The sequence below is a fragment of the Sagittula sp. P11 genome (assembly GCF_002814095.1).
Classification (GTDB): Bacteria; Pseudomonadota; Alphaproteobacteria; order Rhodobacterales; family Rhodobacteraceae; genus Sagittula.
In genome coordinates, this window is sequence record NZ_CP021913.1 from 3,660,172 (window position 1) to 3,774,082 (window position 113,911).

At 66.6% G+C, this 113,911-nt stretch carries 103 protein-coding genes and 1 pseudogene (2 of these 104 running past the window's edge); 73 read left to right on the top strand and 31 right to left on the bottom strand.

The annotated features are described in order from the left end of the window. The 7 genes from CDO87_RS17775 to acs all read right to left on the bottom strand — a co-directional run. On the bottom strand, nt 1-1,211 hold the 5' portion of the coding sequence (locus CDO87_RS17775) for a 3'-5' exonuclease (protein WP_100930016.1). It extends 196 nt beyond the left edge of the window; only the first 1,211 of its 1,407 coding nucleotides appear in the window; its start codon is at nt 1,209-1,211; its stop codon lies off the left edge, out of view. Between the two features lies 1 nt (nt 1,212). Beyond that, nucleotides 1,213-1,707 carry a hypothetical protein gene (locus CDO87_RS17780; RefSeq protein WP_100930017.1) on the bottom strand — a complete coding sequence of 165 codons (495 nt, stop codon included), beginning with the start codon at nt 1,705-1,707 and terminating at the stop codon, nt 1,213-1,215. Between the two features lie 258 nt (nt 1,708-1,965). Continuing rightward, nucleotides 1,966-3,789 (bottom strand): DUF294 nucleotidyltransferase-like domain-containing protein, encoded by a 1,824-nt coding sequence (locus CDO87_RS17785; RefSeq protein ID WP_100930018.1) that lies wholly within the window; start codon nt 3,787-3,789, stop codon nt 1,966-1,968. A 205-nt stretch (nt 3,790-3,994) separates the two neighbouring features. Next, on the bottom strand, nt 3,995-5,776 hold the full coding sequence (locus CDO87_RS17790) for a sodium:solute symporter family protein (protein ID WP_100930019.1): 1,782 nt from the start codon (nt 5,774-5,776) through the stop codon (nt 3,995-3,997). A 5-nt stretch (nt 5,777-5,781) separates the two neighbouring features. After that, entirely contained in the window at nt 5,782-6,066 is a 285-nt protein-coding gene (locus tag CDO87_RS17795; RefSeq protein ID WP_100930020.1) for a DUF4212 domain-containing protein, read from the bottom strand. Nucleotides 6,067-6,191: 125 nt separating this feature from the next. After that, nucleotides 6,192-6,878, bottom strand: a complete 687-nt coding sequence (locus CDO87_RS17800) for an adenylate kinase (protein WP_100930021.1) — start codon at nt 6,876-6,878, stop codon at nt 6,192-6,194. 3 nt (nt 6,879-6,881) lie between these two features. Next, nucleotides 6,882-8,852: an acetate--CoA ligase gene (acs, locus tag CDO87_RS17805; protein WP_100930022.1), complete on the bottom strand. Its 1,971-nt coding sequence runs from the start codon at nt 8,850-8,852 to the stop codon at nt 6,882-6,884. 442 nt (nt 8,853-9,294) lie between these two features. On the opposite strand from acs, the gene CDO87_RS17810 reads away from it, so the two are divergent. The 3 genes from CDO87_RS17810 to CDO87_RS17820 all read left to right on the top strand — a co-directional run bounded on the left by CDO87_RS17810 (nt 9,295) and on the right by CDO87_RS17820 (nt 12,488). Beyond that, nucleotides 9,295-10,311 carry a C4-dicarboxylate TRAP transporter substrate-binding protein gene (locus CDO87_RS17810; protein ID WP_100930023.1) on the top strand — a complete coding sequence of 339 codons (1,017 nt, stop codon included), beginning with the start codon at nt 9,295-9,297 and terminating at the stop codon, nt 10,309-10,311. Between the two features lie 79 nt (nt 10,312-10,390). Further along, nucleotides 10,391-11,023, top strand: a complete 633-nt coding sequence (locus CDO87_RS17815; RefSeq protein WP_100930024.1) for a TRAP transporter small permease subunit — start codon at nt 10,391-10,393, stop codon at nt 11,021-11,023. Nucleotides 11,024-11,087: 64 nt separating this feature from the next. Then, a complete protein-coding gene (locus CDO87_RS17820) occupies nt 11,088-12,488 on the top strand; it encodes a TRAP transporter large permease (RefSeq protein ID WP_100931022.1) in 1,401 nt (466 codons plus the stop codon). Nucleotides 12,489-12,636: 148 nt separating this feature from the next. On the opposite strand, the gene CDO87_RS17825 is transcribed toward CDO87_RS17820, so the two are convergent. After that, nucleotides 12,637-13,593, bottom strand: coding sequence for a putative zinc-binding metallopeptidase (locus CDO87_RS17825; protein WP_100930025.1), 957 nt, complete (start codon nt 13,591-13,593; stop codon nt 12,637-12,639). 171 nt (nt 13,594-13,764) lie between these two features. Here CDO87_RS17825 and CDO87_RS17830 point away from each other — a divergent pair, with 171 nt between their 5' ends. From CDO87_RS17830 to arsJ, 3 genes are all read left to right on the top strand, one after another. Then, the gene (locus CDO87_RS17830; protein ID WP_100930026.1) at nt 13,765-14,613 is read left to right on the top strand and encodes a metalloregulator ArsR/SmtB family transcription factor; all 849 of its coding nucleotides are present in this window, start codon (nt 13,765-13,767) and stop codon (nt 14,611-14,613) included. Continuing rightward, the gene (locus tag CDO87_RS17835; RefSeq protein WP_100930027.1) at nt 14,610-15,608 is read left to right on the top strand and encodes an ArsJ-associated glyceraldehyde-3-phosphate dehydrogenase; all 999 of its coding nucleotides are present in this window, start codon (nt 14,610-14,612) and stop codon (nt 15,606-15,608) included. The genes CDO87_RS17830 and CDO87_RS17835 overlap by 4 nt, the downstream gene beginning before the upstream one ends. A gap of 182 nt (nt 15,609-15,790) precedes the next feature. Beyond that, complete coding sequence (gene arsJ / locus CDO87_RS17840; RefSeq protein WP_100930028.1) at nt 15,791-17,047, top strand: organoarsenical effux MFS transporter ArsJ; 1,257 nt, start codon at nt 15,791-15,793, stop codon at nt 17,045-17,047. A gap of 210 nt (nt 17,048-17,257) precedes the next feature. Here the strand turns inward: arsJ and CDO87_RS17845 are convergent, their stop codons facing one another. Beyond that, entirely contained in the window at nt 17,258-17,746 is a 489-nt protein-coding gene (locus CDO87_RS17845; RefSeq protein WP_100930029.1) for a MarR family winged helix-turn-helix transcriptional regulator, read from the bottom strand. 107 nt (nt 17,747-17,853) lie between these two features. Between CDO87_RS17845 and hmgA the strand changes: the two genes are divergently transcribed. From hmgA to CDO87_RS17890, 9 genes are all read left to right on the top strand, one after another. Next, on the top strand, nt 17,854-19,209 hold the full coding sequence (hmgA, locus tag CDO87_RS17850) for a homogentisate 1,2-dioxygenase (RefSeq protein WP_100930030.1): 1,356 nt from the start codon (nt 17,854-17,856) through the stop codon (nt 19,207-19,209). 94 nt (nt 19,210-19,303) lie between these two features. Beyond that, on the top strand, nt 19,304-20,563 hold the full coding sequence (fahA, locus tag CDO87_RS17855; protein WP_100930031.1) for a fumarylacetoacetase: 1,260 nt from the start codon (nt 19,304-19,306) through the stop codon (nt 20,561-20,563). A 6-nt stretch (nt 20,564-20,569) separates the two neighbouring features. Continuing rightward, on the top strand, nt 20,570-20,926 hold the full coding sequence (locus tag CDO87_RS17860) for a glyoxalase (protein WP_100930032.1): 357 nt from the start codon (nt 20,570-20,572) through the stop codon (nt 20,924-20,926). A gap of 3 nt (nt 20,927-20,929) precedes the next feature. Beyond that, entirely contained in the window at nt 20,930-21,880 is a 951-nt protein-coding gene (locus CDO87_RS17865; protein WP_100930033.1) for an MBL fold metallo-hydrolase, read from the top strand. Nucleotides 21,881-22,091: 211 nt separating this feature from the next. Beyond that, nucleotides 22,092-22,685 carry a DinB family protein gene (locus tag CDO87_RS17870; protein ID WP_100930034.1) on the top strand — a complete coding sequence of 198 codons (594 nt, stop codon included), beginning with the start codon at nt 22,092-22,094 and terminating at the stop codon, nt 22,683-22,685. Continuing rightward, entirely contained in the window at nt 22,682-24,304 is a 1,623-nt protein-coding gene (locus CDO87_RS17875) for an FAD-dependent oxidoreductase (RefSeq protein WP_100930035.1), read from the top strand. Before CDO87_RS17870 ends, CDO87_RS17875 begins: the two co-directional genes overlap by 4 nt. 5 nt (nt 24,305-24,309) lie before the next feature. Beyond that, nucleotides 24,310-24,498: a DUF2783 domain-containing protein gene (locus tag CDO87_RS17880; RefSeq protein WP_100930036.1), complete on the top strand. Its 189-nt coding sequence runs from the start codon at nt 24,310-24,312 to the stop codon at nt 24,496-24,498. A 379-nt stretch (nt 24,499-24,877) separates the two neighbouring features. Continuing rightward, complete coding sequence (locus tag CDO87_RS17885; RefSeq protein WP_100930037.1) at nt 24,878-25,297, top strand: universal stress protein; 420 nt, start codon at nt 24,878-24,880, stop codon at nt 25,295-25,297. 92 nt (nt 25,298-25,389) lie between these two features. Continuing rightward, complete coding sequence (locus CDO87_RS17890) at nt 25,390-27,039, top strand: BCCT family transporter (protein ID WP_100930038.1); 1,650 nt, start codon at nt 25,390-25,392, stop codon at nt 27,037-27,039. 66 nt (nt 27,040-27,105) lie between these two features. Here CDO87_RS17890 and CDO87_RS17895 read toward each other — a convergent pair whose 3' ends face one another. Beyond that, nucleotides 27,106-27,828 (bottom strand): SDR family NAD(P)-dependent oxidoreductase, encoded by a 723-nt coding sequence (locus CDO87_RS17895; protein ID WP_100930039.1) that lies wholly within the window; start codon nt 27,826-27,828, stop codon nt 27,106-27,108. Nucleotides 27,829-27,882: 54 nt separating this feature from the next. Beyond that, nucleotides 27,883-28,581: a GntR family transcriptional regulator gene (locus tag CDO87_RS17900; protein ID WP_100930040.1), complete on the bottom strand. Its 699-nt coding sequence runs from the start codon at nt 28,579-28,581 to the stop codon at nt 27,883-27,885. Nucleotides 28,582-28,685: 104 nt separating this feature from the next. Between CDO87_RS17900 and uxaC the strand changes: the two genes are divergently transcribed. The 8 genes from uxaC to CDO87_RS17940 all read left to right on the top strand — a co-directional run bounded on the left by uxaC (nt 28,686) and on the right by CDO87_RS17940 (nt 36,377). Next, entirely contained in the window at nt 28,686-30,092 is a 1,407-nt protein-coding gene (gene uxaC / locus CDO87_RS17905; RefSeq protein ID WP_100930041.1) for a glucuronate isomerase, read from the top strand. A gap of 28 nt (nt 30,093-30,120) precedes the next feature. Beyond that, nucleotides 30,121-31,098, top strand: coding sequence for a TRAP transporter substrate-binding protein (locus CDO87_RS17910; RefSeq protein ID WP_100930042.1), 978 nt, complete (start codon nt 30,121-30,123; stop codon nt 31,096-31,098). Nucleotides 31,099-31,174: 76 nt separating this feature from the next. Further along, nucleotides 31,175-31,696: a TRAP transporter small permease gene (locus tag CDO87_RS17915; protein ID WP_100930043.1), complete on the top strand. Its 522-nt coding sequence runs from the start codon at nt 31,175-31,177 to the stop codon at nt 31,694-31,696. A 90-nt stretch (nt 31,697-31,786) separates the two neighbouring features. Then, complete coding sequence (locus tag CDO87_RS17920) at nt 31,787-33,067, top strand: TRAP transporter large permease (RefSeq protein ID WP_100930044.1); 1,281 nt, start codon at nt 31,787-31,789, stop codon at nt 33,065-33,067. A 10-nt stretch (nt 33,068-33,077) separates the two neighbouring features. Continuing rightward, a complete protein-coding gene (locus CDO87_RS17925; protein WP_100930045.1) occupies nt 33,078-33,389 on the top strand; it encodes a cupin domain-containing protein in 312 nt (103 codons plus the stop codon). 9 nt (nt 33,390-33,398) lie between these two features. Beyond that, complete coding sequence (gene kduI, locus CDO87_RS17930) at nt 33,399-34,226, top strand: 5-dehydro-4-deoxy-D-glucuronate isomerase (protein WP_100930046.1); 828 nt, start codon at nt 33,399-33,401, stop codon at nt 34,224-34,226. Further along, nucleotides 34,223-34,957: a 2-dehydro-3-deoxy-D-gluconate 5-dehydrogenase KduD gene (gene kduD, locus CDO87_RS17935; RefSeq protein ID WP_100930047.1), complete on the top strand. Its 735-nt coding sequence runs from the start codon at nt 34,223-34,225 to the stop codon at nt 34,955-34,957. Before kduI ends, kduD begins: the two co-directional genes overlap by 4 nt. Next, entirely contained in the window at nt 34,935-36,377 is a 1,443-nt protein-coding gene (locus CDO87_RS17940; protein ID WP_100930048.1) for a mannitol dehydrogenase family protein, read from the top strand. Before kduD ends, CDO87_RS17940 begins: the two co-directional genes overlap by 23 nt. Before the next feature lie 44 nt (nt 36,378-36,421). Here CDO87_RS17940 and CDO87_RS17945 read toward each other — a convergent pair whose 3' ends face one another. Continuing rightward, nucleotides 36,422-37,234 carry a helix-turn-helix domain-containing protein gene (locus CDO87_RS17945; RefSeq protein WP_157815032.1) on the bottom strand — a complete coding sequence of 271 codons (813 nt, stop codon included), beginning with the start codon at nt 37,232-37,234 and terminating at the stop codon, nt 36,422-36,424. 191 nt (nt 37,235-37,425) lie between these two features. Here CDO87_RS17945 and CDO87_RS17950 point away from each other — a divergent pair, with 191 nt between their 5' ends. The 8 genes from CDO87_RS17950 to CDO87_RS17985 all read left to right on the top strand — a co-directional run bounded on the left by CDO87_RS17950 (nt 37,426) and on the right by CDO87_RS17985 (nt 46,906). Continuing rightward, on the top strand, nt 37,426-38,799 hold the full coding sequence (locus CDO87_RS17950; protein WP_100930050.1) for an alpha-galactosidase: 1,374 nt from the start codon (nt 37,426-37,428) through the stop codon (nt 38,797-38,799). Beyond that, complete coding sequence (locus CDO87_RS17955) at nt 38,799-39,683, top strand: carbohydrate ABC transporter permease (RefSeq protein WP_100930051.1); 885 nt, start codon at nt 38,799-38,801, stop codon at nt 39,681-39,683. The genes CDO87_RS17950 and CDO87_RS17955 overlap by 1 nt, the downstream gene beginning before the upstream one ends. Before the next feature lie 64 nt (nt 39,684-39,747). After that, entirely contained in the window at nt 39,748-40,596 is an 849-nt protein-coding gene (locus tag CDO87_RS17960; RefSeq protein ID WP_404944753.1) for a carbohydrate ABC transporter permease, read from the top strand. After that, entirely contained in the window at nt 40,596-41,750 is a 1,155-nt protein-coding gene (locus tag CDO87_RS17965) for an ABC transporter ATP-binding protein (RefSeq protein WP_100930053.1), read from the top strand. Before CDO87_RS17960 ends, CDO87_RS17965 begins: the two co-directional genes overlap by 1 nt. Next, nucleotides 41,747-43,009 carry an ABC transporter substrate-binding protein gene (locus tag CDO87_RS17970; protein ID WP_100930054.1) on the top strand — a complete coding sequence of 421 codons (1,263 nt, stop codon included), beginning with the start codon at nt 41,747-41,749 and terminating at the stop codon, nt 43,007-43,009. Before CDO87_RS17965 ends, CDO87_RS17970 begins: the two co-directional genes overlap by 4 nt. Nucleotides 43,010-43,080: 71 nt before the next feature. Beyond that, nucleotides 43,081-44,592, top strand: a complete 1,512-nt coding sequence (locus tag CDO87_RS17975) for a glycoside hydrolase family 28 protein (RefSeq protein ID WP_100931023.1) — start codon at nt 43,081-43,083, stop codon at nt 44,590-44,592. Further along, nucleotides 44,586-45,680 (top strand): glycoside hydrolase family 105 protein, encoded by a 1,095-nt coding sequence (locus CDO87_RS17980; protein WP_100930055.1) that lies wholly within the window; start codon nt 44,586-44,588, stop codon nt 45,678-45,680. Before CDO87_RS17975 ends, CDO87_RS17980 begins: the two co-directional genes overlap by 7 nt. Further along, nucleotides 45,677-46,906: a pectinesterase family protein gene (locus CDO87_RS17985; RefSeq protein ID WP_100930056.1), complete on the top strand. Its 1,230-nt coding sequence runs from the start codon at nt 45,677-45,679 to the stop codon at nt 46,904-46,906. Before CDO87_RS17980 ends, CDO87_RS17985 begins: the two co-directional genes overlap by 4 nt. A 3-nt stretch (nt 46,907-46,909) precedes the next feature. Here CDO87_RS17985 and CDO87_RS17990 read toward each other — a convergent pair whose 3' ends face one another. After that, nucleotides 46,910-47,842 carry a pirin family protein gene (locus CDO87_RS17990; RefSeq protein ID WP_100930057.1) on the bottom strand — a complete coding sequence of 311 codons (933 nt, stop codon included), beginning with the start codon at nt 47,840-47,842 and terminating at the stop codon, nt 46,910-46,912. A gap of 217 nt (nt 47,843-48,059) precedes the next feature. Here CDO87_RS17990 and CDO87_RS17995 point away from each other — a divergent pair, with 217 nt between their 5' ends. The 9 genes and pseudogenes from CDO87_RS17995 to CDO87_RS18035 form a co-directional block, all read left to right on the top strand. Then, nucleotides 48,060-49,091: a LacI family DNA-binding transcriptional regulator gene (locus CDO87_RS17995; RefSeq protein ID WP_100930058.1), complete on the top strand. Its 1,032-nt coding sequence runs from the start codon at nt 48,060-48,062 to the stop codon at nt 49,089-49,091. Nucleotides 49,092-49,208: 117 nt separating this feature from the next. Continuing rightward, nucleotides 49,209-50,510, top strand: a complete 1,302-nt coding sequence (locus CDO87_RS18000) for a sugar ABC transporter substrate-binding protein (RefSeq protein WP_100930059.1) — start codon at nt 49,209-49,211, stop codon at nt 50,508-50,510. 121 nt (nt 50,511-50,631) lie between these two features. Then, entirely contained in the window at nt 50,632-51,498 is an 867-nt protein-coding gene (locus CDO87_RS18005) for a carbohydrate ABC transporter permease (RefSeq protein ID WP_100930060.1), read from the top strand. A 13-nt stretch (nt 51,499-51,511) separates the two neighbouring features. Then, complete coding sequence (locus CDO87_RS18010; protein ID WP_100930061.1) at nt 51,512-52,342, top strand: carbohydrate ABC transporter permease; 831 nt, start codon at nt 51,512-51,514, stop codon at nt 52,340-52,342. A 19-nt stretch (nt 52,343-52,361) separates the two neighbouring features. Next, entirely contained in the window at nt 52,362-53,366 is a 1,005-nt protein-coding gene (locus CDO87_RS18015; RefSeq protein WP_100930062.1) for an ABC transporter ATP-binding protein, read from the top strand. Then, nucleotides 53,363-54,136, top strand: a complete 774-nt coding sequence (locus tag CDO87_RS18020; protein WP_100930063.1) for an L-iditol 2-dehydrogenase — start codon at nt 53,363-53,365, stop codon at nt 54,134-54,136. Before CDO87_RS18015 ends, CDO87_RS18020 begins: the two co-directional genes overlap by 4 nt. 67 nt (nt 54,137-54,203) lie before the next feature. Continuing rightward, on the top strand, nt 54,204-55,673 hold the full coding sequence (locus CDO87_RS18025) for a mannitol dehydrogenase family protein (protein ID WP_100930064.1): 1,470 nt from the start codon (nt 54,204-54,206) through the stop codon (nt 55,671-55,673). 144 nt (nt 55,674-55,817) lie between these two features. Beyond that, nucleotides 55,818-56,603, top strand: coding sequence for a hypothetical protein (locus CDO87_RS18030; RefSeq protein ID WP_100930065.1), 786 nt, complete (start codon nt 55,818-55,820; stop codon nt 56,601-56,603). After that, nucleotides 56,542-56,682, top strand: a pseudogene (locus tag CDO87_RS18035) (IS3 family transposase); the annotation flags it as partial. The gene CDO87_RS18030 and the pseudogene CDO87_RS18035, both read left to right, overlap by 62 nt. A gap of 4 nt (nt 56,683-56,686) precedes the next feature. On the opposite strand, the gene CDO87_RS18040 reads toward CDO87_RS18035, so the two are convergent. Beyond that, complete coding sequence (locus CDO87_RS18040; protein ID WP_157815033.1) at nt 56,687-57,715, bottom strand: hypothetical protein; 1,029 nt, start codon at nt 57,713-57,715, stop codon at nt 56,687-56,689. Between the two features lie 284 nt (nt 57,716-57,999). Here CDO87_RS18040 and dusA point away from each other — a divergent pair, with 284 nt between their 5' ends. Together dusA and CDO87_RS27505 are read left to right on the top strand one after the other, a co-directional pair. Beyond that, a complete protein-coding gene (dusA, locus tag CDO87_RS18045) occupies nt 58,000-58,950 on the top strand; it encodes a tRNA dihydrouridine(20/20a) synthase DusA (protein ID WP_254698192.1) in 951 nt (316 codons plus the stop codon). Between the two features lie 247 nt (nt 58,951-59,197). After that, the gene (locus CDO87_RS27505; protein ID WP_308213901.1) at nt 59,198-60,466 is read left to right on the top strand and encodes a calcium-binding protein; all 1,269 of its coding nucleotides are present in this window, start codon (nt 59,198-59,200) and stop codon (nt 60,464-60,466) included. Nucleotides 60,467-60,472: 6 nt separating this feature from the next. Here CDO87_RS27505 and CDO87_RS18055 read toward each other — a convergent pair whose 3' ends face one another. The 3 genes from CDO87_RS18055 to ccmI are packed head-to-tail and all read right to left on the bottom strand — an operon-like array spanning nt 60,473 to nt 62,428. Beyond that, the gene (locus tag CDO87_RS18055) at nt 60,473-60,709 is read right to left on the bottom strand and encodes a DUF1289 domain-containing protein (RefSeq protein ID WP_100930069.1); all 237 of its coding nucleotides are present in this window, start codon (nt 60,707-60,709) and stop codon (nt 60,473-60,475) included. A 25-nt stretch (nt 60,710-60,734) separates the two neighbouring features. Continuing rightward, the gene (gene ruvX, locus CDO87_RS18060; protein WP_100930070.1) at nt 60,735-61,205 is read right to left on the bottom strand and encodes a Holliday junction resolvase RuvX; all 471 of its coding nucleotides are present in this window, start codon (nt 61,203-61,205) and stop codon (nt 60,735-60,737) included. Next, nucleotides 61,202-62,428, bottom strand: a complete 1,227-nt coding sequence (gene ccmI / locus CDO87_RS18065; protein ID WP_100930071.1) for a c-type cytochrome biogenesis protein CcmI — start codon at nt 62,426-62,428, stop codon at nt 61,202-61,204. The genes ruvX and ccmI overlap by 4 nt, the downstream gene beginning before the upstream one ends. Before the next feature lie 168 nt (nt 62,429-62,596). On the opposite strand from ccmI, the gene CDO87_RS18070 reads away from it, so the two are divergent. The 8 genes from CDO87_RS18070 to rarD all read left to right on the top strand — a co-directional run bounded on the left by CDO87_RS18070 (nt 62,597) and on the right by rarD (nt 70,617). Continuing rightward, nucleotides 62,597-63,844: a sarcosine oxidase subunit beta family protein gene (locus CDO87_RS18070; RefSeq protein WP_100930072.1), complete on the top strand. Its 1,248-nt coding sequence runs from the start codon at nt 62,597-62,599 to the stop codon at nt 63,842-63,844. Nucleotides 63,845-63,923: 79 nt separating this feature from the next. Continuing rightward, nucleotides 63,924-64,232, top strand: a complete 309-nt coding sequence (locus CDO87_RS18075; RefSeq protein ID WP_100930073.1) for a hypothetical protein — start codon at nt 63,924-63,926, stop codon at nt 64,230-64,232. Between the two features lie 147 nt (nt 64,233-64,379). Further along, nucleotides 64,380-64,718, top strand: a complete 339-nt coding sequence (locus tag CDO87_RS18080; RefSeq protein WP_100930074.1) for a sarcosine oxidase subunit delta — start codon at nt 64,380-64,382, stop codon at nt 64,716-64,718. A 60-nt stretch (nt 64,719-64,778) separates the two neighbouring features. Continuing rightward, complete coding sequence (locus tag CDO87_RS18085; RefSeq protein ID WP_100930075.1) at nt 64,779-67,805, top strand: sarcosine oxidase subunit alpha family protein; 3,027 nt, start codon at nt 64,779-64,781, stop codon at nt 67,803-67,805. Then, nucleotides 67,798-68,361 carry a sarcosine oxidase subunit gamma gene (locus CDO87_RS18090; protein ID WP_100930076.1) on the top strand — a complete coding sequence of 188 codons (564 nt, stop codon included), beginning with the start codon at nt 67,798-67,800 and terminating at the stop codon, nt 68,359-68,361. The genes CDO87_RS18085 and CDO87_RS18090 overlap by 8 nt, the downstream gene beginning before the upstream one ends. Before the next feature lie 62 nt (nt 68,362-68,423). Continuing rightward, entirely contained in the window at nt 68,424-68,843 is a 420-nt protein-coding gene (locus CDO87_RS18095; RefSeq protein WP_100930077.1) for a hypothetical protein, read from the top strand. A gap of 94 nt (nt 68,844-68,937) precedes the next feature. Further along, entirely contained in the window at nt 68,938-69,537 is a 600-nt protein-coding gene (locus CDO87_RS18100; RefSeq protein ID WP_100930078.1) for a superoxide dismutase, read from the top strand. A gap of 165 nt (nt 69,538-69,702) precedes the next feature. Next, nucleotides 69,703-70,617 carry an EamA family transporter RarD gene (gene rarD, locus CDO87_RS18105; protein ID WP_198521746.1) on the top strand — a complete coding sequence of 305 codons (915 nt, stop codon included), beginning with the start codon at nt 69,703-69,705 and terminating at the stop codon, nt 70,615-70,617. Here rarD and CDO87_RS18110 read toward each other — a convergent pair. Continuing rightward, on the bottom strand, nt 70,560-71,111 hold the full coding sequence (locus CDO87_RS18110; RefSeq protein ID WP_100930080.1) for a TIGR00730 family Rossman fold protein: 552 nt from the start codon (nt 71,109-71,111) through the stop codon (nt 70,560-70,562). The genes rarD and CDO87_RS18110 overlap by 58 nt on opposite strands. A 137-nt stretch (nt 71,112-71,248) precedes the next feature. Between CDO87_RS18110 and CDO87_RS27275 the strand changes: the two genes are divergently transcribed. Both CDO87_RS27275 and CDO87_RS18120 read left to right on the top strand, forming a co-directional pair. Then, nucleotides 71,249-73,027, top strand: coding sequence for a LysM peptidoglycan-binding domain-containing protein (locus CDO87_RS27275; RefSeq protein ID WP_254698194.1), 1,779 nt, complete (start codon nt 71,249-71,251; stop codon nt 73,025-73,027). A gap of 138 nt (nt 73,028-73,165) precedes the next feature. After that, a complete protein-coding gene (locus CDO87_RS18120; protein ID WP_100930081.1) occupies nt 73,166-74,983 on the top strand; it encodes an ABC transporter ATP-binding protein/permease in 1,818 nt (605 codons plus the stop codon). A gap of 10 nt (nt 74,984-74,993) precedes the next feature. On the opposite strand, the gene CDO87_RS18125 is transcribed toward CDO87_RS18120, so the two are convergent. Then, nucleotides 74,994-75,644 carry a CatA-like O-acetyltransferase gene (locus CDO87_RS18125; RefSeq protein WP_254698196.1) on the bottom strand — a complete coding sequence of 217 codons (651 nt, stop codon included), beginning with the start codon at nt 75,642-75,644 and terminating at the stop codon, nt 74,994-74,996. 338 nt (nt 75,645-75,982) lie between these two features. Here CDO87_RS18125 and CDO87_RS18130 point away from each other — a divergent pair, with 338 nt between their 5' ends. Further along, nucleotides 75,983-76,759, top strand: a complete 777-nt coding sequence (locus CDO87_RS18130) for a gamma-glutamyl-gamma-aminobutyrate hydrolase family protein (RefSeq protein WP_100930082.1) — start codon at nt 75,983-75,985, stop codon at nt 76,757-76,759. 96 nt (nt 76,760-76,855) lie between these two features. Here CDO87_RS18130 and CDO87_RS18135 read toward each other — a convergent pair whose 3' ends face one another. From CDO87_RS18135 to CDO87_RS18165, 7 genes are all read right to left on the bottom strand, one after another. Further along, entirely contained in the window at nt 76,856-77,773 is a 918-nt protein-coding gene (locus CDO87_RS18135; RefSeq protein WP_100930083.1) for a hypothetical protein, read from the bottom strand. Between the two features lie 207 nt (nt 77,774-77,980). Further along, nucleotides 77,981-81,058, bottom strand: a complete 3,078-nt coding sequence (locus tag CDO87_RS18140; protein ID WP_157815034.1) for a Hint domain-containing protein — start codon at nt 81,056-81,058, stop codon at nt 77,981-77,983. Nucleotides 81,059-81,396: 338 nt separating this feature from the next. Continuing rightward, nucleotides 81,397-82,110, bottom strand: coding sequence for a hypothetical protein (locus tag CDO87_RS18145; protein ID WP_100930084.1), 714 nt, complete (start codon nt 82,108-82,110; stop codon nt 81,397-81,399). Between the two features lie 165 nt (nt 82,111-82,275). Beyond that, nucleotides 82,276-84,513: a xanthine dehydrogenase family protein molybdopterin-binding subunit gene (locus CDO87_RS18150; protein WP_100930085.1), complete on the bottom strand. Its 2,238-nt coding sequence runs from the start codon at nt 84,511-84,513 to the stop codon at nt 82,276-82,278. A 3-nt stretch (nt 84,514-84,516) separates the two neighbouring features. Beyond that, the gene (locus tag CDO87_RS18155; RefSeq protein WP_100930086.1) at nt 84,517-84,972 is read right to left on the bottom strand and encodes a (2Fe-2S)-binding protein; all 456 of its coding nucleotides are present in this window, start codon (nt 84,970-84,972) and stop codon (nt 84,517-84,519) included. A 163-nt stretch (nt 84,973-85,135) separates the two neighbouring features. Beyond that, nucleotides 85,136-85,969, bottom strand: coding sequence for a tryptophan 2,3-dioxygenase (kynA, locus tag CDO87_RS18160; RefSeq protein ID WP_100930087.1), 834 nt, complete (start codon nt 85,967-85,969; stop codon nt 85,136-85,138). Between the two features lie 121 nt (nt 85,970-86,090). Continuing rightward, nucleotides 86,091-87,947, bottom strand: coding sequence for a sigma 54-interacting transcriptional regulator (locus CDO87_RS18165; protein ID WP_100930088.1), 1,857 nt, complete (start codon nt 87,945-87,947; stop codon nt 86,091-86,093). Between the two features lie 230 nt (nt 87,948-88,177). Here CDO87_RS18165 and CDO87_RS18170 point away from each other — a divergent pair, with 230 nt between their 5' ends. The 7 genes from CDO87_RS18170 to CDO87_RS18200 all read left to right on the top strand — a co-directional run bounded on the left by CDO87_RS18170 (nt 88,178) and on the right by CDO87_RS18200 (nt 93,878). Then, entirely contained in the window at nt 88,178-89,545 is a 1,368-nt protein-coding gene (locus CDO87_RS18170) for a CmpA/NrtA family ABC transporter substrate-binding protein (RefSeq protein ID WP_100930089.1), read from the top strand. 3 nt (nt 89,546-89,548) lie between these two features. Further along, complete coding sequence (gene ntrB, locus CDO87_RS18175; RefSeq protein ID WP_100930090.1) at nt 89,549-90,379, top strand: nitrate ABC transporter permease; 831 nt, start codon at nt 89,549-89,551, stop codon at nt 90,377-90,379. Nucleotides 90,380-90,505: 126 nt separating this feature from the next. Beyond that, entirely contained in the window at nt 90,506-91,414 is a 909-nt protein-coding gene (locus CDO87_RS18180; RefSeq protein ID WP_100930091.1) for an ABC transporter ATP-binding protein, read from the top strand. A gap of 65 nt (nt 91,415-91,479) precedes the next feature. Further along, nucleotides 91,480-91,950 carry a cyanase gene (gene cynS, locus CDO87_RS18185; protein ID WP_254698198.1) on the top strand — a complete coding sequence of 157 codons (471 nt, stop codon included), beginning with the start codon at nt 91,480-91,482 and terminating at the stop codon, nt 91,948-91,950. Nucleotides 91,951-92,038: 88 nt separating this feature from the next. Beyond that, nucleotides 92,039-92,500, top strand: a complete 462-nt coding sequence (locus CDO87_RS18190) for a nuclear transport factor 2 family protein (protein ID WP_100930092.1) — start codon at nt 92,039-92,041, stop codon at nt 92,498-92,500. A gap of 381 nt (nt 92,501-92,881) precedes the next feature. Next, nucleotides 92,882-93,448, top strand: a complete 567-nt coding sequence (locus tag CDO87_RS18195) for a GNAT family N-acetyltransferase (RefSeq protein ID WP_100930093.1) — start codon at nt 92,882-92,884, stop codon at nt 93,446-93,448. A 4-nt stretch (nt 93,449-93,452) separates the two neighbouring features. Continuing rightward, a complete protein-coding gene (locus CDO87_RS18200; protein ID WP_157815035.1) occupies nt 93,453-93,878 on the top strand; it encodes a hypothetical protein in 426 nt (141 codons plus the stop codon). Nucleotides 93,879-93,885: 7 nt separating this feature from the next. On the opposite strand, the gene CDO87_RS18205 is transcribed toward CDO87_RS18200, so the two are convergent. After that, on the bottom strand, nt 93,886-97,440 hold the full coding sequence (locus tag CDO87_RS18205; RefSeq protein ID WP_100930095.1) for an AAA family ATPase: 3,555 nt from the start codon (nt 97,438-97,440) through the stop codon (nt 93,886-93,888). Nucleotides 97,441-97,707: 267 nt separating this feature from the next. Between CDO87_RS18205 and CDO87_RS18210 the strand changes: the two genes are divergently transcribed. The 5 genes from CDO87_RS18210 (at nt 97,708) to CDO87_RS18225 (ending at nt 101,381) form a co-directional block, all read left to right on the top strand. Further along, on the top strand, nt 97,708-98,658 hold the full coding sequence (locus tag CDO87_RS18210; protein ID WP_254698200.1) for a homocysteine S-methyltransferase family protein: 951 nt from the start codon (nt 97,708-97,710) through the stop codon (nt 98,656-98,658). 73 nt (nt 98,659-98,731) lie between these two features. Then, nucleotides 98,732-98,992 (top strand): hypothetical protein, encoded by a 261-nt coding sequence (locus tag CDO87_RS18215; RefSeq protein WP_100930097.1) that lies wholly within the window; start codon nt 98,732-98,734, stop codon nt 98,990-98,992. A gap of 44 nt (nt 98,993-99,036) precedes the next feature. Further along, nucleotides 99,037-100,740, top strand: coding sequence for a hypothetical protein (locus tag CDO87_RS18220; RefSeq protein ID WP_100930098.1), 1,704 nt, complete (start codon nt 99,037-99,039; stop codon nt 100,738-100,740). Between the two features lie 83 nt (nt 100,741-100,823). Further along, nucleotides 100,824-101,132: a hypothetical protein gene (locus CDO87_RS26840; RefSeq protein WP_157815036.1), complete on the top strand. Its 309-nt coding sequence runs from the start codon at nt 100,824-100,826 to the stop codon at nt 101,130-101,132. Between the two features lie 27 nt (nt 101,133-101,159). Continuing rightward, nucleotides 101,160-101,381 carry a hypothetical protein gene (locus CDO87_RS18225; RefSeq protein ID WP_198521747.1) on the top strand — a complete coding sequence of 74 codons (222 nt, stop codon included), beginning with the start codon at nt 101,160-101,162 and terminating at the stop codon, nt 101,379-101,381. A 150-nt stretch (nt 101,382-101,531) separates the two neighbouring features. On the opposite strand, the gene kynU is transcribed toward CDO87_RS18225, so the two are convergent. Both kynU and CDO87_RS18235 read right to left on the bottom strand, forming a co-directional pair. Beyond that, a complete protein-coding gene (gene kynU / locus CDO87_RS18230; RefSeq protein ID WP_100930099.1) occupies nt 101,532-102,722 on the bottom strand; it encodes a kynureninase in 1,191 nt (396 codons plus the stop codon). A 105-nt stretch (nt 102,723-102,827) separates the two neighbouring features. Continuing rightward, a complete protein-coding gene (locus tag CDO87_RS18235; protein ID WP_100930100.1) occupies nt 102,828-103,577 on the bottom strand; it encodes an SDR family NAD(P)-dependent oxidoreductase in 750 nt (249 codons plus the stop codon). Nucleotides 103,578-103,724: 147 nt separating this feature from the next. On the opposite strand from CDO87_RS18235, the gene CDO87_RS18240 reads away from it, so the two are divergent. From CDO87_RS18240 to CDO87_RS18265, 6 genes are all read left to right on the top strand, one after another. Continuing rightward, nucleotides 103,725-104,672 carry an MBL fold metallo-hydrolase gene (locus CDO87_RS18240; RefSeq protein ID WP_198521748.1) on the top strand — a complete coding sequence of 316 codons (948 nt, stop codon included), beginning with the start codon at nt 103,725-103,727 and terminating at the stop codon, nt 104,670-104,672. Nucleotides 104,673-104,932: 260 nt separating this feature from the next. Continuing rightward, nucleotides 104,933-105,364, top strand: coding sequence for an isoprenylcysteine carboxylmethyltransferase family protein (locus tag CDO87_RS18245; RefSeq protein WP_100930101.1), 432 nt, complete (start codon nt 104,933-104,935; stop codon nt 105,362-105,364). A 599-nt stretch (nt 105,365-105,963) separates the two neighbouring features. Further along, nucleotides 105,964-107,535, top strand: coding sequence for a Re/Si-specific NAD(P)(+) transhydrogenase subunit alpha (locus CDO87_RS18250; protein WP_100930102.1), 1,572 nt, complete (start codon nt 105,964-105,966; stop codon nt 107,533-107,535). A 15-nt stretch (nt 107,536-107,550) separates the two neighbouring features. After that, complete coding sequence (locus CDO87_RS18255) at nt 107,551-108,996, top strand: NAD(P)(+) transhydrogenase (Re/Si-specific) subunit beta (protein WP_100930103.1); 1,446 nt, start codon at nt 107,551-107,553, stop codon at nt 108,994-108,996. Between the two features lie 178 nt (nt 108,997-109,174). Next, nucleotides 109,175-109,549, top strand: a complete 375-nt coding sequence (locus CDO87_RS18260) for a hypothetical protein (RefSeq protein ID WP_157815037.1) — start codon at nt 109,175-109,177, stop codon at nt 109,547-109,549. A 151-nt stretch (nt 109,550-109,700) separates the two neighbouring features. Then, nucleotides 109,701-110,306, top strand: a complete 606-nt coding sequence (locus CDO87_RS18265; RefSeq protein ID WP_100930105.1) for a biotin transporter BioY — start codon at nt 109,701-109,703, stop codon at nt 110,304-110,306. A gap of 203 nt (nt 110,307-110,509) precedes the next feature. Here CDO87_RS18265 and CDO87_RS18270 read toward each other — a convergent pair whose 3' ends face one another. Continuing rightward, nucleotides 110,510-111,721: a bifunctional alpha/beta hydrolase/OsmC family protein gene (locus CDO87_RS18270; protein WP_100930106.1), complete on the bottom strand. Its 1,212-nt coding sequence runs from the start codon at nt 111,719-111,721 to the stop codon at nt 110,510-110,512. A 98-nt stretch (nt 111,722-111,819) separates the two neighbouring features. Between CDO87_RS18270 and CDO87_RS18275 the strand changes: the two genes are divergently transcribed. Next, nucleotides 111,820-112,026: a hypothetical protein gene (locus tag CDO87_RS18275; protein ID WP_100930107.1), complete on the top strand. Its 207-nt coding sequence runs from the start codon at nt 111,820-111,822 to the stop codon at nt 112,024-112,026. Further along, nucleotides 112,019-112,588, top strand: a complete 570-nt coding sequence (locus CDO87_RS18280; protein ID WP_100930108.1) for an NUDIX hydrolase — start codon at nt 112,019-112,021, stop codon at nt 112,586-112,588. The genes CDO87_RS18275 and CDO87_RS18280 overlap by 8 nt, the downstream gene beginning before the upstream one ends. Nucleotides 112,589-112,632: 44 nt before the next feature. On the opposite strand, the gene CDO87_RS18285 is transcribed toward CDO87_RS18280, so the two are convergent. Next, nucleotides 112,633-113,911: the 3' portion of a VCBS domain-containing protein gene (locus tag CDO87_RS18285; protein WP_157815038.1), read on the bottom strand. It continues 7,895 nt past the right edge of the window; 1,279 of the gene's 9,174 nt are visible here — the last part of the coding sequence; the start codon falls outside the window, past its right edge — the gene reads right to left on this strand; its stop codon occupies nt 112,633-112,635.

Here is a 113,911-nt window from a genome sequence, read left to right on the forward strand (position 1 = left end):
GTGTGGGTCTGCGACGCGCCGAAGAGGATCGCCGACAGCAGCACCGTGTCGAGGATCGGGTGGGTCCATTCCACGCCCATGCGTGCCTTGTGGCGGTGCAGGAAGGCCATGTCGAACGGCGCGTTGTGTGCCACGATCACGCTGTCCCGGGCGAAGGTGTGGAAGCGGCGCCCGGCCTCGGCGATGCCCGGGGCCGTGGCGACCATCGCATCGGTCACGCCGTGCACCTTCGAGGAGGCGGGCGGGATCGGGCGGCCCGGGTTGACGAGCTGGTCCATGCGCTCGCCCGGCACGATGCGTCCGTTGACGATGCGCACCGCACCGATCTGCACGATCTCGTCCTTGTGGGGAAGGAGGCCCGTCGTCTCGGTGTCGAACACCGTGTAGGTCAGCCGTCCGAGCGGCATGGCGTCGAGCGCGCCGGGCGCCTGGTCGAGCAGGGCGAAGTCGTAGGTCAGGGGGCGGGCGGCCTCGGGCGGGAGGTCGAGGTGCGAGGCATCCACGAGGATGATGTAGCCGCCGCCGTCCATCGGGCGCAGCCTTGCGTCGTAGCTTTGCGCACCGTCGTGGCCGGGCAGGGTGGCCGTGACCTCGCGCCCGGTCCTGTTCATCTGCTTGCGCAGTCCCTTGAGCGCCGCGCCGTCGAAATAGTCGGTCACGGGCGCGTTCAGCCGGGGGATGCCCTGCGAGGCCAGCACCTCGGCGGCCTGCCCGTCGTAGAGCACGATCTGGTCGGCGTTGCCCACGAGGATCGTGGCGACGGGGATCTCGGTCAGCAGCGCGGTCAGGCGGGCCTTCTCGGATTCGAGGCGCGCGGTTTCGGCTGCGATGCGGTCGGCGCTGGCCAGCGTGCTGGCGGAGAGCTGCGAACTGAGCGCCGAGGCGGCGGGGCCGAGGTCGCCCAGGTAGCGCGCGGCATCGGCGTCGACGCGGGTGGCGATCCCGGCATGTGCCCTGGCGCGGAGTTCGGCAGAGAGGCGTTCGATGGGTTTGGCCACGTTCTCGTCGAACAGCAGCCAGATCCCGGCGCAGAGCGCGGTGAAGCCGAAGGCGATGAGGATCGCGGCGAGGGTGAAGCCGTTGGCGTCATCCGTCCTCAGCGCCCGTGTGTAGCCGAACCACAGCGCCGCGCCCGCCAGCGCCGTGCCGCCGAGCGCGATCACGCAGAAGAACAGGAAGATCCGCAGTCGGAGGCTGAGGCCGGAGAACATGTCACGCCGCCTCGCAGACGGTCTGCACGATCGGGTCGTCGGCGCCCACGTCGCGCCAGACCGGGGGCGAGTCGTCGCCGAGGGCCGGGTCGGCGCGGCGCCCGGCGTCGCAGTCGATCATGATGTCGACGATGGTGACGGGTTTCCAGCGGCCGAAGAAGTAGAGCTTTGTCAGGAAGGTCTGCGGGGTTTCCATGTTGGGCCTCAGGCGCCCGGTCTCGACCGCGACGAAGCGGTCGGTCATCGGCACGACGTAGGTCCATGGCCGCCACGGCGCGCTGGAGGTGACGGATTGCGCCACGGTCAGCCCCTCGGGGAGGTTGTCCGCCATACGCCCGTACCAGCTGTATTCGGAGGAGATCGTCGCCGCCAGCATCGCCGCGCCCGCGCCCACCGGTATCAGCCATTTCGGCAGCCGCGTGACCCGCGTCAGCAGCAGCATGGCACCGGCCCCGGCGAAGCCCGCGAAGATCACGGCCAGTAATTCCAGGAACATCGTCTCTCCTCCTTCACGGGGTGTGCGCCGGACGGGTCCGGGCCTTGCCCCTTGTCCTTCAGCCCCGCGGGGCCGCCTTGGGGCGCCGCGCGGGGGGCGACGGACGCGCCCATGCCGTCGCCTGTCCCTGCCTGTCCGCGGCCTGCGTGGCCACCGGATCTTTCATCTTTTGCGCCGCACCGCCGCCTGCCCGGGGCTTCGCCGGTTCGCGGCTTGAAAGGTCCCCCGGACCTTTCATCGGCTGGGCCGCACCGCCGCTCACCCCAGCATACCCTTACCGTGTCCCAGTGCCGATTGCAGCGACTTCACCACGACGAAGGCGTTGCGCAAATGACTTCGCTCAAAGTCGGAGAGGCTGGAGGGCGCGAGGTAGTTGTCCGGGGCCTCGCCGGCCTTGGCCTGCCGGGCCTGATGTTCCAGCCGCGTCTCGGCGATCAGGTCGTAGGCGTCGATCAGGTCCTGTCCGCCGCTCTGGCTGAGGACGCCCGCGGCGACCGCCGCCTCCAGCCGCGCGCGGGTGTTGGCCATGGCCAGCCGTCCCTGCAGGGCGTAGACGCGGCCGAGGTCCACCACCGGCACGACGCCGGAATGCTTCAGGTCGATGCGGTTCTTGTATTCGCCCGAGCGGATCGTGGCGAAGCCGCGCAGGAGGCCCAGCGGCGGCGTGTGTTTGAGGGAGTTCGACACCATGTGGGCCACGAAGATCGAGTTCTTCGAGGCTTCGCGCAGGGTGTCGTGCTGCAGCGCGTCGAGCAGGGCGGGGTCGCCGCCGATGGCGCGCAGGTCGAACATGACGGAGGCGAGCATCTGCGCCTCGGGGCTGGGCTTGCCGATCCAGTTGCGGAAATAGCCGCGCCAGGTGGCGAGCGGCTGGCACCAGCGCGGGGCAGAGGCCATCATCTCGCCCGGGCAGAAGACGTAGCCGCAGGCGTCGAGGCCGGTGGTGACCTCCTGTGCCAGCGCGGTGAAATAGGGGCGCATGTCCTCGGTGAAGTCGTCCGAGAGGATCAGCACGTTGTCCTGGTCCGAGACGCCGGTCTGCTCCTGCCGGCCCTGGCTGCCGCAGGCGGCCCAGAGGTAGGGGACCGGGGGGCGGCCCAGCCTGGCCTCTGCCAGCGTCAGGAGCCGCCGGGTGGCGGTGTCGGCAATGTCGGTGATCAGCCGGGTCGTGACCTCGTGCCGGTTGCCGCCCGCGACGAGCTGCACCAGCAGTTGCGGGATGCGGGCAGTGACGCGGGCCATGGCCTGCACGTCACCGGCCTGCGCGATCTCGGACACCAGCTCGGCCGAGGTCATCGCCTGGAAGCGGGTCAGGTCGGTCTGGGTGACCATGCCGACGAGGCGCGGCCCCTCGGTGATCGGCACGTGGCCGATGCGCCGCTCCATCATCATGTGCAGCACGTCGGAGCCGATGGCCGAGGGCGGCAGCGTCACGGGTGCTGCGGTCATCACCCGGGTCACGGGCGTGTCGAGCGGCAGGCCGCCGCCCACCACCTTGCCCGAGAGGTCGCGGACGGTGGCGATGCCGCGCAGCATGCCGTCCTCGGTGATGCAGATCGAGGAGACGTGGCGCTCGTCCATCATGCGCGCTGCCTCGCGGACGGTCGTTTCGGGCGGGCAGGTGAGGGTGCGGGTGGCCATCAGCGTCTCGACCCGGCTGGTGGCGAGGTCGGCGCGCCGGGGCTTGGCGGCGCGGCCCCGGTCGAAGAACTTCGCCACGGCGGGCTGGGTCTCGACGAGGCGCAGGAAGTCGGGGCGGGGCAGGACCAGCAGGAGCGAGTCCTCGGTCGTGCGGGCGGAGGTCACGGCGCGGCCGTCGCGGGTCAGGCCGCGTTCGCCGAAGGAGTTGCGCGGTCCCAGCGCGGAGATCTGCACGTCGTTGCGGTCGCGCACGGCGACGCCGCCGGAATGGATCAGGTAGAGCCCCTCGAGCGGGGCGTCGAGTTCGTAGACCGGCTGGTCCGCGGCGATGCTCTGCGGACGGAAGGCGGGCAGCAGCTCCTCGAGCACCTCGGGCGCAAGCGCGTCGTAGGGGTGGACCGAGGTCAGGAACCTGCGCAGGGCGTCTTTGTCGATCGGCATCACGGGTCCTTTGCCAAGAACGTGTGCCCGGCATAACGCGGGGCCTTGCGGAAAGGGAAGGGACGTCGCGCCCGGTCGGGTCTTTTCGGGGCCGCCGCGGCCCGGCCTGCGCGCTGCGTGGTCAGCAAGGCGGGGCAGGGCGGTCGAAAAAGGCCGGACCCGCGGGGGCGGATCCGGCCGTTGCCTGTCGGTCTGGTCGCTGGCCTCAGTGGCCGTCGACCGCGGTACCTGCACCGCGCGGGATGCGGACCGATTCAACCAGTTCCTCGATCTCGCGCGGGATCGGCTTGGTCATCGACGACACGGTGAAGGCCACCGCGAAGTTGATGAGCGCGCCCACCGCACCGAAGGAGGTGGACTTGATCCCGATGAACAGCGGCGCCGCGTCGGTGTAGCTGTTGGTGTCGGGGATGAAGAACCAACCCTTGTGCAGGAAGATGTAGACGAGGGTCACGATCAGGCCCGCAAGCATGCCGGCCACCGCGCCCTTGTTGTTCACCTTCGAGAAGATGCCCATCATCAGGACCGGGAAGATCGACGCCGCGGCGAGGCCGAAGGCAAGCGCCACCGTCTGTGCCGCGAAGCCCGGGGGGTTGAGACCGAGCCAGGTGGCGACGGCGATGGATACGGCCATGGCGACGCGGGCCGCCATCAGTTCGCCCTTCTCCGAGATGTTCGGGGTCAGCTGGCCCTTCATGAGGTCGTGGCTGACGGCCGAGGAGATGGCGAGCAGGAGACCGGCCGCGGTCGAGAGCGCGGCGGCGAGACCGCCGGCGGCGATGAGGCCGATGACCCAGCCGGGCAGGTTGGCGATTTCCGGGTTCGCGAGAACCAGGATGTCGTTGTTGAAGTTGGTCAGCTCGTTGCCGGTCCAGCCTTCTGCGGTGGCCCGTTCCTGCATGTCGGGCGACTTGTCGTTGTAGTACTGGATGCGGCCGTCGCCGTTCTTGTCTTCCCAGCCGAGCATGCCGGTCTGCTGCCAGGTTGCCATCCAGTCGTACTCGGGGTCGTTCTCGATCTGCTCGATGCTCACGGCCTGCGCCGCGGTGCCTTCGGGCCAGAACTGCTGGGTGATGTTCAGGCGGGCCATTGCGCCCACGGCCGGGGCCGTCAGGTACAGCAGCGCGATGAAGACCAGGGCCCAGCCCGCCGACCAGCGTGCGTCAGAGACCTTCGGCACGGTGAAGAACCGCATGATGACGTGCGGCAGACCGGCGGTGCCGATCATCAGCGACAGGGTGAAGAGCACCATGTTGAGCGTGTCGCCGTTGTGCGCCGTGTACTGGTTGAAGCCCAGGTCGGTGACGATCTGGTCCAGCGTCGTCAGCAGCGGCGTGCCGTCCGCGGTCGAGCCGAAGAGGCCGAGCGCCGGGATCGGGTTGCCGGTCAACTGCAGCGAGATGAAGATCGCCGGGATGGTGTAGGCGAGGATCAGCACGACGTACTGCGCGACCTGCGTGTAGGTCACGCCCTTCATGCCGCCGAACACCGCGTAGGCGAACACGATCACCGCGCCGATCAAGAGGCCGGTGGTGGTGTCGACCTCGAGGAAGCGGCCGAAGGCCACGCCGACGCCGGTCATCTGGCCGATCACGTAGGTGATGGAGGCGATGATCAGGCAGAGCACCGCGACAAGGCGCGCGGTCGGCGAGTAGAAGCGGTCGCCGATGAACTCGGATACGGTGAACTTGCCGAACTTGCGCAGGTAGGGCGCGAGCAGCAGGGCAAGCAGCACGTAGCCGCCGGTCCAGCCCATCAGGAAGGCGGAGTTGTCGTAGCCGGTGAAGGCGATGAGGCCCGCCATCGACAGGAACGACGCCGCGGACATCCAGTCCGCCGCGGTGGCCATGCCGTTGGTGACCGGGTGAACGCCGCGGCCTGCGGCGTAGAATTCCGATGTGGAACCCGCACGGGCCCAGATCGCGATGCCGATGTAGAGCGCGAAGGACGCGCCCACGAACAGCAGGTTGATGGTAAACTGATCCATGGCTCTTATTCCTCGTCCACGCCGAATTCTTTATCGAGCTTGTTCATCCGCCAGGCGTAGAAGAAGATCAGCGCCAGGAAGACCAGGATCGACCCCTGCTGGGCAAACCAGAAGCCCAGGTCGGTGCCGCCCACGGCGATGCCGGACAGCAGCGGGCGCAGCAGGATGCCGAAACCGAAGCTGCACAGCGCCCAGATGACGAGGCAGATGATGATGAGGCGCAGGTTGGCTTGCCAGTAGCTCTTGCCAGCCTCAGCCTGCGCGGCCGAATTTGTGGTATGGTCCGCCATGTTGCGGGTCCTCCTTCCCAGTTGTCCTCGCCCGCGGGGCCTGACGGCCCCTTGGACGCTCCTCTCTTCTTGCGCGTGTCTGCGCGTCCCCGCGGCCGCCCGGGCCGCAGGGCTGGCCGTGGCTGTCAGGCCGTGGCCGTCTTCACGATCGCGGTCATCTTGCGCGCGATGTCGTCGATTTCGCCCATGGCATCGATGCCGATCAGCGCGCCCTGGGCCTTGTAGTAGGCAATGAGCGGCGCGGTCTGGGCGTGGTAGGCGTCCAGACGGCTGGCCACCGTCTCGGCGTTGTCGTCGGCGCGGCGCCTGAACTCCGTCCCGCCGCACTTGTCGCAGGTGCCCGTCGCCTTCGGCTGCTTGAAGCTGTCGTGGTAGCCCTCGCCGCAGGTGCCGCAGGTGTAGCGGCCGGAGATGCGGGTCACCATCGCGGCGTCGTCGACCTCGAGGCTGACGGCGGCGTCGATCTTCTGGCCGGTCTCCTCAAGCAGCCGGTCGAGCGCCTCCGCCTGCACCGCGGTGCGCGGGAAGCCGTCGAGGATGACGCCCTTCGCGCAGTCGGGCTGGGCCATGCGGTCGCGCAGGATGGCGATGACGATCTCGTCCGAGACAAGCTCGCCCGCTTCCATCACCGACTTGGCGCGCTGGCCGGCCTCGGTGCCCGCGGCGACTGCTGCGCGCAGGAGGTCGCCGGTGCTGAGCTGGACGAAGCCGAACTGCTCTTCGAGCATCCGGGCCTGCGTGCCCTTGCCGGCCCCCGGGGGGCCGAGCAGGATCAGAACGGGGGAGGTGTTCGGGGTCTGTGCGCCGTCCATCGGTCAGGCCCCCCTGTTCATTCTGTTTTCGATGAGGTCGTCGACGACGGCTGGTTCTGCGAGTGTGGATGTGTCGCCGAGTGCGCCGTAGTCGTTTTCGGCGATCTTGCGCAGGATGCGGCGCATGATCTTGCCGGAGCGGGTCTTGGGCAGGCCGGGGGCCCACTGGATGAGGTCGGGCGAGGCGATCGGGCCGATCTCCTGGCGGACCCAGGTGCGCAGCTCCTTGCGGAGTTCGTCCGAGGGTTCGACGCCGTTCATCAGGGTCACGTAGCAGTAGATGCCCTGGCCCTTGATCTCGTGCGGGTAGCCGACGACCGCGGCCTCCGCGACCTTCTCATGCGCCACGAGGGCCGATTCGACCTCTGCCGTGCCCATGCGGTGGCCCGAGACGTTGATCACGTCGTCGACCCGGCCGGTGATCCAGTAGTCGCCGTCGGCGTCCCGGCGGCAGCCGTCGCCGGAGAAGTAATAGCCCTTGTAGTCCGAGAAGTAGGTCTTCTCGAACCGCTCGTGATCGCCCCAGACGGTGCGCATCTGGCCGGGCCAGCTGTCCTTGATGGCCAGCACGCCCTCCGTCGGGACGGCGTCGATCTCTGCCCCGGACTGCGGGTCCAGCACCACGGGCTGCACGCCGAAGAACGGGCGCATCGCCGCGCCGGGTTTCGTGGCATGCGCGCCCGGCAGCGGGGTCATCATGTGCCCGCCGGTTTCGGTCTGCCACCAAGTGTCGACGATCGGACAGCGCCCCTGGCCGATGACGTCGTTGTACCAGTTCCACGCCTCCGGGTTGATCGGTTCGCCCACCGTGCCCAGAAGCCGCAGCGAGGATAGATCGCATTTCGTTGCGAATTCGTTACCCTGGCCCATCAGCGCGCGGATCGCGGTCGGCGCGGTGTAGAACTGGTTTACCTTGTGTTTTTCACAAACCTGCCAGAAGCGGCTGGCGTCGGGGTAGGTCGGCACGCCCTCGAACATCAGCGTGGTCGCGCCGTTCGCCAGGGGCCCGTAAACGATGTAGGAATGCCCGGTGACCCAGCCCACGTCGGCGGTGCACCAGTAGACGTCGCCGTCGTGGTAATCGAAGGTGACCTCGTGGGTGAGGGCGGCGTAAACCAGATATCCACCTGTCGAGTGTACGACACCTTTCGGCTGACCCGTCGAACCGGAGGTGTACAGGATGAACAGCGGGTCTTCGGCATTCATTTCAACGGGTTGGGAGTAGTCGGAGACTTCCAGCGCCATCTCGTTGTAGTCGAAATCGCGGCCCTCGACCCAGGTGGTCTGGCCGCCGGTGCGCTTGACCACGAGGCACTTGACGCTGTCCTTGCAGTGCAGAAGCGCCTTGTCGGCATTGGTCTTCAGCGGGGTCTTGCGGCCGCCGCGCGGTGCCTCGTCGGCGGTGATCACCACCTTTGCGTCGCAGCCGTTGATGCGGGCGGCCAGCGCGTCCGGAGAGAAGCCGGCGAAAACGATGGAGTGGATCGCGCCGATGCGGGCGCAGGCGAGCATGGCGTAGGCGGCCTCGGGGATCATCGGCAGGTAGATGACCACGCGGTCGCCCTTGCGGACACCCAGCGATTCCAGCACGTTGGCCATGCGGCAGACGCGGCGGTGCAGGTCGTTGTAGGAGATCGACTGCGCCTGTTCGTTCGGGTCGTCGGGCTCGAAGATGATGGCGGTCTGGTTGCCGCGGGTCTCGAGATGGCGGTCGACGCAGTTGGCCGCGACGTTCAGCGTGCCGTCCCGGAACCACTCGATCGAGACCTGGCCCAGGGTGAAGTCGACGTTGCGGATCTCGGTCGGCCGCTTCATCCACTCCAGGCGCTCTGCCTGCTCCGCCCAGAACGCATCCGGATCGGAAACGGAGGCCGCATACATCGCCTCGTACTTCGACGCATCCACATGCGCGCGCGAAACCACCTCGGACGACGGCGGATACGTGGCGGCGGATGGTTGAGCGTGGTCGTTCATGGATGTCCTCCCCTCCAAAAGAAGCATTTCAGACACGGCATTCCGTTGGGTCACCGCGAATGAAGGCACAATACCGCGAACCGAAAATTTTTCCATAACATCAGTTTAAATAAAGATTTTTGTGTAAAGCCTGTAGAAAATGGCATGACAATCTGTAAATAATTTTGCCGTCAGGGCGCTAATACCCCTGATTTATCTGGATGAGCCCTCATTCGCGGCAGGCGGGTGTTGCAGGCGGCGATACCCGGCATGGCCGTGCGCGGGCCCAGGGGGCGGGTGTGACAAAACGATGCGGTATGCGGATGTATACCGCTAACGGGCGTCAGGGGCGATTCTCTCCCGATGGGACTTTCGCGGCAGCTAGAGGGTTGCGCCCTGTCCCTGTTTCACTAGGCTCGGGGTCAGAGCGGACCAAACCGCCATCACATAAGGGGAGGATGACATGTCCAACATGATGACGAAGATCTGCGTCTCGGCGCTGGCGCTGAGCATTGCCAGCGAGGCTGCGGCGACCGAATGGAACGTCTCGGTCTGGGGCAAACGGCGCGCGTTCACCGAGCACATCCACAAGCTGGCCGAGCTGGTCGAGGAGAAGACCGGCGGCGAATTCACCATGAACATCAGCTACGGCGGCCTGTCGAAGAACACCGAGAATCTCGACGGGATCAGCATCGGCGCCTTCGAGATGGCGCAGTTCTGCGCGGGCTACCACCCGGACAAGAACCGCGCGATCACCGTGCTGGAGCTGCCGTTCCTCGGTGTGTCGAACCTCGACGAGGAGGTGGCGGTCAGCCACGCGGTCTATGACCACCCCGCGGTCGCGGAGGAAATGGCGCAGTGGAACGCGAAGATGCTGATGACCTCGCCGATGCCGCAGTACAACCTCGTCGGCACCGGAGAACCGCGCGACGAGGTGGCGGAATTCGACGGCATGCGTGTGCGCGCGACCGGCGGCCTGGGCAAGGCGTTCACGGCGGTGGGCGGCGTTCCGACCTCCGTGACCTCGTCGGAGGCGTACCAGGCGATGGAATCCGGCGTGGTCGACACGGTGGCCTTTGCCCAGCACGCACACCTGAGCTTCGGCACGATCAACCAGGCGGACTGGTGGACGGCCAACCTGAATCCCGGCACCGTCAACTGCCCCGTGGTGGTCAACATCGACGCCTACGAGTCGCTGAGCGATGCGGAGCGCGAGGCGCTCGACAGCTCCGTCGAGGAGGCGATCGCCTATTACCTCGAGAACTACGGCGAACTGCTGAAGCAGTGGGACGCGGTTCTGGAAGAGAAGGGCGTCGAGAAGGTGATGATCTCGGACGAGGAGCTGGCAAAGTTCCGCGAGGTCGGCGGCGCACCGATCCGCGACGCCTGGATCGAGGAGATGTCCGCGCAGGGCCTTCCGGCGCAGGAGCTCTATGACCTCGTCGGCACGGCCCTCGAAGAGGCGCGCGCCAGCAATTGACGTTTCGGGTCCGGGCGCAGGGGTGCCCGGACCCTTTTCCGTTTCCTGAAACAGCACCCCGTTTCCCGAGGGAGGGCGCATGGCCGGCAGTGCATCGGTCCTTGAAGACGGCAGTCTCCTGTCCCGGCTCGACCGGGCCTTGCTGAAGCTCGAATGGGGCATGGCCTTTATCTCGGGCCTCGGCGCCTTTTCCCTGATGCTGCTGGCGGTCTGGTCCGTCGGCGGGCGCAACCTGTTCAACGAACCGCTCCGCGGCTACGTCGACTGGATCCAGGCGGCGATGCCGGTGATCGCGATCTTCGGCATCTCTTACGTGCAGCGGCAGGGCGGGCACATCCGGATGGACATCCTCGTCGGCGCGCTCGGCGGGCGGGCGCTGTGGCTGGCGGAGTTCCTGACGACGCTGCTCGTGCTGGTCCTGATGGTGCTGCTGGTCTGGGGGACATGGGCGCATTTCGACCGCTCCTTCGACATGACGAAGCCGAACTGGAGCCGGGATTCCTCCATCGACATCGGGCTGCCGATCTGGCCGGCCAAGCTGGTGGTGCCGGTGGCCTTCTCGGTCATCAGCCTGCGGTTGCTGCTGCAGCTCTGGGGCTTCGGGCGGGCCTTCGTCCTGGGGATCGAGCGGCCGGTGGCGGTGCCGCTGGTCCAGACCGCCGCGGAACAGGCGCGGGCAGAGGCCGACCACATGCAGGGGCACGACGCATGACGCGCCGCACGCGCCGCCCTGACGGGCGCCTTCCAACGATCCGAGGGGCCTTGAACGCATGGAAATGACCTCAATCGAAATCGGGCTGTGGGTGACCGGCGGGATGCTGGTTCTGGTCGTCCTGGGCATGCGCGTGGCCTTTGCCGCGGCCATGGCCGGGCTTGTCGGGCTGATCTGGATCTTCTGGTCGAAGAAGGGCTACGACCCGGAGGAATTCGGCTGGGCGCTGGGGGTGGCGGTAAAGACCGCGGGGCAGGTGCCGCACGGCAAGGTGGCCAGCCAGGCGCTGAGCCTGATCCCGACCTTCATCCTGATCGGCTACCTCGCTTACTACGCTGGGCTGACCCGCGCGCTTTTCGAGGCGGCGAAACGCTGGATCGCCTGGGTGCCGGGCGGGCTGGCCGTCTCCACCGTCTTCGCGACGGCGGGCTTCGCGGCGGTGTCGGGGGCCTCGGTCGCGACGGCGGCGGTCTTTGCCCGCATCGCCATCCCCGAGATGCTGAAGATCGGCTACGACAAGCGCTTTGCGGCGGGTGTCGTGGCGGCGGGCGGCACGCTGGCCTCGCTGATCCCGCCCTCGGCGATCCTCGTGATCTACGCCATCATCGTCGAGCAGGACGTGGGCAAGCTGCTGCTGGCGGGGTTCATTCCCGGTGTCTTCTCGGCGATCATCTACGGGCTGCTGATCGTCGGCATGGCGCTGGTGATCAAGGGCTTCGGGCCGCCGGTGGGCGGCTTCACATGGCGCCAGCGCTTCGCCAGCCTGCCGCCGGCGCTGCCCATCGTGGCGGTGGTCGTGATCATCATCTTCTTCGTCTACAACCCCTTCGGCGGCGACGCCTGGGGCACGCCGACCGAGGGCGGCGCCATCGGGGCCTTCATCGTCTTCCTCATGGCGGTCTGGCGCGGCATGCGCCTGCCCGAGCTGATGGACGCGCTGGTCGAGACGGCGAAGCTGTCGATCATGATCTTCACCATCATCTGGGGCGTGCTGATCTACGTGCGGTTCCTTGGCTTCGCCGATCTGCCTTCGGCCTTCGCCGACTGGATCTCGTCGCTGCAGTACCCGCCGCTCCTGATCCTGGTGTGCATCCTTCTGGCCTACGCGGTGCTGGGCATGTTCATGGACGCCATCGGCATGCTGCTCCTGACCCTGCCGGTGGTCTACCCGGCGGTCATGGCGCTGAACGGCGGCGAAACCGTCTCTGCCGCCGACAGCGCCTTTGGCATGAACGGCACGATGTGCGCGATCTGGTTCGGCATCCTCGTGGTCAAGATGGCGGAGTTCTGCCTGATCACGCCGCCCATCGGGCTGAACTGCTTCGTGGTGGCGGGCGTGCGGCCGGAGCTTTCCGTGCAGGACGTGTTCCGCGGGGTGACGCCGTTCTTCGTGGCCGACGCCATCACCATCGCGCTCTTGGTCACCTTCCCGTGGATCGTGCTCTGGCTGCCATCGCTGGCCTGAGCGCCCGGACCCCACCGCAAGGCACCGGCCCCCACCTTCATCTTGGCAAAAATACCTTTTCAAAGCCTGTCGCCCGTGCTGCCGGCAAGGCAGGGGCGGCAGGCCCGGATCCGGTAACACCAGCGCGCGAGACGCGCGCGCTGGCGCCTCAGGTCAGCCGAACCGCGCCGTGGGCAAAGGCCAGCTTGTCGCGCACCGCGGGCGTCAGCACGAAGGGGTAGAGGTCCGGCAGGTCCAGCGCCCGGTTCACGTGGTTCATGGCGATGGTCAGGTCCACGGCGAGCGTCAGCAGCACCTCCGTGTCCGTTTCGAGATAGGCGTCGTACCCCTGCGGCGGTCCGCTCGGAAGGGACAGGCCGGTCGAGGCCGCGCTGTCCAGAAGGTCGGTGAGGTGCAGGAGATGCGCGATCGTCTCGGCCCAGTCCTCGTGCGGATGGGCGGTGGCGTAGGCGGTGATATGCGTGCCGTCGGGCGACTTGGGATTGGCGTAATGCTCTTTCAGCGCTTCGCCGTAGTCCGCCCGTTCGTCGCCGAACCGCGCGCGGAAACTGTCGGCGAAGGCCGGATCCTCGGACAGCCGCAGGAACAGGAAATGCGCGATCTCGTGGCGCATGTGTCCGATCATCGTGCGGTAGAGCTCGCCGAAGCGTTCCTGACGGTCGGCCAGCACGGCGTCGGAGGCCTCCGTCACGTTGATGGTGATCTCGCCGTCGGCATGGCCCATGATGACATCCGCCTCGCCGGTGGCGGTCTGCTCGGACAGCATCTTGAAGACTGGCCGCGCGCCGGTGTCCTGCGGCGTGAACCAGCCCCAGCGGACGAGGTTGGCAATCACCCAGCGCTTGGCATGTTCGCTGCGCTCCCAGAGCGGCAGGTTGTCGGGTTCGCGCAGGTCGGGCACCGTCTCCGTCATGGCGCAGGCGCGGCAGAGCGGGCCGTCCTCCGCCTTCCAGTTGCAGGCGATCTCTTCGCGGTTCGCGCAGAACGCCGCGTCGGCCAGCATGGTCTGCGTGTCCGGGTCGAAGGTGACGGTCTGGCCACAGCCGCAGGCGGTGTTGTGGAAGAAGACGTCGGCCCCGCAGTTGGGGCAATGGAAAACGCGCATCGCGGACTCTCTGATTGCTTGGCGCCGCTCAACGCGCGGTTCCGACCCCGGTTCCATAGGCGCTGCACATCGTTCGGGCCAGAGGTTTCGGTTCCGGCGTTTTGCCGACGGAGCGGCGAAACGGGCACAAAGGCACTTGCCGAACGCTACTAATTCCAATATTCCGGAAATATGGAATCAACCGACCACATCCACCTCGCGCAACTCACCGCGCTCGCCCATCCGAAGCGGCTGTCGCTGTTTCGGCTGCTGATGCGGCGTTACCCGGACCGGGTGCCGGCGGGCGACCTGGCAGAGGCGCTCGGGATGCCGCCGTCTTCCTTGTCGGCGGCCCTGGCGCAGCTTCGGCAGGCGGGGCTCGTGACGCAGGATCGGCAGGGCACATCGCTCCTTTATGCCGCGGACACCGGCGGATCGGGGCGGCTGGTGAACTTTCTGGTCGCCGACTGCTGCCGCGGACGTGGCGACATCTGTTTCAACCTGTCGGGGGAGGACCCGCTCATGACGGACCATAAGACGCGCAAGTGGAACGTGCTGTTCATATGCACCGGCAACTCGGCCCGGTCTATCTTTGCCGAGACGCTGCTGCGCGAGATGGCGGGCGACCGGTTCGAGGTCTTCTCGGCCGGGACCCGCCCGCAGTCGGAACTGAACCCCCACGCCGTGGCGCTGCTGGCGGCGAAGGGGCATGACATCTCGCCGCTGCGTTCCAAGCATGTCTCGGAGTTCCAGGGTGAGGGTGCGCCGAAGATGGATTTCGTGTTCACGGTCTGCGACACGGCCGCGAACGAGGAATGTCCGCCGTGGCCCGGTCAGCCGATGTCCGGTCACTGGGGGCAGCCCGACCCGGTGAAGGCCACGGGCACGGAGGCAGAGCGCAGGCTGGCCTTCCAGCAGGTCTACGGTGCGCTGAAGAACCGGATCGCCGCCTTCGCCGCCCTGCCGATGGGCACGCTGGACCGGGTCGCGCTGCAGGCGCGGATCGACGACATCGGACGCACCATGGAAGAGACGACATGACCGTATACGCGCTGAACGGCCTCGGCCGGATGGGAAAACTGGTGCTGAAGCCGCTGCTGGAGGCGGGTGCGCAGATCGCCTGGATCAACGATGCCGTGGGGGACCCGGCGATGCACGCGCATCTGCTGGAGTTCGACACCGTGCACGGGCGCTGGGATGCCCGTATCTCTTCCGACGCGGACAGCATCACCGTCGACGGGGTGCGCCTGCCGGTCCATGCGACGAAGACGCTGGAGGACCTGCCGCTCGACGGCGTGGACGTGGTCATCGACTGCACGGGGTATTTCAAGACCGAGGCCCGGATCGCCCCCTATTTCGAGCGCGGGGTGAAGAAGGTCGTGGTCTCCGCCCCGGTGAAGGACGGCAACGCCGCCAACATCGTCATGGGCGTGAACGATGCGACCTACGACCCGGAGGTGCACCGCATCGTCACGGCGGCCTCCTGCACGACGAACTGCCTCGCCCCTGTGGTGAAGGTGATCCACGAGGGGCTGGGCATCCGCCACGGCTCCATGACCACCATCCACGACGTGACCAACACCCAGACCATCGTGGACCGCCCGGCCAAGGACCTGCGCCGCGCGCGTTCGGCCCTGAACTCGCTGATCCCCACCTCCACCGGCTCGGCCACCGCGATCACTCTGATCTACCCGGAGCTGAAGGGCCGCCTGAACGGCCATGCGGTGCGCGTGCCGCTGCTCAACGCCTCGCTGACCGACTGCGTGTTCGAGGTGGAGCGCGCCACCACGGTCGAGGAGGTCAACGCCCTCTTCAAGGCCGCGGCGGAGGGGCCGCTGAAGGGCATCCTCGGCTACGAGGAGCGTCCGCTGGTGAGCTGCGACTACGTGAACGACGCGCGGTCCTCCATCGTGGATGCGCCGTCGACCATGGTGGTGAACGGCACGCAGGTGAAGATCTACGCGTGGTACGACAACGAATGGGGCTACGCACACCGGCTGGCGGATGTGGCGATGATGGTGGGCAAAAGCCTGTGATCGCGCGCTTGCCCGTCTGAAAGGATCCTCATGCCTGCTCTCCTTCCCCTTGCCGTGCCTGTCGCGCGACAGATGGCCCGCGACACCGGCGGCGCCCGTCTGCGGCGCCACGTCATTCGTCGTGCCGTCGCAGGCGTTGCCCTCCACATCAGATACGCGGACCCAGCGGCGGACCCGAGGCCATGAGCACAGCCATCGCAGCGCCGCAGGGCCTTGCCGCCTATATCGCCGTCACGGCGGCCTACTGGGCCTTCATGCTCACCGATGGCGCGCTCAGGATGCTGGTGCTCCTGCACTTCCACACGCTGGGCTTCAGCGCGGTGCAACTGGCCTACCTGTTCCTGCTCTACGAGGTGGCGGGCATCGTGACGAACCTCTCGGCCGGCTGGATCGCCGCGCGCTTCGGCCTGACCTCGACGCTCTACGCGGGGCTCGGCCTGCAGGTCGTGGCCCTTGTGGCGCTGGCGCAGCTCGATCCCGCATGGGGTCTCGGCGCCTCGGTCGCCTACGTGATGGCGGTGCAGGGCCTCTCGGGGGTGGCGAAGGACCTGTCCAAGATGTCGGCGAAATCGGCGGTCAAGGTGCTGGCACCCAAGGGGCAGGGCGGCCTCTTCCGCTGGGTCGCGGTGCTGACCGGCTCGAAGAACGCGGTCAAGGGGCTGGGCTTCCTGCTGGGGGCGGCGCTTCTGGCACTGGCGGGTTTCAAGGCATCGGTCTGGGGCATGGCGGCGGTGCTGGCCCTGATCCTCGCCGCCGTGGCGCTGAGGATGCCACCGGGCCTGCCCGCGGGCAGGAAGGGCGCGAAGTTCCGCGAGGTCTTCTCGAAGGATCGCAACGTGAACCGGCTCTCGGCGGCGCGGGTCTTCCTGTTCGGCGCGCGCGACGTGTGGTTCGTGGTGGGCATCCCGGTCTACTTCTACGCCGTCCTGTCGGACGGGACGGAGGCCGGCAACCGCGCCGCCTTCTTCACCATCGGCAGCTTCATGGCGGTCTGGACCATCCTCTACGGCGCGGTGCAGGCCTGGGCGCCGAAGGCCCTGCGCGCGGCCTCCCGTCCCGAGGCCGAGATCGTCACGGCAGCCCGGGGCTGGGCGCTGGCGCTGGTGCCCGTGCCGCTGTCCCTGGCGCTCCTCGTGGCGCTCGCCGGGGCGCCCGCACCCTGGCTGACGGCAACCCTGATCGCGGGCCTCTTGGTGTTTGGTGCCATCTTCGCCGTCAATTCCGCGCTGCACAGCTACCTGATCCTCGCCTTCTCTAAGGGCGAGCGGGTGACCATGGACGTGGGCTTCTACTACATGGCAAACGCCGCCGGGCGCCTCCTCGGAACGCTCCTGTCGGGGCTCAGCTACCAGTGGGGCGGCCTGCCTGCCTGCCTCGGCACGGCGGCGGTCATGGTGGCGCTCAGCGCGTTCGGCGCGTCAAGACTCAGGGCGCCCTGAGTGCACGGCGGCCTCCGCCGCCGGCCGGCTTCGCCCGAAAGTCGGAAGCCGCAGGGCAAGGCCATCCCTTCATCTTGGCCCAAATACCTCGGGGGTCCGGGGGCAGAGCCCCCGCGCGAAGCGTCTATGCAGGCAAGGCGCGCAAAACATTTGCTGCGCCCATGCAAGACGCGCCCCTGCGCGAGCAAAGCGAGCGCCGGTCGGATCGCGTCAGCGATCCGAAACCTCGTTTAGCAGCGCCTCCAGCCCCGCCTCGAGCCCAGCGAAGGCCTCCGCCAGCCGGGCCTCGATCTCCTGCTGGTAGGCCAGCGCCAGCGGCAGCAGTTCGGCCATCATCGCGCGGCCCTTGTCGGTCAGGGCCAGTCGGACCAGCCTCCGGTCGCTGGCGTCCTGCGCCTTCTCGATCAGGCCGGAGGTTTCCAGCCGGGTCGCCGCGCGGCTGACCTTGGACTTCTCCATCGCCACGCGCGCCTCGATGTCGCGGACAGACACGGTTTCGGCCCCGTCGAGCGGCTGGGCGAGGTGGACCAGCACCCGCCATTCCGGGATCGAGATGCCGAAGCGGGTCCGGTACTGGCGGGCCAGTTCCTCCGACGTGCGCTCCGCCGCCACCGCCAGCCGGTAGGGGGTGAAGCGCGCGAGGTCGAAATCGGGCAGGGCTGCGGCCTGCGGCGCACCGGGGTTGGGTCTGTCTTTCATCGGCCTCTCCCGCAAAGGTGGGTCTTCCCCACAACAATAGGGTTGACTTCATTGCAAATGCAACGATTATGTCGCCAACCGCTACATGGTCACCGGGGAGGAGAGTCATGACACGTTTCGAACTGCCCAAGGGGATGGTCCGCGCGCCGCAGGGCGTCGGCACGCACGAAGGCTACATGCCGGGCTTCGGCAACGATTTCGAGACGGAGGCGCTGCCCGACGCGCTGCCGCAGGGCATGAACAGCCCGCAGAAGTGCAACTACGGCCTTTATGGCGAGCAGCTCTCCGGCACCGCCTTCACCGCGAACCCGCCGGAGCGGACCTGGACTTACCGCATCCGGCCCTCGGTCAAGCATTCCACCCGCTACGCGAAGATCGACCTGCCGTACTGGAAGAGCGCGCCGAACGTGGTGGAGGATGTCACCAGCCTCGGCCAGTACCGCTGGGACCCGGTGCCCTACAGCCAGGAGGGCTACACCTGGCTCACCGGCATGCGGACGATGACGACGGCGGGCGACGTGAACACCCAGGTCGGCATGGCGGCCCATATCTACCTCGTGACCGAGTCGATGGTGGACGCGTATTTCTACAGCGCGGACAGCGAATTGCTGGTCGTCCCGCAGGAGGGGCGTCTGCGCTTCTGCACGGAGCTCGGCATCATCGACATCGCGCCGCAGGAGATCGCGATCCTTCCTCGCGGGCTCGTCTACCGTGTCGAGGTGCTCGAAGGGCCGTGCCGCGGGTTCGTCTGCGAGAATTACGGCCAGAAGTTCGAGCTGCCCGGGCGCGGCCCGATCGGCGCCAACTGCCTTGCCAACCCGCGCGACTTCAAGGCGCCGGTGGCGGCCTTCGAGGACCGCGATGTGCCCTCGACCCTGACGATCAAGTGGTGCGGCCAGTTCCACGAGACACAGATCGCGCAGTCGCCGCTGGACGTGGTGGCGTGGCACGGCAACTACGCGCCCTACAAGTACGACCTCAGCACCTACTGCCCGGTCGGCGCGATTCTCTTCGACCATCCCGACCCGTCGATCTTCACCGTGCTGACCGCGCCCTCCGGCGTGCCGGGGACGGCAAACATCGACTTCGTCCTGTTCCGCGAGCGCTGGATGGTGGCCGAGAACACCTTCCGCCCGCCGTGGTACCACAAGAACATCATGTCCGAGCTCATGGGCAATATCTACGGCCAGTACGATGCCAAGCCGCAGGGCTTCGTCCCCGGCGGCATGTCGCTGCACAACATGATGCTGCCGCACGGCCCGGACCGGAACGCTTTCGAGGGCGCGTCGAATGCCGAGCTGAAGGCGGAGAAGCTGGACAACACCATGTCCTTCATGTTCGAGACCCGTTTCCCGCAACACCTCACCGCCTTCGCCGGGCAGGAGGCACCGCTGCAGGACGACTACATCGACTGCTGGGAAAGCCTCGAGAAGAAGTTCGACGGCACGCCCGGGAAGAAATAGGTGAGGGTGGGGGCGCTGCCCCGGCCGCGCCTTCTCGGCGCGGCACCCCCGGATCACCTCCGGTCCAAGGCAACACCAAGCGAATGGAGACGGCATGCCGTTGAAGCGAAGCTGGGTCGAGGCGGCGAACGCCCCCGACTGCGAATTTCCCCTGAACAACCTGCCGTACGGCAGCTTCCGCTCGGACGAGGGGGAGCCGCACTGCGGGGTCGGGATCGGCGATATGATCCTCGACGTCACCCGGATGGAGCAGGACGGCCTCGTCCAGATGGAGGACGAGGAAGAGATATTCTTTTACGGCGACTGGACGGAGTTCATGACGCTGGGCCCCGCCGCATGGGCGGCGTTCCGGGCGCGCATCACCGACCTGCTGGCAGAGGATGCACCGGATGCGGAGGCGCTTGTCGACTACATGGTTCCGATGGCCGGGACCGAGATGCTGATGCCCTTCACCGTCGCCGAATACACCGATTTCTACGCCGGCAAGCATCACGCCACCAATGTCGGCACGATGTTCCGCGGGCCGGAGAACGCGCTGCCGCCGAACTGGCTGTCGATCCCCATCGGCTACAACGGGCGGGCGTCCTCGGTCGTGGTGTCGGGCACCGACGTGCGCCGTCCCTGGGGACAGCTCAAGGCGCCGGATGCGGATCTGCCGGTCTTTGCGCCCTGCAAGCGCTTCGACATCGAGCTTGAGATGGGCGCCATCGTCGGCACCCCGTCCGACCGCCCGGTGACGGTGGCGGAGGCTGACGCGATGATCTTTGGCTACGTGCTGCTGAACGACTGGTCGGCGCGCGACATTCAGGCGTGGGAATACCAGCCGCTGGGTCCGTTCCAGGCCAAGGCCACGGCCACGTCGATCTCGCCGTGGATCGTCCCCAAGGCCGCGCTGGAGCCGTTCCGCTGTTCCACGCCGGAGCGGGAGCGCCCGCTGCTCGACTACCTGGAGGAGCCGGGGCCGATGCTTTACGACATCGCGCTGGAGGTGGGGCTTGCACCCGAGGGGAAGGCCGAGACAGTGATCGCCCGCACGAACTACAACGTGATGTACTATTCGTCCGCGCAGCAGCTTGCGCATCACACCACCTCCGGCTGCCCGATGAACACCGGCGACCTTCTGGGTTCGGGCACGATTTCCGGGCCGGAGAAGGGCGCACGCGGGGCGCTGCTGGAGCTGAGCTGGGGCGGCAAGGAGCCTGTCACGCTCGACACCGGCGAGACGCGCAGCTTCATCGAGGACGGCGACACGCTGACCCTGCGCGGTCACGCGCAGGGCGACGGCTACCGCGTCGGGTTCGGCGCCTGCACCGGCAAGGTGCTGCCCGCGCTCGACGATCCCTACGCGCGGTAAGTCGAAATGGCGGCGCTCGACCATATCCAGCTTGCCATGCCCGAGGGCGGGGAGGCGGAGGCGCGCGCCTTCTGGAGCGGGCTGATCGGGCTGGCCGAGCTGGAGAAGCCCGAGGCGCTGAGGGCGCGGGGCGGGGTCTGGTTCGCACTCGACGGGGCAGAGCTGCACCTGGGCGTGGAGCCCGGCTTCGCCCCGGCCCGAAAGGCACACCCCGGCCTGCGGGTGCCCGGCATCGACAGGCTGGCAACGGGGCTGTCCGAGGCGGGGCGCCCGGTGAAATGGGACGACGACATCGCGGGACGCCGGAGGTTCTTTACCGAGGACCCCTTCGGCAACCGCCTGGAATTTCTGGAAGAGGACTGAGATATGGCCAAGGCATTCGCCTCCGCAGGCGACATGGCGGAAAAGAAGACGAGCTTCACGCAGGTGGGCGAGGGGCTTTATGCCTTCACCGCCGAGGGCGACCCCAACACCGGCGTGATCATCGGCGACGACAGCGTGATGATCGTCGAGGCACAGGCAACGCCGCGCCTCGCCCGGAAGGTGATAGAGCACGTCCGCGAGGTCACCGACAAGCCGATCAGCCACCTCGTGCTGACGCATTACCACGCGGTGCGCGTGCTGGGCGCCTCGGCCTATGGCGCGCGGGAGATCATCATGTCCGACACTGCGCGCGCCATGGTGGCGGAGCGCGGGCAGGAGGACTGGGACAGCGAGTTCGATCGCTTCCCGCGCCTGTTCCAGGGACACGAGGAAATCCCGGGGCTCACCTGGCCGACGACGACGTTTTCCGAGGCGATGACCGTCTACCTGGGCAACCGCCGGGTCGACATCATGCACCTGGGCCGCGCGCATACCGCGGGGGACGCGGTGATCTGGGTGCCGGATCAGGAAGTCATGTTCACCGGCGACATCGTGGAATACCACTCCGCCTGCTACTGCGGCGACGGGCACTACGGCGACTGGGAAGACACGCTGATGAACATCGCCGCCTACGAGCCCAAGGCGATCGCTCCGGGCCGTGGCGACGCGCTGGTCGGCGAGGAGATGGTGGCGACCGCCATCGAGAACACCGCCGACTTCGTCCGCTCGACCTACAAGCCGGTGCAGAAGGTGGTGGGCCGGGGCGGCTCGCTGAAAGAGGCCTGGGACGCGGTGCGCGAAGCCTGCGATCCGAAGTTCTCGGACTACGCGATCTACGAGCACTGCCTGCCGTTCAACGTGGCGCGTGCCTATGACGAGGCCCGAGGCATCGACACGCCGCGCGTCTGGACTGCCGAGCGCGACAAGGAAATGTGGAACGCCCTTCAGGGGTGAGCGCCGATCCGGCGCAGCCGGTGGACCGTCCGGTGGACGGTCCATTGCGCGAACGGGCGAAGCCCCGGCAAGGCGCCGGTTCGGCGCAGCCGGGCAGAGTGTTCGCGGGGTGCCGGTAACGGCGCGGGCGGTCTTGTAAGCAGTCCCGGTGCGGGTTGCGGTCCTTCGGAGCGCAGCGCCCGGGCCGGAGCGGTCAGGGAGAGGGCGTGGCATGTCGGATGCGGGCGTGAACCTATCGGCAGAGAACCCGTGGCGCGTGATGGCGCTGAACAACGCATGGGCCAACGAGGTGCTGCTGGAGGCCATCTCGGGCCTTTCGGACGAGGCGTTCGCCGCGCCGCGCCCCGGCTTCTTTCCCTCGCTCAAGGCCACGCTGAACCACATCCTGCTGGTCGACCTGTTCTACCTTGACGCGATGCAGGAGGGCGGGCTGGGCTACAGCCTGCGCGACCGTCCCGAGGTGTCCTCGGTTCCCGCGCTGGCACAGGAACAGGCGGCGGCGGACCTGCGGCTGATCGGGTTCTGCGAGGGGCTGACCGGCGACGATCTCGGGCGCACCATCACCATGGAGCGCCCGGGCGGCCCGGTGCAGGAGACCATCGCCGCGCTGCTGCTGCACCTGTTCCAGCATCAGGTTCACCACCGGGGGCAGGCGCACACGATGATACTGGCGGCGGGGATCGCTCCGCCGCAGCTTGACGATTTCCACCTTGATTATGGCCGTGTGCCTTCGGCGCAGGCGTGGTGGGACAGGGCTTGGGGGACAGGCGCGGCTGAGGCCCGCCAAGGGGAGGAGAGACGATGATACATGACCGCTACCAGCTTGCGTTCAGGCTGTATCCCTACGAACGGTCAGCCGATCAGGACGCCGACGCGCCGGTGCGCCATCCGGTGGTCATCATGGGCGGCGGTCCTATCGGGGTGGCCACGGCGCTCGACCTCGGGCTGCAGGGCATCCAGGTGGTGGTGCTGGACGACCACGAGGGGATCGGGCAAGGGTCGCGCGCCATCTGCTTTGCCAAACGCTGCCTCGAGATCGCGGACCGCTACGGCTGCGCGCAGCCGATGCTCGACAAGGGCGTGGTCTGGAACCTCGGCAAGGTGTTCCACGAGGACCGCAAGGTGTTCGAGTTCAACCTCCTGCCGGAGGAAGGCCACCGCTTCCCCGCCTTCATCAACCTCCAGCAGCCCTATTTCGAGAAGTTCCTTGTCGAACGCGTGCGCGAGGCGCAGGCGGCGGGCGCGCCCATCGAGCTGCGCGGCCGCAACCGCGTCGACAGCGTCGAGGTGAAGGAGGATCACACGGTGCTGCAGATCACCACGCCCGACGGTCCCTACACCATCGAGGCGGACTGGCTGATCGGCTGCGACGGCGCGGGCTCGCCCTTGCGGAGCATGATGGGTCTGGATTTCGAGGGGCGCGTCTTCGAAGACAGCTTCCTGATCGCCGATATCCGCATGCTGGGCGAGGCCTTCCCGACCGAACGCTGGTTCTGGTTCGAGCCGACGCACGGGGCGGGGGCCTCGACGCTTCTGCACAAGCAGCCGGACGACGTGTGGCGGGTGGACTTCCAGATTGGCTGGGACGTGGACCGCAAGGAGGAGCTGAAGGAAGAGAACGTCCGCCGCAGGCTGGATGCCTTCCTTGGCGGCGTGGAGTACGAGATCGTCTGGACCTCGATCTACACCTTCCAGTGCCGCCGGATGAAGCAGTTCCGCCACGGGCGGGTGCTGTTCGCCGGGGACTCGGCGCACCAGGTGTCGCCCTTCGGCGCGCGCGGCGCCAATTCCGGGATGCAGGACGCCGACAACCTAGGCTGGAAGCTGGGCATGGTGATCCGGGGCGAGGCACCGGACCGGCTGCTGGACAGCTACGACGAGGAGCGCCGCTTCGGGGCGGACGAGAACATCCTGAACTCGACCCGCGCGACGGATTTCATCACGCCGAAGACCAAGACCTCGCACCTGTTCCGCAATGCCGTGCTGTCGCTGGCGGAGCATCACGCCTTTGCCCGGCCGCTGGTCAACTCCGGGCGGCTGTCGGTGCCCTGCACCTATGACGGGCTGTCGCTGACCGGCGAGGACGGGCTGGCGGGCGGACCGCAGAGGACGCGCCCCGGCAGCCCCTGTCCCGATGCGCCGATGGGCAACGGCTATCTGCTGGGCGCATTGGGCGGACGGTTCGTGCTGCTGACGCTGGATGCGGAGGCGCCGGAGACCCTGACCGAGGATGGCGTGGAGGTCGCGCGCGTTGCGCTCTCGGCGGCGGACGATCCCAGCGGCGCGCTGGCAGAGCGGTACATCGGCACGGCAGGGAGCGCGGTCTACCTGATCCGCCCGGACCAGCACGTGGTGGCGCGCTGGGACAGCTATGACGAGGCACGGGTGCGCGCGGCGCTGCGCCGCGCCTGCGGGAAGGAGTGAGGGCGATGCTGAACACCAGTCCGAACATCGAGGCGCCGGACGAGTTCTACGCCGAGCTGATCCAGATCCACGAGGGCCTGTCCGACGAGGAGAGCGCGGCGCTGAACGCGCGGCTGATCCTGCTGCTGGCCAACCACGTGGGCGACCGCGCTGTCCTTCGCGAGGCCCTGCAGGCGGCCCGCGCGGCGGGTTGACCCGCAAACCGTGCTGCTGTCCGGCGTGGATGGACCGCGCCGGACATCCTTCCGGGGCCGTGACCGGAAACGACCGGCACAGGCCCCGAAAAGGGGCTTTTACACCCTGGCCGCCCCGGCGGCCGGGGCAGATAATTCCCGTTCAAACCCCGTCAAGCACATAGTTTTCCCGGAGTTCGGTTGTCCGTGGGTGCCGATTGCGACATGATAGTGCCGCAAACAGATGCGGCCGCGTGTCGCAAACCGACCGGAAACGGCGCGCCTGTGCGCTTGCTTGGCGAAACAGGCGGCCAGACTGGCAGACACCCGGCACTTTACGCAGCGTCGGGTTCGCGCTTCGGCGCCAAGAAACAATCGGATCGACGAGAGGGGTGACGACATGTTCCGACACATCATGATTCCGGTGGACCTGGGGCACCTGGACAAGCTGCAAAAGGCGCTCGACGTCGCTGCGGCAGAGGCCAAGCACCACGGCTGCCCGGTGACCTACGTCTCGGTGACGGGCAATACCCCCGGGCCGCAGGGACACACGCCGGAAGAGTTCAAGAGCAAGCTCGCCGACTTTGCCGCGGCACAGGCCGAGACGCATGGGATTTCTGCCCATGCGCATACCGTCGTCGCCCACGACCCGTCCGTCGATGTGGACGACAAGCTTCTGGCGGCGGTCGAAGAGATCGGCGCCGACCTCGTGATCATGGCGTCGCATCCGCCGAACGTGGCGGACTACTTCTGGCCGTCGCATGGCGGCAGCCTTGCCAGCCACGCCTCCGTCAGCGTGTTGCTGGTGCGCGACAACTGACCTCTGGCCGCCGGGCGTGACTTGCAACCTGCCCGGACGGACTACCTGCCAGAACTACAAAAGCAACAGAAAAGGACAAAGGGGAACGCGAGATGACAGAAAATTCAGTCGACCCGGAGACGGGCATACCGGTGCCGGAGGGCGCTGCAAATCTCATCGACACGGAATACACGATCGGCCAGGACAACATCCAGACGCAGGTCGGGCCGTTCGGCATGGACATCCACAACCCGGTCTTCCTGATCTCGGGTCTCAGCATCATGGCCTTCGTGTTCTACGCGCTGGCGCTGCCCGAGCAGGCGGGCGAGTTCTTTGGCTGGCTGCGCCCGGCGCTGACCTCGTCGTTTGACTGGTTCTTCCTGAGCGCGGCGAACATCTTCGTGCTGTTCTGCCTTGCGCTGATCGTGCTGCCGGTGGGCTCTGTCCGGCTGGGCGGTGCGGATGCGACACCGGATTACACCTACCTCGGCTGGTTCGCGATGCTCTTTGCCGCCGGCATGGGCATCGGCCTGATGTTTTTCGGGGTGCTCGAGCCGGTCTATCACATGGCGATCTCGCAACCGCTGGGCACGCCGTCGCCCATCGCCGAGGACGGCAGCATCATCGCCGCCAACGTCGACGCGGCGCGCGAGATGGGCCTTGCCGCCACGATCTACCACTGGGGCCTGCACCCCTGGGCGATCTACGCGGTCGTGGCGCTGGCGCTTGCGCTCTTCAGCTACAACAAGGGCCTGCCGCTGACGATCCGCTCCGCCTTCTACCCGATTTTCGGCGAGAAGGTCTGGGGCTGGTGGGGTCACGTCATCGACACGCTGGCGGTCTTCGCGACGCTCTTCGGCCTTGCCACCTCGCTGGGCTTCGGTGCGCAGCAGGCCAATGCCGGTCTTGAGCACGTCTTCGGTATCCCGAACAACACCACGGTCCAGATCCTGCTCATCACCTTCATCACGGCCATCGCGCTGGTGTCGGTGCTGCGCGGTCTCGACGGCGGTGTGAAGCTGCTGTCCGAAATCAACATGGGCATCGCCGCCGTGCTGCTGGTCTTCGTGTTCTTTGCCGCCGGCGCCATGGCGATCCTGACAGAGTTCGGTCAGGGCATGGTGGCCTACGCCAAGGACCTCATCCCGCTGTCGAACCCGTTCGGCCGTGAGGACGATGCCTACCGTCAGGGTTGGACCGCGTTCTACTGGGCGTGGTGGATCTCCTGGTCGCCGTTCGTGGGCATGTTCATCGCCCGTGTCAGCCGTGGCCGTACCGTGCGCGAGTTCATCATCTGCGTGCTGCTGATCCCCTCGCTGGTCTGCATCCTGTGGATGGCGACTTTCGGCGGCGCGGCGATCGAGCAGGTGCTGGCCGATCCGGTGAATTCGCCGGTGAAAGCTCAGGTGATCGACAGCTACAACCCGCCGATCTCGCTGTTTGCGATGCTCGAAGGGCTGCCGCTGGCAAGCCTGACCTCGGTCATCGCCATTGTGCTGGTGATCGTGTTCTTCGTGACCTCCTCCGACTCCGGGTCGCTCGTGATCGACACGATCACCGCGGGCGGCAAGGTCGATGCGCCGGTCCCGCAGCGGGTCTTCTGGTGTGTCTTCGAAGGCGCGGTGGCCATCGTGCTGCTGCTGGGCGGTGGCCTTGCGGCCTTGCAGGCCATGGTCATCTCGACCGGTCTGCCGTTCACTCTGGTGCTGCTCGCGATGTGCTGGGCGATCTACCAGGGTCTCAGGACAGAACGCCGGGCCTGAAGCGCCTGACATGACGGGAAAGGCGGGCCTTAGGGTCCGCCTTTTTTCGTTCTTGAAGGGTGGTCTTCAAAGGGCGGAGATGCCCCCGTCGAGCGTGATCGCCTGCCCGTTCATGAAGCTGTTCTGCGGCGAGGTGATCCAGAGCGCAGCATCCGCCATCTCCTGCGCGGTGCCGAACCGGCCGAGGGCGTTGAGCGGCGTTTCGAACCGCGTCTTCTCCGTCCCCATGGCGTCCAGCATCGGCGTATCGGTGAAGCTGGGGCAGAGCGCGTTGACCCGTATGCGCTGCTTGCGCAATTCGTGGGCGAGGGATCGGGTCAGGCCTACCACACCGTGTTTCGTGGCGGCATAGGCGGCAAGGCCGGGCGCGCCCGCCACACCGGCCAGCGAAGCCACGTTGAGGATGCGCCCGCCGTCGCGCATCGCCGGGATCTCTGCCTGAAGCGCGTTGAAGGTGCCGGTCAGGTTGACGGCGATCAGGCGGGCCCAGTCGTCCTGAGAGAGCTTCGCCAGCGGTCCGAAGGGGCCGGAGATCCCCGCGTTGTTGATCGCGATGTCGAGGGGACCGAACCGTTCCTGCGCCTCGGCGACCATCGCGCGGACGGTTGCGGCGTCGGTCACGTCGCAGGGCAGGGGAAGGATGTCTTCGCCCGAGGGCAGATTTGCAATGTCGAGGTCCGACAGGATCAGCTTTGCCCCGGCGCGCGCAAAACTGTCAGTCATGGCGCGCCCGATGCCGCCCGCCGCGCCGGTGATCAGGACGGTCTGTCCGGTCAGGTCGATGTGCATGTCGTGCTCCCCCTTTGGCTCAGGGGATCACGTTTGCACGGTGCGGGGAAGAGGTCAGTCGACGGGTTCGAAATAGTCGCCATGTTCCGCGCGCACCCGGGCCAGAACGTGCCGGATGTCGGCCAGGTGGTTGCGCAGCTGCGCCTCGGCACTGGCGGTATCGCCGCGCGTCAGCGCGTCGACGATGCCCTGGTGTTCCGCGTGGACCTGGCGCTGGCGTTTGCCGGACAGGGTCAGGAAGCGCACGCGGTCCATGTGGGCCTTCTGTTCCTGTATCAGCTCCCACGCGTGCGGATGCCCGGCGATCTCGCTGATCAGCAGGTGGAAGGCGTCGTCGAGCGCGTGGAAGACGGCGCGGTCCGATTCCTCCAGCGCCGCCTCCTGCCGGTCAAGGCTGGCGCGCAGGCGGGCTGCGGCCTCGGGCGTCATTTGCCGGGCCGCCTCGCGCAGGCATTCGCATTCGATGGCCGTGCGGATGAAGGCCGCGTTCAGCACGGCCTTGGGCGAAATCTTCGAGATCAGCGTGGCGCGCTGCGGGCGGATCAGCAGGAAGCCCAGCTTCGACAGGCGGAAGAAGGCGTCGCGCACGGGCTGCCGGGACACGTCGAGCTGCTGGGCGATCTCGGCCTCCGACACCCGCGTGCCGGGCGGGAGCTGAAGGGAGATCACCGCCTCGTAAAGCGTGTCGAAGACCATGTCCGTGGCGGACTTCTGGGTCAGGGGGGCAAGGGGCGTAATGGTGATCTCTGACATCTGGTCTCCGCCGGATTGGTTTGCGCAGATTAGCGGGCGGGCCGCGTTGACACAATTGGACAACTAGCATATTAGCAGATCAAGTTGGAAATTTGGAGTGTAAGATGCCTCTGACCGATCCCGATCGCCTTTTTCCGGTAGAACCGGGTCTGCGTGGGCTGGCACGGGATCTCTATGGCAGCGTCAGGGACATGCCGATCGTCAGCCCGCACGGGCATTGCGATCCGCGCTGGTTCGCCGAGAACGAGCGATTCCCGAACCCCGCAGAATTGTTCGTGATTCCCGACCATTACGTGTTCCGAATGCTGGTCTCGCAGGGGGTGGCGCTGAGCGATCTGGGCGTGCCGCGCGTCGACGGCGGCGCGACGGAGGCGGATCCGCGCGCCATCTGGCGGCAGTTCGCAGAGAACTATCACCTGTTCCGGGGCACGCCGTCGTCGATGTGGCTCGACCACTCCTTCGAGCATGTCTTCGGCCTTGACGAGGTGCTGTCGGCGGCCAATGCCGATGCGATTTACGATTTCATCGATGCGAAGCTGGGGCAGGACGACTTCCGCCCGCGCGCGCTGTTCGAACGCTTCGGAATCGAGGTCCTGGCCACCACCGAGGGGGCGCTGGACGACCTGAAATGGCACCAGATGATCCGCGAGAGCGGGTGGGGCGGACGGGTTGTCACCACGTATCGCCCCGACGCCGTTGTCGATCCGGAGTTCGAGGGATTCGCCGCCAATGTCGAGGCCTTCGGCGCCGTGACCGGCGAGAACACCGCGACCTGGGACGGTTACCTGAACGCGCACCGCATACGGCGGCTGTTCTTCAAGACCTTCGGTGCCACCGCTTCGGACCACGGTCATGCCACCGCCCGGACAGAGAACCTGCCTAAGGCAGAGGCCTCGGCCCTGTTCCAGAAGGCGCTGAAGGGCGATTGCACCCCGGAGGAGGCCGACGCCTTCCGCGGCCAGATGCTGACCGAGATGGCGCGGATGTCGCTCGACGACAAGCTGACGCTGCAGATTCACCCCGGCAGCCGCCGCAACCACTCGGCCGGCGTCTACGCGATGCACGGGCGCGACAAGGGGTTCGATATTCCCGGACGCACGGACTACGTCGGCGCGCTGAAGCCGCTGCTGGATGCCGTGGGGATGGAGCCGAAGCTGAAGGTCATCCTCTTTACGCTGGACGAAACCACCTACGGGCGCGAACTGGCGCCGCTGGCCGGGGCCTATCCCTGCCTGCGCCTCGGCCCGCCGTGGTGGTTCTTCGACAGTTACGAGGGCATCCGGAAGTTCCGTGAGGCCACGACCGAGACCTGCGGCTTCTACAACACCGCCGGGTTCAACGACGACACACGGGCGTTCTGTTCGATCCCCGCGCGCCACGACGTCGCGCGCCGGTCGGACTGCGCCTATCTCGCGGGGCTCGTCGGAACGGGCCGCCTGCGGGAGAGCGAGGCGTACGAGGTCGCGGCCGACCTCACGTACAATCTGGCGAAGGATGCCTACGGGCTCTGATGCCGTTTCATCCAGGGAGGAGACTGACATGAAAATGAAGACAACCCTAGCGGCGCTCTTGGCGTCCGCGGCCATGGTGAGCGCGGCCAGCGCCTGCGAGATCACCCTGCGCTCGTCCGACACCCACCCCGAGGGCTACCCGACCGTGGTCGCCGTCGAGAAGATGGGCGAGATGCTGGAAGAGCGCTCTGACGGGCGCATCTGCGTCGAGGTGTTCCACTCCGCCCAGCTTGGCGAGGAAAAGGACACCATCGAGCAGACCCAGCTGGGCGTGATCGACCTGAACCGCGTCTCGCTCGGACCGTTCAACAACATCATCGAGGAAACCAAGGTCTTCTCGCTGCCCTACATCTTCCGCGGCACGGACCACATGCACGCGGTGGTCGACGGCGAAGTGGGTGAGAAGATCCTGAACGAGTTCCAGAACCACCAGCTTGTTGGCCTGGCCTATTACGACGGCGGCTCGCGGTCGTTCTACAACAGCCAGAAGCCGATCACCTCGATCGAGGACATGGAAGGGCTGAAGTTCCGTGTCATGCAGTCCGACGTCTTCGTCGACATGGTGGATGCGCTCGGGGCAAACGCCACGCCGCTGCCCTATGGCGAGGTCTACTCCTCGATCCAGACCGGCGTGATCGACGGGGCCGAGAACAACTGGCCGTCCTTCGAATCCTCGGGCCACTACGAGGTCGCGGGCTACTACACGCTCGACCAGCACCTGATCGTGCCGGAAGTTCTGGTCATGTCGCAGGCGTCGTGGAACAAGCTGTCGCCGGAAGACCAGGAACTGGTGCGCCAGGCCGCCAAGGACAGCGTGCCGATCATGCGCGAGCTCTGGGCCGAGCGAGAGAAGGCCTCCGAAGAGAAGGTCCGCGCCGCCGGTGTCGAGATCATCGAGGACATCGACAAGCAGCCGTTCATGGACGCCATGAACGCGGTCTACGACAAGCACGTGACCTCCGAAAAGCTGAAGTCGCTGGTCGATGAGATCCGCGCTGTCGAATAACTGACATCCCGGCGGGCCTGCCTTTGTGCAGGCCCGCCTTTTTTCCGGGGCGGGGCGGACCCGCGGGGGACCCATCATGCAAGAGACTGTGCTGAAACTGTCGGCGGTCGTTGCTCGGGCGACGAAGGTCTTCCTGTGGCTGGCGGGCGCCGGGCTGGTGGGCATGACGGCGCTGATCGGCTGGCAGGTCTGGGGCCGTTTCGTACTGAACGACACGCCTACATGGACCGAGACGACCTCCATCCTGCTGATGGGCTGGTTCATCTTCCTCGGCGCCGCGGTGGGCGTGCGCGAAGGCAACCATCTGTCGTTCGACGTGCTGCTCTACATCCTGCCGGAGCGTGTGCAGAGGTTCTTTCACACCGTCTCGGACCTCGTGGTCATCGCCTTCGGTGGCGGCATGGTCTGGTACGGCTGGCAACTGGCCGAGACGACATGGGCCACCACGATCCCGAACCTCGGGATCACCGGCGCGACCTCGTTCCTAAGCCTGATCGTCGGTGGCATCCTGATGATCCTGCTGTCGCTGGAGCGGCTGCTGAGACGCTCGGTCGGGCTGGCCACGTCGCGGTTCGGTGACGACGCCATAGAGGAATGAGCCGGCATCGGCCGGACGAACTGGCCCCGCGCGGGCATGGGATTTCGCCCTGAACGGGCAGGGGGCCGCGGCCCCGGCGAGGGAAACTGCATGGAACTGATCGTCCTTTTCGGCACCTTCACGGTGCTCCTGCTGATCGGCACGCCGGTCGCGTTCTGCCTCGGTGTGTCGTCCTTCGCGACCATCGCCTACATCGGCCTGCCGCCGGTGGTGGTGTTCCAGCGGCTGAACTCCGGCATCTCGGTCTTCGCGTTGCTGGCCATCCCGTTCTTCATCTACGCGGGCGAACTGATGGTGCGCGGCGACATCGCGCGAAGGCTGGTGGCGCTGGCAGGGGCCGCGGTCGGGCACATGCGCGGCGGGCTGGGGCAGGTGAACATCGCCGCATCGGTCCTGTTCGGCGGCATCTCGGGCTCGGCGGCGGCTGACGCCTCCGCCATCGGCGGCCTGATGATCCCGCAGATGGAGGAACGCGGCTACGGCAAGGACTACGCGGTGAACGTGACGGTGACCTCCTCGATCATCGCGCTGATGCTGCCGCCCTCGCACAACCTCATCATCTATTCGATCTCGGCGGGCGGGCGGCTGTCCATCGCCGACCTATTCACCGCCGGCATCATCCCCGGGCTGCTGCTGGCCTTTGCGCTCATGGTGGCGGCATGGGCCGTCGCAAGGAAGCGCGGCTACCCGACAGAGCCGTTCCCCGGCGCCCGCGCCATGCTGGGCCTGCTACTGAGCGCGGTCCCCGGTCTGATCCTCGTGGCGATCATCTTCGGAGGCGTGCGCTCGGGCGTTTTCACCGCATCGGAATCGTCGTGCATCGCGGTGATCTACGCGCTGGCGGTGACGTGGTTCGTCTACCGCTCCCTGCCGTGGGGAGAATTCGTTGCGGCGACCATGTCGGCGGTCCGGACGTCTTCGATGGTGCTGCTGGTCATCGGATCGGCGGCGGCCTTCGGCTGGCTCCTTGCCTACCTGCGCGTGCCCGCCGACCTCGTGTCCTGGATGAAGGGGCTCAGCGACAACCCGATCCTCATCATGCTGCTCCTGAACGTGGCGCTGCTGTTCCTCGGCACCTTCATGGACATGTCGCCGCTGATCGTCATCACCACGCCGATCTTCCTGCCGGTCGCCACGGCCTATGGCGTCGACCCGGTGCAGTTCGGCATCATCCTGATCCTCAACCTGGGCATCGGGCTCTGCACGCCGCCGGTGGGGGCGGTGCTGTTCGTCGGCTGTGCCGTGGGCCGCATCCGCATCGGCGAGGTGATCCGCACGATCTGGCCGTTCTACCTCGCCTCGCTCGCCGTGCTGATGCTGGTGACCTATGTCCCGGCGCTGTCGCTCTGGCTGCCCGCCGTCTTCCGATAGGAGAACCCCAATGCTGAAGACCTATCCGCGCGCTTTTCCCGATCCCGGCGTCACCCGACAGGTCCTGTCGGAGCGCCCCGAACTGATGGTCGTGTCCTTCTGCTTCGAGGAAGGCGCCGAGGGCAAGCTGCACGACCATCCCCACATCCAGTCCACCTACGTGAAGTCAGGCAAGTTCCGGTTCCAGGTCGCGGACGAGGTGTTCGACGTCCGGCCCGGGGACAGCTTCGTGATCCCCTCCGGCGCGCGCCACGGCTGCATCTGCCTCGAGCAGGGCGAGCTGATCGACACCTTCACACCCCGACGCGACGATTTCCTGTAAGGAGAAGACATGACGACCAACGCCGAAACCCGCTATGCCATCGACCCGGCCACCACCAAGGGGCTGGACACGCAAGGCCTGCGCGATCATTTCCACGTCGGCGGCCTGTTCGCGGAAGGCGAGATCAAGCTGGTCTATTCGCATTACGACCGCCTCATCCTCGGCTCTGCCGTGCCGGCGTCTGGCCCGCTGGTGCTCGACCACGTGCCGGAGACCGGGACGGCCACGATCCTCGAACGCCGCGAGATGGGCATCCTGAACATCGGTGAGGCCGGGTCCGTCGAGGTCGGCGGCGAAAGCTACACCATCGGTAAGGGAGAGGTCCTTTACGTCGGCATGGGCTCCGGCGCCGTGACGTTCAATGCGCCCGGGCGGTACTACGTGCTGTCCGCACCCGCGCACCGTGCCTGCCCGACCAAGCTCGTGACCTTCGAGATGGCCCGCCACGTCGAGCTGGGCGCGCAGGAGACCAGCAACGAACGGACGATCCACCAGTTCGTGCACCCCGAGGTGGTCGAAAGCTGCCAGCTTGTGATGGGGTACACCCAGTTCAAGCCCGGCTCGATCTGGAACACCATGCCCTGCCACCTGCACGACCGCCGGATGGAAGCGTATCTCTACTTCGACATTCCCGAAGGGCAGCGCGTCTTCCACTTCATGGGCAAGCCCGAAGAGACCCGCCACATGGTCATCGCCAACGAAGAGGCGATCATCTCTCCGCCGTGGTCGATCCACGCCGGTGCGGGCACCTCGGCCTACACCTTCTGCTGGGCGATGGCAGGCGACAACGTCGACTTCACCGACATGGACATGGTGGCGATGGAGGACCTGCGTTGAGTTTCCGGATCGACGGCAAGCGGGCGCTGGTCACCGGCGCCAACACCGGCATCGGCCAGGCCATCGCGGTGGGACTGGCAGAGGCGGGCGCGCACGTGATCGCCGCCGGCCGCCGCTCCTGCGCGGAGACGGTCGCGGCCTGTGAGGCTGTGGGCGGCACGGCGGAGGAGCTGATGCTGGACCTCGCCGACATCGACGCCTGTGTGGCGGCCCTGCCGGACGACCTCGACATCCTCGTGAACAATGCGGGCATCATCCGCCGCGAGGACACGGTCGACTTCTCGGAGGCGGACTGGGACGACGTGATGGACGTGAACCTCAAGGCCGTCTTCATGCTGTGCCAGCGGTTCGCGAAGAACGCCCTAGCGCGCGACGCGGGCGGGCGGATCGTCAACATCGCCTCGCTCCTGTCCTTCCAGGGCGGCATCCGCGTGCCGTCCTACACCGCCTCCAAACATGGTGTCGCGGGCCTGACGAAGATCTTCGCCAACGAATGGGCCGCGAAGGGCATCAACGTCAACGCCGTGGCCCCGGGCTACATCGCGACCAACAACACCGAGGCGCTGCGCAACGATCCCGACCGCAGCAAGGCGATCCTCGACCGCATCCCGGCGGGCCGGTGGGGCGATCCGGAGGATATCGCCGGGGCAGTGGTCTTTCTCTGCACGCCCGCGGCGAAGTACGTGACCGGCGCGGTCCTGAACGTGGATGGAGGCTGGCTTGCCCGATAGGCTGAAGCGGACGGGCGACGCGCCCGAGGTCGGCATCGTGCATCTTGGCCCGGGGGCGTTCTTCCGCGCCTTTAACGCGATCTACACCGACGAGGTGCGCGGCGACGCGCCCTGGGGGATCTGCGCCGTCTCGCTGAAGTCGCCGACCGCGCGCGACCAGCTCATGCCGCAGGGCGGCGCCTACACGGCGGTCGAACTGGGGCCCGAGGGCGAGGTGCGCCGCGTGATCGGCTCCATCGCCCGCGTGCTGGTGGCACCGGAGGACCCGGCGGCGGTGGTCGACGCCATGGCCGATCCGGCGGTCAGGGTCGTGTCACTGACGATCACCGAGAAGGGCTATTGCCACAATCCCTCCACCGGGGCGCTGGACCCTGCGCATCCCGACATCGTGCACGACCTCGAAAACTCAGGCGCGCCGCGGTCCGCTGTGGGCTTCATCTGCGCCGCGCTGGACCGCCGCCGCACGCAAGGCGAGGCACCCTTCACCGTGCTGAGCTGCGACAACCTGCCGTCGAACGGCGTGCTGGCGAAAGGTGTCGTGCTGGACTTCGCCCGCCGCGTCTCGCCGGAACTGGCCGACTGGATCGCTGCCGAGGTGCCGTTCCCGGCGACCATGGTGGACCGCATCACGCCCGCCACGACGGAGGCTGACGTGTCCCGGCTGGCCGAGGCGGAGGGCTATGAAGACCCCGCCATGGTGGTGCACGAACCCTTCCGGCAATGGGTGATCGAGGACCGTTTTGCCTCTGGCCGCCCGGACTGGGACAAGGCCGGCGCGCAATTCGTGGAAAGCGTCGAGGCGCACGAGCTGATGAAGCTGCGCTGCCTGAACGGCACGCATTCGACGCTGGCCTATCTGGGTTACCTCGCCGGACACGAAACGATCTCGGACGCGGTGGCCGACCCGGTCTTTGCCGCGCTGTGCGAACGGCTTTGGGCGGAGGAGATCCTGCCGACCGTGCCGCAGCCCGAGGGCGAGGACCTGCCGGCCTATGCCGCAGCACTGCTGGAGCGGTATCGCAACCCCGCGATCCGTCACCGCACGTGGCAGATCGCGATGGACGGCTCGCAGAAGTTGCCGCAGCGGCTGCTCGGCACCATCCGCGATAATCTGCAGGACGGCCGGGTCCCGACAGGCCTGTGCCTCGCCGTGGCGGGATGGATGCGCTACGTGGGCGGCGTGGACGAGAAGGGCGCGACCATCGACGTGCGCGATCCGCTGGCAGACCGGCTCAAGGCCGCCTCCGACGGCGCGGAGACCCCGGAAGAGAAGGTCGCGGCACTTCTGGAGATCCGCGATGTCATTGACGAGGGGCTGGCCGGGAACGCGGCGTTTCGCGATGCGGTGACGGCGGCCTACGTGTCGCTGGCCGGGAAGGGCGCGCGCGCCTCGGTCGCGGACTACCTCGACGGCAAGTGAGCAGGGCGGGCTTCGGCCCGTCCCTTCCTCAGTCGGGGCGGCGTCTACGGCCTGCGCCCGGTTTCGCGGTAGACGGAGGGGCTGGCGCCGAGGTGGCGCTTGAACATCCGGCTGAAGAAATACGGATCCGTATATCCCAGTTCCGCCGCCACCGCCTTTACCGACAGGCCCTGGCCCAGGCGGTTGGCGGCGAATTCCATCCGTTTGCGTTCCCGGAACTTCTGCGGCGTCAGGCCCATCCGGTCGCGAAAGGCACGGCGGAAGTAATCCTCGTTGTAGCCGAGGCTCTGCATGGCTTCCTCAAGGGCGGCCCCCAGCGGGTCGGAGGACAGGCGCGTGGCCACCCGCATGATCTGGATCGACAGGTGATCCTGCGAATCCGGTGCGGCATCCTCCACCTTCCAGCCGAGAAACGCGTCCTCCAGCACCGCCAGCAGGAGCACCATGAACTGGTGGTGCTGAATGAGCGTGGTGCTGCCGTGGGGCACCGTGGCGTGGTAGTCGGTCGCGGTGTGGCAGAGGCTGTCCCAGCGGCTGAGCCGCACGGACGGTGCAAGGTCGAGCTGCCCGATCAGGTCACCGCGCCCGAAGAGATCCAGCGAGAAGTGCTGCGCGATGCCGGTGAAGGTCTCCTCTCCCCCTCCATGGCGCCCGCGGAACCTTGTCCACGCCGGGATCAGCATGGCATGGCCGGGGGTCAGCGTGACCTCCGTCCCGTAGTCGCCCAGCACGTACTTTCCCGCGCCCGACAGGCAGATCACGAGGTCATGGACCGGGTTCACCTTGTCGATGGACCAGCGCGGGCCGTGGCGCATGCGGATCGTCGAGCGGGCCAGCGTCAGGGACAGGGACCGCATCGGAATGTGCTGAAGTGGCGAATGTTCGATTTCGTCCATCATTTTCTCGGAATACCAGCATTCCGAACGGCTGACTAGCATATTACTGTGATTCAACGGCGGCGAAAATCCAGAGGAGTGGGTGAAACGGTGCCTTTCCAGAGGAGGAGTTGCGAGTGTGCACGTAACGCGTGTGACCTTGCAGAGACGACATGCACAAATCCGGAGACACACTTCCCGTCAGGATCGCCTTCGTGGGCGGAGGGTCGCTGAACTGGGCGCTGACGCTCATGGCCGATCTGGCAGAGGACACGCGGCTGGCGGCAGAGGTCAGGCTTTTTGACATCGACCCGACGGCCGCCGAACGCAACGCCCGGATCGGCGCCCGCTACGCGGAGGTGTCGAAGGGCACGCCCGCGACCTACCGTGCCTGCCGCTCCCTGCCGGAGGCTCTGGAGGGGGCCGACGTGGTGGTGATATCGATCCTGCCGGGCCGGTTCGAGGACATGGGCCACGACATCGCCATCCCTGCGGAATACGGGATCGCGCAGGCCGTGGGCGACACGGTGGGGCCGGGCGGGTTTGTCCGGGCGATCCGATCGGTACCGATGCTGGCCGAGATCGGACGGGCCGTCCGCGACCATGCGCCCGAGGCCTGGGTCTGCAACCTGACCAATCCGATGAGTTGCCTGACCGGCGCGCTCTACGCAGCCTTCCCGGGCATCAAGGCCTGGGGCGAATGCCACGAGGTGACAAAGATCCGCCGGCAGGTGGCGGCGCTGGCCGGGGAGGGTGCCTCGCATCGCGATGTCGAGGTCTCGGTCGCCGGGATCAACCATTTCACCTTCGTCACCCGCATCGCCCTGCACGGGCGCGACATGCTGCCGGACTACCGCGCCTGGGCAGAGGCGCACCGTGAAGACGGTTCCTTCCTGACCGAACCCGGCAAGGACGAAGAGCATGCCCGCTACTTCGGCAGCCGTTGCCGGGTTGCATTCGACCTTGGCGCGCGCTTCGGCGTGCCCGCCGCGGCAGGCGACCGGCACTTGGCGGAGTTCCTGCCCGGCTATCTCGACGACCCGGAGCGCTGGGGCTTTGCCCTCACGCCGGTAGACTACCGCATCCGCGACCGCGCCGCGAAACAGGCGCGGGCGGAGGCCTTGGCGGAGGGGCAGGGGACGCCCGCCGCCAGACGCTCGGACGAGGCGATGGTCGATCAGATTGTCGCCCTGAAGAGCGGCGCGCCCTTCGTCAGCAACGTCAACCTGCCCAACACCGGGCAGATGCCCGGCCTGCCGCTTGACGCGGTGGTGGAAACCAACGCCATGTTCTCCGGCCTCGGCATCGTGCCGATGGTGGCCGATCCCTTGCCCGCACCACTCACGGACATACTGCGGGACCATGCGGACCGGCAGACGGCGCTTGTCGGCGCGGTCATGGAAGGGGACGGCGGAGCGCTTTTCCCGCTGTTCCATTCCGACCCGCTGGTGCGCCACCTCGACACCGCCACGGCCCGCGCGATGTTCGCCGAGATGCTGGCGGCGACGGCACAGTGGTTGCCGGACAACCTGCGGGGTGCGGCCTGATGGGCGGAGACAGCAAGTTCCTCGGGCTGTGGTTCGTCGCGCCCTACATCATCGGGCTGGCGCTGTTCACCGCCTTCCCCTTCGTCGCGTCCTTCTATTTGAGTTTCACCGACTATGACCTGCTGAGCAGTCCGGAGTGGGTGGGCACGAAGAACTACGAGAAGCTGTTCACCCGCGACCGGACCTTCGACAAGTCGCTGAGCGTGACGTTGACCTATGTCGCGATGACCGTGCCGCTGAAGCTGATCTTCGCGCTGTTCATCGCGGTGGTGCTGAACTACCGGCTGCGCGGTATCAACCTGTTCCGCACGGCCTATTACGTGCCGTCGATCCTTGGCGGCTCCATCGCGATTGCCGTGCTGTGGCGCTACATGTTCGCCAACACCGGGCTCGTCAATATGGTCCTCACGGGCCTTGGGTTCGAAGCGGTCAACTGGTTCGGCGATCCCGACAACGCACTGATCACGCTGACCCTTCTGCGCTGCTGGCAGTTCGGGTCGGCCATGGTGATCTTCCTCGCCGCGCTGCAATCGGTGGACAGGTCGCTCTACGAGGCGGCGGCCATCGACGGGGCGAACCCCTGGCACATCTTCCGCTACATCACCCTGCCGCTCATCACGCCGGTGATCTTCTTCAACCTCATCATGCAGACCGTGCAGGCGTTCCAGGAGTTCAACGGACCCTACATCATCACCCAGGGTGGACCGCTGAAGTCCACCTACCTGCTGCCCCTCTACATCTACGACGAGGCCTTCAAGAGCTTCGACATGGGGTATGCGTCGGCCATCGCCTGGGTGCTGTTCGCGATCATCATGGTGCTGACCCTCCTGGCCTTCTGGTCCTCGAAGAAGTGGGTCTACTACGCCGGCGACAAGAGGAGCTGAGCACATGGTTTCCCTCTCGGACCTGCCCGACACCACCCGCGACGACGCGCCGACCCAGCTGGAGATCCGGCTGCGCCGCAAGGCCCGGATCAACTCCGCCATCCGCTACGGGCTGCTGATCCTCGTGGGGCTGGTGATGATCTACCCGCTGATCTGGCTGATCGGCGCCTCGTTCAAGACCAACTCCGAGATGTTCTCCTCGGCGTGGTTCTGGCCGAAGGAGCCGACGCTCGACGGCTATGTCAAAGGCTGGCAGACCTCGACGCCCTACACCTTCGCCACGTTCTTCATCAACTCGATGCAGATCGTGATTCCGAAGGTGATCGGCACGGCGGTCTCCTGCACGCTGGTGGCTTACGGCTTTGCCCGTTTCGAGTTCCCGGGCAAGAAGGTGCTCTTCACCATCCTGATCGCCACGCTGCTGCTGCCCGACGTGGTGACGCGCATCCCGCAGTATCTGCTGTTCCGCGAATTGGGCTGGCTCGACACCTACCTGCCGCTGTTCGCGCCCTCGTGGCTGGCTGGCGATGCGTTCTTCGTCTTCATGGTGATCCAGTTCCTCCGCGCCATCCCGCGCGAGATGGAGGAGGCGGCGCGCTGCGACGGGGCGAACGTGGTGCAGACGCTGGTCTTCATCGTGGTGCCGATGCTGATGCCCGCGATCATCTCTGTCTGCCTGTTCCAGTTCATGTGGACAATGAACGATTTCCTCGGCCCGCTGATCTACGTCTCGACCGTCGAGAAATACCCTATCTCGCTGGCGCTCAAGCTGTCCATCGACGCGACCGAGGCCTTCGACTGGAACCAGATCCTCGCCATGACGGTGCTGGCGCTGACGCCCTCGCTGGTCGTGTTCTTCCTCGCTCAGAAGTCCTTCATCGAAGGCATATCCACGGGAGGTGTGAAAGGCTGATGGCCGAGTTGCATCTGAAGGGGGTCGAAAAGACCTACGGCAATGGCTTCAAGGCGGTGCACGGGATCGACCTGCACGTCAAGGAGGGCGAGTTCATGGTGCTGGTCGGCCCGTCCGGCTGCGCCAAGTCCACGACGCTCAGGATGATCGCGGGGCTGGAGACGGTGACCGGCGGCGAGATCGTGATCGGCGACCGGGTGGTCAACGATCTGGTGCCCGGCAAGCGCGGCATCGCGATGGTCTTCCAGAACTACGCGCTTTATCCGCACATGAAGGTGCACCGGAACCTGTCCTTCGGGCTTCGGCTGAAACGCGAACCGAAGGCGCAGATCGAGGCGAAGACGGCGGGTGTTTCCACGATCCTCGAGATCGGGGAGCTTCTGGACCGGCTGCCCAAGCAGCTCTCCGGCGGGCAGGCGCAGCGGGTGGCGCTGGGGCGCGCGCTTATCAAGCAGCCCGAGGTCTTCCTGTTCGATGAACCGCTGTCCAACCTCGACGCCAAGCTGCGCGCCTCCATGCGGGTGCGGATCACCGACCTGCACAAGCGCCTGAAGGACGAGGGCAGCCCGGCCACCGTCATCTACGTGACCCACGACCAGGTGGAGGCGATGACCATGGGCGACCGCATCTGCGTCATGAAGGACGGCCATATCATGCAGGTGGCCACCCCCGAGGAACTGTACGAACGTCCGGCGAACGCCTTCGTCGGCGGGTTCATCGGGATGCCGGAGATGAACCTGGTGGACGCCGTGCTGACGCGCGAGAACGGGCTGCCGGTGCTCACGGCAGGCGGGCAGAGCGTGGCCGTCCCGCAGGGGCTGGACGACCGGCTGGAGGTGGCGAACGGCCCCGCTACGCTGGGCATCCGCCCGCAGCACCTTGAGGTCGTGCCCGAGGGCGCGGCGGGCGCCTTCACCGGCGAGGTCAGGAACCTCGAATTCATGGGGCACGAGGTGAACCTCTTTGCCGACATCGGCGGAGCGATCTTCACCTGCGTGGTGCCCTCGCACCTCTTCGACAAGGGGCTGAAACGCGGCGACCGCGTCGGCCTGCGCCCGAAGGGGCACCGCATCCACGTCTTCGACAAGACCACCGGCGGGAACGTCTCGCTGGCAAGACCAACACCGGAGTTTCAAGGGAGGAGAACCGCATGAAACGACATATTCTGACGATCGCGCTTGCGACGACGGCACTTTGCACGACTGCCAATGCCGCAGAGCTGCGCATGAGCTGGTGGGGCGGCGACAGCCGTCACGCCGCCACGCAGGCGGCCCTGAAGGCCTGCGGCGAAAAGCACGGCCATACCATCAACCCGGAGTACACCGGCTGGGATGGCCATTTCGAGAAGCTGACCACGCAGATCGCCGGCAAGACAGAGGCCGACATCATGCAGGTCAACTGGCCGTGGCTGCCGATCTACTCGAAGAACGGCGACGGTTTCGCCGATCTCAACGCGTTTTCCGACACCATCGACCTGTCGAACTGGGACGCCTCGCAGCTTGAGGACGGCACCCGCAACGGCAAGTTGAACGGCCTGTCCGTTTCCACCACCGCGCGGCTTTTCGTGTTCAACACCACCACGTGGGAGAAGGCGGGGCTGGAGCTGCCGAAGACCTGGGACGACCTTGTCGCCGCTGGTCCGGTCTTTGCCGAGAAGCTGGGCGAGGACTATTACCCGTTCGAGGCCACGGCGCTCGACGCGGCGCTGATCGTCACGCTTTACGGCACGCAGATGACCGGCAAGCCGCTGATCGACCCGGCCACGAACGAGGTCATGTGGACAGAGGAAGAGCTGACGAAGGCCATCGAGTTCTATGGCACGCTGGTGGAGAACCACGTCGTGCCCAAGTGGCAGGACGTGGCGGCGGCGGGCAACGTGCCGCTCCACGAGAACGCGAACTGGACCGCTGGCAAGATCGGCGGCACCTACCAGTGGGATTCCACCTTCTTCAAGATCTCCGATCCGCTCGAAGACGGGCAGGAGATCGTCTACACCGACCTGCTGACCATGGACGGCCAGAAGACGGCGGGCGTCTACCGTAAGTCGTCGATGGTCTTCTCGATCTCGGCCAATTCGGACAACCAGCAGGCGGCGGCAGAGATCGTCAACTGCCTGCTGAACGAACCCGAAGGCGTCGAGGCGCTTGGCTCCACCCGTGGTGTCCCGGCGTCGAAGGCGGCGATCAAGCAGCTTTCCGACGCGGGCGCCATCGCGCCGATGCAGGTCGAGGCGCAGGACCGTGTCATGGCCGCCGAAGGCCCGGCGATCCACCCGATGATGGAGTTCCCGGACGTCCGCTCGGCCATGGAGGACAACCTCGAACTCTACGCCTACGGCGAGATCGACGCGGCCACAGCGGCGGACGAGATGATCTACGCCATCAAGGAAGCGCTGGAGGACATGGGCTCCTGACCCCTGGCTTTCGACGACAGGGCTGGCCGGGGCGCGTGTCCCGGCCAGCCGCCAACAGGATGGACATCGACATGACCGACATACAGGTCCTCGCCCTCAGCGCGCGGACGGTCTCTCTTCTATTGTGCCCGCCGGGGACGCGGTTCGCCTTGCCGGATCCCGTCCGCTGGACGCTGCTAGACGAACGGGGCGTACCGCTCGGGTCCGGGACGCAGACGGTCTGCGCACTGTTCCTAGACGGCCTGTCGCCGGACAGCGGCTACCGGCTGGAGACCTCCATCGGCACGCTGGACTTCGTAACCGAAGCCTGCGCGGGGCTGGTGGACGCCGGTGACCATGGTGTTTCGACCGATGCGTCGGACAACGCGCAGGCCTTTGCCCGCGCCGTGGCCGCCGTGCCGGATGGAGGCACGCTCAGGGTAGGGCCGGGGCGCTACCCGACCGGGCCGGTGTTCCTGAAGCCGCGCATGACGCTGCTTCTGGAAGACGGCGCGGAACTCTACGGCATCGCGGACCGCAGCGGCTGGCCGAAACTCGACGCCCTTGACCCAGAGGGCCGCGTCCTCGGCACGTGGGAAGGCGTGCCGGAACGATGCTTCGCGGCGCTGGTGACGGCGGTGGAGTGCGACGGGCTGACGATCACCGGCCGCGGCACCATCGACGGCGGCGGCGACCGGGGCGACTGGTGGACGTGGCCGAAGGAGACGCGGGATGGCGCGCGGCGCCCGAGGGCGCTGCAACTGATCCGCTGCCATGAGGCGCGGCTGACCGGCCTCACGGTGCGCAATGCGCCGTCTTGGACCGTGCACCCGGTGTTCTGCCGGAGCCTGCATGTCTCGAACCTGCGGATCGAGAACCCGCCCGACAGCCCCAACACCGACGGCCTCAACCCCGAAAGCTGCGAGGGGGTGGAGATTGCCTGCGTCGACTTTTCCGTCGGTGACGACTGCATCGCGGTCAAGGCAGGCAAGCGCGTGCCCGGGGGCGACAACAGCCACCTCGCGCCGTGCAGGGACCTGAACATTCATCATTGCCGCATGGCGCGCGGCCATGGGGCGGTGGTGCTGGGGTCGGAGATGTCCGGCGGGATCGAGGACGTGACCGTGCACGCCTGCGCCTTCGACGCCACCGACCGTGGGCTGCGCATCAAGACGCGACGGGGCCGGGGCGGGTTTGTCCGGCGGGTCCGCTTCTCGGACGTGGCGATGACGGACGTGCCGACACCGCTCGCGGTCAACGCCTTCTATTTCTGCGACGCGGACGGCAAGGACGACCGCGTCCAATCCCGCGCACCGGCCCCGCGCGACGCGGGCACGCCCGAGATATCGGACATAACCTTCACCGATGTGACGGCGACGGGGGTGACGGTTGCCGCCGCCGCGGTGCTTGGCCTGCCGGAGGCCCCGGTGCGCGGCCTCACGCTGACACGCTACCGGGTATCCTTTGACACCAACGCCGCGCCGGATGTGCCGCTGATGGCGCTGCACGTCCCGGAACTGCGCAACGCGGCCCTCTGGTCGGACTTCGCCGAGGTCGCGGGCGCGCCGGAGATCATGAACGAGAGGGAAGAGGCGCCATGCTGATGGAGTATTTCGACGCGTTCGCCCGCGACTACCGCGCCTACAAGGGCGGCGCGTGGTGTTACGAGGACGGCTGCGTCTATCGCGGGCTGGAGCTTCTGCACCGTGCCACGTGTGATCGCGTCTGGCTGGACCACCTGCTGCGGCTGATCTCGCCGCAGGTCGGGCCGGGGCCGTCGCTCGCCGGATACAGCCAGAGCGAGTACAACATCGACCACGTCATGGCAGGGCGCGCGCTTCTGTATCTCGACGAGGTGACGGGCGATCCGCGCTGGCTCGACGCGGCGGGGCTGCTGGTAGGGCAGCTCGAAACCCACCCGAGGACACGCTCCGGCGTGTGGTGGCACAAGCTGCGCTACCCCTGGCAGGTCTGGCTCGACGGTCTCTACATGGGCGCGCCCTTCGCCGTGGGATACGGGCTGCGCACCGGCGACGCCGCCATGGTGGAGGACGCCCTGAAACAGGTGGATACCGCGCTGGAAATGACGTGGGTGCCGGAGACCGGGCTTTACGCCCATGCCGTCGACGAGGTGCGCAAGCAGCCCTGGGCCGACGCGGTGACCGGCCACAACCCGGCACATTGGGCGCGGGCATTGGGGTGGCTGGCCATGGCGCTTGTCGATCTGCGCGACCTTGCCGGACCGGCACGCTTTGCCCCGCTCGAAGCACGGGCCACGGATCTTCTTTCGCGGATCGCGGCGCTTCGGCAGGAGGGCGGGCTTTGGCTGCAGGTCGTGGATCGACCGGACCTGCCGGGCAATTACGAGGAGGCCTCGGCCTCTGCCATGTTCACCTACGCGCTCTTGCGGGCGCGGGCGCTTGGCCTTTGGACAGGCGATGCGGAGGGCCTTGCCGATCTGCTGGTCCGGCGTGTCCTGCGCGACGGGCCGGACGGTCCCCGCATGGAGGACATCTGCCAGGTTGCGGGGCTGGGGATGTTCGAGGGACGGTTCCGCGACGGGTCCGCCGAATACTACCTGACCGAAGCGCGGGTTCCGGACGACGCCAAGGGGGTCGGGCCGCTCATGATGGCGGTGGCGGAAAACCTACTGGCGGAAGAGGCGGGTGCCCGGGAGCGCGTGCGCGCATGATCCCTGACCGCCTGGCAAAGGCGCGGGTCTTGGGCGACTGGCCAGAGGAGGCCGTCGAAGGTCCGGTGATCGAGGTGTCTCCGGACGGGCCGGTCAGCGACATACAGACCGCCATCGACCTCTGCCTGACCGGACGGACAGAGTTCGGCACGGCCCGGCGTGAGATCCGCATCGTGGCGGGCTTCTACCCAGGGCCGGTTGTGATCCCCGAGGGCGCGCCGCCGCTGACCCTGCGGGGCGATGGCCCGCGGGAGGTGATCGTCGCCGCACGTATAGATGCGCAGATGCCGGGCGAGGAATACGCGCGCCGTTTCGTTCCGCGGATCAGCACGATGCACCGCGACAGCCGCGCGCACTTCGACCGGATCGCCGCGCGGGAGGTCATCTCGACCGGCAACAGCGGTGTGCTGACCGTATTGGCCGAGGGCTGCCGCATCGAAGGCATGACCCTGCGCAACGATTATGCCTGCGACCGCGCGGCGGCCGCGCCTGAGGGCGCCTCACATGATATGGACGGGCGTTTTGCCGAAGGGCAGCACCAGGCCGTCGCCCTGCACGTGGCGGCGGACCGGGTCGCCCTTCACAACGTGCACCTGTCGTCCTTTCAGGACACGCTCTACCTTCAGGCGCCGCAAGGCAGCCCGGTGCCGCGTATCCATGTCTCGGACAGCCTGATCGAGGGGGATGTCGATTTCATCTTTGGCGGCGCGACGGCCTTTTTCGAGGGTTGCGAGGTCCGGTCAAGGGGCGCACGTGGCGCATCGAACTGGGCCACGGCCCCGTCCACCGCGCTGTCTTCGCCTTATGGGTTCGTCTTTCACCGCTGCGCGTTCCGCCATGACGGTACGGAGGCGGGCGCGAACGGGGGATGCCGCCTTGGCCGGCAATGGTTCGAAGGGGTGCGCGCCTCTCCCTACACCGATCCGGAGGTCCGGCTGACTGACAGGTCCTTCGCCGAAGGGGGCGAGAAGGGCATCAGCCGCCGCACGCTGGAGGCGGTGGGCAAATGCGCGCTGGTCGCGTGCGAGATCGGGCGACACATAAACCGGGAGGCGCCGTGGGACGACTGGGGCGCGCCTGGCACAGCGCGCCACCGACCGGTGCAGCCCGGCAGCGATGCGTTTCTTGAGCACCTTCAGGACTGGCTGCGCGACCGGGCGCCGGGGTTCGAGAGGCCGGAACCGTCCGAACCCTGGCTGGAGATCATCGACTGCCGCTGGCTCTAGGCGTCAGGGCAGGGGGATGTGTTCATCCCTGTCGGCGGGCGGCAGGTCGAACATGCCCTTGCCCCAATGCGCCGCGCGCCACTCTTCCTTGGCGGCCTCGATCCTGTCGCGGGAGGAGGCCACGAAGTTCCACCAGATGTAGCGCGGGCCGTTTAGGGTTTCTCCGCCCAGGGCCATCAGGCGCGCCCCTTCGGGACCGGCCTCGACAGTGATCGCGTCGCCCGGGCGGAAGACCATCATGCGGCCAGCCTCGAAAACCTGGCCTGCCACGCGGACCGATCCGGTCGAGACATAGATGCCCCGGTCCTCGTGATCGTCGGGCAGGGGAAAGCGGGCGCCGGCCTCCAGCGTCACGTCCAGATAGAAGGTGTCGGAATAGAGCGTGGCGGGCGCCGTGGCGCCGTAGGCCCTGCCAAGGATCAGCCGGGCCGAGACACCGCCGTCGTTGAACTCCGGCAGGCTGGCCTTGCCGTGGTGCTCGAACACCGGGTCGCTGTCTTCGCGATCCTCGGGCAGGGCGATCCACGTCTGGATGCCGAACAGGCTGTTGGGACCGGATCGGCCCTCGGCGGAGGTCCGTTCGGAATGCGTGACGCCCTTGCCTGCGATCATCCAGTTCAGCTCGCCCGGGCGGATGACCTGGTCGGCGCCGGTGGAATCGCGGTGATGGAAGTCGCCGCGGTAAAGGTAGGTGACGGTGCCGAGTCCGATGTGGGGGTGGGGCCGGACGTCGACGCCTTGCCCGGTCAGAAACTCCGCCGGGCCGGCCTGGTCGAAGAAGATGAACGGGCCGACCATCTGGCGCTGTGGGGCGGGCAGGGCGCGCCGCACCTCGAAATCGCCGAGGTCGCGTGCCCGGGGCACGATGACCGTTTCGATTGCGTCGGGGCCCGCGTCGTCGGGATGGCCCGGGGTCAGATTCGGATTCCAGCTCATGTCGGTGGCTCCTGTGGGACTGTCGACCGTGGGAAGATGATAAGCGCGCCGAGGGCGCGAGGCGACTCACGGATGCTGCGCGGGAACAAACACTTGACCCCCGCTCGACGCGAACAATACAATCTTTTGAAAACATATCGCGCGTAAAGAAATATGTGCGAATTCGCGGCGGGTCCGGGTGACGGGGTGCGGTTGCGACGGGACGAGGGGATCAGCAATGTCGGACCAGAGAATTCGGAACATGGAGCAATTCGCCACGGTCTGCGGCATCTCCCGTCCCACGTTGTCGAAGTACTTCCACGACCCGTCGAGCGTGCGCAAGTCGACCCGCCAGAGGATCGAGGATGCGCTCGAGGAATTCGACTACCGGCCCAATATCTTCGCGATCAACCAGAACCGGAAGCTGACGAAGAACGTGGGCATTGTGGTGCCCTATCTCGCCGACCCTTTCTTTGCGGAGATCGCACGCAATATCGAGACCATGGTGATCGAGGCGGGCTTCCGTCCGATCCTGCTGTCGTCGCACGGCAGCACCAGCCAGGAGATCGAGAATCTCGACAGCCTCCGGTCGATCAAGCCCGCCGGGGTGCTGATGGCGCCGCTTGGCCGGGCATCGGACCGCGACGCGGTGGAGGCCTTTTGCAGGGATGTGCCATCCGTCCTGTTCGACAGCAATATCAGTGGTTTGGGTGATGCTTTTGTGGGTCACGACAATCTGCAGGCCACCACATTGATCTGCGACTACCTGTGCCGTACCGGGAGTTCGCCGGCATTCTTCGAGATGCGCACCCCGACCAACCCGAACGCCTACCGGAGGCGCAAGGCCTACTCCGAAGCGATGGAGCGCGAGGGGCATCCCGTGCACCTTCTGCAGGTCGAGGGCGAGGACTGGGAGTTCGAGCGGATCGGCTACGAAGGCGGGCTGAAGCTGATCGAAGAGCGCGCTCTGCCCTCGGACACCATCCTGTGTTCGAACGACCGTCTCGCCATCGGGCTGCTGGCGGCCGCCTACGAGAAGGGCCTGCGCGTGGGGCGTGGATTCGGCACCTCGTTGCGCATTGCCGGACACGACGATCACCCGTTTTCGCGCTACACCTGCCCGTCGCTCACCACCGTCAGTCAGGACTACACCGCAATCGCAGAACGCAGCGTCGACCTGCTGTTCAAGCTGATAGACGGCGGCGAACGCACTGAAATCCGCCGGGAAATCCTGTTCGAGGGCAAACTTGTCATGCGAAACTCTGCGTAAAGTTTCTGCGTTGCGGCAAGAAAGAAATTTACGGGAGTAAAGAAATGGATTGACGGAGTGCGACACTTGGTCTTAGCTGTTGCCAGTTCGATCCAAGAGACCAAGGGAGGAAATTGGATGAAACTGAAGAGCGCACTGTTCGCAGTGAGCGCGCTCGTTTCTGTTGCCGCCACCGCGGCCACGGCCGAGACGCTGACCATCGCGACCGTCAACAACGGCGACATGATCCGGATGCAGGGTCTGACGAGCGATTTCACCGAAAAGACCGGTCATGAAGTGGAGTGGGTCACCCTCGAGGAAAACGTGCTGCGTCAGCGCGTGACCCAGGACATCGCCACCAAGGGCGGCCAGTTCGACATCATGACCATCGGCATGTACGAGACGCCGATCTGGGCCAAGAACGGCTGGCTCGTGGCGCTGGACGACCTCAGCGACAGCTATGACGCCGACGACATCCTTCCCGCCATGCGCGACGGCCTGTCCTACGACGGCACGCTCTACGCGGCACCGTTCTACGGTGAATCGTCGATGATCATGTACCGCACCGACCTGATGGAAGAGGCCGGGCTGGAAATGCCCGACGCCCCGACCTGGGACTTCGTGAAGGAAGCGGCCGAGGCGATGACCGACAAGGACGCCGAGATCTACGGCGTCTGCCTGCGCGGCAAGGCCGGCTGGGGCGAGAACATGGCCTTCCTGACCGCCATGTCCAACTCCTTCGGCGCGCGCTGGTTCGACGAGGACTGGACCCCGCAGTTCGACAGCGAGGCATGGTCCCAGACCCTGAACTTCTACCTCGACCTGATGAACAACTACGGTCCTCCGGGCGCGTCCACCAACGGCTTCAACGAGAACCTCGCGCTGTTCCAGCAGGGCAAGTGCGGCATGTGGATCGACGCCACCGTGGCGGCCTCCTTCGTGACCAACCCCAACGACTCCACCGTGGCGGACAAGGTCGGCTTCGCGCTGGCACCGGACGCCGGCAACGGCAAGCGGGGCAACTGGCTCTGGGCATGGGCACTGGGCATCCCGGCAGGCACCGCCAAGGAAGCCGCAGCCAAGGAGTTCATCGAGTGGGCGACCTCGAAGGATTACATCGAGCTCGTGGCCGAAAACGAAGGCTGGGCCAACGTTCCCCCGGGCGCGCGTACCTCGCTCTACGAGAACCCGGAGTACCAGAAGGTGCCGTTCGCCAAGATGACCCTCGAGAGCATCAACTCCGCCGACCCGCTTGAGCCGACCGTGGACCCGGTTCCGTACCAGGGCGTACAGTTTGTCGCGATCCCCGAGTTCGCCGGTATCGCAACCCAGGTTGGACAGGAATTCTCGGCAGCGCTGGCAGGCCAGCAGTCGGCAGAAGAAGCGCTGGAAAAGGCGCAGTCGATCACTGCCGAGGAAATGGAAGCCGCAGGCTACTAAGGCCTCCTCCCCGGTCCGGGGGCGACCGCTGCAGGTTGTCCCCGGGCCAATTGGTACAACACATATTCCATTCATGAACGTTCCGCGCGGCTGCCGTGCCGCCGGTGAGGGAGGACGTCACATGGCAACGCAACATTCGCGATCCGCCGCGCGGCTGATGATGGCACCCGCCGTCGTGCTGCTTCTGGGCTGGATGCTCGTACCCCTGCTGATGACGCTGTATTTCTCGTTCAAGACGTACCTGCCGCTGCGCGGTGGCGATCTTGGCTGGGCCGGTTTCGAGAACTACGTGCGTTTCGTGACGTCCAGCGCCTTCTGGCCCTCGGTCCTCACCACTCTGATCATCGTCGGCGGCGTGCTGGTCATCACCGTGGTGCTGGGGGTCTTCCTGGCGCTGCTCCTCGACCAGCCGATGTGGGGGCAGGGGATTGTCCGACTGCTTGTCATCGCGCCGTTCTTCGTCATGCCGACCGTGTCGGCGCTGGTCTGGAAGAACATGTTCATGGACCCGGTGAACGGCCTGTTTGCCCACCTCTGGAAATTCTTCGGAGCGACGCCGGTCGAATGGCTCTCCAACGCCTCGATGACCTCGATCATCATGATCGTGTCCTGGCAGTGGCTGCCCTTCGCGACGCTCATCCTTCTGACCGCGATCCAGTCGCTCGACAGTGAGCAGCTCGAGGCGGCAGAGATGGACGGCGCGCCCGCGCACTCCCGCTTCACCTACATCATCCTGCCGCACCTTGGCCGGGCGATCACCATCGTGATCCTGATCCAGACGATCTTCCTGCTGTCGATCTTCGCGGAAATCTTCGTCACCACCCAAGGGTCGTTCGGTACCCGGACGCTGACCTACCTGATCTTCCAGCGCGTGCTGGAAAGCCAGAACGTCGGTCTCGGCTCTGCCGGGGGTGTCTATGCCATCATCCTTGCCAACATCGTCGCCATCTTCCTGATGCGCATCGTCGGCAAGAACCTGGACGCGTGAGGGAGGACGTATCATGGCTCGCGCAGTCACAAGCCAGCGCAAGGCGCTGAACACCGCAATCGCCTGGGGGATCGGCCTGCTGATCTTCTTCCCGATCCTCTGGACCATCCTGACCAGCTTCAAGACAGAGGCGCAGGCCATCTCCGATCCGCCGGTCTTCCTGTTCTTCGACTGGACGCTGGAGAACTACGGGGTGGTTCAGGAACGCTCCAACTACATGCGGTTCCTGTGGAACTCGGTGATCATCGCGGGCGGCTCGACCATCCTCGGGATCATCATCGCGGTGCCCGCCGCATGGTCGATGGCCTTCGTGCCCTCGCGGCGGACCAAGGACATCCTGCTCTGGATGCTCTCCACCAAGATGTTGCCGGCGGTCGGCGTGCTCTACCCGATCTACCTGCTGTTCATCAAAATGGGTCTTCTGGACACCCGCATCGGCCTGGTCATCGTGATGATGCTCATCAACCTGCCGATCATCGTCTGGATGCTCTACACCTACTTCCGCGAAATCCCGGGCGAGATCCTGGAAGCCGCGCGGATGGACGGTGCCAGCCTGAGGGAAGAGATCCTTTACGTTCTGACGCCGATGGCGGTGCCGGGGATCGCGTCGACGCTGCTCCTGAACTTCATCCTCGCCTGGAACGAGGCGTTCTGGACCCTGAACCTGACTGCGGCGAAGGCGGCCCCGCTGACGGCCTTCATCGCCAGCTACTCCAGCCCCGAAGGGCTGTTCTACGCGAAACTCTCGGCGGCGTCCGTCATGGCCATCGCCCCGATCCTGATCATGGGCTGGTTCAGCCAGAAACAACTTGTCCGCGGCCTGACGTTCGGCGCGGTGAAATAAGCGAGGGGGGAGAAGAAACATGGGACGTATCCAACTGAAATCGGTCAAGAAATCCTTCGGGGATGTGACCGTCATCCCGCCGCTCGACCTGGACATCGAAGATGGTGAGTTCGTCGTCTTCGTCGGCCCCTCGGGCTGCGGCAAATCCACCCTTCTGCGGCTGATCGCCGGGCTGGAGGACGTCACTGGCGGCCACATCCAGATCGACGGGCAGGACGCCACATCGCTGCCGCCCGCCAAGCGGCGGCTGGCGATGGTGTTCCAGTCCTACGCGCTCTACCCGCACATGACGGTGCGCAAGAACATCGCCTTCCCGATGAAGATGGCGGGCGTGCCGGAAGACGAACAGAAGCGGCGCATCGACGCCGCCGCAAAGGCCCTGAACCTGACGGACTATCTGGAACGGCGTCCGGGGCAACTGTCGGGCGGGCAGCGTCAGCGCGTGGCCATCGGCCGTGCGATCGTGCGCGAGCCCGCCGCCTTCCTCTTTGACGAACCGCTGTCGAACCTCGACGCGGCGCTGCGCGTGGGGATGCGGATGGAGATCAGCGAGCTTCACAAGAAGCTGGCCACCACTATGATCTACGTGACCCACGACCAGGTCGAAGCCATGACCATGGCCGACAAGATCGTGGTGCTGCGCGCGGGCCATATCGAGCAGGTGGGCTCTCCGCTCGAGCTATACCGCGAGCCGCGCAACCTCTTCGTCGCCGGGTTCATCGGCTCGCCGAAGATGAACCTCATCGACGGTCCGGAGGCCGCCAAGTACGACGCCCACACCATCGGCGTCCGGCCCGAGCACCTTCAGGCCTCGACCGAATCCGGGACGTGGAAAGGCGTTGTCGGCGTGTCCGAGCACCTTGGCTCCGACACCTTCCTGCATATCCACGACAGCGGCTTGGCCGAGACGATCACCCTGCGCGTGGGTGGCGAGTTCGGCCTGCGTCACGGCGATACCGTCTGGATGACCCCTGAACCCGACAAGATCCACCGCTTCGACGCCAAGGGCCTGCGCATCGCATGAAAAGACTGGACGGAAAATCCGCGCTGATCACCGGCGCGGCGCGTGGCATCGGCAAGGGGTTTGCCGAAGCCTACCTGCGTGAGGGCGCCACCGTGGCCATCGGTGACATCGACATGGCGGCGGCCGAGGCCACGGCGGCGGAACTGGGGAAGGGGGCCTATGCCATCCACCTCGATGTCACCCGGCAGGACAGCATCGACGCCGCCATCGCCGGTGTGGTCGAGCGCGCGGGCAAGCTCGACATCCTCGTCAACAACGCCGCGGTCTTCGACGCGGCCGAGACGGTGGACATCACCCGCGACAGCTATGACCGGCTTTATGCGATCAACGTGGCGGGCACGCTCTTCACCATGCAGGCGGCGGCCAAGCAGATGATTGCGCAGGGGCAGGGCGGCAAGATCATCAACATGGCATCGCAAGCCGGGCGGCGGGGCGAAAGCCTCGTGCTGGTCTACTGCTCCACCAAGGCGGCGGTGATCTCGATGACGCAATCCGCCGGACTGAACCTGATCAAGCACGGCATCAACGTGAACGCCATCGCGCCGGGCGTGGTGGACGGCGAACACTGGGTCCACGTCGATTCCATGTTCGCCAGGCTGGAGGGCAAGCCGCTCGGCCAGAAGCGCCGCGAGGTCGAGGCGAGCGTGCCCGCGGGCCGCTATGCCGTCCCCGGCGACCTGTCCCCCATGGCCGTTTTCCTCGCGTCGAGCGACTCCGATTACGTGGTCGCCCAGACCTACAACGTCGACGGCGGCCAGTGGATGAGCTGACCGCAGAGCGGCCCCTTTATTGACCTGTCGGGAGGCGCGGCCTCCCGCCCATCCCTGAGAGGTTCCCATGGCGACCAGACTTTGTGACGCCAACCTGTCCGATTTGCCTGTGGCCATCGCGCGCCCCACCTACGACCGGAGCGCGGTGACGCCCGGCATCGTGCATATCGGACTGGGCAATTTCCACCGCGCGCATCAGGCTTGGTATCTCCATCGTCTGATGCAGCAGGGCGAGGCGCTTGATTGGGGCATCATCGGTGCCGGCGTCCGTCCCTACGACGAGGCGCAGCGCCGGAAGATGGCCGCGCAGGACTACCTGACCACGCTGATCGAACTCGACCCGAAAGGCACCTCCGCCGAGGTGGTGGGCTCGATGATCGGCTATGTGCCCATCGAAGAGGGCAACGGCGCGCTGATCGCGCAGATGGCCGATCCGGCGATCCGCATCGTCGCGCTGACTGTCACCGAAGGAGGCTATTACCTCGATCCGGCGACCAAGAAGTTCGATCCGTCCCATCCGGACATCCAGCACGACGTCGCCCACCCCGACGCGCCCCGGACTGCCTTCGGCGCCATGGTGGCGGCGCTGCGGCTGCGGCGCGATGCGGGCGTCCCGGCCTTCACCTGCCAGAGCTGCGACAACCTTCCCGGCAACGGCGAGATCATGCACATGGTCATTGTCTCGCTTGCCCGCCTGATGGAACCCGGTCTGGCCGACTGGATCGAGGCGAACTCCGCCTTCCCGAACTCCATGGTCGACTGCATCGTGCCCGCCACCGGGCCGAAGGAGCAGGCGCTGGTGCAGGATTTCGGCGTCGACGACGCCGTGCCGGTCACACATGAGAACTTCCGCCAGTGGGTGATCGAGGACAAGTTCTGTGCCGGTCGTCCGGCATGGGAGAACGTCGGCGCCACGATCACCGACCTCGTCCACGACTACGAGGCGATGAAGCTGCGCATCCTGAACGGCGGCCATCAGGTCATCGCCGCGCCTGCGGAGATCCTCGGGATCGAGACCATCCACGAAACGATGGAGCATCCACAGATCAAGGGACTCTTCCGCAAGATCGCGCTGGAGGAGATGGCGCCGCATATCCACGCCGTCCCGGGTATGACGCCCGAGGCCTATGTCGACCAGATCGACGAACGCTTCTCCAACCCGAAGATCGCCGACACCGTGCGGCGCGTGGCCTTCGACGGCTCCTCCCGCCACACCGGGGCGGTGTTGCCGCAGATCCGCGACGCCGTGGCCAAGGACACGCCGCTGGACGGGCTGGCCCTGTCGCAGGCGCTTTGGGCACGGATGTGCGCAGGCACGCGGGAGGACGGGTCGGAGATCATCGCGAACGATCCCGTCTGGGACGACCTCAAGGCGGCGGCAACGGCCGCGAAGGATGACCCCTCCGCCTGGCTCGCGCAGCGCCATTTCTACGGCGCGCTCGCGGACGATCCACGGTTCACTGCGGCCTTCGACAAGTGGCTGCGCATGCTCTGGTCGGGCGGGGTGGTGGCCACGTTGAAGACCTACCTGGCCTAGGCCGGTCCGTGGCGCGCCGCCGATGTCCTCCGGCGGTTGGCATGGCGCGCGCTTTGCGCAATACCCTCCTGACGCGACGCGCCCCTGTGCGGCGCCGATGACAATCGGTGCCGCCGTCAGGCCGGGCGTAGACTGGGGGAGACCATGACCGACGCCGTCCTTGCCCTTAACACCGGCTCTTCTTCGGTGAAGTTCTCGGTGGCCCGGGCCTTTGCGCCCGGGGCGCCGCTGCTGTGGGGCGCGGCAGAGCGTCTCGGCACCGATAGAGCGATGATTACGCTCCACAGCCACGACGACAGCAGGCAGGAGCAGTCCGTCCCCGGCGCCACCCATGCCGATGCCCTCCAGCGCCTTCTGGCCATCCTGCAGACGGATCGCCCGGACCTGCGGATCGCCGGCGTCGGTCACCGGATCGTTCACGGCGGGCACAGGTTCACCGCGCCGGAGCCGGTCACGCCGGAGGTGCTGGCGGCGCTGGAAGACATCGTCCCCCTCGCGCCGCTCCACCAGCCACACGGGATCGGTGCGATCCGGGCGGCGCAGGATCTGTTCCCCGACGCCCGCCACGTCGCCTGCTTCGACACGGCCTTCCATGCGGGAAAGCCCTTCGAACACGACGCCTACGCCCTGCCGCGTCGCTACTATGACGAGGGCATCCGCCGCTACGGATTTCACGGGCTGGCGTGCCAGTCCATCTGCACGGCGCTCCGGGCAGAAGGCTTCCCCCTGGACACCGCGCGCCTCGCCATAGCGCACCTGGGCAATGGCTGTTCCGTCACGGCGGTCGAGAACGGGCGGTCAAAGGCCACCAGCATGGGCTTTTCGGTGCTCGACGGGCTGACGATGGGCACCCGTTGCGGCGCGCTGGACCCCGGCTGCCTACGCGCGGACCCTGACCACCGCAATCGCCCGCCCCGCTGCGCGAGATGAAAGCTCCGCGCGCCGGGCGATTGCTCAACCTGCGCCAACCGGCGTAAACACTAACCGGGCTCCGGTCGTGGCTGGATGAAAGTTCAGTGGCAGGTCAGCCGGACTCTAATCGACGGTGGAGGAAAAATCCCGTGGCAGGTCACTTCCGGTGTTAGGTCGACCGTCACGTTGTTGCCTCTCTTCTTTCGTGGATGCTTCATGTCCCGCACGAGGATCGTGTTTTCGGCTTCATTTAGGTCGTCCCATTGCAAGTGGCAGATTTCGTCGATGCGCCGGGTCGAATAGATTGCGAACACGACGATCGTCGCGACGGGCAGTTTCTGTCGCTTGTTCGAAGTCACAGCGGTAAGGACCCTGTCAAGTTCCTCGAGAGTGGGTCGTCGATCTCGTTGCTGGGAACGGGCAATCGTATCGGTTTCCCAGAGCAGTGCCATTGCGTCGTCTACAACTTGCGGCGGAATCGGCGATCCGCGTCGCCGGGCACGCTGCAGCGTTGTGGAGAAAATTGCCATGTAGCCGGCAGCGGTTTGAGGAGCGCGTCCCTCGCTGACCAACGTTTCCGCGAAAGTCATGATCGAGTCGACTGTCAGGTCCGAACATTTGGTCATTTGCCAGGTCGGGTGCTCGGAAAGATATTGAAGGTATTGGCGTGTGCTTCGTTCGATCTTCTGATCCTTCTCGAGACGGGCCTTCAGGATGTCGGCGACCATCGGAGCCAAGGTTTTGGCCGTAGACACAGGAAAACCGTTCAGTTCGATCTCAGCAACCATCCTTTTCCGCCATGCGCGGGCTGTGGTCAGAGAACTGAAGGTTCGGCACAAGCTGTGCATCTTGCCATGAACACGCCCCCGGAGCTGCACGCGGTATGAAGTTGTTCCGTCAGAGTTCGTGATTGTCGTTGTGTTCGGTTCCGGCTTTTTCGGCTTCGCCATTTTGGCTACCGACTGTGGTGCCTGCTTCCTGTTCCGTTTCTTCGTCGAAGGGACGGCTGTCGCGATTTTTGGAGACGCTGGCGCTGCGTGAGCGAATGCTGACTGCTTTGCCGCCTGATCTCGGGTTATGCGGGCCAGAAGGTCGTGGGTTCCATTTTGGGGCGAGAGTGAGTAGGTCATGTCGGCCTCTTGATTTCTTGATTGCTTCGAAGTGGAGGTCGGTCTGTTTCGACTGATCCGAAAAGAAGTCGGTTTGGACAGCGATCGAGAGGGCTCCGGGCGGCGCCCGGGCCTGGGCATGGCAACCTGTGCTACGCCGTAGCACAGCAAGTCCGCAAACCCCGGCAAACCGCCGGAAATCCCGGCAAATTAGGGGTGTCGTGCTACGTCTGAGATGGGAGCGTAAGTTGGAAAAGTGCAGTGAAAACAACGCTAAAGCGGCAGCGCGGCTTTCCGTGGCACCCATGATGGACTGGACCGACCGCCATTGCCGTGTGTTCCACCGGCTCATGTCGCGGCATGCGCTGCTATACACAGAAATGGTGACGGCGCCTGCGCTTGTGCGGGGGGGGGCTTTGCACCTGCTCGACCACAGTCCTGAGGAGCATCCCGTGGCCCTGCAACTGGGCGGTTCCGACCCGGTAGAGCTGGCGGAGGCGGCGCGGCTTGGGGCGGATGCCGGGTATGACGAGATCAACCTCAACTGCGGCTGTCCCTCTGACCGGGTGCAGTCGGGCACCTTCGGCGCGGTCCTGATGAAGGACCCGGACACGGTGATCCGCTGTGTCGAGGCGATGCAGGATGCCGTGGACGTCGAGGTGACGGTGAAGTGCCGGATCGGCGTGGACGATCAGGACCCGAACGAAGTGCTGCCGGAGTTCCTCGCCCGTCTCGGCGCGGCGGGCTGTTCGCGGATCTCGATCCACGCGCGCAAGGCCTGGCTTCAGGGACTGTCGCCTAAGGAGAACCGGGATATTCCGCCGCTCGACTACGACCTCGTAATGCAGATGCGCGGCCTCTTTCCGCACCTGCACCTTTCGGTGAACGGGGGCATCGGCTCGCTGGAACAGGCGCGCGGTTTCCTCGATGCCGGGCTGGACGGCGTGATGGTGGGGCGGGCGGCCTATCACCAGCCGTGGGACATCCTCGGGGAGGCGGACGCTCTGATCTGGGGCGAACCGCAGGGCCCGCGCGGGCGCGAGGACGTGGTTCGCGACATGTTGCCCTATATCGAGCGTCACCTGACAGAGGGCGGACGCCTGCACCAGGTGACGCGCCACATGCTCGGCCTATTTGCCGGCTGCCCCGGTGCGCGGCGCTGGCGGCAGGTGTTGTCGACCGAGACGACACGTGATGGCGCGGGTCCGGAAGTGGTCGAGCGCGCGCTGTCCGAGGTCGCCGCCCGGGCTGCGTAAGCCGCAGGACCTGACGCCAACCAGAATCAGGCGGCGCAAACTTCTGGTCCGATAATGGTTAATTCGTGCAACGAAACCCGGCCATGGGGCTGACTGTCCCTGTTTCGTGGACAGTCAGCCGCATTGCTGCCCACTTTCCCGCAAAGGCGCTGGAATACGCGAAAAATTTGATAAAGTGTTAATTCGTAAGCAAACTGATTTTCATGCTGCACAAATTGGGGGGTCTTTGACCATGTGGGTGCTTTCCTTGCTGCCTTTTCTGCTGCTCGCCAGTCTCGGCGGACTGTTCGACAGCGATGACGACGATGACAACGAATCCTTCCCGACCGAAGGCCCCACCGACAACGGCACGGACGGCGGCACCGACGGGCAGGAGAACCCGAACATCCCGATCTCCCCGACCGTGAATGCAGGCACGTCCGGCGACGACACGGAAACGCTGGGCGACACCGACGACCGCTACATCGCCTACGAGGGCGACGACGTGGTCAATGGCGGCTCGGGCGACGACCGGATCGACGGGCGCGAAGGCAACGACACGCTGGTCGGTGGCCCGGGCGACGATCTCCTGTACGGTGGCGACGGCAATGACGACCTGTCCGGGAACGGCGGCAACGACACGGCATTCGGCGAGGCGGGCAACGACAGCCTCAGCGGCAATCTCGGAGAGGACAAGCTGGTCGGCGGTGCGGGCAACGACTACATCGACGGCGGCCCGAACGACGACAAGCTGGTCGGCAACGACGGCAACGACACCCTGATCGGCGGCCTGGGCAACGACCTGCTGAAGGGCGTGGACGGCGCCGACCTGCTGGATGGCGGCGCGGGCAACGACACGATCTACGACGGCACCGGCAACGACACCGTGCTGGGCGGTGACGGCAACGACGCGGTCCAGCTTGGCGACGGCGTCAACACAGTCGACGCGGGTGCGGGCGACGATGCCGTGGTCGCAAACGGCGGAACCGGCACCATCGACGCGGGCCTCGGCAATGACAGCGTGTCCGTCACTGGCGACGGCACCGCGACCGCTGCCGCGCAGACCGGCCTTTATGACATCGACCTAGGCGACGGAGACGACGTGTTTGGCGGGATCGACGACAATGCCACGGTCGACGGCGGCGCGGGCAACGATACCCTGGTCGGCAACGGCGTCCTGATTGGCGGCGACGGCGATGACGAGCTGGCCGGGGCTGGCATGATGACGGGCGGCGCCGGGGCGGACAGCTTCTTCGGCAGCGCGGTTCCGGGCACGATCACAGACTTCACCCCGGGCGAGGACATGATCCTGTTCCAGATCCCCGAGGACGACCTCGACGACACCACTCTCTCTATCGTCAACAACACCGACGGCTCGTCGCTGATCGAGGCGCGGGTGAATGGCATGGTCGTGGCAAGCGTAAGGTCTGCGACCTCGGTCGGTGCGGCGGACGTCGCGATCCAGGGTTACGACGGGGACGTTCCGGTCTCCATCGCCGACCCGGCGCCGGTTCCGGTTTCGCCCGTCGCGGCCTGACCGGCCCTATCCACGTTCCTTGAGACGCGCCGCGCGACCGCCGCGGCGCGTCGCGATTCTGGACTTGCGCGAGGGCAGGGCGGCCATGATCTCGCGCCGCTCGTCCGAGGTCATGCGCGACCAGTTGGCGATCTCGTCCACCGTGCGCAGGCAGCCCACGCACAGCCGGGCCGCCGGATGCACGGCGCACAGCTTCACGCAGGGGCTTTCGATCTCGTCGCGTCGCCAGACGTCGTCCTTCATGTGGATTGCCTTACTGCTCTCTTTGTCATGCGCCAAGGAACCTCAGCCGGTCCAGCGCTCCCTGCAGGATATATGAGGCCGCGACGTGATCTATGACCTCGGCGCGACGTTTGCGTGTCGTATCCGCCTCAAGCAACGCCTTTTCCGCCGCGACGGTGGACAGCCGCTCGTCCCAGTAGCCGATCGGGCCGTCCCAGAGCGCGGCAAAGTTCCGGGCGAAGGCGCGGGTGGACTGGCACCGCGGCCCCTCCGACCCGTCCATGTTGCGCGGCAGGCCAAGGATCAGCCCGCCCACACGGCGCCCGGCGATCAGGGTCTGCAGGCGTTCCGCATCGACACCGAACTTCTTGCGCTTCACGGTCTCCAGCGGCGTGGCGACGGATCGCATGCCGTCGGACACCGCCACCCCGATGGTCTTCGTCCCCAGGTCCAGCCCCATGAGAGCCTGCATCGGGGGCAGGGCGGCCGCGAAGTCCTCGATGTTGTCGTGGATCACTCCGACACCCCGGCGCGCTGTGCGGCCTCCCTGATGGTCTGAAGGGCATCCTCGTTCCCGGCAAACACGGTCTTGGCCTCCGTCCAGATCGCGCCCGCGCGGTCCGCCTCGCCGATCACCGCCAGCGAAGAGATCAGCCGCGCCCATTCCTCCGGTGCGCCGCCTTGGGTGGCGAGCCGCTCGGAAAGCTGGTTCACCATGCCGCGGATCATCTCCTGCCGGTCTTCTTCGGTCATGTCCGCGGCCGCGTCCACGTCGGCCTGCGACGGTCCGCGCGCGGTTTCCAGCGGCGGCAGCTCAAAGCGGTTCTCGCCGGCGCGCATCGCCATCTCCTCGATCTGGGCGCGCAGCGGCTCCACCCACGGGTCGTCCGGCTGGCTGTCGGACAAGAGGTCGCGCCACATCCGGAACCCGCGGTCTGGCCGCCCGATCTGCGCCATCATCAGCCCGCCGTAGAAGCGTGCGACACCGTTCTCCGGATCGCGGCCAAGGGCCTGCTCCAGCGCCTTCTGCGCCTCGGGGGACACGTAGCCGTTTGCGGCCAGCACCATCATGTCGGCGAGGTTGGCGTAATCCTCTGCAGTCGCCTGGTCACCCTTCAGCTCGATGATCTTCTGCTGCGCCTCGTAGGACGCGCGGTAGTTCCCCAGCGCCGCTTCCGAGCGGGCCAGCAGGATCTGCCCCTGCAACTCGTCGGGCCGCGCCTCGACAGCGGCGCGCAGCTTTTCGACGAGGTCGAGGTATTCGCCCGGCGCATCCTGAGGCATCGACGCGGGCAAGCGCGCCTCGGCCTCGGCCTGGCTGGCACGGTTCTTCAGGGCGTCGGCGGCGGCGGAGAGGCGAAGGTGCCGTGGCTGATCGCGATACCCGGGCACGCCGAGCGCCAGGTAAAGGCCGAAACCGCCCACCAGCAGCACCAGGGTCAACATACCTGCGGTGACCCGGCTGATCCCCACGGGTTGAACGACCGACGCGCTGCCGCCCTGCGCCTTTGCGTCGGCGGCCAGCAAACGGCGCGAGATTTCCAGTCTCAGGCGTTCCGCTTCTTCGGCGTCGATCTTGCCACGGGCCGCGTCGCTGTCGATTTCCGCCAGCTGGTCGCGATAGACCTGCATGTCGAAGGCCTCGGCCGGACCCGTTTCCCGCGTGCCCCGCAGGACCGACCAGCCCAGCCCCGCCGCGACCACCAGCGCAACCGCGCCTGTCAGGATCCAGAATACCATCGTGCCTCCTCTTCGTTCGCTATGATCTAAGCGCGCGGGCCGCTCGACAAAAGGGCAAAAGGACCCGGTGAGAACCCATGTCGCAACTGTGCACCGGAATGACGGTTGCATGTCGCGAACGGGCGCTATTTGGGTGCATCAAACGGCGAAACGACGGGGATTCGAGCCATGAAACGCTATTCCGCCTTTGCCATCGTCCGTGAGGCCCTGATGACCGGTCATAAAGGCTGGGAACAGGCGTGGCGCGATGCACAGCCCAAGAAACGCTACGATGTCGTGATCGTCGGCGCGGGGGGGCATGGCCTCGCCACGGCCTACTACCTTGGCAAGAATTTCGGCATCACCAACGTGGCTGTGATCGAGAAGGGCTGGCTCGGCGGCGGCAACACCGGCCGGAACACGACCATCATCCGGTCGAACTACCTGCAGGATCCGTCCGCCGCGATCTACGAAAAGGCGCGGTCGCTCTACGAGACGCTGAGCCAGGATCTGAACTACAACATCATGTTCAGCCCCCGCGGCGTGATGATGCTGGCGCAGACCGAACACGAGGTCCGCGGCTACCAGCGCACGGCCCACGCCAACGCGCTGCAGGGGGTGCAGACGGAGTTCATCTCGCCGAAGCGGGTGAAGGAGATCGTGCCGATCATCCGTCTCGACGGGCCGCGCTACCCGGTGCTGGGCGCGCTCTGGCAGGAGCGGGCAGGGACCGCGCGCCACGATGCCGTGGCCTGGGGTTATGCGCGTGCATGCTCGGCCATGGGCATGGACATCATCCAGCGCTGCGAGGTCACCGGCGTCACCCGTGAGGGCGGCAAGGTCACCGGCGTCGACACCACCAAGGGCCACATCGCCTGCGACAAGCTGGGCATCGTCGTCGCCGGACACTCCGGCGAGCTGGCGCGCATGGCGGGCTTCCGCCTGCCGGTGGAATCCGCACCGCTTCAGGCGCTCGTCTCCGAACCGATTAAGCCGATCATGGACTGTGTCGTCATGGCGAACACCGTGCACGGCTACATGTCTCAGTCCGACAAGGGCGAGATGGTCATTGGCGGCGGCACCGACAGCTACAACGCCTTCACACAGCGCGGGTCGTTCCACCACATCGAACACACCGTTGCCGCACTGATCGAGACCTTCCCGATGGTGTCGCGCCTCAAGATGCTGCGCCAGTGGGGCGGCATCGTGGACATGACCGGTGACCGCTCTCCGATCCTGTCGAAGACCCCGGTCGAGGGCTGCTTCATCAACTGTGGCTGGGGCACCGGCGGCTTCAAGGCAATCCCGGGCTCGGGCTGGGGCTTTGCCGAACTCATGGCCACCGGGAAGTCCGCGCTCTGCGAGGATTTCTCGATGAACCGCTTCCGCGAAGGCCGCTTCATCGACGAATCCGTGGCCGCCGGGGTGGCCCACTGATGATCGCGAAAATCTTCTGGAACCTTTTCGAAGGAAGCGACGTTCCAATCCCGACGCTGAAAGCGAAAGGACAAAGAACATGTCGGACTCTGCACACAACAACCACACAACGACCACCACAACGACGCGCGAATCCCGCGGCAATTCCGGGATCGCCTTCATCGTCGGCATTCTCGTGGTCGTCGTGGCGTTCCTGGCCTGGATCATCTTCGGCAGCGCTGACACCACAACCGCGACCGATGATGGCGGCTCAAACGTCAACATCACCGTCGAAAGCGACGAAGGTGCATCCGCGCCGGCAGCTAACACCGACGCTGCCCCGGCTGGCGACGCCGCTGCACCCGCTCCGGCGGACAGTGACGCTGCACCGGCTGCCGAAGGCAACTGACGCCACTCCCTCAGGTTCATGGCACGGACCGGAGAAGGTCGGACTGCGCGAGCAGCCCGGCCTTTTTTCGTGCCCGGCCCACAGTCTGCGCGGCGCCCCTGCGGCGCACGCGACCCACACGCATTCCGCTTGGATGGAGGCCCCGACATGCTGATCTTCACCTGTCCCTATTGCGGCGTGGCCGCCGAGGAAACAGAACTGTCCGCAGGCGGAGAGGCGCATCTGAAGCGTTTCGGTCCCGGCTCCTCCGACGACGACTTCGAGGGCTACCTCTTCATGCGCGAGAACCCCAAGGGTGTGCATTTCGAGCGCTGGCGTCACTCCAACGGCTGCGGCAAGTGGTTCCACGCCGCGCGTTGCACCGTGACCATGGAGGTCTTCGGAACCTACCCCGCGCAAACCACCCGGCCGCCCGAAGATATCCTCGACCGAATTGTGGATAAGCACCCGAACTTCAAATGGCGCGACATTGAGGCTGCGGAATGACCCGTTTCCCACACTCTGTCTTGCACAAATCGAACAACTCACTCTGCGCGGAGGCCTGACATGAGCACCCGTCTTTCCCACGGCGGTCGCCTGATCGACCGGTCGACCAAGCTGGGCTTCACCTTCAACGGCAAGCGGCTCGAAGGCTATGCCGGCGACACGCTCGCCGCGGCGCTTCTGGGCGCCGACCAGATGCTGGTCGGCCGAAGCTTCAAGTACCACCGCCCCCGCGGCATCGTCGCCTCCGGCGCCGAGGAGCCGAACGCTCTGGTGAACCTTGGCGAGGGTGTGAAGCACGAACCGAACCAGCGCTGTACCACGACAGAGCTGTTCGACGGGCTGACCGCGACCTCGCAGAACCACTGGCCGTCGCTGGAACACGACATCGGCGCGATGAACGGTCTGTTCGGCAAGTTCCTGACCGCCGGGTTCTATTACAAGACCTTCATCCACCCGCGTCCGTTCTGGAAGCACGTTTACGAGCCGTTCATTCGCCAGTCCGCCGGTCTCGGCAAGGCACCGGATCCGGAGACGCGCGACCCCGACCATTACGAACATTTTTACGCCTTCGTGGATGTGCTCGTGATCGGCGGCGGCATCGCCGGTCTGCAGGCGGCTCTGGTGGCCGGTGCGTCGGGCAAATGCGTGCTGCTGATGGAACAGACCGCCCACTGGGGTGGCCGTGCGCCGGTCGATGGCGGCACGATCAAAGGCATGTCCGCCGAGGACTGGGTGGCCCAGGCGGTCGAGACGCTCGAAGCGATGCCCAATGTCGAACTCCGCACCCGCAGCATGGGCGCGGGCGTCTATGACCACGGCTACGTACTGGGCTACGAGCGGGTGAACGATCATGCGCCCTATCTGGCCGGTCCCCGCCACCGCCTATGGCGCATCCGGGCAAAGCAGATCGTGACCGCAACCGGCGCCCTGGAACGCCCGCTCAGCTTCGGTGGCAACGACGTGCCGGGGGTCATGCTGGCCTCTGCCGTGCGCGACTACCTGGTGAACTACGGCGTGTCGCCGGGCGACCGCACGGTGGTCGTGACCAACAACGATGACGCCTACCGGACCGCCATCGCGCTGAAGAAGGCCGGGCTTGCGGTGCCGCTCATCGTCGACGCGCGCCCGCACGGCAACGAAGGGCCGCTGGTCAAGGAAGCGCAGACTATGGGCATCCGGGTCGAACGTGACCGAGCCATCACCAAGGTCTTCGGCGGCAAGCGGGTGCAGGGCGTGGCCATCGGTCTCCAGCGTGGCGAGGGCGCGGTCCTCGAAGAGATCGCCTGCGACGCGGTCGCCATGTCCGGCGGCTGGTCCCCCGTTGTGCACCTCTGGTCGCATTGCGGCGGCAAGTTGACGTGGGACGATGCGCAGGCCTACTTCAAGCCCGATCCGTCGCGTGCGCCCACGGGCGTGGACGGCAAGGCATTCGTCACCACCGCGGGCAGCGCAAGCGGCGCGATGCACATAAACGATACGCTGCAAGACGCTGACAAGGCTGCAAAGTCCGTGTTGTCTACGTTTGGTGTCTCCGAGGCCGATCTGCCGGGAACGCCCGCCGGAGAGGCCGCCGAAGAGGCGCCGCTCATGCAGGTCTGGCTGATGCCGGAACGCGCGCACGACGGGCTGCGAATGAAGGCCTGGCTCGACTACCAGAACGACGTGAAGGTGTCGGACGTCCAGCTTGCGGCGCGCGAGGGTTACCGCTCCGTCGAACATACCAAGCGCTACACCACGCTTGGCATGGCGACGGATCAGGGGAAACTGAGCAACATCAACGGTCTGGCGATCCTTTCTGATGCGTTGGGAGAGCCGATCCCGCAGGTCGGCACGACCACCTTCCGTCCGCCTTACACGCCCATCTCGATGGGGGCGATTGCAGGCGATGCGCGTGGCGACCTGTTCCATCCGCTGCGCAAGACGCCGATCCACGGCTGGCACGAAGCCAATGGCGCGACGTTCGAGCCGGTCGGCGACTGGCGCCGTCCCTATGCCTTCCCCAAGTCCGGGGAAAGCGTCGAAGATGCCGTCAACCGCGAGATCAACGCCACGCGCCAAAGCGTTGGAATGCTTGACGCTTCCACGCTCGGCAAGATCATCGTGAAGGGTCCGGACGCAGGCCGGTTCCTCGACATGCTCTACACCAACATGATGAGCACGCTGAAGCCGGGCAAATGCCGCTACGGCCTGATGTGCACGGAGAACGGCTTCCTCACCGACGACGGGGTCGTGGCGCGGATCGATGAGGACACCTTCCTCTGCCACACCACGACCGGCGGCGCGGACCGTATCCATGCCCACATGGAGGAATGGCTGCAGACCGAATGGTGGGACTGGAAGGTCTACACCGCCAACGTCACCGAAGCCTACGCTCAGATCGCCGTTGTCGGTCCCAACGCCCGGAAACTGCTGGAGAAGCTCGGCGGCATGGACGTCTCGAAAGAGGCGATGGCCTTCATGGACTGGAAGGACGGCACGCTGGGCGGGTTCCCGGTGCGCATCTACCGGATCTCCTTCTCGGGGGAACTGAGCTACGAGATCGCGGTGCCCGCAAGCCAGGGCCGCGCGCTCTGGGACAAACTGATCGAGGCTGGCAAGGAGTTTGACGCGACGCCCTACGGTACAGAGGCGCTGCACGTGATGCGGGCCGAGAAGGGCTTCATCATGATCGGCGACGAGACCGACGGCACGGTGATCCCACAGGATCTTGGCCTGCACTGGGCGATCTCGAAGAAGAAAGACGACTACATCGGCAAGCGGGCGCAGGCGCGCAACTTCATGGACAATCCCGACCGCTGGCAACTGGTAGGGCTGGAGACGGTGGACGGCTCCGTCCTGCCGGATGGCGCCTACGCGGTGGCCCCGGGCCGGAACGCCAACGGCCAGCGCAACACCCAGGGCCGCGTGACCTCGACCTACTGGTCGCCCACGCTGAAGAAGGGCATCGCCATGGGTCTGGTGCACAACGGTCCGCAGCGGATGGGCGAAACCATCAGTTTCATGAAGGACGATGGCGAAACCGAAGTGGCCGCCTGCATCGTCAGCCCGGTCTTCTACGATCCGGAAGGAGAGAAGCAGAATGTCTGAACTCGCAGTGTACGAGGGCCTTGTCGAGGTCCGCGCCATCGGTCTGCAGGGCATGGTCACGATCCGCGGCGACTTTGCCTCCGACGCCTTCCGCGAGGCAGTGTCGGGTGTGGCCAGGGTCGCCTTCCCGGAACAGCGCGGTGCCTCGGTGGATGGCGCACGCGGCCTGCTGTGGATGTCGCCGGACGAGCTGATGATGCTCGTGCCGCATGCGGAGGCCTCGGAAAGCGCCGCGAAACTGGTAGAGGCGCTGTCGGACCAGCACGCGCTTGTGCTGGACGTGTCCGACGCCCGCGCGATGTTCCGGCTTCAGGGCCGTGCCGTGCGCGAGGTGATCGCCAAGCTCGCACCGCTCGACATGGCGCCGGACGGTCTACAGCCGGGTGAGCTGCGGCGTACCCGCTTCGGTCAGGTCGCCGCCGGTGTCTGGCTGGAGGGCGAAGAGACGGCGACGCTGTTCTGCTTCCGCTCCGTGGCCGACTACATGTTCGAGCTGCTGAGCACCGCTGCCCACCCCGACAGCCGCGTCGACTATTTCCGCAGCGCGGCGCGCTGACGGTTGTGTTCGCACCGCCGCTCGCCAATAGTGGCCGAGCGGCGGAAAGCGAGGAACGGCGCATGTTGAGATGGCTCACCGCGGCGTTCGTCGCCATATGTGCGAGCGTCGCCACGGCGGCCGAAGCCGACCTTGTGGCCTACAAGTGCGCGGTCCGCGGGTCGGAGTCGCTGGACATCATCCAGCCGCTGGTCTTCATCATCCGCGACACCGCCAGCGACCGCGTGGTGGTGTCTGACGCCATGATCCTTGCCTTCAACGACGGGCAGCCGGTGGAAGGCAGGCTTGTCGTGGACAACGCATCCCGCACCACGTTCGCATGGACGGTTGAAGTCATCCTGCAGGTCAGCCCGGTCAAGTTGAGGTATCGTGGCACCTACGTGAAGTCCTCCGGGCACTTCTCCATCCTCGCCGAACCCACGGGCTATGCGAACAACTTCACCCGGGGCGGGACCTGCCAGGTGGACACCCTCTCCCGTTGAGCGGGATGCGGATTTTCGCGACATTCACTTGACCTCCGCCGTCCACAGGAACAGGTAAGTATCCGAGACTTGCCAATACGGAGAGGGTAACCCAATGGCTTTCGAACTTCCCGATCTTCCCTATGCACACGACGCGCTGGCCTCCAGCGGCATGAGCAAGGAAACAATGGAGTACCACCACGACATCCACCACAAGGCCTACGTCGACAACGGCAACAAGCTGATCGCCGGCACCGAGTGGGAAGGCAAGAGCGTCGAGGAGATCATCAAGGGCACCTATAATTCCGGTGCCGTCGCCCAGTCGGGCATCTTCAACAACGCGTCGCAGCACTGGAACCACTGCCAGTTCTGGGAAATGATGGGTCCGAACAAGGGCGCGATGCCGTCCGAGCTTGAAGCCGCGATCAAGGACAGCTTCGGCACCGTCGACAAGTTCAAGGAAGAGTTCGCCGCAGCGGGCGGCGGCCAGTTCGGCTCCGGCTGGGCATGGCTGGTGAAGGACACCGACGGCGGCCTGAAGGTCACCAAGACCGAGAACGGCGTGAACCCGCTGTGCTTCGGCCAGACAGCCCTGCTGGGCTGCGACGTGTGGGAGCACTCCTACTACATCGACTTCCGCAACAAGCGTCCGGCCTACCTGCAGAACTTCCTCGACAACCTGGTGAACTGGGAAAACGTGGCCTCGCGCATGTAATCCCGACCCGGATCGAGATCCAGACAAGGGGCGCGGTTCATCCGCGCCCCTTCGTCGTTCCGCAGGCGGACCATAACCGCAACTTCGCGATTACACCGGGGCTTCGGCCCTTGCCCCTCCGGGAGGGGCTGACTACCACGGGTCCGTCCTTCCGGAGCGTTTTTTATGTCCCCACAGATCCAGGGTATCCTTTGCATGATCGGCGCGTGCTCGATCTGGGGGTTGTCTCCGATATACTACAAGCTGCTGGTGGAGGTGCCGCCGCTGGAGCTGCTGGCGCACAGGACGATCTGGTCTTTCGTGACCTTCGCCGGGATCCTCGCTGTGCAGCGGCGACTTGGCCGGTTGCGTCTGGCGCTTGGCAACGGGCGGTCCGTGGCGATTGTGGCCTTGGCCGCGATGACGATATCGGTGAACTGGTTCCTGTTCATCTTCTCGGTTCAGTCGGACCATGTCGTTGAGGCCTCGCTGGGCTACTACATGTTCCCGCTGGTCGCGGTGTTGCTCGCAACCGTGGTGCTCAAGGAACGCCTGGCGCCCCTGCAATGGCTGGCCGTCGGCCTTGCGGCCCTGGCCGTCACGCAGCTGACGCTGGGCCTGGGCGTGGCGCCCTGGATATCGCTGGTCATCGCGCTGACCTTCGGCCTCTACGGTCTGGTGAAGAAGCGGCTGACCGTAGGCGCGATGACCTCCGTCACCGCCGAGGTGCTGGTCCTGACGCCGCTGGGGCTGGGCTGGCTCGTCCATGTGCATTGGAACGGCGGAGGCGTGTTCGGCGCCGACATCGGTCTGTCCGCCCTGCTGCTCTTCTCCGGTGTCCTGACCGCATTGCCGCTGATCCTGTTCTCTGCCGCCGCGCAGCGGGTGAACATGGCGACGCTGGGCCTCCTGCAATACCTGAACCCGACGCTGCAGTTCTTCTGCGCCGTGGTGCTGTTCGGCGAACCGCTGAACACCTTCCAGCTTGTGGCCTTCGCGCTGATCTGGATTGCGCTGGCGATCTATTCCTTCCAGTCGCTGTCTCAGGAGAGGGCGCGGCGCAGGAGCGCCATGGTGTCGAGGGCCGAGCCGCCGCTCTGAACGAAGTCGAGGAGCGAGCTGTCGGCGAAGCCGCTGTCCACCACGTGGTCCAGCAGCGCGACCAGCGGTGCCCAGTAATCCTCGACGTTCAGCAGCACGATGGGTTTCTGATGCAGGCCAAGCTGGCGCCAGGTCAGCACCTCGAAGAACTCGTCCAGAGAACCCGGCCCGCCCGGCATCACCACCACCGCATCGGCGTTCATCAGCATGACCTTCTTGCGTTCGTGCATGGTCTCCGTGACGATGAAGGTGGTCAGGTCGGACTTGCCCACTTCGCGTGCCTGCAGATGCTGGGGAATGACGCCGAAGGTCTCGCCCCCGGCGGCCTGCGCGGCGCGGGCAACGGTCCCCATCAGCCCCACATCGCCCGCACCGTAGACCAGCCGCCAGCCTTCGTCGGCGATGGCGGTGCCCAGCGAGGTGGCCTCGGTCGTGTATGTCTCGCGGTCGCCCGGACGCGACCCGCAGTACACGCAGATGGATTTTCTGAGCATGCGCGGTCCCTTATGCTGGATTTGTGCAGGAAAATCGGCTTTTGACCCAACCTAGACCGTGGGATATACACGCTCAACCACCCTGTGGACGGCTTTGGGGAGCCATCTGCCGCAGGGCAGCCGTTTGAAAGACTGCCATGACCAATACCTTGAAGAACAGCGCACTGGGAGGGGCGGCCGTTGCGGGGGCAGTGGCCGTGGCTCTGGCGCTCGGGCTGATCGACCTGCCGGGCGGGGACGATACCACGGCTGACGACCCGGCGCGCGCCTCGCAGGGGGCGGATGCGCCGCAGACGGCATCGACGCAGGCGGGCAACGCGGGAACGGAGAACGCGGGTGCGTCGGCCGACGGTGGGGACACCGGGGCGGTCGTGGAAGCGACTGAGGCAGCGGCGCCGGTCGAGGCGGCGCAGGCAGAAACCGAACAGGCCCAGACGACCGACGCGCCGGATTTGGCAGAAAGCGGCACAGCCGCATCTGATGCAGCAGAAAGCGGGGCAGAGGAAAATGCTGTCGTCGCGGCCCCGTCCGATCCGGCAGCGACATCCGACACATCCGATGCGATGCCCGAGGCAGGCGAGACAGCAGCCGCCAATCCCTCCGCGCCTAGCTTCGATACAGTGCGCGCTGAGCCCGGTGGCAGCACGCTGGTGGCGGGCGCCGGACTGCCGGGCGCCGAGATCGACGTGCTGGTCGACGGCGACCCGGCAGCCACCGCCCTGATCGGGCAGGATGGGAAATTCGTGGCCTTCCTCGAACTGCCGTCCCAAGGCAAGGCCTCGGTGCTGCGCCTGCGCAGCCGCGCCGACACCGGGGAAGTCATGTCGGAAGATGAGGTCATCGTCGCCCCCTCGGCCTTGTCCAGCGACGTGACGCAGCCGCCGCGCTTCGAACAACGGGCGGCCGCCGCCCCCGGACCGCTGACCCAGCCGCAGGCCCCCGACGGCGCCGCCGTGCCCGGGCCGCAGACCGATGGAACGGCGCTTGGCGCTGCCGATGTCCGCACGTCCCCAGCCGCCGCACCCAGCCCCGACGCCGTGGCCTCCGCCGCGCCGATGCCGCAGCCCGGTGACGCGCCTCAGGCGCTTGGCGACGACGTGGGGCAGGATGAGGCGGTCTCTGCCGGCGGGCTTGCGTCCTTCTCCGCACCGCGTGCCGCGGCGCCCGGCACGCTCGACCTAGCCACCGCGTCTGGCAGCGCCCCGCAGGCAGACGACAGACTGGAGGCACCGCCCAGCGTGACCGCCGCCGAACCGGGCGCACCTGCCACGCCGGCAGACGGTGCGGCCCCGGCGGGCACGCCGCCCGCGCAGGACGACGCCATCGCAGCGCGCGACCCCGCGCCTAAGCCCGGCGAGACCGGCGCGCCGCAGGCGCCCAAGGTCTTTGTCACCGGCCCGCGCGGGGTGGAGGTGCTGGCCTCCGGTCCGCTCCAGCCGGACGAGGTGGCGCTCGACACGATCAACTACGGCAGCGCGGGCGAGGTGCTTCTGACGGGCAGGGGGGCGGATGACGCCTTTGTCCGCGTCTACCTCGACAACCGGCCCGTCACCACGTCGCGCATCGCCGAAAGCGGACGCTGGAAGGTGGAATTGCCGGAGGTCGACACCGGCACCTACACGCTGCGCGTCGATCAGATCGACGGCGACGGCACCGTGCTGGCCCGCGTCGAAAGCCCGTTCCTGCGCGAGGACCCGGACCTGCTGGCCAGCCTGCAGCGGGGCGAAGGACCGATCTCCGAGATCACGGTCCAGCCGGGCAACACGCTCTGGGGGATTTCCGAGGACCGCTACGGCCACGGCATCGAATACGTGAAGATCTTCCGGGCCAACCGGGACCGTATCCGCGATCCCGACCTGATCTACCCGGGCCAGATCTTCGACCTGCCGGATGGCACAGCCGCCGCCGGAGAGTGATCCGGGGCTGGTCCTTCCTTCCATCGCGGGCTAGGTAAGGCGCTGCGCGGATGCTGCGCCCGCAAAGGCGCGGCCCTTTCCGACATGACAGACCCAGGCGCGCCTGTTCGGGCGCGTGTTAGGCACAGGAGAGCCGGCATGGCCGCAGACACCACCGCAAAGGAGATCGCCCGCGAAGAGCGCCGCTCCGGCATGCGCACGATCCGCCGTGTCGGTCCCTATCTGTGGCCGGAAGGGCAGGACTGGGTGAAGCGCCGTGTGGTGATCGCCTTGGTGCTGCTGCTGATCTCGAAGCTGGTGGCGGTGGGCACGCCCATCCTCTACAAGCAGGCGGTCGATGCGCTGGACGGCAAGGTTTCGGACCTGGCACTGGGGGCGGTGGGGCTGACGGTCGCCTACGGTCTGGCGCGGCTGATGTCGGTCGGCTTCCAGCAGTTGCGCGACGGCGTCTTTGCCCGCGTCGGGCAGCGCGCCCTGCGGGCCCTGGCGCTGGAGACCTTCGAACACATCCACCGCCTGAGCCTGCGCTACCACATCACCCGCAAGACGGGCGGCCTGTCCCGCATCATCGAGCGCGGGGTGAAGGGCGTCGAATTCCTGCTGCGCTTCCTGCTGTTCAGCATCGGGCCGCTTGTGCTGGAACTGGTGCTGGTGGGGGCGGTGCTCTTTTACCTGTTCGACGTCTGGTATCTTGTCGTCGTGGCCAGCGTCATCGGGCTTTATGTCTGGTTCACCTTCAAGGTCACCGAGTGGCGGGTGAAGCTGCGTCGCCAGATGAACGACCAGGACACCGACGCCAACCAGAAGGCCATCGACTCGCTTCTGAATTTCGAGACGGTGAAGTATTTCGGAGCCGAAGGGCGCGAGGCCGCGCGCTACGACCGGGCCATGCAGGGCTACGAAGTGGCGGCGGTGAAGACTGCGACCTCGCTTGCCATGCTGAACTTCGGCCAGTCGCTCATCATCACCACGGGCCTCGTGATCGTGATGGTCATGGCGGCTGTGGGCGTGCAGAACGGCGCGCTGACCGTGGGCGACTTTGTGATGGTCAACGCCTACATGATCCAGATCACCATGCCGCTGAACTTCCTTGGCACGGTCTACCGCGAGATCCGTCAGGCCCTGGTCGACATGGGCGAAATGTTCGACCTGCTCGAACAGCCGCAGGAAGTCTCCGACAAGCCGGGCGCGCCTGCGCTGTCGGTGTCCGGCGGCGCCGTTTCGCTGGAGGACGTGCGCTTCGGCTACGACCCTGCGCGCCCCATCCTGAAGGGCGTGTCGATCAACGTGGGCGCGGGCGAACGCGTGGCGCTGGTGGGGCCGTCGGGGTCGGGGAAGTCGACCATCGGGCGGCTGCTTTTCCGGTTCTACGACGTGAACGGCGGCGCGATCCGCATCGACGGGCAGGACCTGCGGGACGTGACGCAGGACAGCCTGCACGCCGCAATCGGGGTCGTGCCGCAGGACACTGTGCTCTTCAACGATACGATCCGTTACAACATCGCCTACGGGCGTGATGGCGCCACCGACGAAGAGATCGTCGCGGCGGCGCGCGCCGCGCAGATCCACACCTTCATCGAGGCGCTGCCCGAAGGCTACGACACGCAGGTGGGCGAACGCGGGCTCAAGCTTTCGGGCGGCGAGAAGCAGCGCGTCGGCATCGCCCGGACGCTCCTGAAGAACCCGCCCGTGCTGCTGCTGGACGAGGCGACCTCGGCGCTCGACACGGAGACGGAGGCTTCGATCCAGGACGCGCTGCGCCGCGCGGGCGAGGGGCGCACCGTGCTGACCATCGCGCACCGCCTGTCCACCATCGCCGATTCCGACCGCATCGTGGTGCTGGAACAGGGCGAGGTGGTCGAGGAGGGCACCCACGAGGCGCTTCTGGAGAAGGGCGGGCGCTATGCCGCGCTTTGGCAGCGCCAGCAGGCGGAACAGGACGAGGAAGCGGCCTGAGCCTTCTCCCTTACAGGGCGTTCAGCGCGGTCTGCGTTTCCTGGTAGAACTGGCCGAGGTCGGCGCCGTGCACCACGGCATGATGCACCTGGATGTTGACGGCGACCCTGTGGCGGCCGCCTTCCTTCACGATCTTGCCCCACGACACGCGCGGGATGCAGTCGTCCGCGTCCGGCACCGCGTGGTCGAGCGCGGTGAAGTCCATCCACGGCAGGCAGGACAGGTAGGCGACGCCGTCGCCGCTGATGTCCGATGTCTTCAGCCCGGTCTCCTTGGCCGCGGCCTCCATCCGTTCTGCCGCATCGCGGTCGAAAGCGGCGAAGTCGGGCTGCCATGGCAGGTAGGCATAGGCAAAGCCCTCGCGCTCACGGGGGACGGTGATGGACAGGCCGATGCGGTCATGGCGCACGACCTCGTCGCCCCGGAACCGGGTGCGGAGCGCCGCGCTGGCGTTCAGACCCGTGCCCATGGCGTGCAGGCAGGCGCGGAACGGCGAAATCCGGTCGGCGTGGCGCCGGTCCATCAGGTGCGAGGCGTCCAGGCGGCAGGTGACGGCGTAATGCGGACGGGCATAGGCGCGGAAGAAATGGAAATGCTCGGCCCGGTCCCAAGAGGAGAGGTCGATCGCCTCGGGTGTCATGGTGTCTGTCGGCGCGCGCATCGTCTTCTCCCTCGCGTGATCGGGCCTTGGAAGGCGGTGTCCATGGCCTGCCAGTATCCGACCATCCGCCGCGCGTTTGTTCAACGCGATTCCGGGCGAAACGGGCCGCTTTCGCTGGGATCGAGCACACGCCACAAGTCATGGCGCCCCCTCCGGAAACCGCGCCACGGCCAGGGCGGATCGCGGACCGTGCACCTGCGGCATCCGTCGCACATCTTGTGCTGCATTCGTGATCTCGATCGGCACATGTGTGCTGAAACAGACCTGCCGTGCGCGCGCTTGATCTTTTTCTGAACCATTTTGTGCTCTAGGTTATGGTGGAACAGAAGGAGCACGGCATGAAGCGCCCCGTCGTCGGCATCATCGGCAACTCGCATCTCATCAACGATCAGTACCCCGCCCACGCCGGCGGCACGATGAACTCCGAGGCCGTCGCGCAGGTGTCCGGATGCATGCCCCTGCTGATACCCGCCGATCCGCGCCTGGTGTCGGTGGACGAGCTGATGGAGGTCTGTGATGGCTTCCTGCTGACCGGCGGCCGGCCCAACGTCCACCCCGAGGAATACGGAGAGGAATGGACGGAAGCGCATGGCGCCCACGACCGATATCGCGACGGGATCACCCTGCCGCTGGTCCGTGCCTGCGTCGAGCGGGGCCAGCCGTTCTTCGGCATCTGCCGCGGCTTCCAGGAGGTCAACGTGGCGATGGGCGGCACGCTCTACCCGGAAATCCGCGACCTGCCGGGACGGATGAACCACCGGATGCCGCCGGACGGCACCATCGAAGAGAAGTTCGCCCTGCGCCACAAGGTAACCCTGACAGAGCGCGGCGTGTTCCACCGGCTGTTCGGCGCGACCGAGGTGATGACCAACACCCTGCACGGCCAGGGCATCAAGACGCCGGGACGCCGGATCGTGATCGAGGGCTATGCCCCCGACGGCACGCCGGAGGCTATCTACGTCGAAGGCGCCAAGGGGTTCACGCTTTCGGTGCAGTGGCACCCGGAATGGGATGCCGCGAACGACCCTGTCTCCCGCCCGCTGTTCCAGGCCTTCGGGGACGCCGTTCGCGACTGGGCACGCGGCAAGCACACCGATCTTCTGAAAAGCGCCTGAGACGGCGGGACTTCGGTCCTGGCTGTGAAGGGATGAACCCGAAGGCCCACCCCTTGAGGCGCCGAGGGGACAGTCAATCCGCCCCCTCCCCGTGCATCACTGGAGAATGCAGATCTTCCAGTAATCCTGGCCGATGTTGGCCTTCGCGTCCGGGGTCTGTGTGGCGTCCGGTTCGGCGCAGGTGCCGCCGTCCGTCGGGTGCCAGTTGCCCAGGTACATCCAGCTTCCGCCGTCCAGCGATGCCCAGACATGGGCATGGGCCGTGTCGATGACGTTGATCGTCATGGATGGTGCTTCGCCGAAGGCATCCTGCACCAGCAGGGAATGGCTGTAGCCGGGCTGCGGCGGCTGGCCGTCGAAGGTGCAGCGGTAGGGTTCCGTGAAACCCATGTCGCAGTCGCCCACCTGCGACTCGCCCACCGGCACCTGGTAGAAGATCAGCGGCATCGCCGACGCGTTGGCGCCCGGCGACGGGGCAGGCGGGGCCGGGGGCGTGGAGGGCACGGCCGACGCCGTCTGGCCGCCGCGCTGAACGCACTCCTCGACCTTCAGCGACGCCGCGGTAGAACCGGCCATCGAATAGCCGCGTGCGCCCTTGGGGTCGTTGTTCACAGAGACGCCGACCAGCCCGGCGCCCTTCAGCAGCGCCAGCTCCTGGCCTTCTAGGAACCGCACCGCCCAGCCCTCACGCAGGTCGAACTGCGCGTCGATGCTGTATTTGTCGTAATCCATCGTGCCGCCTTCGTAGACGGCGGAGACGCCGGTCGGGAAGATGAACCGCCAGACGCCCTCGATCCGGTCGATGGCCACTGCGTCGGCGTCGATGAGGCGCGACGCCCGGCAGCCCACAAACCCGCGCCCGGGCTGTTCCGAGACGACATCCACGCGCCAGCCGCGCACGTCGTTAAAATAGGGTGTCACGGTGTCACCCGGCAGAACGACCTGGGCCTGCGCGATGCCGCTTTGGACAAGGCACAGGGAAAGGGCCGCGAGGCCCCGCGTGATACGTCGCATGATGAGAATGTCCCCGAGAATCTCGTTGCTCCTGCTGTGGAGACTAGGCCTGGGCCTGACGCTGCGGCAAGCGAGGGAAGCGGTTCGGCGCGGGTTGTGCACCGCCTTTGCACATGGCGCGCGCATCCCCTTCGGCACCTTGCATCTTGTGGTTTTGCGGGCGCTCTCGGCCCTCGTCCGCCACTTGTGCGCCTCACCCGCAGGGCGTCACGCCGCCTGCCTGAGCGACTGTGTCATCTCCTTCAGCAGCATCTCCGTCTCGTGGCGCTTCAGGCAGGGGCGGGCGGTGGCGCCATACCATGCGGTGCCCTCCACCAGTTGCGGGAAGACCTCGATCAGACCGGCGTGCAGGTCCGGCGTGAGGCTATCCAGCGCCTGCGGACCGATGAAGAAGCTCTCGGAGGCTACGCCTTCCGCCCAGATCACCTGGTGCCGGTCCAGCGCGAGGTGAACGTAGGTCACTTCGTTGCCTTGCTGCCGGGTCACGCCCTCGGCCCCCACCAGATGCGTGGCGGCGGCAAAGACCTCTTCCTCGCCGAACAGAAGCTCTGCCTCGAAGCCCTCGATCAGCAGCCGGTGCTGCGGCGAGACAAGCAGCGGACGCGGATCGCGCAGCGCCGGATCGGTCGGCAGCGTGTGGGGCGCGATCCTTATCGGGGCGGTCTTGCCGCGGGCGAGGCGGCGGCTCTGGCCGATCCAGCGCAGCGGTTGCGGGCCGTCGTCACGGGTCTCGATCAGGTCGCCGGGGCGCAGCGTCTCGACCGCGCGATAGCCCGTCGTCGTCAGGATGCGGGTCCCGGGCGTGTAGCAGATCACCTGATCGATGTTCGAGAAGCTGACCAGCGTGCCATCGTGCATCTGCACGGTGCCGGTCAGTTCGCCGTCCACGTCTGATGTGATGACCATGGTGCCGCGGTCGGCCACGCCGTTCAGGTTCAGCGTGTCGCCGCCGGTCTGCCCGGTGGTCGAACCTTCGATGAAGATCGCGGCAGACCCGGCCTCTGCCAGATCGACCAGCGTGATGGTGTCGTCGCCGTCGCCCGCGTTGATCGTGTCGCCCTGGGCTGCATAGATCAGGTCGTTGCCCGTGCCGCCGAGGATGCTGTCGGCGCCTGCTTCGCCCGCCAGCACGTCCTCGTTCGCACCGCCGTCCAGCGTGTCGGCGCCCGCGCCCCCGAGGAGCGTGTCGTTGCCGCCGTCGCCCTGCAGCAGGTCGTCGCCCTCGTTACCGTAAAGCCAGTCGAAGCCGACGCCGCCGAGGACGGTGTCGTTGCCGGTGCCCGCGTCGACCGTGTCGTTGCCGGACCCTCCGTTGATGGTGTCGCTGCCAGCGCCGCCGGTGATCGAATCCGAACCGCTGCCGCCATCGATTGTGTCGTTGCCCAGACCGCCCAGCAGCGTGTCGTTGCCGGTCCCGCCAGAGACGTAATCGTTGCCGTCGCCGCCATCGACGCTGTCGTTGCCGTCTTCGCCGTAAAGGCTGTCGTCGCCCGCCAGACCGGCAATGGTGTCGTTGCCGCCGCCGCCGTAGATGACGTTGGTCCAGATGCCATCGGCGTCCGACCCCTGCGCGTCGTAGCCGGTCAGGCTGTCGTCAAAGGCAGAGCCGATGATGCCGTCCAGCCCGCCGCCGTTGGTGTCCCCGGTCGCGTCGCCGCCCGAGAAGGTGTTGGTCGCAAGGTTGACCGTCACGCCGGATCCGGAGGATGCGTAGGATGCGTAGTCCAGCCCCGTGCCACCGTTCAGCACATCGGCCCCGGCACCGCCTTCGAGCGTGTCGTTGCCCGCGCCGCCGACCAGGGAATCGTTGCCTGTCCCGCCGAACAGGCTGTCCGCGCCGTCCTGACCGTCGAGCGTGTCGTTTCCCGCACCTCCGTCGAGCGTGTCGGTGCCTGTCCCGCCCAGCAGGCTGTCCGTGCCGTCGCCGCCGAACAGGCGGTCGTTGTCGGCGCCGCCGTCCAGCGTGTCGTTCCCGGCCTCGCCGTAGATCGTGTCGTTGCCGGTGCCGCCGGACAGGCTGTCGTTGCCCTGCGCAATAGGCACGGCCTCGAACTGGACGTCAGTGACCCAGATGCCCTGGGTGTTGGTCTGGAGGTTGCCGTAGATGATCTCGACCGTCTTCACCGGCCCGGCGATCTCGATCAGGGCCGAACCGCCCGAGTCGCTGGTCGCCTCTGCCACCGTGCCCGCGGTGATCGTGTTGCCCGACACCGTGTCGGTGCTGCCCGGCGTGATGGTGACGGCGACGGAATTGCCGTCGGCGTCATAGGCGTTGATCGTGATCTGGTCGGTGTGGTTGTTCGCGCCCCAGTCGATGTCGTTGATGCGGAACGAGACGTTGACCACCTCGTCCTCGACCGACGCACCGGCAGAGCGGCCGAAGGTCATGGTCGTGCGCGAGGTGGAGCCATCCCCCTGGCCGTAGAGGTAGAGAGAGGACGTGCCGCTGAACCCTTCTCCGGCCTGCGAATACTGTGTCTGGCTGGTGTCGACCTGGAAGGTGGGGTTGTTGTTGCCGGTGCTGACAAAGCCCAGCGTGACGTCGATGTTGCCGGTATCCTGGGTGAAGCCGCCCGCGAGGTTGGTGCCGCTCGCGCCCTGCTGGCTCCAGTTCAGGTCCGCGGCGATGTTGGTTGGCGTGTAGCTGCCGTAGTCGCCGTATATCAGGTCGGCACCATCCTGGCCCAGCACGGTGTCGTTGCCCCAACCGGCGACGACGGTGTCGTTCCCGGCGCCCGCCGCGATGGAATCGGCGTTGGTGCCGATGGTGTCGTCGGGGCTTTCGCCATGGATGTCCACGAAAGTCGGGTCGATGGCGTCGTTGCCCGAGGTGCCCTCGATCACGCCGTTGGTGTAGTCGCGGAACGAGAAGGCGATGTCGCCCGCCGTGACGTCCGGGTTCGAGTCGTAGCCGGAAACGGTGTAGGTTCTGCCCGCCACCATCGGCTGTTCGGACAGGGTGTAGAACCCGCTGGCTCCGCCGCCCTCGATCTCGAGCTGTGCGACCTGGAAGGTCTGCCCGGTCACGGTGTCGGTGACGGTCCAGACGATCTCGGCGTCCATGCTGACGTTGGTCGAGGTGCCGGAGGTCGTGGTCGCCGTGCCGAAGGCGCTCTCTGCGCCGGCGCTGTCGTCGTCCAGCGTGTAGCCCTGAACGCCTGCTTCGTTGTCGGTGATCGAGGCGGTGGCGTTGTAGGTGGATGGCCCGGTCCAGGTGAAGCTGCCCGAGGTGGGGATCACGCCCTGCGGGTTGAAGGAATAGAACTCTACTCTGTACGTGGCCATGACAAACCGATCCTGTGCCCTCCCGGTACACGCACGGGGAAGGGTGCGCCTCTTGGGGCGGCGACTGCTCGAAACAACGGCCTCTCAGGGGCCTTCCGTTGATCGGTCTACGGGAGTGGATGGGCGGTTTTGCGGAACAATCGCGTCAAATTCGCGTCAAATGTGACGGACTGGGAAACGCGGGCCGGACGCGTCGTTTGGCCGTCACCATTGTGCGGAGGGGCGACACGATCGCCTTCGGTGACGACCTCTCAGGTGACGGTGCCTGCCGGTTATGGTGAATCTTCACCGATGGCGGCACACCGGGCTTTGCCGGAAGTGGCATGGGGAACGGCTGATCAGGCCGCCCTTGCCAATGTCTCCGGCGATCCGCCCCGCCTGCGCGACGGATAAAGCTCGCGCAGGCTGAGGTTCGTGACAATGTCGTTGAACGGATTGAACGAAGCGTAATGCGCCTGTGCGAGGTGCCAGAAGACGTGCTCCTGCCGCCGGAAGACGCGCAGGAAGAGGTCGCGGTGGTCGGCGTGAAACGCGCCCGGATCGGCGCTCATGGGATAAAAGGCATCGTCCGACGCACTGCCTCGCAGGGTGGCTTGGGGATCCGCCTCCGACCGGAAGATGTTGGTGAGCGTGACGGCCAGGAAGTCCGCCGGACAGCGCCAATGGCTGCGCGCGCCGGTGAAGGGCGTGTCGTCGTCGAGCCCCTGGCAGGCCAGCATCACCCGCGCCAGCGCATGGACAAGGAAGGCGTCCGGGTCGCCCTGCCACGGGCCGCTCCGGTCTTCCGCCTGCAGGTCTTCGGGAGAGAACTCCAGCACGAAACCGCGGCCCTTCCGGTGCAGGCTGCCCTCTGGTGTGAGCGCACCGGACGTGCGCGGCACGATCAGCAGCGGGCGGTCGATGTAGGCGATCAGGTAGGTGGCGAGGAAGTGCCAGCCGGGCGCGATTGCGTTCAGCCGCGCCTCTGTGTCGTCCAGCCACGCGGTCCCCTGTGCCGCATCGGTCCGAAGGGTGATCCGGTCGTTGTATCGCCGTTGCTTTGCGCCGCGCATGATGTGGTCCTCCTCCTGAAAAAGATCCGGGCTGATAAATCCGGGGTTCAATTCATGAGGGAGACATGGGGGCATTGGGTCGCGCAGCCAACGGCGGGATTCCCTACCCGCTAAAGGCGAACGCCCGGCAAGGGGCCGGGCGTTCGTGGTCAAATGCAAAGACGGTCAGACGTAGAAGTCGACGTGGTGCTTGAGCGGCAGGGTGCGGTAACGCTCGCCGGTCAGGTCGAAGATCGCGTTGGCCAGCGCGGGGGCGGCGGGCGGTGTGCCAGGCTCCCCGATACCGCCGATGTGTTCCTGGGTCTCGAGGATGCGGACACGGACCTGCGGCATCTGGGTGATGCGCAGCGGCTCGTAATCCGGGAAGTTCCTCTGCTGGACGGCGCCCTCGGCAAAAGTGATCTCTTCGCCGATGGCCGCCGACAGCCCCATGGCGAGACCGCCGGTCAGCTGCGCCTCGATGTTGTCGGGGGCCAGCGCCACGCCGGGGTCGGCTGCCATCCAAGCGCGCGTCACCCGGATCGCATCGTCCTGCATCCTGACCTCGACCACCACGGCCACGGGCGTGCCGAAGCTGTAGCACATGGCGACGCCGCGCCCGACGCCTTCGGGCTTCTCGTCCGTCCAACCGGACATCTCCTTGACCGCGTTCAGCACTTCCCACGCCGGCAGGAACTCGTCCCGGCAGAGTGCCTGGCGGAACTCGATCGGGTCAGCCCCGGCGGCATGGGCCATCTCGTCCATGAAACTTTCCATGAAGAAACCGTTTATCGACGAGCCGACAGAGCGCCAGAACCCGACCGGCGGCATCTCCGACGCGGCAAAGCCCTGCACGCGGTAATTGAAGATGTCGTAGGGCTGGTTGAAGGCGCCCTCCACGATGGCCTGATCCGGACCGCCGGGCGCAAAACCCGCCGCGCGCGTCAGGGCAGGGCCGGTCACCGGGACCGAGGAAATGCGCGCCTCCAGCATCTCGGCCGTGCCCTCGCGCACCGCACCGCGGAACCGCGCGATGGCGGCGGGGCGGTAGAAGTCGTGAGTCATGTCCTCTTCGCGCGAATAGGTCAGCAGCACCGGCGAGCCCGGCACCTCCTTGGCGATCCGCGTGGCATAGCGCACCGCATCGACCTCGCCGCGCCGGCCAAAGCCGCCGCCGAGGTAGGTCACGGTCATTTCCACGTCGTCCTCGTCTAGGCCCGCTTCCTCTGCCGCGACACTGACCGCGAAGGTGGGCATCTGGCTGCCGGTCCAGAGCCGCAGCTTGCCGCCGTCGAACCATGCGTTGCAGCTTTGCGGTTCCATCGTCGCATGGGCGAGGAAGGGCACGCGGTACTCCGCCTCGATCTGCTGGGCGTCGCGGTGCAGGCGTGTCACGTCGCCGTCGTCCCGCAGCATCGAATCCGGCTCCTTGTCGAAGGCCTGCTCGAGCGCCTTGGCCAGCGCCGCGTCGTCCTTCTGGTAGCGCGCCGCATTCCATTCGACCGGAATGCGGTTCACCGCGTCCTGTGCGATCCAGGTGTTGCTGGCGATCACCGCGAGGCCATCGCCAAGGTCCACCACCTTCTCAACCCCCGGCATGCGCGAGACCTCGAAGGCGTCGAAGTCGCGCACCGTGGCGCGGGTGGGGGCAAGGCGGATGGCCGCGAACTTCTGGCCCGGCAGGCGGGTGTCGATGGCGAAGATTGCTGTGCCGGTGGTCTTGGCGGGGATATCCACGCGCTGGAACCGGGTGCCGAGGATCTTCCACTCTTCCGGCTCGCGCAGCTCGATGCGCGGCGCCTCCAGTTCGGCGGCCTCCGCGGCAAGGCGGGTGTAGGGGATTTTCGTGCCGTCCGGTGCGATGACGTGGCCCTTGTCGGTGACCAGCTCTGCGGGCGAAACGTCAAGCCGGTTGGCAGCCGCCTGCACCAGCAGTTCGCGCGTGGTGGCGCCGACCACCCGCATCCGCTCGAACCCGTCCTTCATCGCCGTCGACCCGCCCGTCACCTGCAGCGACATGACCTTGCCCACGTGGCCGATCAGGTCGCCGAGGGAACGCTGGAGGGAGGAGGCGTCATAGCCCTTGCCCTCGACCGCGAGGCCCAGCATCGCGTGGTTGTAATAGGCCTGCGCGGGCGGACCGTGGATGATGCGGATCTGGTCGAGCGTGACGTCGAGTTCCTCGGCGATCAGCGCGGCCCATGTGGTCATCGTGCCCTGGCCCATCTCCGCGTGGGGGGCGACGACGGTGATGCCCTCGTTGTCGATCACCACCCAGGGGTTCAGCGCGGTCTCGCCCTCGCCGGGCTCGAGCGGGTTGGGGGCGGGTTTCGCCACGTACCACGCGGCAAAGGCGGCGCCGCCGGCCACGGCGAGCGTGCCGAACAGGAAGGTGCGTCGGGCGATCTTGCCGATGCTGGACATGGATCAGGCTCCTTGCGCGGCGGACTTGATGGCGGCGCGAATGCGGGGGTAGGTGCCGCAGCGGCAGAGGTTGCCCGCCATGGCATCGTCGATCTGCTGGTCGGTGGGGTTCGGCACCTCTTCCAGGAGGGCCGCCGCCTGCATGATCTGACCCGACTGGCAGTAACCGCACTGCGGCACCTGCGCGTCGATGAACGCCTTCTGCAGGCGGTGCAGCGCGTCGGGTGTGCCCAGCCCCTCGATGGTGGTCACGTCGCCCTCGACACTGTCCAGCGGCGTCACGCAGGCCCGCACCGGCTGGCCGTCGATGTGCACGGTGCAGGCGCCGCAGGACGCGACACCGCAGCCGTATTTGGTGCCCGTCAGGTTCAGCGCATCGCGCAGCACCCAGAGGAGCGGCACGTTGCCGGGCAGGTCGACCTCGTGGGCGGTTCCGTTGACGGTCAGGGTGAAAGGCATGGGATCTCCTTCGGGGGAGCTTTGATTTGGCGGGCCGCGATGTCGCGCCCTTTTGTTCGATTGTGCGGCTTCCCGCGCCAAGGTCAAGGCGTGGCGCCCCGGCGGCCCCCGCTTTCCCGCGCTGTTGCTGCGGCGTGTCGCAGGTGCACGCGGCGCCCTGCGATTACAGATCGGTGCGCAGGGTCCAGAGATCCGGGAACAGCTCCACCTCCAGCATGCGCCGCAGGTAGCTGACGCCGCCCGTGCCGCCGGTGCCGCGCTTCAGGCCGATCACCCGCTCGACCGTGGTGACATGGTTGAAGCGCCAGCGGCGGAAGTAGTCCTCCAGGTCCACGAGCTTCTCCGCCAGTTCGTAGAGATCCCAGTGCGCCTGCGGGTTGCGGTACACCTCGGCCCAGGCTTCGCGAAGCGCGGGGACGGGCGCGTGCGGTCTGGCGCGGTCCCGCTGCATTGCCTTGTCGGGAAGGGGGATCGCCTGCGCCAGCCGCTCCACGGCGAGATCGTAGAGCGAGGGCCGGGTCAGTTCTTCCTCCAGCCGCGCGGCGATCTCGGGGCGGTGGGCGTGGGGACGGATCATCGCGGGATTGCGGTTGCCCAGCAGAAACTCGATCTCGCGGTACTGGTAGGACTGGAAGCCCGAGCTCTGCCCCAGCGTTTCGCGGAAGGTGGTGTAATCCGACGGCGTCATGGTGCGCAGCACGTCCCACGCGCTGTTGAGCTGTTCGAAGATCCGCGTGGTCCGGGTCAGCCGCTTGAAGGCGGGGCGCGCGTCTTCGCCGGCAAGGTCGGTGCGGGCGGCGTTCAGTTCGTGCAGGGCCAGCCGCATCCAGAGCTCGGACGTCTGGTGCTGGATGATGAAGAGCATCTCGTCCGGCGCCTCCGACAGCGGTGCCTGTGCCGAGAGGATGGCATCGAGGTGCAGGTAGTCGCCATAGGACATGGACCGGTCAAAGGACATCTGCGCGCCTTCGCCGGAGGGATCATAGGGCTCGGTCATGGCTGGCTGTCCTGTGTCGAAAAGGTCTGAAGAACCGATATGCGAAGTCGGCAGCAAGGTAAATTCGTGCTCGCTGCAGACGGGCAGAGCGACAGGTCCGCCGCCCGCCACTTGCAGCGCCTCAGCCGGCAGGTGAGGACCACATCGCCGGGGTGATGCCAAACTTGCGGATCCTGGAATAAAGCGTCGTCTGCCGCACCCCGAGGATGTCTGCCGCGCCGCCGGGTCCCGCGACCCTGCCGCCGGTTTCCCTCAGGCAGGCGACGAGGTTCTCGATCTCCGCCGCGCGGAATTCCTGTTCTGTCAGGATCTTCCCGGCAGGCCGCCCGCTGGCGGGCAGCGAAGCATCCAGCCCCTCGATCCGCAGCTTGTCGCCTTCGGACACGATCAGGGCGCGTTCCATCACGTTCTCCAGCTCGCGCACGTTGCCGGGCCAGTGATAGGCCACGAGCTTGCGGATCGCGCCCGTGGTGATCGTCGGCTCCGCGCGTTTGGTGCGGCGGCAGGCGAGACGCAGGAAATGCGCGGCCAGAAGCGGGATGTCCTCGGTGCGTTCGCGCAGCGGGGTCAGCGCGATAGGGAAGACGTTGAGGAAGAAATACAGGTCCTCGCGGAACCGACCGGCCATGACCTCGCGCGACAGGTCGCGGCTGGTGCAGGCGATGATGCGGACATTGACCCGCCGCTGGCGGTCCTCGCCGACGCGGGTGATGGTCTGATCGCGCAGCGCATCCAGCAGCCGCCCCTGAAACTCGAGCGGCAGGTCGGCGACCTCTTCCAGAAACAGCGTGCCGCCGTGCGCCAGTTCGAGCCGCCCGGCCTTGTCGATCCCGCGTCCGTCGCGGCGGACCTGCCCGAAAAGCTCGCTGTCGATGTTGTCGGGCAGGGCGGCGCAGTTCAGCCGGATCATCGAGCGGCGCCTGCGGTCCGACGCCTTGTGCACGGCGGCGGCGACCAGCGACTTGCCGGTGCCCGACTCCCCGGTGATCAGCACGTTGGCATCGGTCGGCGCCACCAGTTCCACCTGTTTCAGCGTCCGCTGGATCGCGGGGGCTTCGCCCACCACATCGTAATGCGCGCGCGCAGAGCTGATCTCTTCCTGGAGGTAGGCGTTCTCCTGTTCCAGCCGGTCGCGCAGGGCGTCGACCTCGGCCATGGCGTCACGCAGCCGCCGCTCGCTTTCCTTGCGGTCGGTGATGTCGCGGAAGATCACCACGGCACCGGCCAGCACCTGCCCGTCGTAGATCGGGGTCGAGACGTATTCGACCTGGATCGGGCGGCCGTCCTTGCGCCAGAACACCTCGTTCTCCACGCGGCTGACACGTTCGTTGCGGAACGAATGGTAGATCGGGCAGTCGCGGTGATCGTAGGGCGTTCCGTCGAGGTGGCGGTGGTGGATGATGGCATGGGTGTCGCGGCCCAGCAGATCCTCCGCCGACCAGCCCAGCATTTCCTGCGCGGCGCGGTTGACGAAGGTGGTCTGTCCGTCCGCGTTGATCCCGTAGATGCCTTCGCCCGCCGCATCGAGGATCAGCTGGTTCTGGCGTTCCAGTTCCGAAAAGAAGGTCTGGGTGCGCTTCCACTCCATCAGGCCGGAGCGGTGGAGTGTGCCCGCCTCGGTGATGTCCTGCCGCGCCTGAAGGTCGTCGAGCGGGACGAGCGCGATCAGCAGTCGGTGGCCGTCCGCGGTGCGGAGGTAAGTGCCGTTCAACTCGCAGGGCCGCGGTTCGCCCCCGGGCAGGAGCAGGCGGAGCTCGCGGGTCCAGTGGCGGCCGTAGTGCTGCACCCCGTCGGCAAAGACCACGAGATGACCGGCGTCGCCGTCGAGGCAGTCGAGGAAACTCTCCCCGGCCAGCGGACGCCCCAGAAGGCGTTCGGCGTCCGGATTGGCGGCGCAGATGCGGTCGGTGGCCGGGTCCACACTGACGGCGGGCCAAGGCCACAGGTCAAGGATCGAATCGGGCGACAGATCTTTCATGCGGAAACAATACCGCAACGCAGCATCCGTGTTACGAAAAATCATAAATTACGAAAATTCGTATTTTATTGGGATGCGGTGAGCGGGTCAAACAATTGATTTTACGATGCATTCAATCAATCCGCGTTTCCCGAAAAATCGTCAACCGACGCGACGGACCGCGTTAACCTTTTCCCATCAGACGCGGTCAGTCCTCGAAAGACCGGGCATCAACACGGGAGACGGAACACATGAAAAGTCTGGGGAACCCCTTCGATCCGAAGTCCGACCTGCGCCACGGCGCAGGCTGCGGATGTGCAAGCTGCAAGGAAACCGCCGCCGAGACTGCGGCACCGGACACCACCGACGCGATGCTGGAACGGGCCGTCGAAAGCGCGGTGGTCCGGTCGATGTTCGGCCAGAACGACCTGAGCCGCCGGTCCTTCATGGGCATGGTGGGTGGCACCACCTTCGCGGCGGCGCTGGCTTCGGTCTTTCCCATGGACAAGGCCAAGGCTGCGATCCTCGACGAATTGGGCACGCCCGAGAAGACCGACCTCAACATCGGCTTCGTGCCGATCACCTGTGCGACGCCGATCATCATGGCGCAGCCGCTCGGGTTCTACGAGAAATACGGGCTGAACGCGCAGGTCATCAAGACCGCCGGCTGGGCCGTGGCGCGCGACAAGTCGCTGGCCGGAGAATACGACGCCTCCCACATGCTGACGCCCATGCCGCTCGCGATGACGCTGGGCGCAGGCTCCACCGCCAGCCCCTACATCATGCCCGCTGTCGAGAACATCAACGGGCAGGCCATCGTCCTGCACAACGACCACAAGGACAAGCGCGATCCGAAGCAGTGGAAGGGCTTCACCTTCGGCGTGCCCTTCGAATACTCGATGCACAACTTCCTGCTGCGCTACTACGTGGCGGAGCACGGGCTGGACCCGGATGTCGACATCCAGATCCGCGTCGTCCCGCCGCCGGAGATGGTGGCGAACCTCAGCGCGGGCAACCTCGACGGCTATCTTTCGCCCGACCCGTTCAACCAGCGTGCGGTCTGGGAGGGCATCGGCTTCATCCATGTCCTGACCAAGGAGATCTGGGAAGGCCACCCCTGCTGCGCCTTCGCCGCGCCGCTGTCCTTTGCCCAGGAACTGCCGAACACCTACGGCGCGCTCCTGAAGGCGATCATCGACGCAACGCAGTACGCCCGCGTACCGGAGAACCGCAAGGAAATCGCCGAGGCGATCAGCCCGACCAATTACCTCAACCAGCCGGTTCCGGTGGTCGAACAGGTGCTGACCGGCACATACGCCGACGGTCTGGGCGAGGTGAAGCAGGTGCCCGACCGCATCGATTTCGACCCGTTCCCCTGGCACTCCATGGGTGTCTGGATCCTCACCCAGATGAAGCGCTGGGGCTATATCGAGGGCGACGTCGACTACCGCGGCGTGGCCGAGCAGGTCTATCTCGCCGCCGACTGCAAGAAGATCATGAACGATCTGGGTTACGACGCGCCGGACGTCACCTACACGTCGCACACGATCATGGGCAAGACCTTCGATCCGGCGGACCCGGAGGGCTATGTGAAGTCCTTCGCCATCGGCAAGGGCTGAACCATGACGCTCTCCCTGAACCAGAAGGCAGCGATCCTGTCGCTTCTCCTGCTGGCGGTCGGCCTCCTCGTGTGGGAGGCCGCCATCCCCGGCCAGAAGCCGCTGTCCGAGATGACGGAATACGAACGTCTCACCGGCGGCGGTGCCCAGAAGGCCGGGGTGCCGCCCCCGTCGCAGGTCCTCGCGAAGGCGTGGGAGCAGTTGTCGAACCCGTTCTACGATGCAGGCCCGAACGACAAGGGCATCGGCATCCAGATCGGCTATTCGATCTACCGGGTGCTGACGGGCTATGCGCTGGCGGCGCTGGTCGCCCTGCCGCTCGGCTTCCTGATCGGGATGTCGCCCATAGCCTACAAGGCGCTCAACCCCTTCATACAGGTGCTGAGGCCGATTTCGCCGCTCGCATGGATGCCACTGGCGCTGTTCATCATCCAGGACAGCGAGGCCTCTGCGATCTTCGTGATCTTCATCTGTTCGATCTGGCCAATGCTCATCAACACCGCCTTCGGTGTGGCGGGGGTCCGGTCGGACTGGGTGAACGTGGCGCGCACGCATGAACTGGGGGCATTGAAGACCGCCTTCACAGTGATCCTGCCCGCTGCGGCCCCCACCATCATCACGGGGATGCGCATCTCCATCGGCATCGCGTGGCTGGTGATCGTCGCGGCCGAGATGTTGGTCGGCGGGACCGGCATCGGCTACTACGTCTGGAACGAGTGGAACAACCTCGACCTGACCTCCGTCATCTTCTCGATCCTCATGATCGGCGTCGTCGGCATGTTGCTGGACTCGGCCTTCGGGGCGCTCCAGCGGGCGGTGGCCTATGCGGAGTGATCCCCAAAGCGCGGGTCCGTGCCTCCCCGAAAGGGGGCATGGCACCGCCGCCGGACCAGACCACACCCGCGGCGCCCGCCGGTCGAGGCGTGACGCCCAAGCCCCCCAATCCGAAAGGCCCTCGGCATGACCAAACCCTATCTGAGCGTCGAGAAGCTGACCCAGTCCTTCCCGGACGGCAAGGGCGGCACGATGACCGTCTTCGAAGATGCCACCTTCGGGGTCGAGAAAGGCGAATTCGTCTGCATCCTCGGCCACTCCGGCTGCGGCAAGTCGACGATCATGAACATCCTCGCCGGTCTGGCGGAGCCCACCTCCGGCGTCGTGAAGATGGACGGCTTCGAGGTGTCGGGACCGTCGCTCGACCGCGGTGTCGTCTTCCAGAACTATTCGCTGCTGCCGTGGCTCTCGGCGCTGCGCAACGTGATGTTCGGCGTCAAGGCGCGTCATCCCGACTGGTCCCGCGCCAAGGTGGCGGAGCATTCGGAGCAGTACCTGTCCATGGTCGGGCTGGAGGGCGACGCGATCCACCGCAAGCCCGCGCAACTGTCAGGCGGCATGCGCCAGCGCGTGTCCATCGCGCGCGCCTTTGCGAACCATCCGAAGCTGCTGTTGCTGGACGAACCCTTCGGCGCGCTCGACGCGCTCACCCGGGGCACGATCCAGGAGGAACTGCTGAAGATCTGGAGCCGGACACAGCAGACCGTCTTCATGATCACCCACGACATTGACGAGGCGATCCTGCTGGCCGACCGCATCCTTTTGATGACCAACGGGCCGCTGGCGCGCGTGGCGGAGTCGGTGGAGATCACCATCGACCGGCCGCGCAACCGGACAGAGATCGTCGAGCACCCGAACTACTACGCCATCCGCAACCACTTGGTGCAGTTCCTCGGACGGCGGTCGAAAGAGCTGGCGGGCCAGCCCTCGAACGGGGTGCCGCAATCGCCGGAAACCGTGCGCATCGACCTGACGGAAACCCCGACCGAAGACGACAGCGACGACAGCCCGCGGCTTCGTGCCGTGCACCGATGACCCCGCGGCCCCGGGCCGCTGATCTGAGCCGTGCGGCTTGAGGCCGCCATTCCAAGGAAAGACCCATGAAAGACAACTACGAGGTGCCCAAGATGATGACCAAAGAGGACGTCACCGTGATGATCCTGTCGGCCAAGAAGCAGGCCGGCCTGACGTGGGAGGGGATCGCGGACAAGATCGGCATGTCCCCGGTCTGGACCCACTCCGCCTGCATGGGCATGAACGCGATGTCGCCCGAGAAGGCCGAGCTTCTGGTATCGGTTATGGGACTGCCGCAGGAGGCCGCGGGCGTGCTGGCCGAAAGCCCCACCAAGGTCTGGGAACAGACGGTACCGACCGACCCCTGCATCTATCGCCTGTATGAAATCGTCGGCGTCTACGGCCCCACGATCAAGGCGCTGATCCACGAGAAGTTCGGCGACGGCATCATGTCCGCCATCGACTTCGACATGCAGATCACCCGCGTCCCCAATCCCAAGGGCGACCGCGTGAAGATCGAGATGTCGGGCAAGTACCTCGGCTACAACAGCTGGTGAAGTCGTGGCGGGCGTGACGCCTGCCACCCCCACTCAACGGTCCGGTCCCCGCGCAGGGTGCCGGACCGGCATATCGAAAGGCCCCGGCATGTCCCGCCCCCCGTTTCCCCCCTTCACCGAGGAAAGCGCCCGCCAGAAGGTGCGCATGGCCGAGGATGCGTGGAACACGCGCGATCCCGACCGGGTCGTCCTGGCCTACACGGAGGACACGTTCTGGCGGAACCGCTCGGAATTCCTGAGGGGCAGGGGCGAGATCCACGCGTTCCTGACCCGCAAGTGGCAGCGCGAAAATGACTATCGCCTGATCAAGTCGCTCTGGGCGTTCACCGGCAACAGGATCGCCGTCCGCTTCGCCTACGAATGGCACGACGACGCAGGCCAGTGGTTCCGGTCCTACGGCAACGAGAACTGGCAGTTCACCGAGGCGGGTCTCATGGCCGAGCGTCACGCCTCGATCAACGACGTGCCGATCGAAGCCGACGAAAGGCTCTTCCACTGGCCCTCAGGTCCGCGGCCCGAGGACGTGGCGCCACCGCCGGGATTGTTCTGAAAAGGCCGGTCGCAGGAACGTCGAACGACAGGCGTATGTAATGTCGCCTGACTGTCCGTCCGAATGTGTCATACGCATCTGAAATCACCGCCTCCCGATTTTATCGATAGACAGGGAGGGAGCTGAAAGGCGGCTTTCTCCGGTTCGGAGCCCTGCATTTCCGAGGCGTTGATCTGACCACACGCTGGTCAACGCTGCGGGGGCTTCCTGTCGCGCAGCCAAGGAACTCAAGACCCGTTCCGTTCGCCGAAGCCAACACCGTCAACTTTCACGGCCATTTCACGCCCCGAGAGCGGCGCCTTTCACGCTGATCGTCCAAATCCCGGATCAAGGTCGAACCCAAAGACTGCCCTCAGGGGCCGGGAACATCGCGAGGACGAAATGAACAGCATGATCGAACCGATTTCGGCCTGCGCCGAAGGCATCACGACGCTGCGCCACGTGCGCCCTTCGGATGCCGATGCGATACAGGAAATACTGCAGTCGGATCTCGTCAATCGCGGCACGATGCGCTTGCCGTTCGAGTCGCCCGCAGGCGTTGCGCAACGCATCGCCGAGGAACCGGGCGTGACAAAGATCGTCGCGCTGCGGCAGGGGGCGGTTGCAGGATATGCGTCCATGGTGACCTATCCCTCCCTCCCGAGGCACTGGCACTGTGCCGAGGTCGATATCGTTGCCGTCCACCCCGATCACCGCGGGCACGGAGTCGGACGCCACATGCTGCAACAGTTGATCGATCTCGCCGACAGGTGGCTGCAGGTCCGCCGCCTCTCCCTCACCGTCTGGGCGGGCAACGAAAAGGCGATCGCTCTCTACCAGTCACTCGGTTTCTCGATCGAAGGGACCATGCGCCAGTTCGTGTTCGTGGATGGCGCGTACGAAGACGCCCACATCATGGGTCGACTGAAAGCCGTGCCGGGGCCATCGGCCCCCGCAGGTTCGGAGTAGGACGATGGGTGTCCCGTTTCTCGAACAGCCCGTCAGGGGCAGCGATGGATGGCCCTTGTCCGGCGCGACGAGCGGCAGCGTCCGTCCTTTCGAAGCCGGTGTCCTGTCGATGCTCCACATGCCCGACAAGGCGATGGAGGCCTTCTGCACCGCTCTCCGCCTCGCGCCGACCTTCGTGATGGCGCATGTGGCCATGGCACATCTGGTCCTGTCAGAAGATCCCGCGGCCGGACGGGCCATGACCCGCTTGCTCGCGCCGTTTCCAAGGACCGACCGTGAGGCGTCCCACCTGGCCATTCTGGCGGGCTGGGGCGAGGATGGCGCTGATACGTCCGCGCTCGACCGGCATCTCGCGGCATGGCCGGGCGACACCCTGGCCACCGCGCTCCTCGTTGCCATGCAGGCCGCGCGCCCGCTCGCCACGGGATAAGACCCTCTCAGGGGGCGTCGGCCAGGGAGCCCGAGGCCTCCAGCATCCGTGCCATGTCTTCCAGGCAGGCTGCGCGCAGGTCCGTGGCCAGCACCCGCCGGGCTTCGGGTTCAGATGGCCAGAGCAGCAACACAGCGGACCGGACGTACAGCGACGCCAGTCCGATGGGTTCTTCCGCCGCATAGCTTGTCAACGCGTCCATATGCCGGCGTGCCAGATCCCGGTCGGCGTCGTTGATCGCCCGCTCGATGACGCTGGAATGGAACCAGATGACGGCGTGCGATAGCGCGCCCCGTTCGAGGCACGCCAGCCCGTCGGCGATAGCGCGGTCTCTCTCCGCCGTGCTTTCCGCGCAGATGGCGGCCAACCCGAGGATCGTGCCGCCGATATAGGCGTCGTCCACCGCGTCCGGCAAAAGCGGGGCAAGCCGCCTGCGGGCCGCGTCTGCATTCCCCCGGCGCCATTCGAGGAACGCGTAGAGCGTCTCGACGTCCTTTGAAAAACGGTTCTCGCCCCGGGTGGATGCCAGTTTCTCGATCGCCTGCAGGTCTTCCTCCAGCCCGGCCAGGTCGCCGTTGGCGAGGCGCATTTCGGCCCGCACCTCGCGCGCGATCATCTCCGTCCGGACGGCACCGCACTGGACGGCGCTGTCGACGGCGATATCCGAGAGCAGGCTCGCCTGCGGGCCGGGCTCCGCAAAGAACAGCGCGAAGGCCCGCATGAAGAGGTACTCTTCGCGGACAAGACCGAGGCCCGCCTGTTCCGCGGTTTCAATCGCCTTTGTGAAGTGGCGATAGGCCGTGGCAAAGCGCCCCGCGGCATAGGCGGCGTCCCCGATCCCGCCATGCCCGCGCGCGATCCCACGCGGAGCGCCGGTCGCCTCGGCCGCGGCGAGGGCGGCGCGGTGGTGGCGCATGCAGGCGGCATGGTCTCCGCGCACGAAGGCGCGGTTGCCGCGTTGTTCGTGGATCTCGGCGCGTCCCGATCCGGTCAGGCCGATGTCATCGGCGATCTCCTCCGCCGCATCGAGGGCCCGGTCCGCCTCGTCCCCGCGACCCAGCCGGTGCAGCACCAGCGCCTGGCGGCACAGCATCGCGACGCGGGTTTCGGACCGGATGGCGCGTGCATGAGCGGCCCGGTAATCCTCCAGCGCGCCGGCCATGTCGCCGCGCACCCTGCGAATGCCTGCACGGCAGGAATAAAGCTCGGCGCTGGCCTCCGCGTCGCTGTCGCGGGCGAAGCCGGCTTCGAGGTACGGATAGGCTGCCGAGAAGCGCCGCGCCGCAATCATCGCGTTGGCCGCAGCGACGGCTGCATGTCCTGCATCCGCATCGTCGGCGGCCTTCAGGGCGTGCTCGGCCCAGCTTATGGGATCGTGCCCGCGGAAATGCGCGGCAGCACGGGCATGCCAGGTCTGGCGGGTCTCCTCGGGGATGCTTTCGTAGACCGCACGGTGGATCAGGTCGTGACCGAAGGCGAGCCCCGTTTCCGTTTCGTGCAGGAGATCGCCGTTCGCCCGGAGCGATGCGGTTTCGGGAAAGATGGCGGACATGTCCTCCGGATCGAAGCTAGCGCCCAGAATGGCCGCCGTCCTGAGCGCGGCGCGTTCCTGTTCCGGCAGCCGCTCGATCTGTTCCTGCACGAGTTCGGTCACGGTTGCGGGCAGGGCGCCTGCGGTCCAGCCCGCCTCGATCAACCGTATCAGAAAGAGCGGATGGCCCGCGGCCCGGTCGATTGCCTCCTCGGCTGACGCGAATCCCGGCGCGACGGCCTGGACAAGTTCCCGCGCCGCCGCCTCCGGCAAGGGGGCGAGCGAGATCCGCGAAAGGCCGGACCTGGCCCGCGTGGCGATGCGATGATCGAGGCTGCCGGGATGCGGGCGTTCCGTCAGCAGCAGCAGGATGGGGCTGTCACGCAGGCGGGCCTGCAACGCGAGGATGAAATCGCCCGCACCATCGGGGCGCCAGTGGCAGTCTTCGATCAGGATCAGCAGACCTGTCACGTCTGCCGCGCGTTTCAGTGCAGCGGACAGCACGTCCAGTATCCGCTCCTGCTGCGCTTGCGGGTCGAGAGCGCTCAAGCGTAGGCGCGCTTCGGCTTCGTCTTCGGGATCGGTCAGCCATCTCCAGATCGCGCGCTCGATCGGCTGTGCCTCGGGATCGGGGACCGGAGGCGCCGACAACCCTGCCATCATCCGCTGCGCCAGATGACGCGAGCCCGGAGAGAAGGCATCGAACCCGCAGACGGCGATCACCATGCCGGCCTGTTCCGACAGGCGGATGACCTCGCTGGCGAGGCGGCTCTTGCCGATGCCCGCTTCACCGGACAGATGCACGGTCAGGCTGCTCGACGACTGGCGCACCCCGGCGACCGCGGCTTCGAGCTGCGCCAGTTCCATGGCCCGACCTACGAGCGGCAGAACCGGTCTCGCGCGCATCGCATCGGGCCGCAGGGGCACCATGCTCTGATCCGGTTCGATTGCGAGACCGACCCGCGCGGCAAGGTCTCGCGTCGCGAGGATGGACCCGGGATCGGCCCGGGCGGCCATCCGGCGGGCCTGTGCAATCGACCGCGCGGCGCCGTCATCCTGCCCATCGAATGGCACCAGCCCGAAGGACAGGGTCCCGCCCGCCGCTTCGGACAGCTCGAGCGCGCGGGCGCAGACCTCCCGAAGGCGCATGTCGCGATAGACCAAGGCGATTTCGCCGGGACCGGAGTCCTGTTCGAAGGCACCGTGACCAGACGCGCGGTCGCGCAGCATGGTGTAGTCGGGCGCGCCCTCCGCCTCCATGCCGAGAAGCAGGTAACCGGCGGGGTCGGGGGCGGCGGGTGCAGGCACCTCGACCGCGCCTGGCGTGGCACTCTGGCCGCCGCCACGCCGGATCCGGTCGTATAGCGCGCGCGTTTCAGGCTCGGGCGCGCTGTTCATGTCCCGGCGCAGCGCGGCTTCGAGGCTTTCGAACCGCGCGCGCGCTGCGCCACGCATTCCGTGGGCCGCGTCGATCTGCATCAGGCGGCGATGGGCGACCTCGTTCAGTGGATCGAGACTAAGCAGACGATGCGCAAGCGCCGAGGCATCCGCGCCGTCGTCCGCCCGGTCCAGCGCCCGGGCCAGCGCATCTGACGCCAATCCGGCCAGCCGCGCGCGTTCAGCCGCGATGGCCTGCCCGAGGTCGGGCGTCGAGGCGTCCAGTCCTTCGAGGAATGGCCCCCGGTACAGTCGCGCGGCCTCCACCGGATCGTTGCGAGCCAGGGCCGCCTGGAAGGCATCGAGGTCAGTGCCGACCGCGTCGCCCAGCCGAAGGTCGTCTCCGTCCGCCTCGACCCATCCTTCGCCGGCCGAGCGGCGGATCTGGGCGAGGGCCTGCCGCAGGCTGACCCGGGCCTGATCGCTGTCGCTCGCCTCCCACAAAAGCGCGGCGAGGCGCACCCGGGGCATGGTCCGGCGACGTGCCGCCGCCAGCAGGCCAAGCAACATGCGGGCCTTGCGCGCGGGAATCGCGACAGGTGCGCCATCGCGCGACAGGGCGCATCCTCCGAGACAATCGAGCCAGAGCTTCATCCTTTCACGCTCCTTTCACGCCCCGCCACCGAGTCGTTTCACGCCGAAAGCAGAGAACACCCACAAGACTTGCAACCAGGTGATACGAACAATGCCTTTCCTCAAGAACTTGTCTTCCTCCGACACGCGGCGAAGGCGGAGCATCCCGTCACCCATGCCGGGAACGCTTTCACGTCAGATCCGCGCGGCTTTCAGACTGCCTCGGATCGACCCCCACGACGCAGTCTCCGGGCTCCCTTTCAACAAACCTTACCCATGGTGATCGCAATGACCTCATACCGCAATAATTTGCCGCAAGCCGGCGGCACTCTCCTTCTGACCGATTCCGGTCTCGAAACCACGCTGATCTTCCACGAAGGGCTCGATCTGCCAGCTTTTGCAGCCTATCCGCTCATGGAAAGCGCAGCAGGGCGCGAGGTGCTGACGCGGTACTACCGCAGGCACCTGACCATCGCGGCCGATCACGCGACGGGTTTCCTGCTCGAGGCGCCGACCTGGCGCGCCAGCCGTGACTGGGGCGCGCAGCTTGGCCATTCCCCCGAGGATCTCGCCCGGATCAATCGCGCCTCCATCGGTTTCCTGTCCGATCTGCGGGCCAATGCGGGCAGTGTCCGGCCGGTCGTGATCTCCGGCAACATCGGGCCGCGCGGCGACGGTTATGTGGCCGACACCGCCATGAATGCCGCCGAGGCCGAGGCCTACCATGCCGAGCAGATCGGCTGGTTTGCCGAAACCGACGCCGACATGGTGACCGCCGTGACCCTGTCCACCGTGGCCGAGGGCGTGGGCGTGATCCGCGCTGCCGTGAAGGCCGGGATGCCCGTGGTCGTCGCCTACACGGTCGAAACCGACGGCAGGCTGCCGGACGGCACGCCGCTTGGGGAGGCATTCGAGCAGACCGATGCGCAGACCGGCGGGGCCGCCGCCTACTTCATGGTGAACTGCGCCCATCCGGACCATTTCCGGGGTGCCCTCGAAGCAGGCTCGGGCTGGCTGAACCGCATCGGCGGCATCCGTGCCAATGCCTCGCGCCTCAGCCACGCCGAACTGGACGAAGCGGAGGAGCTGGACGACGGCAACCCGGCCGAGTTCGGCCGTGACTATGCCCGTCTGCGCCGCCTGCTGCCGAAACTGGCCGTGATGGGCGGGTGCTGCGGCACCGACCACCGTCATGTCGAGGCCGTCGCCGATTGCTGCGTCGCCCCGCACGCGGCCTGAACCAGCGCCGTCCGGCACCGCCGGGCGGCCCCATCCCAACTGCAATGAACACGCATATTAACGGAGTTTTCCCATGCAAGCACTTTTCTGGACCCTCGGTCTGCCTCAGCCCCGGTCTTCCGTCCTGCCCCCGGTGTTTCCCGGGGCCACAGCGGAACCGGACCTGCCGTTCCGCTACCGCGGTGCCGCCTATCGCCGCTCGGACCTGCCGGTCGGGCGTCCGGTCCGGCCCGCGCGCCTGATCTACCGCGGCGTCGTCCACCGCCCGGTGCGGCGCATGCATGTCGCGGCGCCGGTCCCCGGATCGCGCATCTATCGCGGCGTCGCCCACTGACGCCCGAATTCCTCCGTATCACTTTATCAAGAAAGGAAAATCCAATGTTCCTGCGACTGACCTCTGCCGCATTGCTGATGGCATCCACCGCCCTGACGCACGGCGCCTTCGCCCACGAAAACGACCGAAAGACCGAGCTATACAAGCCCGGTGTCGAACACGCCACCGGCGAGATGCCCGTTGCCGATGCCGCATCCATCAGCGCCTTCGCAGGGTTCGGCGACTTCGGCTTCGACCCCGAAACCGACATGCCCGAAGCGCGCGCCCATTTCGAACAGGGCATGGGCCTTCTGTGGGGCTTCAACCATGCCGCCGCCGTGCTGGCCTTCCGCGCGGCCCAGCAGGCTGACCCGGACTGTTCGGCCTGCTATTGGGCCGAAGCCTACGCCCTGGGCCCGAACCTGAATGACGGGATGCATCCCGAAAACGCCCCGCGCGCGGTTGAAGCTGCGCAAATGGCGCGCGCCACCGCCGCGAACGACCGCGACCGGATGCTGGCCGAGGCCGTGACCCTGCGCTACGCCGTCGAAGGCGGCACGCAGGCTGACCGCGACAGCGCCTTTGCCGATGCGATGGCCGATGTCGCCGCCCGTTTCCCGGACGATGCCAATGTGCAGGTGATCCGCGCCGACGCGCTGATGAACCTGCACCCCTGGGACTACTGGGAAGCCGACGGCATCGCACCCAAGGGCAACGGGGCCGAGATCCTGGCCGCGCTGGAACGCGCGATCGAGATCGACCCCGCCCATCCCGCGGCGCTGCATCTCTATATCCACGCGGTCGAAGCATCGGCAGACCCGGGGCAGGGCGAGATCGCGGCGGACCTCCTGCGGGGGAGCGTGCCGATGGCCGGGCACCTCGTCCACATGCCCGCGCATATCTACAACCGTATTGGCCGCTACGCGGATTCGATCGAGGTGAACAAGGCCGCCATCGCCGCCGACGAAGCCTACCTTGCCGCGGCCAATGACAGGGCCAGTGCGCTCTACCGCTACGGTTACTACCCGCACAACATCCACTTCCTGCTGGTGGGCGCACAGATGGCCGGCCTGAAGGACGAGGCGCTGGCAGCCGCGGCGAAACTGGCCGGTGTAACTTCCGCCGAGGTTAGCGGAGATCTGGCCTGGGTGCAGGCCATCGACACGGCCCCTTTTACGGCGCACGCACAGTTCAGCGACCCGAACAGGATCCTGGCCCTGCCGGATCCGGGGGATACCTTTCCCTTCGTGAAGGGGCACTGGCACTACGCCCGCGGTACGGCCTTCGCGCTCAAGGGCGATCTGGACGCCGCCATCGCCGAACAGCAGGCAATCGAACGCATCATCGCCGATGCCGATCTGTCCGGGCTGGAAGCGCAATACCTGCCCGCGCGCGATGTCCTCGGGATCGCGAAGCACATCGTCGAGGCGCGGATCGCACAGGCGAAAGGCGATCATCGCTCGGCCGCGCATCACCTCGAAGAGGCCATCGCGCTGGAAGGCACCATCGCCTACATGGAGCCGCCCTACTGGTACTACCCGGTGCGGCAGACCCTGGGCGCCGTCCTTCTGGAGGCCGGGGATCTTCATGGGGCGAGGACGGCATTCGAGGGCGCACTGGAGACGCATCCCAACAATGCGTGGGCGCTCTGGGGCCTGTGGCAGGTCGAAAAGGCCGAACAGGCGGATGCCTCCGTCATCGAGCGGGCCGAGCGCGCCTTCCGCAACGCCTGGCTTGGTGGCGAGGACCCCGAACTGAACAGGCTCTGACACTGTGTGGCGAGGGCGTCCGCTGCTGCGCGGTCGCCCTTCGCCTGTCCGAAGTCATGGTCGGCGAACAGGAGGCGCATGAAATGATCCATTCCCGCCCCGCAGGAGACTGTGGCGAGCGCGTGCGCCGCAACCGCGTTCGCCGGCCCTGGTTGCCCCGTGCCGTGATCGGGCTCGGGACGTTTGTCAGTGTCCTGTCCATGATCGCATCCGACCATCGTTCGCCTGCCTCGGGTGCGGAGTGCAATATGCAGGGTACCGCCCGGTGCAATTTCGACGACAGCACACCGCGTGTGAAGCCTGCCGCGTCGCGCAATACCGGTCATCCGCCTTTGGGTTCGGTCGTGGTGACACTCACGCGCGCCAGCAACGCCGCTATCGACGTTCGGTAACTAGTTCCGCCGGCCTTGTTCGTGCCTATGATCGCCAGCGCGCTGGGCCTTGGCGTGCAGGTGTCGGCCTCGGCGCTGCTGTTCACTGCGGTCAAGATCATTGGCGCGGCTTGTCTCGTCTGGTTCGGCCGGTTTGCCGCCGCCCTCCCGGCGACCCGGCTGCACTGGCGCAAGCGCGCCTTCGGCGGAATGATCCTTTTCGGTATCCCGGTTCTGTTCAAACACCGAGCGTCGTCCGCTACTGCCTGACTTCTGGAGTGGAAGCGGTACGAGCTTTGAGCCAGTTGAACGTGCGGCCATCGGGCGACCGGGTGGAGAGGCCGCGCAGGGGGCGCTGCCCCCGTCCGCGCCTTGCGCGGACTCCCCCGGAGTATTTGGAAAGCAAAGAAGCCGGGGGTGTCAGGTGACGGCCTTGCGTGCCTTGAACTCCGGCCGGTCCCACGTGCCGGTGGCGAGGATCCTCGCCAGCGTGTCGGCGGCGTGGTCGATGTCGGCCTCGTCGATGTAGAGCGGGGTGATGCCGAAGCGCAGGATGTCGGGGGCGCGGAAGTCGCCGATCACGCCTTCGGCGATCAGCGCCTGCATCACCGCGTAGCCTTCGGGATGGCGGAAGGAGACCTGCGAGCCGCGGTCTTCGGGTGCGCGCGGCGTGGCGAGGGCGAGGTCTGTCTGCGCCTCGACCTTTGCGATGAAGCGGTCGCCCAGCTCCAGCGCGCGGGTGCGCAGGGCGGCGAGGTCCACGGTGTCCCAGATCTCGAGCGCGCTGTCGAGCGCGGCCATCTGCAGGACCGGCGGTGTGCCCACGCGCATCCGTTCGATGCCCTCTCCGGCCCGGTAGCCGAGGTCGAAGGCGAAAGGCGCCGCGTGTCCCATCCAGCCGGCCAGCGCCGGTTCCGCCCGGTCGGCGTGGCGCGGCGCCACGTAGATGAAGGCGGGCGCACCGGGGCCCGCGTTGAGGTACTTGTAGGTGCAGCCCACGGCGAAGTCCGCGTGGCAGTCCGACATATGCACCGGGAAGGCGCCCGCCGAATGCGCGAGGTCCCAGATCGTCAGCGCGCCCCTGGCGTGGGCCAGTTCGGTCAGCCGGGCCATGTCGTGTCGGCGGCCCGTGCGGTAGTCGACCTCAGTGATCAGGGTGACGGCGACCTCTTCGGTGATGTGCGCCGCAACGTCTTCGGGGGCGACGGTCCGCAGCTCGTAGCCCTCGGGCAGCAGCTTCAGGAGGCCCTCTGCCATGTAGAGGTCGGTCGGAAAGTTGCCGGTGTCCGAGAGGATCACCCGCCGCTCCGGATTCAGCTTCAGCGCGGCGGCCAGTGCCTGAAAGACCTTGATCGACAGGGTGTCGCCGATCACCGTGTGGCCCGGTTCCGCGCCGATCAGCCGTCCGATGCGGTCGCCGAGACGGCGCGGCATCTCCATCCAGCCGCAGGCGTTCCAGGCGGAGATCAGGTGTCCGCCCCATTCCTCGCGCACGGCGCGGGCCACGCGCGCCTCGGTGGCGCGGGGCAGGGGGCCGAGCGAGTTGCCGTCGAGGTAGGTCACGCCCGGGGGCAGGTCGAAGAGGGTCTTGGTCGCGGTGAAATCGGTCATCGTATCGTCCTGTTGTGCATGGGGTCTGGCCCCGGTCAGCAACGGACGGGGCGGGTCAGGGGGCGGGCGCCCGTGTGGGCGGATCGGGGCGGCGGTGGGTGTATTTCACACCTCACCCCCGGCGATCTGGATGGCCTGGCCGTTCACGCTGCCCGAATGCGGGCCGCAGAGGAACAGGGCGGCCTCCGCCACCTCTTCGGGTGTGACGAGCCGTCCGTGCGGGTTGACGCCGACCATGACGTCGCGCGCCTTTTCCGCGTCCATCCCGGTGCGCTCCATGATCGAGGTGACATTGCGGGTGACGATGTCGGTGTCGACATAGGCGGGGCAGAGGGCATTGAAGGTGTAGGGCTTCGTCGCGTAGTCCGCCGCCAGTGCCCGGATCAGCCCCAGAAGCGCGTGTTTCGAGGCGCTGTAGGTGGGCGCGCCCTTCAGCCCTTTCAGCCCCGCGATGGAGGAGACGGCGATGACCCGGCCCCAGTCGGTTGTGGTCATCGACTTCAGGGATTCGCGGATCGTCAGGAAGGCGCCGTCGACGTTGATCGCCATCATCTGCCGCCAGAACGCCATGTCGGTCTTCGGGAGCGCGCGCCCTTCGGCGATCCCGGCATTCGGCACGCAGATCTGGATCGGGCCGCGCGCCTCGACGGCCGTCGCAATGCCACGGGTGACGGAGTCCTCGTCGGCGACGTCCATCGGCAGGGCAAAGATCCGGTCGGTGGCGGCCTCTTCGAGCGGGCCGGGCCGGCGGCCGGTGATGGTCACCCGTGCGCCTTCTGCGGCCAGTGCGCGGGCGATGGCGAGGCCAATTCCCGTACCGCCGCCGGTGACGAGCGCATGTTTGCCCTGCAGCATGTGTCCTCCCCTTGGTCCTGCGCGCCGGATGTGCGCCGGGTGCGTCGCACATTAACGGCGTGGCGGGCGGGGACAAGGCGCTGGGTGGCTTGGCAATGTCATTCACGTATGCGAATGTGTTCCGGGTTTCGAGGGAGGACAATTGCCATGAGAACGTTGCTTGTTGCGGGGCTGGTGCTGGCGGGGATGCCGGCGCTGGCCAACGAGGAGATTGCAGACAAGTATCCGCAATCCGAACTGTACGACGCGCCGGTCGAATTCATTCCCGGCGTCTGGACCGCGATCGGGGCCACCGCGCCGCCGACCTACGAGAACGCGGGCCACAACAACAACCTCAGTTTCGTGGTAACTGACGAGGGAGTGGTGGTCGTGAACGGCGGCGCCTCGGTCCGGCTGGCGGCGGCGCTGCACGAGGAGATCCGCAAGGTCACGGATCTGCCGGTGAAGCTGGTGATCAACGAGAACGGGCAGGGGCACGCCATGCTCGGCAACGCCTACTGGGCCGACCAGGGCATCGACATCCTCGCCCATGCGGAGGCCATCGCGGAGGTCGAGGAGAACGGCGATTTCATCCTGCAGGGCATGCAGGGGTACAACCGCGACAAGGCGGAAGGCACGCGGGTGGTGGTGCCCAACCTGTCGTTCGAGGACGCGTACAGGTTCGAGATGGGCGGGGTGGGGTTCGAGGTCCTGCACCTCGGCCCGGCGCATGGGCCGGGCGACGCGCAGGTCTGGATCCCGGAGTGGGACATCGTCATTGCCGGGGACATCGCCTTTCACGAGCGCATGCCGCCGATCTTCGCCGACACCTGCACGTCGTGCTGGATCGAGACCTTCGAAGGCCCGTTCACCGATCTCGGCGCAGCGTACGTGATCCCGGGCCACGGCCACCCCACGAACATGGGCACGGTGACGGAGGGCACGGTCGGCTATCTGCGCGACCTGCGCGAGAAGGTCGGCGCGCATATCGACGAGGGAGGCGACCTGGCCGGTGCCTACTACGTCGACCAGGCGCGTTGGGCGCATCTCGACACCTTCGAGGAACTGGCGACGAAGAACGCCGGGCGGGTGTTCGAGGAGATGGAGTGGGAGTGACACCTTCCGCACCGCTTAGATGGCAGAGATGCCTTGGCTCTCGGGTGCCGTCGGTGCGCGTGTTGCCGTCCTGAAGGGGGCCGCGCTGTTCGCGGCGGACGTGGCATTCGGTCACTGGCGTTTCCGGGCGCGCCGGTGCAGGACGGAGTACGTGTTGCATGGCGGGGGAGGGAGCGCTGCCCCCGCCTTTCCTGCGGAGAGGCAATGCGGGGTACTGGGATCAGGATGAAGGCGAGGGTTGCGTGTTGAAGTGGTTGGACATGCCGCCGGTCTGGCTGGCGGGATTCGCGGCGCTGGCGTGGTGGCAGAAGACATGGTTCCCGCGCGGGTCCTTCGGGCCCGTCTGGGCCGACCTTCTGGGCGGGTTGCTGGTGGGCGGCGGGCTGATCCTTCTCGGGCTGGCGATCTTCGAGATGCGGCGCCATCGCACGACGGTGATCCCGCACCGCAATGCCGACCGGCTGGTGACCTCCGGCATCTTCAAGCGGTCGCGGAACCCGATCTACCTGGGCGACACGATGATCCTTGCCGGGTTGATCCTCTACTGGGACGCGGTGCTGGCGCTGCCGCTGGTGCCGGTCTTCGTCTGGGTGATCGAGCGGCGGTTCATCGTGCCGGAGGAGGCGCGGCTGAGGCAGAGGTTCACCACCGCCTTCGCACGATACGAGCGGGAGACCCGCCGCTGGGTTTGAGTTGAGTACGCCTCTGCGGGAGGCGGTTCGGCTATGGACACACGGTGAGCAAGGTTTGGCGGCCTATGGGATCGGCGGGCGGCTCTTCGGTCTGGCCTCGTCACTGAGGCCGCTGCCCAGCCTTCCTTCACGCGAGCGAGGTCAGGGCGCCCTCGGGCCTATTGTCCGGATCGGTGGTGCTTTTGAAGCCCCCGGTCGGGTGCGTGTCACGCAGAGCCGGCCCTTGGCTCGCGGCGTGCCCATCCGTGTTTGAAGCCCCCGGTCGGGTCTCGGTATTCGCCTGCGGACCGCGTTTGAATCGTCCGAAGCTTCCGGACGTCGCAAGCAATTTCAACGCCCGGGCGAGCCCGGCATCGGTTCCACGCCGCGCCCTAGTCAGGCTTCGGTATACATCGGTGCGCAAGTTTGTTGCTTAGGTCAGACAGGTTGCGCAATAAACGAATAGACATCTTTAACTTTCTCCCGTGCTGTGGTCTAGAAGCGCGAGATACGGTTTGGAAACATTAGGTCAGACGTGTAGACCCATCGTCAAACCGTAATGCCGGGGCCGCGACGTGCGGCATCCGGTCCGGGATTTCCTGAAGAGGGGGACAAGAGACGTGAAAATCGGGACACCAACAGAAGTCGAAGTCGGCGAGAACCGGGTGGCGATGACGCCCGACTCCGCGCGCCAGCTGCAGAAGCTGGGCTATGACTGCCTGATCGAGAGCGGCGCGGGCCAGAAGGCGGGCTTTGCCGACGCGCTGTACGAAGAGGCCGGCGTCACCGTGGTGGAGACCGCCGATGCGCTGTGGTCGCAGTCCGACATCATTGCCAAGGTGCGCATTCCCACGGCGGACGAACTCGACCGGCTGACGCCGGAGAAGACACTGATCACCTTCTTCAACCCGGGGGGCAACGCCGAGGGTCTCGAAAAGGCGAAGGAGAAGGGCGCCAACGTCATCGCGATGGAAATGGTGCCGCGCATCTCCCGCGCGCAGAAGATGGACGCGCTGTCGTCGATGGCCAACATCGCGGGCTACCGCGCGGTGATCGAGGCGGGCAACAACTTCGGCCGCTTCTTCACCGGCCAGGTGACGGCGGCGGGCAAGGTGCCCCCGGCCAAGGTGCTGGTCGTCGGCGCCGGTGTGGCCGGTCTGGCCGCCATCGGCACGTCCACATCGCTCGGTGCGATCACCTACGCCTTCGACGTGCGCCCCGAAGTGGCCGAGCAGGTCGAATCGATGGGGGCCGAATTCGTCTACCTCGACTTCGAGGAAGAGCAGGCGGACGGCAGCGCCTCCGGCGGCTATGCCTCGGTCTCCAGCCCCGAGTTCCGCGAGGCGCAGCTTGCCAAGTTCCGCGAACTGGCGCCCGAGATGGACATCGTCATCACCACGGCGCTGATCCCCAACCGCGAGGCGCCGAAGCTGTGGCTGGCCGACATGGTCGCCGCGATGAAGCCGGGCTCGGTGATCATCGACCTCGCCGCCGAGAAGGGCGGCAACGTCGAAGGCACCGTCAAGGACGAGAAGGTCGTGACCGAGAACGGCGTGACCATCGTCGGCTACACCGACTTCCCGTCGCGCATGGCGACGCAGTCCTCGACGCTTTATGCCACCAACATCCGTCACATGATGACCGACCTGACGCCCGAGAAGGACGGCAAGGTCAACCACAACATGGACGACGACGTGATCCGCGGCGCAACCGTCGCCTACCAGGGCGAGATCACCTTCCCGCCGCCGCCGCCGAAGGTCCAGGCCATCGCCGCGCAGAAAAAGGAAAAGCCGAAGGAGCTGACCCCCGAGGAGAAGCGCGCCAAGGAAGTGGCCGCCTTCAAGGCGCAGACGAAAAGCCAGGTGACCCTGCTCGCCATAGGCGGTGCGTTGATGCTGCTCGTGGGCCTCGTGGCGCCGGCCAGCTTCCTGCAGCACTTCATCGTCTTCGTGCTGTCGGTCTTCATCGGCTTCCAGGTGATCTGGAACGTGTCGCACTCGCTGCACACGCCGCTGATGGCGGTCACCAACGCGATCTCTTCGATCATCATTCTCGGCGCGCTGATGCAGATCGGTGCGGGCAACTGGCTTGTTGTCATCCTCGCGGCCATCTCGGTCTTCTTCGCCGGTATCAACATCTTCGGCGGCTTCCTCGTGACACGGCGCATGCTCGCCATGTTCCAGAAGTCGTAAGGGGGGACATTGCACATGGACTTCGGATTCACGACAGCGGCCTACGTGGTCGCAGCCGTTCTTTTCATCCTCTCGCTGGGCGGCCTTTCGGGGCAGGAAAGCGCGAAGCGGGCGGTGTGGTACGGCATCGTCGGCATGGCGCTGGCGGTCTTCGCCACGCTGATCGGACCGGGCTCGGGCCTCTGGATCCTGTCGATCATCCTGATCGCGGGCGGCGGCGTCATCGGCTACCTGCTGGCCAGCCGGGTCGAGATGACCCAGATGCCGGAACTGGTGGCAGGGATGCACGCGCTGGTCGGCCTCGCGGCCGTCTTCGTGGGCTACAACGCCGAACTCGTCATGAACACCGTCGGCGCGTTGCAGTCGGCGGGTGACGAAGCCGGGCTGGCGGCGCTGAAGGGCTTTGCCTCCACCGTGGCGCACAAGACCCAGGCCGAGATCAACATCCTCAAGATCGAGGTGTTCCTGGGCGTGTTCATCGGTGCGGTGACCTTCACCGGCTCCGTCATCGCCTACGGCAAACTGGCGGGCAAGGTGACCTCCGCGGCGCAGAAGCTGCCGGGCGGCCACATGCTGAACGCGGGCGCGGCGATCCTCTCGCTGATCCTGCTCGTCATCTACATGTCGACGGGCGGAGGCTGGACGCTGCTGGTGATGTCGCTCCTGGCGTTCTTCATCGGCTACCACCTGATCATGGGCATCGGCGGCGCCGACATGCCGGTCGTGGTCTCGATGCTCAACTCGTATTCGGGCTGGGCGGCAGCGGCCATCGGCTTCTCCCTGGGCAACGACCTGCTGATCGTGGTCGGCGCGCTTGTGGGCTCCTCCGGTGCGATCCTGTCGTACATCATGTGCAAGGCGATGAACCGGTCCTTCGTGTCGGTGATCCTCGGCGGCTTCGGCGGCGCCTCCGGCCCGGCGATGGCAGTCGAGGGCGAGCAGATCGCGATCGATGCGGACGGCGTGGCCAACGCGCTCGAAGAAGCGGACAGCGTCATCATCGTCCCGGGCTACGGCATGGCCGTTGCGCAGGCGCAGCAGAACGTGGCCGAGCTGACCCGCAAGCTGCGCGCCAAGGGCAAGGATGTGCGCTTTGCCATCCACCCGGTGGCGGGCCGTCTCCCGGGTCACATGAACGTGCTGCTGGCCGAGGCCAAGGTGCCCTACGACATCGTGCTGGAGATGGACGAGATCAACGAGGACTTCCCCTCGACCGACGTGGTCATCGTCATCGGCTCGAACGACATCGTGAACCCGGCGGCGCAGGACGATCCGAACTCGCCCATCGCCGGGATGCCGGTGCTGGAAGTCTGGAAAGCCAAGCAGGTCTTCGTGTCGAAGCGCGGCCAGGGCACCGGCTACTCCGGCATCGAGAACCCGCTGTTCTACAAGGACAACACGCGGATGTACTACGGCGACGCCAAACATTCCGTGGGCGAACTGCTGAACCGCATCAGCTGATCCCTCAGGGGACAAGGTGAACGGAAGGGCGGCCCGATGGGGCCGCCCTTTTTCGTTGGCGTGCCGGTTGCCCGGTTTCGCGGCGCTCGGGGGTGGCGCAGGGGCAGGGGATCGAGAAGGCCGTTGCGTGCCGCCACATTAACTGATTAAATTGGTCGGAAATAAGGGGTGCAAAGCGATGACAGCCAGACCGACCATGAACGCCGCGGCGGGGGAGCATTGGTCCCACCGGTTCCCGCAGCTTCGCGAGGCCGATCCCCGGCTGGACGTGCTCCGTGCCGTCCGGGAAATGGACGCGCGGGAAAACCACCCGTTCGAGCGCTTTCTGAGCACGGTGGAGGGCGCCTTCGCCCGCCCGCTCGACCTTTGCCCGCCGGGCGACGCGGCGCGGACCTTCGACGAACGCTGGCTGCTGGCGCTGTTGCAGGCGCTGTCGGAGGTCGACCTCGGGCGGTATCAGTTCCTGCTGCGCTCCCGCCTGAAGGCCGGCGATGCGGCGCGGGTGCATTTCGCGCTGACACAGGCACAGGTCTGGCTGGACGCGCGGCTGTAGGGCATCGACCGTGGTGCGGCCCGCGAAGTTTGCATCTGCAAACCACATATTTGCATATTTTCTGCGCGTGCATCCGCGCAATATACTTGCTTGGCCGGAAGGCTTGAGGCAATACGGTCGGAATGGTTTCGACAGGATAAAGGGGGACCTCATGAACCTGACGTTTGACCGGAGCGTGCTGGCAGAAGCCTTTGGCGCGAACGAAGGACTGGCTCTGCGTGCCAAGCAGTTGGCTCTTGTCGTCGCGGGCATCGCCTTCCTTGCGGTGATGGCCAAGATCAAGGTGCCAGTGCCGGGCTCGCCGGTGGCGATGGGCATGGGCACCTTCGCCGTGTTGACGATCGGTGCCGCGTATGGCGCGCGCCTCGGCCTCGCGACGATCATGGGTTACATGATGATCGGCATGCTGGGCTTCGACATCTTCCAGAGCTCCACCGCTGACCTCAACGGCATCGAGTACATGATGGGCGGCACCGGTGGCTACCTCCTGGGCTACGTGATCGCGGTCGGCGCCATGGGCGTGCTGGCCCGTCGCGGCTGGGACCGGTCCGCACCGAAGATGGCGGCGGCAATGCTGCTGGGCAACGTGATCCTCTACGTGCCGGGCCTGATCTGGCTGGGCATGCTCTATGGCTGGGACAAGCCGATCCTCGCGTGGGGCCTGACGCCCTTCCTGCTGGGCGACTTCATCAAGCTGGCGCTGGCCGCGCTGCTGCTGCCCGCCGCATGGAAACTGGTCGGCCGCGCGCGCGGCTGAGGAAAGGGGCAGGCGGCGCATGAGCCCCGCCCTGCTTCCGGATACGAAGATAGCAAAGGCCGGGCATCGCGCCCGGCCTTTTCGTTTATGGGGATGGGGCGTTGTTTCGGACGGTGAACGGATGGAAACGGCAGGAGAGGGCTCTGCCCCCGCCTTCGGCCCCCCGAGGTATTTGCCGCCAAGATGAAGGGGCCGGGTGCACGTCAGGTGAGGCGGGTTTCGATCTGGGCGCCGGTCTCGAGGGTGCGGTGCACCGGGCAGCGGTCGGCGATTTCAAGGAGGCGGCTCCGCTGGTCCGGCGAAAGGTCTCCTTCGAGCGTGATGGCGCGGGTGAAGCGGTCGATCCGGGTGTCTGTCTGGCTTCCCGCGTCCTGCGCGTGCACCTTGTCGTGGGTCACGTCGACCGAGATCCGCGTCAGCGGCCAGCCCTTGCGCCGGGCGTACATGCGGATCGTCATCGATGTGCAGGCACCGAGGCCCGCCGACAGGAAGCCGTAGGGCGACATGCCCCGGTCTGTGCCGCCGTAGGCCTCCGGCTCGTCGGCGAGCGCGTGGTGGTGCGGGCCGTTCTGGATGTCCTGAAGGAAGCTCCTCGGGTCGGTCTCCGTCACGCGGGTGACGCCTTCGGGTGCGCCGGGCGGCGGGGCGGGCGGGGCGAGGTCGACGTAGCGCCGGGCCCATGCGGCGATCACCCCCGCGGTGTACTCGGCATCGTCGGGGTCGGAGACGAGGTGGTCGGCATCGTCCAGCGTGACAAAGCTTTTCGGGTGTTTCGCCGCCATGAAGATGCGCGTGGCGTTCGAAATGTTGACCACCGCATCGCGCGGCGCATGCAGCACCAGCAGCGCCTTCCTGAGGTGGCCGATGGCCGGTTCGAGGTCCTGCGCGCCCACGTCCTTGACGAAGTCATGCCCGATGGTGAAGGGCCGTCCGCCAAGGCTGACCTGCGCCGCGCCCTGCGCCTCGATCCGGTCGAGCGCGTGGGCGAAGGTTTCCGTCACATGCGCCGGGTCGAAGGGGGCGCCGATGGTCACTACCGCCTTTGCCGAGGGGATGTCGCTTGCGGCGCGCAGCACCGCCGAGCCGCCGAGCGAGTGGCCGATCAGGAGGGCGGGCGCCATGTCGCGCTCTGTCAGCCAGCCGGCGGCGCAGCTGAGGTCGGAAACGTTGGAGCAGAAGGTGGTGTTGGCGAACTCGCCCTGGCTGTGGCCGAGGCCGGTGAAGTCGAAACGCAGCACGGCGATCCCCATTGCCGCCAGCCGCTGCGAGATGCGCCGCGCGGCATGGATGTCCTTGCCGCAGGTGAAGCAATGGGCGAAGAGGGCAGTGGCCAGGTGCGGACCGTCGGGCCTGTCCAGACGGGCGGCAAGCCGGTGGCCGGAATGGCCGGGGAAGGTGACGCGGTCGCTGGGCATGATCGTTCCTGACTTCTGGTGCCGACAGGATGTGGCCGGACGCAGGGGAGACGCAACCGGGGTGACAGGCGCGTCACGGCAAGGTGAGAGACGTTGCAATGTGGGTGAAGGTGCTGGCGGCGGTGGCGGGTCTGGTGACGGTTGCCGGGTGGATGGCGCCGGGCGTTCTTCCCGCGGGCGTGCGCGTGGCGGCGACGGTTGTCTTTGCGCTGGCGGCGATCTGGTCGTCCTGGCCGGCCCGCCTGCGCTGGCCGCTGGCGGCGGTGGCCATGGCGCTCCTGCTGTCGGAGGTGACGGGTGGCTGAGGCGCCGGGCCTCTTCACGACGCGCGACGCACGCGACCGCCGGGAGTGGGCGCGGCTGCTGGCCTTCTGCGCCCGGCACGGCAGGGCGGCCTTCTCGCGCGATCCGCTGATCGGCGGGCATGTCACCGGAAGCGCCGTGCTGCTCTCTCCGGACGGGGGCGAGATGTTGCTGACGCATCACCGCAAGCTCGACCGCTGGCTGCAATTGGGCGGCCATTGCGACGGCGAGGCAGACGTGGCGCAGGCGGCACTGCGCGAGGCGCGGGAGGAAAGCGGGCTGGCGGGGATCACCCTGCTGTCGCCCGAGGTCTTCGACATCGACATCCACGAGATCCCCGCCAACACGCGTGAGCCCGCGCATCTGCACTACGACCTGCGCTACCTGATGCGGGCCGGGAGCCGCGGCTTTGCCGTCTCGCACGAAAGCCGGGCGCTGGCTTGGGTGCCCTTGGCAGAGGTCGGGCGCTACACCCGCGCGCCGAGCGTGCTGCGCCTCAGGGACCGGGTGCTGGCCGACCGTGGCGCAGAGGCCGCGCATCGGATCGGGCGCGACACGGGGTAGGGCGGGGCTGTGCGCCGCCGCCCCCCTCGGGCCAAGCGCACCTGTCAGACAAAGACGAACTCCTGTTCGAGGAAGTCCGCTACGGATGCGTTCTCCACCGTCAGGACTCCGCCCGAGTAGGTGATGGATACGTCGCCGGTGCCGGTGTCCGCGATGGTCAGGTCGCCGAAGGCCAGCCCGTCGAAGACGATTTCGTCCTCCGCGGCATCGTAGTCGAGGATCCGGTCCAGCCCGTCGCCCGCCCGGAAGACAAAGCTGTCGCCGTCCGCGCCGCCGCCCAGCCGGTCGTCGCCGGTGCCGCCGATCACGGTATCCGACCCGCCGCCGGTCAGGATCAGGTCGTCGCCCTCCCCTCCATCGACGGAATCCCCGGCAAGGCTGCCCATCAGCAGGTCGTTCCCGCTCGTCCCGGTCTCGGTCACGGCCGTATCGCCGAGGCCGATCAGCTCGTAGGAGTTCAGCGTAACCTGGTCGAAGGTCGTGCCGGTGTCGCCGTCCAGGTCGAAGATCGCTGTCACCGCGAACTCGTTCTGCGCGCCCAGCAGGTCCTCGATCCCTGCGAGGTCCGCCAGCGCAAGGTCGATCTCCAGCGTGCCTGCGACGACTGCCGGGTTCGTCTCGTCCGCGATGGTACCGAGGTCGGTGCCGTCGGCCTCCAGCGTCACGTCGAGCGCGATCAGCGTCGCCGGGAACAGCCCCGAACCGGACAGCGCGGCGCTGAGGGCACCGAAGCTGGTGACGGGGGTGGCCTGTCCGTCACTGTCGGTCTGGCTGAGCAGCGCGAGGTTCAGGTTGCTGCCGATGCCGAAGGACTGCACGTCGACCGCGTAGGGCCGGTTGAACTGCGCCTGGGGCGTGTAGGTCCCGGCCGGTGTCCCCGCAGAGGAGATTGTCGTCGTGAAGGTGTCGTTCAGCAGGTTGGCCAGAGGCTGCGCCCATTGCTGGGTGGGCCCCGGGTTGCCGTCGGTGATGAACAGCATCAGGTTCAGCGCATCCGGGCCGTCCAGCACGTATTGCGTGTCGAAGTAGAACTCGGTCTGCTGGAATGCCGCGTCCCATGGCGTGAACCCTGCGGTGTACGTCATCTGGGCGATGTCGGCCTGAAGCCCGGCAAGCGTCGTCAGGTCGAGGTCCACGGAAGGTGCGGTCCGTCGCGGCGCCGTCAGGATCTGCGGCAGGGTTGCCGGGTTGCCGTCGACGAACTGGAGGCGCAGGTTGTTCTGAGAAGTGGCACCGCTGTAGCTGAACACCTCCACGTCGATGTCGATGCCGGTCCCGTCGAACCGCGTCGCGATGTCCTCGAGTGCGTTCGAAACGGCGTCG

Bases quoted from the DNA above. Each gene is read 5' to 3' on its own strand.
- CDO87_RS17780 (WP_100930017.1), bottom strand. From the start codon at position 1,707: ATGTTCCTGGAATTACTGGCCGTGATCTTCGCGGGCTTCGCCGGGGCC.
- CDO87_RS17785 (WP_100930018.1), bottom strand. From the start codon at position 3,789: ATGCCGATCGACAAAGACGCCCTGCGCAGGTTCCTGACCTCGGTCCAC.
- CDO87_RS17790 (WP_100930019.1), bottom strand. From the start codon at position 5,776: ATGGATCAGTTTACCATCAACCTGCTGTTCGTGGGCGCGTCCTTCGCG.
- CDO87_RS17795 (WP_100930020.1), bottom strand. From the start codon at position 6,066: ATGGCGGACCATACCACAAATTCGGCCGCGCAGGCTGAGGCTGGCAAG.
- CDO87_RS17800 (WP_100930021.1), bottom strand. From the start codon at position 6,878: ATGGACGGCGCACAGACCCCGAACACCTCCCCCGTTCTGATCCTGCTC.
- acs (WP_100930022.1), bottom strand. From the start codon at position 8,852: ATGAACGACCACGCTCAACCATCCGCCGCCACGTATCCGCCGTCGTCC.
- CDO87_RS17810 (WP_100930023.1), top strand. From the start codon at position 9,295: ATGTCCAACATGATGACGAAGATCTGCGTCTCGGCGCTGGCGCTGAGC.
- CDO87_RS17815 (WP_100930024.1), top strand. From the start codon at position 10,391: ATGGCCGGCAGTGCATCGGTCCTTGAAGACGGCAGTCTCCTGTCCCGG.
- CDO87_RS17820 (WP_100931022.1), top strand. From the start codon at position 11,088: ATGACCTCAATCGAAATCGGGCTGTGGGTGACCGGCGGGATGCTGGTT.
- CDO87_RS17825 (WP_100930025.1), bottom strand. From the start codon at position 13,593: ATGCGCGTTTTCCATTGCCCCAACTGCGGGGCCGACGTCTTCTTCCAC.
- CDO87_RS17830 (WP_100930026.1), top strand. From the start codon at position 13,765: ATGGAATCAACCGACCACATCCACCTCGCGCAACTCACCGCGCTCGCC.
- CDO87_RS17835 (WP_100930027.1), top strand. From the start codon at position 14,610: ATGACCGTATACGCGCTGAACGGCCTCGGCCGGATGGGAAAACTGGTG.
- arsJ (WP_100930028.1), top strand. From the start codon at position 15,791: ATGAGCACAGCCATCGCAGCGCCGCAGGGCCTTGCCGCCTATATCGCC.
- CDO87_RS17845 (WP_100930029.1), bottom strand. From the start codon at position 17,746: ATGAAAGACAGACCCAACCCCGGTGCGCCGCAGGCCGCAGCCCTGCCC.
- hmgA (WP_100930030.1), top strand. From the start codon at position 17,854: ATGACACGTTTCGAACTGCCCAAGGGGATGGTCCGCGCGCCGCAGGGC.
- fahA (WP_100930031.1), top strand. From the start codon at position 19,304: ATGCCGTTGAAGCGAAGCTGGGTCGAGGCGGCGAACGCCCCCGACTGC.
- CDO87_RS17860 (WP_100930032.1), top strand. From the start codon at position 20,570: ATGGCGGCGCTCGACCATATCCAGCTTGCCATGCCCGAGGGCGGGGAG.
- CDO87_RS17865 (WP_100930033.1), top strand. From the start codon at position 20,930: ATGGCCAAGGCATTCGCCTCCGCAGGCGACATGGCGGAAAAGAAGACG.
- CDO87_RS17870 (WP_100930034.1), top strand. From the start codon at position 22,092: ATGTCGGATGCGGGCGTGAACCTATCGGCAGAGAACCCGTGGCGCGTG.
- CDO87_RS17875 (WP_100930035.1), top strand. From the start codon at position 22,682: ATGATACATGACCGCTACCAGCTTGCGTTCAGGCTGTATCCCTACGAA.
- CDO87_RS17880 (WP_100930036.1), top strand. From the start codon at position 24,310: ATGCTGAACACCAGTCCGAACATCGAGGCGCCGGACGAGTTCTACGCC.
- CDO87_RS17885 (WP_100930037.1), top strand. From the start codon at position 24,878: ATGTTCCGACACATCATGATTCCGGTGGACCTGGGGCACCTGGACAAG.
- CDO87_RS17890 (WP_100930038.1), top strand. From the start codon at position 25,390: ATGACAGAAAATTCAGTCGACCCGGAGACGGGCATACCGGTGCCGGAG.
- CDO87_RS17895 (WP_100930039.1), bottom strand. From the start codon at position 27,828: ATGCACATCGACCTGACCGGACAGACCGTCCTGATCACCGGCGCGGCG.
- CDO87_RS17900 (WP_100930040.1), bottom strand. From the start codon at position 28,581: ATGTCAGAGATCACCATTACGCCCCTTGCCCCCCTGACCCAGAAGTCC.
- uxaC (WP_100930041.1), top strand. From the start codon at position 28,686: ATGCCTCTGACCGATCCCGATCGCCTTTTTCCGGTAGAACCGGGTCTG.
- CDO87_RS17910 (WP_100930042.1), top strand. From the start codon at position 30,121: ATGAAAATGAAGACAACCCTAGCGGCGCTCTTGGCGTCCGCGGCCATG.
- CDO87_RS17915 (WP_100930043.1), top strand. From the start codon at position 31,175: ATGCAAGAGACTGTGCTGAAACTGTCGGCGGTCGTTGCTCGGGCGACG.
- CDO87_RS17920 (WP_100930044.1), top strand. From the start codon at position 31,787: ATGGAACTGATCGTCCTTTTCGGCACCTTCACGGTGCTCCTGCTGATC.
- CDO87_RS17925 (WP_100930045.1), top strand. From the start codon at position 33,078: ATGCTGAAGACCTATCCGCGCGCTTTTCCCGATCCCGGCGTCACCCGA.
- kduI (WP_100930046.1), top strand. From the start codon at position 33,399: ATGACGACCAACGCCGAAACCCGCTATGCCATCGACCCGGCCACCACC.
- CDO87_RS17940 (WP_100930048.1), top strand. From the start codon at position 34,935: ATGGAGGCTGGCTTGCCCGATAGGCTGAAGCGGACGGGCGACGCGCCC.
- CDO87_RS17945 (WP_157815032.1), bottom strand. From the start codon at position 37,234: ATGCGGTCCCTGTCCCTGACGCTGGCCCGCTCGACGATCCGCATGCGC.
- CDO87_RS17950 (WP_100930050.1), top strand. From the start codon at position 37,426: ATGCACAAATCCGGAGACACACTTCCCGTCAGGATCGCCTTCGTGGGC.
- CDO87_RS17955 (WP_100930051.1), top strand. From the start codon at position 38,799: ATGGGCGGAGACAGCAAGTTCCTCGGGCTGTGGTTCGTCGCGCCCTAC.
- CDO87_RS17965 (WP_100930053.1), top strand. From the start codon at position 40,596: ATGGCCGAGTTGCATCTGAAGGGGGTCGAAAAGACCTACGGCAATGGC.
- CDO87_RS17970 (WP_100930054.1), top strand. From the start codon at position 41,747: ATGAAACGACATATTCTGACGATCGCGCTTGCGACGACGGCACTTTGC.
- CDO87_RS17975 (WP_100931023.1), top strand. From the start codon at position 43,081: ATGACCGACATACAGGTCCTCGCCCTCAGCGCGCGGACGGTCTCTCTT.
- CDO87_RS17980 (WP_100930055.1), top strand. From the start codon at position 44,586: ATGCTGATGGAGTATTTCGACGCGTTCGCCCGCGACTACCGCGCCTAC.
- CDO87_RS17985 (WP_100930056.1), top strand. From the start codon at position 45,677: ATGATCCCTGACCGCCTGGCAAAGGCGCGGGTCTTGGGCGACTGGCCA.
- CDO87_RS17990 (WP_100930057.1), bottom strand. From the start codon at position 47,842: ATGAGCTGGAATCCGAATCTGACCCCGGGCCATCCCGACGACGCGGGC.
- CDO87_RS17995 (WP_100930058.1), top strand. From the start codon at position 48,060: ATGTCGGACCAGAGAATTCGGAACATGGAGCAATTCGCCACGGTCTGC.
- CDO87_RS18000 (WP_100930059.1), top strand. From the start codon at position 49,209: ATGAAACTGAAGAGCGCACTGTTCGCAGTGAGCGCGCTCGTTTCTGTT.
- CDO87_RS18005 (WP_100930060.1), top strand. From the start codon at position 50,632: ATGGCAACGCAACATTCGCGATCCGCCGCGCGGCTGATGATGGCACCC.
- CDO87_RS18010 (WP_100930061.1), top strand. From the start codon at position 51,512: ATGGCTCGCGCAGTCACAAGCCAGCGCAAGGCGCTGAACACCGCAATC.
- CDO87_RS18015 (WP_100930062.1), top strand. From the start codon at position 52,362: ATGGGACGTATCCAACTGAAATCGGTCAAGAAATCCTTCGGGGATGTG.
- CDO87_RS18020 (WP_100930063.1), top strand. From the start codon at position 53,363: ATGAAAAGACTGGACGGAAAATCCGCGCTGATCACCGGCGCGGCGCGT.
- CDO87_RS18025 (WP_100930064.1), top strand. From the start codon at position 54,204: ATGGCGACCAGACTTTGTGACGCCAACCTGTCCGATTTGCCTGTGGCC.
- CDO87_RS18030 (WP_100930065.1), top strand. From the start codon at position 55,818: ATGACCGACGCCGTCCTTGCCCTTAACACCGGCTCTTCTTCGGTGAAG.
- CDO87_RS18040 (WP_157815033.1), bottom strand. From the start codon at position 57,715: ATGACCTACTCACTCTCGCCCCAAAATGGAACCCACGACCTTCTGGCC.
- dusA (WP_254698192.1), top strand. From the start codon at position 58,000: ATGATGGACTGGACCGACCGCCATTGCCGTGTGTTCCACCGGCTCATG.
- CDO87_RS18055 (WP_100930069.1), bottom strand. From the start codon at position 60,709: ATGAAGGACGACGTCTGGCGACGCGACGAGATCGAAAGCCCCTGCGTG.
- ccmI (WP_100930071.1), bottom strand. From the start codon at position 62,428: ATGGTATTCTGGATCCTGACAGGCGCGGTTGCGCTGGTGGTCGCGGCG.
- CDO87_RS18070 (WP_100930072.1), top strand. From the start codon at position 62,597: ATGAAACGCTATTCCGCCTTTGCCATCGTCCGTGAGGCCCTGATGACC.
- CDO87_RS18075 (WP_100930073.1), top strand. From the start codon at position 63,924: ATGTCGGACTCTGCACACAACAACCACACAACGACCACCACAACGACG.
- CDO87_RS18080 (WP_100930074.1), top strand. From the start codon at position 64,380: ATGCTGATCTTCACCTGTCCCTATTGCGGCGTGGCCGCCGAGGAAACA.
- CDO87_RS18085 (WP_100930075.1), top strand. From the start codon at position 64,779: ATGAGCACCCGTCTTTCCCACGGCGGTCGCCTGATCGACCGGTCGACC.
- CDO87_RS18090 (WP_100930076.1), top strand. From the start codon at position 67,798: ATGTCTGAACTCGCAGTGTACGAGGGCCTTGTCGAGGTCCGCGCCATC.
- CDO87_RS18095 (WP_100930077.1), top strand. From the start codon at position 68,424: ATGTTGAGATGGCTCACCGCGGCGTTCGTCGCCATATGTGCGAGCGTC.
- CDO87_RS18100 (WP_100930078.1), top strand. From the start codon at position 68,938: ATGGCTTTCGAACTTCCCGATCTTCCCTATGCACACGACGCGCTGGCC.
- rarD (WP_198521746.1), top strand. From the start codon at position 69,703: ATGTCCCCACAGATCCAGGGTATCCTTTGCATGATCGGCGCGTGCTCG.
- CDO87_RS18110 (WP_100930080.1), bottom strand. From the start codon at position 71,111: ATGCTCAGAAAATCCATCTGCGTGTACTGCGGGTCGCGTCCGGGCGAC.
- CDO87_RS27275 (WP_254698194.1), top strand. From the start codon at position 71,249: ATGACCAATACCTTGAAGAACAGCGCACTGGGAGGGGCGGCCGTTGCG.
- CDO87_RS18120 (WP_100930081.1), top strand. From the start codon at position 73,166: ATGGCCGCAGACACCACCGCAAAGGAGATCGCCCGCGAAGAGCGCCGC.
- CDO87_RS18125 (WP_254698196.1), bottom strand. From the start codon at position 75,644: ATGCGCGCGCCGACAGACACCATGACACCCGAGGCGATCGACCTCTCC.
- CDO87_RS18130 (WP_100930082.1), top strand. From the start codon at position 75,983: ATGAAGCGCCCCGTCGTCGGCATCATCGGCAACTCGCATCTCATCAAC.
- CDO87_RS18135 (WP_100930083.1), bottom strand. From the start codon at position 77,773: ATGCGACGTATCACGCGGGGCCTCGCGGCCCTTTCCCTGTGCCTTGTC.
- CDO87_RS18140 (WP_157815034.1), bottom strand. From the start codon at position 81,058: ATGGCCACGTACAGAGTAGAGTTCTATTCCTTCAACCCGCAGGGCGTG.
- CDO87_RS18145 (WP_100930084.1), bottom strand. From the start codon at position 82,110: ATGCGCGGCGCAAAGCAACGGCGATACAACGACCGGATCACCCTTCGG.
- CDO87_RS18150 (WP_100930085.1), bottom strand. From the start codon at position 84,513: ATGTCCAGCATCGGCAAGATCGCCCGACGCACCTTCCTGTTCGGCACG.
- CDO87_RS18155 (WP_100930086.1), bottom strand. From the start codon at position 84,972: ATGCCTTTCACCCTGACCGTCAACGGAACCGCCCACGAGGTCGACCTG.
- kynA (WP_100930087.1), bottom strand. From the start codon at position 85,969: ATGACCGAGCCCTATGATCCCTCCGGCGAAGGCGCGCAGATGTCCTTT.
- CDO87_RS18165 (WP_100930088.1), bottom strand. From the start codon at position 87,947: ATGAAAGATCTGTCGCCCGATTCGATCCTTGACCTGTGGCCTTGGCCC.
- CDO87_RS18170 (WP_100930089.1), top strand. From the start codon at position 88,178: ATGAAAAGTCTGGGGAACCCCTTCGATCCGAAGTCCGACCTGCGCCAC.
- ntrB (WP_100930090.1), top strand. From the start codon at position 89,549: ATGACGCTCTCCCTGAACCAGAAGGCAGCGATCCTGTCGCTTCTCCTG.
- CDO87_RS18180 (WP_100930091.1), top strand. From the start codon at position 90,506: ATGACCAAACCCTATCTGAGCGTCGAGAAGCTGACCCAGTCCTTCCCG.
- cynS (WP_254698198.1), top strand. From the start codon at position 91,480: ATGAAAGACAACTACGAGGTGCCCAAGATGATGACCAAAGAGGACGTC.
- CDO87_RS18190 (WP_100930092.1), top strand. From the start codon at position 92,039: ATGTCCCGCCCCCCGTTTCCCCCCTTCACCGAGGAAAGCGCCCGCCAG.
- CDO87_RS18195 (WP_100930093.1), top strand. From the start codon at position 92,882: ATGAACAGCATGATCGAACCGATTTCGGCCTGCGCCGAAGGCATCACG.
- CDO87_RS18200 (WP_157815035.1), top strand. From the start codon at position 93,453: ATGGGTGTCCCGTTTCTCGAACAGCCCGTCAGGGGCAGCGATGGATGG.
- CDO87_RS18205 (WP_100930095.1), bottom strand. From the start codon at position 97,440: ATGAAGCTCTGGCTCGATTGTCTCGGAGGATGCGCCCTGTCGCGCGAT.
- CDO87_RS18210 (WP_254698200.1), top strand. From the start codon at position 97,708: ATGACCTCATACCGCAATAATTTGCCGCAAGCCGGCGGCACTCTCCTT.
- CDO87_RS18215 (WP_100930097.1), top strand. From the start codon at position 98,732: ATGCAAGCACTTTTCTGGACCCTCGGTCTGCCTCAGCCCCGGTCTTCC.
- CDO87_RS18220 (WP_100930098.1), top strand. From the start codon at position 99,037: ATGTTCCTGCGACTGACCTCTGCCGCATTGCTGATGGCATCCACCGCC.
- CDO87_RS26840 (WP_157815036.1), top strand. From the start codon at position 100,824: ATGATCCATTCCCGCCCCGCAGGAGACTGTGGCGAGCGCGTGCGCCGC.
- CDO87_RS18225 (WP_198521747.1), top strand. From the start codon at position 101,160: ATGATCGCCAGCGCGCTGGGCCTTGGCGTGCAGGTGTCGGCCTCGGCG.
- kynU (WP_100930099.1), bottom strand. From the start codon at position 102,722: ATGACCGATTTCACCGCGACCAAGACCCTCTTCGACCTGCCCCCGGGC.
- CDO87_RS18235 (WP_100930100.1), bottom strand. From the start codon at position 103,577: ATGCTGCAGGGCAAACATGCGCTCGTCACCGGCGGCGGTACGGGAATT.
- CDO87_RS18240 (WP_198521748.1), top strand. From the start codon at position 103,725: ATGAGAACGTTGCTTGTTGCGGGGCTGGTGCTGGCGGGGATGCCGGCG.
- CDO87_RS18245 (WP_100930101.1), top strand. From the start codon at position 104,933: ATGCCGCCGGTCTGGCTGGCGGGATTCGCGGCGCTGGCGTGGTGGCAG.
- CDO87_RS18255 (WP_100930103.1), top strand. From the start codon at position 107,551: ATGGACTTCGGATTCACGACAGCGGCCTACGTGGTCGCAGCCGTTCTT.
- CDO87_RS18260 (WP_157815037.1), top strand. From the start codon at position 109,175: ATGACAGCCAGACCGACCATGAACGCCGCGGCGGGGGAGCATTGGTCC.
- CDO87_RS18265 (WP_100930105.1), top strand. From the start codon at position 109,701: ATGAACCTGACGTTTGACCGGAGCGTGCTGGCAGAAGCCTTTGGCGCG.
- CDO87_RS18270 (WP_100930106.1), bottom strand. From the start codon at position 111,721: ATGCCCAGCGACCGCGTCACCTTCCCCGGCCATTCCGGCCACCGGCTT.
- CDO87_RS18275 (WP_100930107.1), top strand. From the start codon at position 111,820: ATGTGGGTGAAGGTGCTGGCGGCGGTGGCGGGTCTGGTGACGGTTGCC.